Below are 109,870 nucleotides of genomic sequence, written 5' to 3'. Positions count from 1 at the left end.
GGTCGCTGGCCGTGAAGGACTGCGGCAATTTGAAGTTCAGCTTGCCGCCGAGCGCGCTCACCTGCTGCAGTTGAGCGGGGGCGGCCGGCGTAGCGACGCCCGGCGTAGCGACGCCCGGCGCAGGGGCGGCCGGCGCGGCGGCGCCCGGCGCTGCGGTGGCCGGGTCGGCGGCGTGGGCCGCTTGCAGGCCCAGCGCGCCCAAGGCGAGGCTGAGGGCGGCGGCTGTCGTTTTGGCGGTACGGAATGACATGCGCGAGGCTCCTACAGTGAAAGTCGGTAGGGCCATCCTACAGACCGGCCGACCATCATGTCAGGCCGAGCGCTTTCCGATTGCAGGAATGCTTTACGAGTTATGGCTGCGCGTGCGGCGGCGCATGCCGCCGCACCCCGGTGTCGTCAGGGCACCAGCGACAGGCCGATACGGAATTGCGATTCGTTGCGCTGGTTGTAGCCCAGCAGAGTTTCGCCATAGCCGTTGAAATACTGCAGATGCAGATAGCCGTTCATGTTGAGGAACGTGCGCTTGAGCGGCCAGTTGAAATCGAGTTGCGTGGTGCGGCGCTTCGCGTCGCCCTGGCGGTACATGGCCGACACGACGGCGCCGCCGTCCTGCTCCCAACGCAGCTTCCAGTCGACGTGGCCGGCGTAGTCGGAGTAGTCGCGGTTTTCGCTGGCGACGCCGAAGTAGCTCTTCACGCGCGGCGCGAACGACAGCGTGCTGCCGCTATCGAAACGATAGAACAGCGCCGGTTCGATGTAGGCGTCGTTCACCGAGCGCGAATCCTCGCCGTCCTTGCCGTTCGAACGATGTTCGACGCCGGTGTTCATGCCCACGCGCCAGTTCTGGCTCTGCGAGGTCCAGAGGCTGTTGTTGAGCCAGAACACGCTCGGGTTGAACGTGGTGTCGATGAAGGGCATCGAGTCGCCCTGCAGGTCCCACAGCGAGGTCTGGGTATAGCCGAGATAGAAGTTCTCGCCCCAGGTGGCCGGGCGGTCGCCCGCGGGGCTGAACAGACGGTATTTGGCGCTGAGCTGGAAGCGCGCCGTGGTCTGGTCGCGCGTGCCGATCGAGAAGTACATCGGCTGGTATTCGGACAGCGCTGAGCGGAAGTTGTCGAAGGCCGAGCTCGGCGTGCCGGTGCGGGCTTCGACGCGGGCGACCTGCACCGGCGACGGACCCTGATCGGGCTGGGCGCCGGCCGCCGTCACGACCGCGGGCGGCACGGGCTCGCCGGTGGCGGGTTCGGTGACCGGCACGGCGGCGGGCGCGGCCGCGACCGCGGCGCCGGCATGGACGGCGCCGGTCGTGTCCAGCGCCATCATGGCGCTTTCGCCCTCGATCGACACCGCCTGCAGGCCGGAAGCTTCGGCGGGCACCTCGGCGGTCCAGGCCAGACGCGCGAAGTTGTTGACCGGCACGCTGAGCGGCGTGGTCTCTCCCTGCAACTTGGCCAGCGTCCGGACGGTCTTGCCGTCCGCGCCGCGCCATTGCAGCACCAGCTGCGCGGGCGGCTGCCAGCGCGAGCGGGCGTCGCCATCGTTGAAATAGACGGCCTCGACGCGCACGGTATCGCCGGGCGCGGCGGCGGGGCGGTCGAGACGGTAGGAAACACCGGCCTGGGCCGCAAAGGCGGCGAACAGGGGTGCGGCTGCGCCGAGCACGAGCAGGGCGGGGTGCGCGGCGCGGGAGCGGCGCACGGGACGAGACTGGACCATGAGTCAGGGGGAGGGATAACGATGACGAGGCACTGTAGCATTCGGCACGCAACGCACCGCTACCGCTTGTAAGAAGCGTCTCGAAACCACATCACCGGAGCGGCGGCGCCGCTCCGGCCTTGCCGTTTATTCGCCGAACTTGATGCCCTGGGCCAGGGGCAGCGCGCGCGAATAGTTGATGGTGTTGGTGGCGCGCCGCATGTAGTTCTTCCAGGCATCGGAGCCCGACTCGCGGCCGCCGCCCGTTTCTTTTTCGCCGCCGAACGCGCCGCCGATCTCGGCGCCCGAGGTGCCGATGTTGACGTTGGCGATGCCGCAGTCGGAGCCGGACGCGGACAGGAAGGTCTCGGCCTCGCGCAGGTCGTTCGTGAAGATCGCCGACGACAGGCCCTGCGGCACGTCGTTCTGCAGCGCGAGCGCCTCGTTGAAATCGGTGTAGCGCAGCACGTACAGGATGGGCGCGAAGGTCTCGTGGCGCACCACATCGGTCTGGCCGGGCATTTCCGCGATGGCGGGGCGCACGTACCAGGCCTGGGGATAGCTGTCGGCCAGCAGGCGTTCGCCGCCCGTCACCGTGCCGCCCTGTTCGCGCGCGGCCTTGAGGGCATCCTGCATGGCATCGAACGCGCTCTGGTCGATCAGCGGCCCGACCAGCGTGGACGGCTCGAGCGGGCTGCCCACGGTGGCGCTGGCATAGGCGCGCTTGAGCTTGGCGAGCAGCGCGTCCGCCACGTCTGCGTGCACGATGAGGCGGCGCGTGGTGGTGCAGCGCTGACCGGCGGTGCCGATGGCGCCGAACACGATGCCGCGCGCGGCCATGTCGAGGTCGGCGCTGGGGCCCACGATGATGGCGTTGTTGCCGCCGAGTTCGAGCAGGACGCGGCCGAAGCGCTGCGCCACGCGCGGGCCCACCTGGCGGCCCATGCGGGTGGAGCCCGTGGCCGACACGAGCGCCACGTCATGCGAATCGACCAGGGCTTCGCCCAGCGCGCGGCCGCCGATCAGGACCTCGGAGAGCCCCGCGGGCGCATCGCCGAATTGCTGCGCCACGCGCTGGAACAGCGCCTGGCAGGCCAGCGCGGTCAGCGGCGTTTTTTCGGAAGGCTTCCAGACGACGGCATTGCCGCACACCAGGGCCAGCGCCGTATTCCAGGACCACACGGCGACCGGGAAGTTGAACGCGCTGATGACGCCGACCACGCCCAGCGGATGCCAGGTTTCCATCATGCGATGGCCTGGGCGCTCGGACGCGATGGTGAGGCCATAGAGCTGGCGCGACAGGCCGACCGCGAAATCGCAGATGTCGATCATCTCCTGCACTTCGCCTTCGCCCTCGGCCAGGATCTTGCCGGCCTCGAGCGCGACCAGGCGGCCGAGCGCCGATTTGTGCGCGCGCAGCGTCTCGCCGTACAGGCGCACCAGTTCGCCGCGGCGCGGCGCCGGCACGTCGCGCCAGGCGTGGCTCGCGTGGCGGGCACGCGTGATGGCGGCGTGCGCCTGGGCCACCGTGTGTTCCGGGACCTGCGCCAGGATGGCGCCATCGATGGGACTGCGCGCGGGCAGGCTGCCATTCGACAGGGCGGCCGGGTCCAGGCCGAGTTCGCGCAACAGCGCCGTAAGCGTTTCCATGGCCATTCCTCGTGTTGGGGTGAGCGGATTCAGGGTAATGCCTAAGTCGTTTTTCGGAGAAAAAATTTACTATACGAAACTCCGGCGTCAAATGCGAAATCTTTTTCGCGCATCGTCCGCCGGGGTTTTGGAGAGGTCTACCGATGTCCCAGCCGCTGGTGCAGGTGCAGTCCGTAAGCAAGACCTACGCGCGTCCCGGCCAGGCGCCGCATGCCGCGCTGACCGAGGTCGATTGCGAACTGGATCGCGGCGAGGTGCTGGTCGTGATCGGACCCTCCGGCTCGGGCAAGAGCACGCTGCTGCGCACGCTCAACGCGCTCGAGTCGATCGATTCGGGTTCGATCCGCATCGACGGCGTGTCGCTCACCGACCCGTCCACCGACCTCAATCGCTGGCGCACCGACGTGGGCATGGTGTTCCAGCACTTCAATCTGTTCCAGCATCGCACCGCGCTCGACAACATCGTGCTGCCGCAACGCGTGGTGCGGGGCCACGGCGCCACCGAGGCACGCGAGCGCGCCCAGGCGCTGCTCGAGCGCGTCGGCATCGGCGAGCTGGGCGATCGCTATCCCAGCCAGCTTTCGGGCGGCCAGCAGCAGCGCGTGGCGATCGCGCGCGCGCTGGCCATGCAACCCAAGGTCATGCTGTTCGACGAGGCCACCTCGGCGCTCGATCCCGAAACCGTGGGCGGCATTCTCGCGTTGATGCGCGAGCTGGCCCACGAGGGCATGACGATGGCCGTCGTCACGCATGAGATGGGATTCGCGCGCGACGTGGCCGACGAAATCATGTTCATGGACGCCGGCCGGGTGCTCGAGCGCGCCACGCCCACCGACTTCTTCAGCCAGCCGCGCCATCCGCGTACCCGCGCGTTTCTCGACCAGATTCTTTGAAGCGGCGCCGCGTCGCGGCGTCGTGCAGGGCAGTGCCAGCAGTTCCGGAACCGGTGCAGAGAGGCCGGCAGCCGCCACGTAGCGGCTTTCACATCACCAAGGCGATAAGGGGTATCACGATGCGCAAGATCAAACACTGGTTGGGCCTGGCCACGCTGGCCGTGGCCGCGATAGGCGCCAGCACGGGGGCGCGGGCCGACGAGCTGGCCGATATTCTCAAGCGCGGCGAGCTGCGCGTGGCGGTCCAGACCTCCGGTCCGCTGATGAGTTTCATGGACAAGAACGGCAAGCGCACGGGTCTGGCGGTGGTGCTGGCGCAGCGCATGGCCGACGACCTGGGCGTGAAGCTGGTGCTGCAGGATTACGACTGGAAGGGTCTGATCCCGGCGCTGCTCTCGAACAAGGCCGACATGATCGCGGCCGACATGACGCCCACGCCGCAGCGCGCGGCGCAGATTCTTTTCTCGGTGCCGATGTTCTATGCCGACACGGTCGCCGTGGTGCCGAAAGACTCGCCGCACAAGGCCTACGCCGACCTCAACAAAGAGGGCGTGACCGTGGGCGCGCTGGGCGCGAGCACGTACTCCGAGGTGTCGAAGAAGATGCTGCCCAAGGCCACGCTGAAAGAGTTCTCCGGCGGCAGTGCGCCGGTGGGCCAGGCGCTGTCCTCCGGCCGTCTCGACGCCGGGATCATGTCGCTCTCGACCGCCAACCAGTTTCTGGCCGACTTCAAGAACCTGCGGGTGCTCGACGGCGTGATGGTGCGCGAGCCGCTCGCCTTCGCCGTGGGCCCCAACGCCATCCGCCTGAAGCTCTGGCTGGATAACTGGCACGCCCTCAAGACGGCCGACAAGACGCTGCCCGAGACCGTGGAGTATTGGTACTCGACCGAGTGGAAGAAGGATCACTGACGCGGGATCGGGTCCATGGACTGGTTGCTGAATTGGCTGCTTGATTATTACAACTGGCGCATCGTCGTCCAGTACACGGACCCATTCCTGCGCGGGCTGGGCAATACCCTGATCGCCGCCGGCGCCAGCCTGGTGCTGGCGGTGATGCTGGGTGTCCCGCTCGCGCTGGCGCGCATGTCGTCGCGCGCCCTGTTTTGGCGGCCGGTGGCGGGGTACGTGCAGTTCGTGCGTGCGACTCCGCTGCTGGTGCAGATCTATCTCGTCTATTACGCGCTGCCGGAGATCATTCCGGCCTCCAAGGGCTGGAGCGAGATGTGGTTCGGTATCGTGGCGCTCACGCTGCATCACGGCGCGTATGTGAGCGAAATCGTGCGCTCGGGCATCGAGTCGGTGCCGCGCGGCCAGATCGAAGGGGGCAAGGCCGTTGGCATGAGCTACCTGCAACGGCTGCGCTACATCGTGTTGCCGCAGGCGTTCGTGAACACGCTGCCGCCCCTCATCGGGCAGGCCGCGGTCCTGATCAAGGACACGTCGCTGCTGTCGCTCATCGCCGTGTTCGAGCTGGTGGCCGCCGGGGTCCTGATGAATAGCGAGCGCGTGGTGCCCAGCGAGAGCTTCCTGACGATCGCCGCGGGTTATCTGGTCATCTATGCCGTGATGCTGATGCTGTCCAAGGGCGTGCGCATCTGGCTGGCCGGTCCGGCCTGGAACGCGAGGTAAGCATGCAGGAATACATCGATACCGCCGTTACGGTGATGCCGTTCCTGCTCAAGGGCTTTCTCGTCACGCTGAAGATCTCGTTCGTCTCCATCATCGCCGGATCCCTGCTGGGCTTCGTGCTGGGCGTGATCCGCAGCTATCGGATCCCGGTCGTGCACACGCTGGTAGGGCTCTATATCCATGCGCTGCGCGGTACGCCGTTCCTGGTGCAGCTGTATCTGGTGTACTTCGTGCTGCCCAAGGTCGACATCGACTGGCTGCATTGGGAGTCCAGCACAGCGGCCTTCGTGGCGCTGTCGATCTACACCTCGAGCTACGTGGCCGAGATCGTGCGGGGCGCCATCGAGTCGGTGCCGCGCGGCCAGACCGAAGGCGCGATGACGCTGGGTCTGAAGCCGCTGCAGGTGTTGTGGCTGGTGATTCTGCCGCAGGCCATGCGTCTGATTGTGCAGCCCATGAGCGGTGTCTACGTGATGTTGATCAAGAGCACCGCCGTGCTGGCCGTGGTCGGGCTGTCCGAGCTCACTCACCAGGGCGAGGTGCTGATGATCACGTTCCCGAGTAAATCGCTGTTCATCTACGCGATGATCGCGTTGGTGTACTTCGTGTATTGCTACCCCCTGCTGCGCCTGGCCAATTGGGTCGAGCGCCGCGTGACCGGCCGGCTCGCCCCGGTCTCGCTCAACTGACAGGAGCGCGGATGGACGCCGCCTACGTCGACACCTGGTATGCCCGTACGCTTGCGGATCCCGACACGCGCTATCCCGCGCTGGCGGGGTCGGCGGACACCGACATCGCCGTCGTGGGCGGTGGCCTGGCGGGCCTGTCGACCGCGCTCGAGCTGGCGCGCCGCGGCCGCAAGGTCACGCTGCTGGAAGGGCGCCGCCTCGGCTGGGGCGCCTCGGGGCGCAACGGCGGCTCGGTCTCGCCCGCCTATTCGGCCGGCGCCGACCAGATCCGGCGCTTCGTGAGCGAATCGCACTATCAGTCGCTGTACCGGCTCTCGATGGAAGGCGTGGAGATCATTCGCGACAACATCGCAGCGCTGGGCATCACCGAAGCGCACAAGGTCGACGGGCGCCTGCGCGTGGTCCGCTACGAGGGCACGGCCGAGTTGCAGCGCTGGTGCGACGAGCAGCGCAGCGTGTTCGGCCGCGAGGTATCGGTGCTGTCGCGCGCGCAGGTGCAAGAGCGCCTGCTGTCGGACGTGTATTTTCAGGGCATCGACGATCCGGCGTCGTTTCACTTTCATCCGCTCAACTACGCGCGCGCGCTGGCACGCGAGTGCGTGCGGCTGGGCGTGTCGATCCACGAAAACAGCGAGGTCACTTCGGCCGCGCTGCAGGGCCCGGTCAAGCGGCTCAACACCGCCGGCGGCACGCTGCAGGCGGCCCAGGTGGTGCTCGCCATGGGCGGCTACACCGAGGGGCTGGTGCCCAAGCTGCGGCACGCCATGCTGCCCATCGCCACCTACATCATGCTGACCGAGCCGCTGGGCGATCGGGTCCGCGAAGCCATCCGCACCGACGCGGCGATCGGCGACAACCGCCGCGCGGGCAACTATTACCGGGTGCTGCCCGGCGGGCGCATCGGCTGGGGCAGTAGAATCACGACCCGGATCAGCGATCCGCCCGACCTGGCGGAATCGTTGCGCCGCGAGCTGCTGTCGGTCTATCCCCAATTGGAGGGAATACGCGTCGAGGCCGCCTGGTCGGGCCGCATGGCTTACGCCCGGCACCTCATGCCTCAGATCGGCAAGCTGGGCGAAGGCACCTGGTATTGCACGGCTTTCGGCGGCCACGGCATGAACACCACGTCCATTGGCGGACGGGTCGTCGCCGAGGGTATCGCCGGGGAGTCGGAGCGCTACCGTTTGTTCGAGCCCTTCGGGTTGGCCTGGAACGGCGGCCCGTTCGGCACCGCGGCAGTCCAGCTTACATATTGGTCGTACCAGGCGCGCGACTGGCTACGAGAACGGCAGGCGCGCGGATGACGAGGCTGAACAGGCGATGCAAGACAAACGGGAAAGCGCGCTGGCGCTGCGATTGCGGGCCTTGCGCCAGGAGCGGCGCTGGACGCTGAAGCAGGCCGCGGAGGCGAGCGGCGTGGCGGCCTCGACCCTGTCCAAGATCGAGAACGGCCTGCTGTCGCCCACCTACGACAACCTGCTCAAGATCGCGGCGGGGCTCGAGCTGGACGTGGCCGAGCTGTTCACCCCGCCCGACGAGCACATGGGCACCGGCCGCCGCAGCGTCAACCACGGCGCCGAAGGCCGGCCCTACGAAACCCCGTATTACGACCACCTGCTGCTGTGCACCGCGCTGTCGCACAAGCGGATGATGCCGTTTCGCACCCGTGTGAAGGCGCGTTCGTTCGACGAGTTCCACGACTGGAGCCGCCATCGCGGCGAGGAATTCGTGTATGTGCTCGAGGGCGAGATCGAGCTGCACACCGAGTTCTACTCGCCCGCGCGCCTGAAGGCCGGTGAATGCTTCTATATCGACAGCCGCATGGGCCATCGCGTGATCAGCCGCAGCAAGAAAGACGCGCTGGTGCTGTGGGTGTCGACCTCCGACGCCCTGGACGCCGATCCGGCGCCCACGCTGGAGCAGGCAGGGTAAAATCGCGACCGCGGATGGCGCCGGCCTCCCTGCAACGGGATCGCCTACACGTTATCATTGCGCGCTTTGCCGCATTCCGCCCTTAGCTCAGTTGGATAGAGCACTCGCCTTCTAAGCGAGCGGTCACACGTTCGAATCGTGTAGGGCGGGCCAATTCTTGCCGCGTTGGCGCGGCCTGGCCTCTTACGCCTCGGCCCGCGCACGCGTCAAAACTGCCGCGCCTCGCCGCGCAACCCCGTACTCAGCGCGCGCCTGCCGCTGCGGGCTCCATATCCGGTACCACGTCCGACAGGTCTTCGGCCTGTTCGTGTTCGCGCGCGCCCTGCACCAGGTCGTCGGTGACGCGCAGTTCCGCGCCGGTGGGCGACATCAGCGCGGCGGAGGCGAACGGGGCGACCGGGGCGGGGGCGGGGCGTTCCTTGCGGCGCCACATGAAGCTGACGGTCAGCAGCACGTTGAGCAGGACGAAGGCCCAGAAGAGGCCGGCCTCGCCGACATGCGTCATCACCGGCGAGATCATCAGCGGGCTGATGGCCGAGCCGAGCGAGTTGATCAGCAGCAGGCCCTGGATCATGCGCACCAGCGCGTCGGCCGGCGCCCGGTCGGCCGAGTGGCTGACGGCCACGGGATAGATCGCGAACACGCCGCCGCCCAGCAGGAACAGCAGCACGATGAGCAGCGGCGACGAGGCGGGGACCAGCAACAGCAGCGCGCTCAGCACCAGGCAGAACACACCCAGCGCGATCAGCACCACCTGGCGATCCTGGCGGTCCGACCAGCGGCCCACGGGATACTGCAGCACCATGGCGCCCAGGATCGTGGCGGCCATCATGCGGCCGATGTCGTCCACGTTCAGGCCCACGCGTTGCAAATACAGCGGCAACAGGGTGTAGATCGCGGCGATCGCGATACCCGATCCGAAGCAGCCGATCACGCCGGTCGGCGTGACGCGCAGCAGTTGCCGCGGCGACAGGGGTTCGACGCGTTCGACCTGGGGCGAGATGCGCGGAATGATGACCATCGGCAGCACCGAGAGCGCGGCCAGCATGCCGGCCAGCATGAACGGCGCGGCTTCGCTCCAGTCGTTGATGGCGCCGAGCTTGATCTGGCCCAGCATGCCCGAGCCGTAGAGCGCGATCATGTAGAGCGCCAGCACCTGGCCCCGGCGTTTCTGGTCGGCGGCGAGCAGCAGCCAGCTTTCCACCACGAGGAACACGCCGACCGTGGCCCAGCCATTCACGAGGCGCAGCACGGCCCAGGCCCAGGCGTCGAAATAGAGCCCCTGCAGCAGGATGGTGACGGCGATGAGCGAGGCGAAGCTGCCGTAGGCGCGGATGTGGCCGATGCGTACGATCAGGCGATCGTTGAACATCGCACCGAGGGTCAGGCCGATGAAGTAGGCGGATGACACCACGCCCACGATCGTGGCGGACTCACCCGCGGCGTCCAGCCTCAGCGTGGTGAGCGAAGACAGAAATCCGTTGCCGATGCAGACGATGAAGAGCCCGAGCAAGGGAGCGAGTGCCATGGCCAGCAATTGGCGTGACATGAAGACCTCGATGAAACAGAAGCGAAGGTGAAACAGCGCCACGCTGGCCGGAGGCCGGGCGGGGCGGGTAGGGAAACGGAAGCGCAGCCCGCGAGGGGCGTGCGCGCGATGCCGCCACGGACCGCGACGGCGCGGCGTCGCGCCGGGTCGGGTCCGGTCGTTCGCACGCGTCCGCGCGTGCGGACGCATGCCGGGTGAGGCAGGCGCGCGGTGGCATGGTGGGGGGATGAGGTCTGTGCCGTCGGGAAACGCGAAGCCGGGTCCACGGAGGCGGCGCAGTGCGCGGCGGTGGGGGCGTGTGGCGGAGAAATCCGACCGGTCAGGGGGTGCCTGCGACCTCTATCTGGCAGTGGTTTGGGGGCGAGGGCGGTTCGCGAGCGGGTCTGCGGGGGCCGGGCCTCTGGCGCCGGGAGACGGCGCGGCGGGAATTCTACCGCTAAAGCAGAACGGCCGTCCGGACCGTGCCGGCAGCCCGGTGGGAGAGGTCGATGAGTGGCCCCGCCGCCTGTTATTTTGGTCGACTTATCATACAACTTGTAATGGCCGGACTGGCAGCATACGCGCACGGCATGCGCGGAGACGGTCGTCTCCCTATTAGTCGGACTCAGCCCCGGATATTCCCTAGGTTGTGAACACGAAGCCGCCTCGCTACGATGCGCCATCTTGTACGACAACGTACAACGTGAAGGCAAAACGAAAGCATTGTGCGGCCCCAAGGGGAGTGGCCGCGCGCCCACGCCGCCACCGGCAGCCGGGCGCGATCTCGTCACGCAGCACCATCGAAAAAAAACCGACAGAAGGAGACTCCGATGGCAAATGTCCCGCCCGAGCTGGCGGGCCGGCGTCGTGTGCTGGGCGCGGCTCTCGCGCTAGGCCCGGCCCTGGCTCATGCCCAGTCGTTTTCGTTCACGCCGCAGCAACGCTATCCGGATCCTTCGGTCCGCATCCTCGACCCCTCGTTCGCGCAATACCGCATCTACAGCAGCAGCGTCGAACAACTGGCCAGCGGCTTCCGCTGGCTCGAAGGGCCGGTCTGGTTCGGCGACGGCCGCTACCTGCTGGTCTCGGACATTCCGAACGACCGCATCCTGCGCTGGGACGAGACCACCGGCAAGACGAGCGTGTTCCGCCAGCCCGCCAATTTCAGCAATGGCCTGGCGCGTGACCGCCAGGGACGGCTGCTGACCTGCGAGCACCTGACACGCCGCGTCACGCGCACCGAATACGACGGCAGCATCACCGTGCTGGCGGACAAGTTCGATGGCAAGCCGTTCAATTCGCCCAACGACATCGTGTGCCGCAGCGACGGCTCGATCTGGTTCACCGATCCGCCTTTCGGCATCGGTGGCCACTGGGAAGGCAACAAGGCCAAGCCCGAGCTGCCGCATTCGGTCTATCGCATCGATCCGGCAAGCGGCGCGGTCGACAAGGTGCTCGACGATCTCGCCGGCCCCAACGGCCTGTGCTTTTCGCCCGACGAAAAGGTGCTGTACGTGGTCGAGTCGCGGCATCAGCCCAATCGCGTCATCTGGGCCTACGACGTGGGCAGCGGCGCCAAGCTCGCGGGCAAGCGCCTGCATGTCGACGCGCAGGGCCCCGGCGCGATCGACGGCATCAAGTGCGACGAGGCCGGCAACCTGTGGTGCGGCTGGGGCAGCAACGGCTCGGCCGACGCCAAGCCGGAAGAGCTCGACGGCGTGATGGTGTTCAACCCGGCGGGCAAGGCCATCGGCCATATCCGCCTGCCCGAGCGCTGCGCCAACCTCACTTTCGGCGGCGCCAAGCGCAACCGCCTCTTCATGGCGAGCAGCCATTCGCTGTACGCCCTTTACGTGGAAACCCGCGGCGCCGTCTGAAGCAGCGCGCCGCACCTCATCGATCAATAACAGGACGGAGACGATATGGATTCGAGCAAGAGACGTTTGCTGAGCGCCGGCGCGGCGCTGTGCGTGGCACCTTGGGTGCCGGCGTGGGCCCGCGCGGCCACCGCGAACGCGGCCGATGCGGCCAAGTGGCCGACGCGCCCCGTGCGCATCATCGTGCCTTACCCGCCCGGCGGCTCGTCGGACATCATCGCGCGCCTGGTCGCGCCGCGCCTGAGCGAAGCGCTGGGCCAGACCGTCGTGGTCGAGAACAAGCCGGGCGCCAACGGCAACCTGGGCGCGGGTCTGGTCGTGCAGTCCAATGACGACGGCCATACCGTGCTGCTGTGCGACGTGGGCGCGCTGGCCATCAGCCCGTCCGTCTACACCAAGCTGTCGTTCGATCCGTCCAAGGACCTGCGCGCCGTCAGCATGCTGGCGTACTCGCCCCACGTGCTGGCCGTGCATCCCGACGTGCCGGCGCGCACCGTGCCCGAGCTGGTCGAGCTGTCGAAGAAGCAGCGCCTGAACTTCGCCGTGACGGCCATCGGCAGCGCCCCGCACCTGGCCGCCGTGGCCGTGCAGCAGGCCACCGGCGCGCAGTGGGAATACGTGCCCTACAAGGGCGGTTCGCAGGCCGTGACCGACACGATCGGCGGTCAGACGCAGATCATCATGAACGGCCTGCTCGCCACGCTGCCGCACATCAAGGCCGGCAAGCTGCGTCCGATCGCGATCTCCAAGGGCGAGCGCATGTCGCTGATCCCGGATATCCCGACCATCTCCGAACAGGGCGTGAAGGGCTTCGAGTCGGGCACCTGGCAGGGCATCATGGGTCCGCAGGCCGTGACCGATCCCATCGCCGCCAAGCTGGCCCAGCATCTGGCCAAGATCGTGAACCTGCCGGAGGTGCAGAAGCAGCTCAACGAGCAGGGCGCCGAAGTCGTGGTGCGCGACCCGGCCCAACTGGCGACGTTCTTCAACACCGAGCGCGACCGCTGGGCCAAGGTGGTCAAGACCACCGACATCCGTCTCGACTAAAGGACGCGCCGGACGTCCGGCCACCGTACGGTGGCCGCGCATCCGGTGCCGCGGCTGACCCTCCCCGGGCGTATCATCTTGGCCAGGCCGACGCGATCGGCCGCCATAAGATGACAATCCCGAGGAGACAGCCGTGGGCAGGGAAGCAGAAGGCGCCGGACAGGGCGGGCGCTGGTATTTTGGTTGGAACATCGTGGCGGCCGCCACGATTCTCACGATGTTGACCGTCGGCCTGCGCATGGGCATCGGTCCGTTCTTCCTGCCGATGGCGCACGACCTCGGCTTCAGCCGCAGCGAGCTGGCCGGCATCGTGGCCGCGGGCATGCTGGTCTACGGCCTGGCGATGCCGCTGGCCGGATATCTCGTCAGCGTGCGCGGCACGCGCTTCGTCCTGACCTGTGGCACCGTCATCGTGGTGCTGTCGCTGCTCTGGACCATCACCGCCACGTCGCTGATCGGCTTTCTGCTGGCCTTCGGTATCGGCCTGTCGGTGGGCCTCGCGTTCACCAGCCCGGTGGCGCTCACGCCGGTGCTCAGCCGCTGGTTCACCCGTCAGCGCGGCATGGCGCTCTTCTTTCTTTCCACGGGTTCGATGGCCGGCATCGCGCTGATGACGCCCACGCTCACGTTCGCGATCGAATTCATGGGCTGGCGCCCGACCTTGCTCGCCTTCGGCGTGCTGTTCGCGCTCATCACCCTGCCCACGGCGTTTCTGGTGATCCGCGATCAGGCGCCGCAACATACCGACCTGCTGCCCGAACAGATCGCCGCCGGCGGCGCGGGCGGCGTCAACCGGCCGGCCGCGCCGCTGGCGCAGGCGGGCGTGCGCGGCGCGCTGCGCACCGCGCCCTTCTGGGGCATCATGCTCGGCCTGTTCGCCTGCGGCTTCAGCATGAACCTGCTCGGCACGCACGGCATGCCCATGCTGATGGACCACGGTTTCGACGCGCACACCAGCGCGCTGGGCATCGGCCTGATCGGCTTGGTCGCGATCTTCAGCACCCTGGTGCTGGGCCGCCTGTCCGACGTGCTGCCCCGGCGCAACATCCTGGCCGTGATCTATCTGGTGCGTGGGCTGGGCTTTTTCGCGCTGGTGATGGTGGGCGCGCACTGGGAGCTTTACACGGCCGCGGCGGTGGGCGGCATCGTGTGGGCCGGCAGCATCGCGCTGTCGTCGGCAATCCTGGCCGACGTCTATGGCGTGAAGCTGGTGGGCGTGCTGTATGGCCTCACTTATCTCGGCCATCAGGTCGGCGGCACGCTGAGCTCCTGGCTCGGCGGCTGGGCCTTCGACGTGTTCGGCACGCACTGGATCGCGTTCGGCATGGCGGGCGCGCTGCTGGTGGCGGCCGCGTTGATCTCGCTGCGGCTGCCCGAGCGCGGCACCGTGCTGGCGCGCGCATGAACGACCGGGGCGGCGCGCTGCCGCCCCGTTGTGTGGATCAGTGCGCGGGGCGCTCGGTCAGCAGGCTGACGAGCTCCGGCACGTAGCGATCCGGACCGCCCTGTTCGACCGCCTGCTCGAACGTGCCGAGCACGGCCGCGCCGATGTCGCGCACCGCGCCCGTCTCGGCGGCCATGGTGTTGTAGTAGTCGAGATCCTTGCGGGCGTTCGACATGAAGAAGCGCAGCGACGACGTGTCCTGCGACAGCAGATAGGGCTTGAGGCGTTCGAGCGCCACGCCACCGCCGCCGCCCTTGGTCAGCACTTCGGCGAACACGGCCGGATCGATGTCGGCACGCCCGGCGCAGGCCGCGGCCTCCGAAATCAGCGCGATCAGTCCGAGCGACACATAGTTGTGCAGCAGCTTCATGCGGTGGCCGGCGCCGACCGGGCCGGCGTGCGTGATGTTCTCGGCGAACGCCGACAAGAGCGGCTTGCATTCCTCGAACAGCGCCGCGTCTGCGCCGACCAGCAGATTGAGCCGGCCTTCCGCCGCCTCTTTGGGCGTGCGGGTCATGGGCGCATCGAGGAATCGGCCACCGCGCGCCTGCACGGCGTCGGCGACCTTGAGCGTGGACGAGGGAATCGCGGTCGAGCAATCGATCACGACCGTGCCCGGGCGCAGCCCTTCGAGCACGCCGCCGGGCCCGAGCAGGACGGCCTCGACCTGCGGGCTGCCGGTCACGCAGAGGATGATGACGTCGGATCGGGCCGCCAGCGTCGCGCCGTCGGTGCAGGTGGTCGCGCCACCTGCCAGCAGATCGGCGATGGGCTGATTGCCCGGGTGTTCCAGCACGGTCAGCTTGTGGCCGTGCTTGACGAGATTGCTGGCAATTCCGTGGCCCATGAGGCCGATGCCTGCCATTCCGACTGTCGTCATCTTCCACTGCTCCTGCCCAGGGTGGGCTTATTGGTTTGATTGCGGTGCCTGTGCACCGCCGTCGATCTTACCGACCCTGGCGTGGCCCGATGGCGTGAGCGCCTACGGGATTACACGGATATGGAGGCGCGATCTTTGCAATTTCTTGACCTCACTTCGCGCTAGTCCTGTCAAAATTGCGCAAGATTCCTCAAAAATATGTATCGGTTGCATCCAGCGCTGGGGAGTTCGCACCCAGGCGGGGTAATATCGCACCCTGTTTCCGTCTGGCCGGTTCCCTCTCGGAACGGCCTAAGCCACGTCCAATCCCATGCCTGATCCGACCTTCGCGCGGATAGTCTCCGAATTTGGCTCCAGCCTCGGCATGGGCGGTCTGCAACCGTCGGCCGAAGGGGTGTGCCAGCTCGTGTTCGACGGGCGGCATGTGTTGCGCCTCATCAGCATGGGCGCGCGTGGACAGGTGCTGCTCTCGTGCCTGCTGGGTCCGTCCAGTGCGGATGCGGCGCAGACCGAATTGATGGCGAAAGCCAATTTCATGCAGGCCGGCCGGGGCGCGGTGCTGTGCGTCGGCCCCGACGGCAAACCGCATATCCAGCTGGCGCTGCCGTATGTCGAGTGCGCGCCCAGCGCGCTGATGGCCGCGGTCGAAGCCCTGCTCGACCAGGCCGACCGCTGGAACGAACGGCTCGCGCGCGAGGCCGCACCGGCGTCGCGCATGCCGGCGCCGATGTTCTTCCAGTCGGTATGAGCACGCGGCCGTCGCGGCCGCGCACGCATCAGCTGGATTTCTGAATCACACCCTTGAGCGAGTCGGCCACCTGCTTGGTGATCGTGCTCTGGATATCGATCATCATCGTCCACTGTTGCACCTGCTGCTGCATCGCCAGCAGGTCGGCCTGATTGACCGTGCCGTCGGCGTTGGTGCCGAGCGTGGACAGGGTGGAACGCAGCTGGGTTTCCTGGCTGCGGATGCCCTGATAGAGCGTGTCGTTGATCGTGTTGAAGTTCAGGCCGGACGAACCGGACAGACCGCTGATGGCCATGGCGTGCGCTCCTTAGCGAGGCGAAAAAGAGGGGAAAGCGTTGGCGGGCGCGCTGGCGTCGCCGCCGCGCTCCGGGGACAGGGGGTAGTCGGCGAGCACGGCGGTCGCGGCGTCGGCCGCCGCGGCCACGGCGCTGTAGGCGGCGAAGTCGGCGCGTGACAGGCCGGCGTCGAGCTCGGCGCGCAGGCGCCTGGCCAGGCCCTGGGTGCGCGCCATCATCGCATCGCGCTGCACGGCGCCATCGGGCGCGGCAAGACGGGATTCGAGATCGGTGAGGGCGGTGTGCGAGCTCATGCTGGCGGTTCTCCGGCGGGGTTCGGCGGCACGCTAACGTACCACGATGGCGGGCCTGGGCCCTTCAAAAATAATGCGCTTGGGTTCGATCGCGGTGAGGCGGTATTGACGGTAGGTGCCGCCCACCAGCAGCTTGCTGCCGTCGCCCAGCACGATGAACGGCTGCGGGCCGCCCACGATGCTGCGGATGTCGAACGGCACCGAGTCGGCGAACTGGCGCTCGCCCGGTCCGGCCAGGGCGACCACACCCAGGTGCGTGGTGTTGAAGCGCGCCATCACGGTCTGCAGCAAGGCCATCTGGTCGTCGTCCAGGCCGGCCGCGGCCGCTTCGAGCCGGTCGCCTTGCCAGGCCAGGCCGATGCCGCTCAGGCCGGCGTCGACCAGCTCCTTCGAAAACGCCTGCGCGACATCCGGGGCGAGCCGGATGTCGTTGCCGAGCACCGTCATGCCCGGCAGCTGCGCGCGCACCGCGTCGAGCGCGCTGGCGCGTTCGCGGGCGCTGCCGGCGATGCCCTGCACGCTGAGCCGGCCGTCGCCGTCGTAGCGCGGCGCGTAGCGCACGCTGAATCCGCGCAGCGCATTGGCGGCGGTCTGCAGGGCTTCGTCTTCGGCGCTGACCTGCAAGGCCGGCATGGGCCAGATCTGGGTCATCGCGGCGGCCACGCGTTCCTGTTCGGCGCGATTGCGCACCCAGCCCGACACGCGCACGGTGCCGTCGCGCGACATGGCCACATGCAGCCTCGAGGCCAGGCCGAGCCGTTCGATCGCGGCGGATATCTGGCTCATCGACTGCTCGGCCGCGAGCCGCGGGTCCGGACGGGGCGGCGCCTTGGGCTCGGCGGGCAGCCACCAGGCCATGGCGATCGCCACGAGAATGGTCAGCACGACCGCGCCGATGCCGACCCACATGGGCCAGGTTTCGCGGTTGCGCGGGGCGGCGGCCGGCAGCGGCGGGCGCGGCGCGGCGGGGCCGGTTCGTGCCGCGGCGGCCGAGGCAGCGGCGGCCGATGCAGTGGCGGCCGAGGCCGACGCGCCCTCCTGGGCGGCGCCCTCCAGCGCGGCCCCGTCCTGGGCGGTCCCGGTCGACACCGCACCCACGAGCGACGATCCGTCCGCATCGTTGGCCGCCGCGGGCAGCACGGCCCAGGGATCGGCGCGGCGGGCCACGGTGATCCACAGCGGGCCCAGCGGCAGCGGCTGGTTGAACGGTGTGTCGGGTTCGGCCGGCGTGCCCATGGCGTCCTGCGCCTGCATGGACCAACCCCGCGCGCCCAGACGCAGCCGTGCGGCCTGCGGGGCCACCCCGGCGTCGGCCAGCACGATGTCGCAATCCGGATCGGCGCCCAGCACCGCGCCATCGCGCGCGTCGCAGCGCGCATCCCGGTGCAGGCCGGAGAGCACGCGCAGTTCCAGCATGTCGTTCGGATTCGCGCTCATGGGAGGGGGGCTCCGGGTCTCACAGGTCCACCCGCGCGAGCGGCTGCACGTTGATTTCCTGCGTCAGCTCCTGATAGGAGAGAACGGGCAGGTCGTACAGATCCTGTTCGATCATCTTGCGCAGGTAGCGGCGGATGTCCATCGACGTGAGCAGCACGGGCTTGCGCGCCGCGGCCGTCAGGTCGCCGACCGTGCGCTTGATGTTTTCGAGCAGGCGCTTGGACACGTTCGGGTCCAGCGCGAGATAGCTGCCGGCGGACGTCTGGCGGATCGCGCCGCGCACGGTTTCTTCGACATTCGGGGCGAGCAGGTAGGCGGGCAGGATGTTCTGACCGCTGGAATACTTGTAGCTGATGTGCCGCTTGAGCGAGACGCGCACGTATTCGGTCAGCAGCACCGAGTCTTTTTCTTTCTGGCCCCACTCGATCAGGGCTTCCAGCACGGCCCGCAGATTGCGCACCGAGATGTCTTCGGACACCAGGCGCTGCATGATCTCGGCCACCTTCTGCACCGGCATCACGCGCAGCGCTTCCTTGACCAGATCGGGATAGCGGTCTTCCATCGCGGAGAGCAGGAATCGCGTCTCCTGGATGCCGATGAAGTCCGACGAATACTTCTTGAGCACGAAGGCCAGGTGCCAGGTGAGGATCTGGTGCGCATCGAGATACGGGATGCCGGCGGCCGCGAGCGTCGGCACCTGTTCGACGGCCACCCACAGCGTCGGCACGTCCGGCAGGAAACGCTTGTCGGGGTCGAACGCCACCTGCAGGGCCTGGAGATTCTGCTCGCTGTCGCGCGCCAGGACATGCCCCGGGCGCAGCCGGCCCTGCGACACGGGCACCTCCGACAGCAGGATGTTGTAGGTCTGCTCGGGCAGCACTTCGTTGAAACGCAGCTGGATGCCGGGGAACGGCACGCCGAGGTCGAAGTAGAGCGCGCGCCGGATCTTGAGCAACTCTTCGTTCAGCTCGTCGGGATTGAAGTGGCGTTGCAGGCCCGCCGCCACGTCGATCATGAGCGGCAGGGTGGGCGCGAACTCCGCGCTGCCGTCGTTGCGGGGCTTGCTCACGGCGGGTTGGCCGTCGGCGGCCAGCGCCGGGATCTCGGTGATCTCGCCCGTCTTTTCGTCCACCACCTTGCGCGAGCCGCGGATCAGCACGAAGCCGATGGTGCCGACCACGGCGGCGAGCGCCAGGAAGGTGAAGGTGGGCATGCCGGGGATCAGGCCCATGCCCACGGCGATCGCGGCCGCGATGAGCAGCGCGCGCGGCTGAGCCAGCACCTGATTGCCGATGTCCTTGCCCACGTTGGAGGGGCCGTCGCCGGTCTGCACTCGGGTCACGATGATGCCGGCGCAGATGGCGATGAACAGCGCCGGGATCTGCGAGATCAGGCCGTCGCCGATCGACAGGATCGAGTACACCTGCACGGCCTCGCCGGCGCTCAGGCCGCGCTGCATCGTGCCGATCAGCATGCCGCCGAGCAGGTTCACCGCGACGATGATGAGGCCGGCGATCGCGTCGCCCTTCACGAATTTCATGGCGCCGTCCATCGCGCCATAAAGTTGGCTTTCTTTCTCGACGATGTTGCGGCGGCGGCGCGCCTCGTCCATGTCGATGGTGCCGGCGCGCAGGTCGGCGTCGATCGACATCTGCTTGCCCGGCATGGCGTCGAGCGAGAACCGCGCCGCCACTTCGGCCACGCGCTCCGCGCCTTTGGTGATCACGACGAACTGCACGATGGTCAGGATCAGGAACACGACCAGGCCAACGACGAGATTGCCGCCGACCACGAAGTTGCCGAAGGTCTCGATGATGTGGCCGGCGTCGCCCTGCAGCAGGATCAGGCGGGTCGTGGCGATCGAGATGCCGAGCCGGAACAGCGTCGTGACCAGCAGTACCGACGGAAACGACGAGAACGCCAGCGGCGACGGCAGGTACATGGCGACCATCAGCAGGACGGCCGAGATCGTCATGTTGGCGCCGATCAGCACGTCCACCAGGGTCGTGGGCAGAGGCAGGATCATCATGAAGATGATCGAGACGATCAGGATCGCCAGGACGATGTCGTTGCGGCTGGTCGCGAGGGCGACAATGCGATTGAGGGCGTGCATCAGGGTCAGGCGGTAACGGGTGTGGGGGTGGTCGCGCCGCGCAGCGCCACATAGGCGCGCATCGCCGCGCCCGCTTCCTGCGGACGCTCCAGCACGGTCAGCACCTGGGCGCGCACCAGATGAAAGGCGCCGTCGATGGCGCCGCTCATGGCCACGCGCTCGAGAGTGGCCTGTGCATCGGCGGGCTTGCCGGCGCGCAGTTGCGCCAGCGCCAGCGCCACGCGCTGACGCGGCTGGGCCAGGCCCAGGGTGTCGAGCGCCGCCAGCAGCACCGCCGCCTTCTCGGGGCGGTTGTTCTCCATATAGATGCTGGCGAGCAGGCTCAGCATCTCGGCGTGCGTGTCGTTCAGGGCGGAAGCGATGGCGGTCATCCTTGGTACAGAGCGCTGCGATACATGCCGACGAGGTCGCGCAGACCCGATTCCTCGCGCAGCAGGCGCACGGCGCGGTTCAGCGTGCGGGCGGCGTCGTCGCCCTGCGCGGCGGCCTGGTCGGCCGCCTCCGACAGCAGGGTCTGGGTTTCGCCCAGCAGCTGTGCGAAGCGGGCCGGCATCAGCAGGTCGCGATGGTTGAGCGCCGGCCGCAGCGCCTGGTCGAGGCTGCGGTCCATGCCCGGTTTGTCGAGCAGCGCTTCGAGCTGCGGCCGCATGCCGTCGGCCGCCGGCGTGAGGTCCTGACGGTCGGGCAGATGCGCGTTGCCGCTGTCGCGGCCGGCGTAGCTGATGCCTTCGATGCCGCGATCGAGCGCGAAGCCGCCGATTCTCAAGTCGTTCATGGTCGGTGTCCGCCTGTCAGTAGGCCGAGTCGCGCACGGCGTCGAGCCAGCGGTTCAGATAGTCGACGCCGGCGTGCAGTCCGGCCGGCGCCACGGCGTCTTCGTCGTAGCGGGTCAGGGCGAGCAGCCAATGCCGGTGCCCCTGATTGCGCAGCGCCACCTGGACCGGCCAGCCTTCATGGCGGGTGTGGTGGGCCCGCTTGAAGGCGCGCAGCAGCAGCGCACCGGCGTCGTACTCGACCGGGGCCGCCACGTACACGGCCAGGCCGCCGGTGGTGCGTTCGATGCCCACGCGTCGGCCAGATTCCGCCTGCAGGGCGAGCGACCCGCGCTCGTCGAGCGCCAGCGGGCCGAAGCCCCATTCCTGACCCAGCGCGGCGAGGGCCTGATCGGCGTTGTTCATGCGTCTTCCTCGTCGATGGCCACGTCCAGGGCTTGCTGAGCGGCACTCAGAATGCTGTGACGCACATCGGCGTCGGGAAAAATCTGGGTCGGCAGGTCTTTGACCATGCTCTTCACGCCGGCCAGAAACACCACGCGTGCTTCGACCGCGGTGACGTTCTGCTGGCTGGCCAGCGCGGTGAAGCGCGAGTCGCTCACCCAGCGCTCGCCGGTGATGCCGATCAGGTCGCGCATCAGGCGAGGGGCATCCAGGCCGGTGCCGTGGCGGGACGACAGGCGGGCGCCGAGGTCGGCGCAGCCATGGAGCACGGTGGCCGCCACTTCGAGGTGATAGAGGTCGCTGACCAGCACCTGCAGCCGGCCGGTGTCGGTGGACGGCCGGGCGGCGGCGAGATCGTGGCCGAGCGCGGCGATCAGCTGCTTGAGGCCGCGGCCCAGATCGGCGTCGCCGAAGCGCTCGAGCGCCAGGGCCAGCGTCTTGGACAGCGTGGTCTCACCCAGCACCACGTCGCGGTAGGTCTGCTGGAAGCGCGCCACGCCGGCCGGGTCGGCCGCGAACTGGCCGGCGCTCTTCAGGGCATTCAGCCCCGCCCGGATTTCCGGGCCGCGTTCGATTTCCAGATCGGCCAGCGCGTCGCGGATCGCTTCCAGTGCCGCGGGGTCCGCGCCCTGGCGTTCTCCCTCGCGCAACGCGTACTGCAGGCCGAGATACTGCTGCGATACGTCCCCAAATGCCTGGGCGGCGCCCTGGCGGGGCGAGGCCTGGCCGGACAGCAGCTTTTTGGTCAGCTCAACCAGCTTTTCATGGGCATCGGCGTCGTGCGTGTCGTCGAGGAACTCGACGATCTCCTGCGTATCGAGCAACTGCAGGGGCCGGTCGGACTTCACCTTGCGCTCGGCGTGGTGCTTGTCCTCGGTCTTCTCGGCCATGTGCAGGCTGAGCTCTTCGGCGCCATCGGCCAGCGAGACCTCGCCGGCCAGCGTCACGGTCTTTTCGCCCAGCATCATGCCCGCCTGCTGGCGCGCCGAGGCGGCGTCTCCGTGAGCGGTGGTGGCGTTGAACCCGTGGTTCGGCAGTCCGGCGTCGATTCGATTCATGGTTTTCGTCTGGGCGGCCCGCCGGACCCGGGGGACGCCGGCAGGTGCCAGTGCGTAGTAACCGCGGCCGGGCTTTGGTTCCATCGCATGCGCAAAATTATTTTGACGCGGGCGGTGGAACCAAACGCCGCGGCGCCGTTACGAACGGGGCATGCGCCAGGCGAGGGTCCGGCGCACTTTCCCGAGGAAGAAACCCATGAGCATCAATGGCATCAATACCGCCGGCATCCAGTCCATCGACCTGTCCTCCATGGACCTGGAAACCGCGCTGATGCAGGTGCAGCAGCAGCGTACCCAGCTGCTGGACTCGACGCTGCGCAGCCAGATGGACGCGGTCAATCAGCGCAATCAGGACATCGCCGGGCTCAACGAGAAGAGCGCCGCCCTGCGCAATGCCAACACGGACATGGAATCGGCCAACGTCGACATGACGGCCAAGATCGCCGAGTACAAGGATCTGGCCGACCGCCTGGCGGCCAGCAAGTGCCCGGATCCCAACGGCTGGTACGGCCTGTCGTTCGGCCAGGGCGACAACGGCGATCTGTCGTTCAAGACGCTGGACCAGATCAAGGCGGCCGGCCTGGACATCCCGGGCGGCGACAACGCGCCGCGCAACGTCGACGGCAACCACACCATGGATGCCAAGGGCTGGGTGGTGCAGAGCTTCATCGACCAGCTGGGCGCGAAGATCGCCGGCATGGAAGAGAGCATCAAGACAAATACCGCCACGATCAAGACAAATAACGACGCGATCGCCGACAACAAGAACGCCATCGACAGCCTGAGCAACTCCCAGCAGATGGACATGCTGCGTCTGCAAAGCCTGAGCAACAAGCGCAACGAGGCCTTCGACGTGATGACCAATTTCATCAAGAAGATGCAGGACAACCGCAGTTCGATCGTCGGAAACATGCGCTGACGGGGTATCGGCTGCGCCCGGCGCCGGTGCCCGACCCGCGGTGAATTTTGCCGCGGCGCCACGGAACCGAACTCGCCCGGCCGTTACTCACTCACCAGTTTCAACATTCTTTCGTTCGACGCCGGCCATGCCGGCCAGGGAGCCCGTCTTGAACATGAACGTCAACACCAGCAACGTCGGTGGCATCAACTTGGTCGATCTGTCCAGCATGGACCTCGAGACCGCCCTGATGATGGTGCAGAGCCAGCGCGTCAGTCTGCTGGACAAGAGCCTGAACGACCAGATCCAGGAAGTGAAGAACCGCAATCAGCTCACGGCCTCGCTCAACGACATGCAGGCCGCGCTCAACGGCATGAAAGCGGCGCTGCCGAGCAAGGATCCCAAGCCGGACGACCGCGTGAGCGACACGCCGGAGAACCGCGCCCTGGCCGCGAAGTTCGCGTCGCACTCGCACAGCCTGGAGCGCGACACCTCGCCCGTGGGCGTGAGCGGCGAGATCGGCAAGGACCACGCCGTGTCGGCCAGCCAGATCTCGAGCCTGCCCACCCGCGAGGCGCTGGAGAAGATGATCAATTCGATCAAGTCCGAGATCGATAGCGCCAGCAATTCTCAGCAGATGGACATGCTGCGTCTGCAGAGCCTGAGCAACAAGCGCAATGAAGCCTTCGACGTCATGAGCAACTTCGTCAAGAAGATGCAGGACAGCCGCAGCTCCATCATCGGCAACATGCGTTGAGCCGTTCCTTCCTCGAATTTAAATCTCTACCTGATTCCGGAGTACGGCCATGGCCGACAACCAACAAGAACTGAACATCCAGGCGCTGATCGAGCGCGCCGACGAAGTGGTGCGCAACTGCCAGCGCGCAATCGAGGATTCCGACGAGCGCCTGCGCCGGCTGGGCCTGGACCCCGCCAAGGTGCGCGAAGTGCTGGCCGTCCAGCCCCTGAGCGAGGCGCAGCGCGCCGAAGCCGAAAAGCTGTACCGCCAGGACATGGAAGACATCGAGCGCGAAGTCGAGCAGGAAGCCAACTACGCCCGCCAGCGCAGCGAACCGCGCGCCAGCGGCGGGGTGAAGCGTCCGCGCGCGATGGTCTGACCCGGACTTCTGGAGCGACACCCATGAGCGCATCCCCCGACATCAGCAGCGAGGAGTACGGCGCGCTGCACGACCAGATCGTGGCGCAACTGGCCGCCGGCGGCTCGCTGGGCCAGCTCAGCGGCATCACGGCCGACGAGTGCGAGGCGCTCTACAGCCTGGGCTACGGTCTGTATGAGAAGGGCCGTTATCCGGATGCGCTCAAGGTGCTGTCGTACCTGGTCGCCCTGAATCACACCGAGCATCGCTACCTGGTGGCCCTGGGCGCCACCGCCCAGGCCCTGGGCAAGCATGCCGACGCGTTGCAGCAATACATGGCCGCCACGCTGCTCGACCCGCTCGAGCCGGCGCCGGTGTTCTACGCCGCGCAATGCCTGACCGACATGGGCCAGCTCGATGCGGCCCTGCAGTCCTGCGACCTGGCCCTGGCCATGTGCAAGCCGGACACCCACGCCGTGCTGGCCGAGCGTGCGCAAGCCCTGCGCGACGCGCTGGCCGCCCGGGGCGCCAAGGAGAAAAAAGCATGATCAACCTGAACACCGCCGCGGGCTTGAATCCCGCCCTGCTGAACCCGTTCGATACCGGCTCGGCCGCTGCGCCGCCCGCCGGCGTCAAGCAGCTCGACGCCGCACAGCTCATCGCCAAGGGCGTCGTGGGCGACAAGCTGCTGTCCATGGGCCTCACGCCGCCGTCGATCAGCGCGGGCAGCCCGTCCGATGCGGCCAAGGCGCTGGGTAGCCTGGAGCAGAACGTCCAGGCCGACATCTACGCGATGATGACGCTGTTCCAGAAGCTCGCGCAGGAGCAGCGCAACAGCGCCCGCGCCGACCGCGCGGCGGCGATGGATGCCCAGGTGCAGACCCTGATGTCCGCCGCGGACGCGAGCCGCGACGCCGCCGCCGAACGCTTCAAGGGCGCGATGGTCGCGGGGGCATTCCAGATCATCGGTGGGGCGATGCAGGTCGCGGCGGGTGCCGGCGCGGTCGGCGCCTCGCTCAAGTCGGTCAACATGACGACGACCTCCAGCCCGTTGACGGCGGCGCAGACGAAGTTTCAGACCGGCCTGGACGGCTTCGCCGCCAATGCGTCGGGCCTGGGGCAGGGCGCCAGCGGCATCGCGGGCGGCATCGGCAGCATGGCGCAGGCCGGCTTCGATCGCGCCGCCGGCGCCAAGGATGCCGAGCGCGCGGAGCTGGAAGCGTCCGCCAAGGTGTTCGAGTCTGGCGTGCAACAGGCCAACGACCTGATGCAGCAGATGATGGACGTGATCCGCGACGTGCGCGAGAAGCTCAGCGCGATGGAGCAGAGCCGCGTCGAGACCAATCGCGGCATCGCGAGCAGAGTCTGAGCCCCGGGGAGCCATTCCATGGATATCCGCAACACCGGTACCCCCGGGCTGCCCCCCGGGCTGGACCAGCCGAGCCAGGCAGGCGCCGACATGGCGACGGCCGCGATGCGCGCGGCCGGCGGTATCGATCTGAGCGCGCTGGCCTCGCAATGGGCGGCCGACATGGCGCAGCTGCGTGGCGCGGGCGGCGATGGCGTGAGCAACGCCAACGGCAAGCCGGCGATCGCCGCGCCGACCAAAGAGTTTTCCGCGTCCGAGATGGTCGACCTGCTGCGTAACCTGCAGAGCAAGACGCAGGAAGCGCAACTGCGCAGCGCCAAGGAAAACGTCGAGAATAACCGCATCGAGCAGGCCAAGAACAACGAAGAGCAGTCGCGCAAGATCGACGAATGGATCCAGAAGAGCAAGGAGGCCAACAAGGGCGGCCTGCTCGGCAAGATCTTCGGCTGGATCGGCGCCATCGTGGCGGCCATCGCGGCCGCGCTGATGGTGGTGGCGGCCGTGGCGGCAACGGCCGTGACGGGCGGCGCGGCTGGCCCCGCCATGATCGCGCTGGCCGCCATCGCGGTCACCGGGGCCGTCTCGCTGCTGGCGACGCAGATATCCACCGAGGTGGGCGGTCCCGAGATCAGCATCAGCAACATGGTCACGCAGGCGGTCAGCAAGCTGCTGCAGGCGTTCGGCGTGGAGCCCGAGCTGGCCGAACGGATCGGCAACATCGTGGCGGGCGCGTCGATGGTCATGACCGGCGCGATCCTGGTCGAGCCCGGCGCGCTGGGCAAGATGGCGGGCGCCATCGCGACCGTCGCCGGCGCCGATCCGCAGACGGCGGGCTACATCGCGATGGCGATCGGCCTGGCGGCCACCATCACCGTGGGCGTGGTGATGGCGGTGGCCTCGTTCGGCGCGGGCACCGTGTCCACCGCGGCCAATGTCGCCGGCAACATCACCTCGCAGACCATGCGCACCGTCGCGGATACCGCCAAGACGGCCGGTCAGGTGGCGCAGGGCGCCGCGGCCGTGGCCAAGGGCGCGGGCGGCATCGCCACGGGCGCGGAGTCGATCCAGAGCGCCAAGGCGCAGGAGGCGGCCGACCAGGTGCTGGCCGACCGCAAGGCGCTCGAGGCCATGATGACCAAGCTGCAGGCCTCGATGGAAGAGGACCGCGAAAAGATCAAGGAAGTGATCCAGGCGATGGACGAGGCGATGCAGCTGGTCAGCAAGATGATCGCCGGCGCCGCCGACAGCATGACCCAGATCACCGCCAACATCGGCAAGCGCGCGATGGTTTGAACCGCGCGCACAACGGAGTATTGAACGTGACGACATCGACTTCCCCCGTCTCCCGCACGGCCTTCGGCCAGGCGCTTTTCGACGGACTGGACAGCCTGCCCGGCAGCCAGCGGCTGAGCGCCGAACAGCTCGAGGTGATCTACGCGCTGGCCTACGCGCACGTGGCGCAGGGCCAGTACGCGCAGGCCCTGCCGCTGTTCGCCTTCCTGTCGCAGTACGGTCCGACCCGCAAGCACTACCTGTCGGGCCTGGCGCTGTGCCTGCAGATGCAGGCGCGCTACGACGAAGCCATCCGCATCTACTCGCTCGTGGGCACGCTGTTTCCGGTGGCGCCCGAGGCGACGCTGCGCGTGGCCGAATGCCAGCTCGCGCTGGCCCACGCCGACGAAGCGCGCCAGTCGCTCGAGCAGGTGCTGGCGGCGGCCAGCCAAGACCCGGCTCATGCCGGTCTCGCTCCGCGTGCCCAGATGTTGCTGGCCGCGCTGGGCCGCGAGGCGCACGCATGAGGAGGGTTTCGCATGAACGATAGTCCGGCAACCCTGCCCGACACGGCCGCCTCCCCCGAGGCGGCTTTTGTGCTTGATGCGGACGAGGCGCGCATGCTCACCGAGGTGGGCTTTCTGGCCGCGGGCCGCGGTGACGTCCAGCGCGCGGATGCCATCTTCCAGGCGCTGCGTACCATACGTCCCGCGCGGGCCTACCCCTGGCTCGGGCTGGCGGTGGCGCGCCTGAATGCCGGCCGCGCGCCCGAGGCCGTGACCGTGCTCGAACAGGGCGAGGCGGTGCTGGTGGGCGCGCATGGCGACGAAGCCGTGCTGCTGGCGGCCTGGCGTGGTTTCGCGCTGCAACTGGCCGGCCGCAATGCCGAGAGCCTGCGTCTGCTGCAGGTCTGCGCCCGAGGCACCGGCGAGGCCGCCTCGCTCGCACAGGCCCTGCTGGGCATCACGCCGGAGGCGGACGCATCCGCCGACGGCGCTTCCGAATCCATGACTCGCTAGGACTTCCATGGACATCTCCGCGCTTTCCGCCGCGCTCTCGCCGGCCCTCGACACGCTCAAGACGCCGACGGTGCAACCGGGGGCCGAGGCCACCGAACGCTTCGCCCGCGTGATGGGCGCGCCCGACGTCGACGTGGCCGCCCCGACCGGCGTGCACGCCGCGCTGCAGGCCGCCTTCGCGGCGCCCGTTCAGGCCACCGGCCCGGCCACGCTGGGCAGCCAGATTCTCTCGGGCCTGCAATCGACCACGGCCGAGTTTTCGCAGAAGTGGCAGGGCATCGCGGGCAACCTCGATCGCCTGGGCGCCCAAAGCTCGCTCTCCGACATGATGCGGCTGCAGGGCGAGTTGCTGCAGGTGTCGGTGCAATACGAACTCGTGGGCAAGGCGGTGTCCCGCACCACCCAGAACATCGATACGCTGGTCAGGATGTCCTAATGCAAGCTGTGTCTTCGCTGTTTCCGCTTTCCTGGACCCGCCTGCGCTTTCTGGCGGCGGCGCTGTTGATCGCCTTGCTGGCCGCCTGCGGCTCGCGCGTCGAGCTGTTTTCCGCCGCCAGCGAAAGCGAGGCCAACGAGCTGCTGTCGGTCCTGCTCGACTCGGGCATCCGCGCCGAAAAGAGCGTCACCAAGGCCGGTGTCGCGGTGTCGGTGGATAGCGCCCAGGTCGCGCGCGCGCTCGACATCCTGCGTTCGCGGGGTCTGCCGCGCGAACGCTTCGACGGCATGGGCCAGATCTTCCGCAAGGAAGGGCTGGTGTCCTCGCCGCTCGAAGAGCGCGCCCGCTATATCTATGCCCTCTCGCAGGAGCTCACCAACACGCTGTCGCAGATGGACGGCGTGCTGGCCGCGCGCGTGCACGTGGTGCTGCCGGAGCGGGGCGGCGTGGGCGAGAACACCACGCCCTCGACCGCGGCGGTCTTCATCAAGCATCAGACGGGTTACAACCTCGACGCGCTGCAGCCGCAGATCCGCAAGCTGGTGACCCACGCGATCCCGGGTCTCACCGAAGACCGCGTGTCGATCGCGTTGGTGTCGGCCCAGCCCGCCATGACCAGCGCGGCCGACGCGCCGGTGTCGGTGCCCGCCACCGGGCTGTGGGCGGCGCTCGCCGTGCTGGCCGTATTGGTGGCCGGCCTCGGCGGTGCGCTGATCTGGGTGCTGCTGCGCCGTGGTCCGGCCGCGACCGCGCGCAAGCCTCGCCACGAACCCGGTACCGCGGGCGGCGCGGCATGAGCGTCGCGCTGTTCAGCGCGCCGCTGCTGGAATTCAACCAGCTGCCGAGCCGCACCCTGCACCCGAGCCGCCATGCCGAGCATGCGCCGCCGGGTGCGCGTGCGCCCGCCGGCATGGAGGCCGCCTGGCACCGCCTCTGGTCGGGCCAGATCCTGGCCCGCCTGGGCCTGGCCGAACGGCCGGTGCTCGATGGCACGCGCCCCGAGCTGGCCCTGGCCCTGCTGCCGCCGGAGCGGCTGGCGCGCACGCTGCGTCTGATCGGCGCGGCGCTGTGCGGCGCGCGTCTGCGCCGGATGATCGCCGGCGCCGAAGTGCGCGAAGTGATGGCCGCGCTCGGCCCCGACGTGCTCGAACTCGCGCGGGGCGGGCGCTTCACGCAAGCCGCGCTCGCCGAGGCCGGCACCTGGCCGCTCGCGCAGACCGTGCAGTCCGTCGACGCGCTCGGCCGTGCCACCGCATGGCAGGCGCTCACCGGCGCCGGCCCCGAACTGGCGCTGCGCGCCGAACTCAAATTGCCCGCCGCCGCCGCGGTGGCCGCGCCGCTCGCGGCGCCGGCCGCGCTGGCGCTGGCGCTCGACGTCCTCAAATACGCTGAACCGACATGGGTTTCCTCCTTCCCCGCGCTGGCCTGACGCCGTCCGCCGCCCCGCGTATCGATCCCGCCGCGCGTATCCTGCGGGCCGCGGATCATGCCGCGCTGCTGCAGGCCGACGCGCTCGTGGCGCACGCGCGCGAGCAGGCCGATGCCATCATGGCGCAGGCCCAGGCCGCCTTCGAGGCCGAGCGTGAACGCGGCTACGCCGATGGCAAGGAAGAGGCGCTGATGGGGCAGGCCGAACGGATGATCGAGACCGTCGGCCGCACCATCGAATATTTCGCCGGCGTCGAGAACGAGATGGTCGATCTGGTCATGGCGTCCGTGCGCAAGGTCATCGATGGCTTCGACGACCGCGAAAAGGTCATGATCGTGGTGCGCAACGCGCTCGCCGTGGTGCGCAATCAGAAACAGATGACGCTGCGCCTGCATCCCGACGAAGTCGAGACCGTGCGCGGCCACATCAACGATCTGCTCGCCGCCTATCCGGGCGTGGGCTACCTCGACATCCTGGCCGACGGCCGCCTCGCGCGCGGCGCCTGCATTCTCGAGAGCGAGATCGGCATGGTCGAGGCCAGCCTCGAGAACCAGATCCAGGCGCTGCGCACCGCGTTCCAGCGCACGCTGGGCAGCCGGGTCTAGGGGCGGGGCATGCGTCAGTTCGACTACATCACCGAAATGATGGAGGTGGCCCTGCAGGACACGCCCACCCTGCGCATCAAGGGCCGCGTGACCCAGGTGGTGGGCACCATCATCAAGGCCGTCGTGCCCACGGTCAAAGTGGGCGAGGTCTGCATCCTGCGCAATCCCGGCGAGGATTTCGAGATGAAGGGCGAGGTGGTCGGCTTCGCGCGCGACGCGGCACTGCTGACGCCCATCGGCGACATGTACGGCATTTCGTCGGCGACCGAGGTCATCCCGACCGGCCGCGCCCACATGGTGCCGGTCGGTCCCGGCCTGCTGGGCCGCGTGCTCGACGGCCTGGGCCGTCCGCTCGACGAGGCCGAGCTGGGTCCGCTCGAGGCCAAGAAGTTCTATCCGGTGTTCGCCGAAGCGCCCGATCCGCTCACGCGCCGCATCATCGCCGACCCGCTGGAGCTGGGCGTGCGGGCGCTCGACGGCGTGCTCACCTGCGGCGAAGGTCAGCGCATGGGCATCTTCGCCGCGGCCGGCGGCGGCAAGTCCACGCTGATGGGCATGCTGGTGAAGGGCGCCGACGTGGATGTGACCGTGGTGGCGCTGATCGGCGAGCGCGGCCGCGAAGTGCGCGAGTTTCTCGAGCACGAGCTCGGCCCCGAGGGCCGGCGCAAGAGCGTGATCGTCTGCGCCACCAGCGACAAGTCGTCGATGGAGCGCGCCAAGGCCGCCTACGTAGCCACCGCCATCGCCGAGTACTTCCGCGATCAGGGCAAGCGCGTGCTGTTCCTGATGGACTCGGTCACGCGCTTTGCCCGGGCGCAGCGCGAGATCGGCCTGGCCGCCGGCGAGCCGCCGACCCGCCGCGGGTATCCCCCTTCGGTCTTCGCCACGCTGCCCAAGCTGATGGAGCGTGCCGGCATGAACCAGCATGGTTCGATCACGGCGCTCTACACGGTGCTGGTCGAGGGCGACGACATGACCGAGCCCATCGCCGACGAGACGCGTTCGATTCTCGATGGCCACATCGTGCTGTCGCGCCGCCTGGGCGCGGCCAACCACTATCCCGCCATCGACGTGCTGGCCTCGGCCAGCCGCGTGATGAACGCGGTGATCTCGCCCGAACACAAACGCATGGCCGGCCGCCTGCGCGAACTGATGGCCAAGTACCAGGAGGTCGAGCTGCTCGTGAAGATCGGCGAGTACAAGCGCGGCGGCGACAAGGTCACTGACGAAGCGATCGACCGGATCGACGCCATCAATACGTTCCTGCGTCAGCGCACCGACGAGCGCACCACGCTGGCCGAGGCGCTCGCGCGCATGCAGCAGATCGTGGGGACCGCATGAGCGTGTTCGACGAACTGCTGGCGATCAAGCGCTTTCGCGAAGGCCAGGCCGAGCTCGCCGTGGCGCGCCAGCGCCAGGTCCACCACGACGCCCAGGCCGGCGAGGTCCAGGCCGAGGCGCGTCTGGTGGCGTTCCGCGACTGGGCCGAGACGCACGAGCGCGAGCTGTACGGCGACCTGTGCCGGCGCACGGTGCGCGTGCGCGATATCGAGGCCGTGCTGCAGGACGTGGCCGGACTGCGGGAAGGCGAGCGCCAGCACGAGCAGTCGCTCGAGAGCGCGCGCGAGACCACCCGCCGCGAAGAACAGGCGCTGGGCGAGCGCCGCGACGAGCACCGGCAGGCCAGCCGCCTGAGCGAAAAATTCGTCGAGCTGGCGCGGCTGCATTTCGACGCGCAGATGAAAGAAGCCGAGCGCAAGGAAGACATGGAGATGGAAGAGGCCGCCAGCGTCGCGCGCGATCGCGACGACTGGGAGCAGCACGAGGAGTACGAGCCCGCATGAGCATCGATCGACGCATCAGCCTGGATACCGCCATCGCGCAGGGCATGCCCGACCTGAACCAGTCGGACAGCGGCACGGGCACGCGGCGTGAAGCCAGCCAGGGCGACCGCCAGGCTTTCGAGCGGGCACTCGCGCAGGACGCGGGCGACGCACAGAAAAGCGCCCCGGCCCCCGCGACGCCGACGGGGGCGTTCGGCCTGTTCGCCGCCGCGCCGCAGACCGATGCCGCCGTCCAGGCCCGCGCGAGCGCGCTGGCGAGCGCCTTGTGCGAACACCTGAGCGCCGCTGCCCGGCAGCTGCTGGTCGACGACGGGGCGCAGGGCAGGCGCGAGGTGCGCGTCACGCTCGATGACGAGCGGCTGCCCGGGCTGACCGTGTCCGTATTCGAAGAGGGCGGCCGCGCGGTCGCCGCGTTCGTCTGCGCGGTGGAGTCCACCCGTGAGCGTATGAACGAGGGCGCCGCGGCGCTGGCCGCCGAACTGGCCGCCAGCCTGTCGCGCGCCACGCTGGTGCGCGTCAGCACCGATGATCCCGAAGACCCCTGCCTGACCGAGACGCGCGCCGAGCCTGACGCCGGCGCCGCGCAACCGAGCACCCTGTGAAACTTTCTTCCGAATCCGCTTCCAGCATGACCGCAAGCCTGGAGATGTCCGTGGCCGGCGCGAGCCCGGTGCAGATCGCCGCGCGTCTGCCGCGCCTGTCGGGCAACGAGGCACGCGCGCTGGATCTGGTGGCGCGCCACGCCGCCAGCCTCGACGTGATCCTGGGCCAGCACGAAGGCGTGCCCGCCGCCTGGCAGATCAGCCTGACGCCCGGCGTCGCGCCCGGGCTGCTGGCCGCCGACGCCTACGGCGCCGAGATCGAATGGGCCGGCGCGCGCCTGCATCTGAGCCTGCCGCGCAGCGCGCCCACCGCCTGGCTGGCCGCGCGTCATCCCGAACTCGAACCCGCACCCCTGAGCGATGCGCTGGCCGCGCTGGCGCTGGAATCGCTGCTCGCCGACATCCAGGCCAGCGTGGCCGGCCTGTCGCCCGCCGGACCCGCGCGCGTCGGCGTGGCGGGTGCCGAGCTGCCGCCGCTGTCCCATGTCTGGACGCTGAGCGCCCGCGCGCAGGGCAGCGGCGACGTGATCTACGCCCGCCTGGCCGCCGACGATCTTGGCCTGATGCTGCTCGCCGGCCTGCTGGCTCAGCGCGCGGCGCCCGCCAACGGCCTGGCGCTCGACACGCTGCCCGTGCGCGTGCGCGCCGAAATCGGCGCCGTGACCCTCACGGCCGCCGAGCTCGGCACGCTGCAAGCCCGCGACGTGCTCCTGCTCGACCATTACCGCGTGAGCGAGCAGGGCGAGCTCTGGTTGTCCGCCGGACAGGGCCAGGGCCTGCGCGTGCGCGCCGACGCTTCAACCTACATCGTGACCCAAGGCTGGACCTCCCTCATGACCGATACCCCCGCCGACGCCGCCCCGCAGCCCGAGGCGCAACCCAGCGCCGCGCCGCTGGCCGTGGCCGACATTCCCGTCACGCTCACCTTCGACCTGGGCGAACGCAGCGTGACCCTGGCCCAGCTGCAGTCGCTGCAGGTGGGCGCCACCTTCGATCTGCAACGGCCACTGGCCGACGGCCCGGTGATGATTCGCGCCAACGGCGCGCTCGTCGGGACCGGCAATCTGGTGCAGATCGACGAGCGCATCGGCGTGGTGATCGCCACCCTGGGATCGGCCGCCGCATGAGCTCGTACGATCCCATCAGCCTGGCCGTCGTCCTGGCGCTGCTCGCGCTGGTGCCGCTGGCGGCGGTGATGACCACCTCGTTCCTGAAGATCGCGGTCGTGCTCACGCTGGTGCGCAACGCGCTGGGCGTGCAGCAGGTTCCGCCCAACATCGCCCTGTACGGTCTCGCCCTGATCCTGTCGGCCTACGTGATGGGGCCGGTGGTGATGCAGATGAGCACCGAGCTGCGCGCGGTGGGCGCGGGCCAGGCGCAGTCGGCGCCCGCCGCGCCCGTGCCCGAGACCGCGGCGCCCGAACGGGGCGGCAGGCTGCATCTCGACAATGCCACGCCCGCCGCGGCCACCGCGGCCGACGGCGACGACCGGCTCACCGGCATTCTGGATGCCGTGGCTCGCGGCGCGGAACCGTTGCGCGGATTCATGTTGAAGAACAGCCGCGCCGAGCAGCGTGATTTCTTCGTGCGTACGGCGCGCACCCTGTGGGGCGAGGAGCAGGCCCGCAATCTCAAGGAAGACGACCTGCTGGTGCTGATTCCGGCGTTCCTGCTGTCCGAGCTCACCGCCGCGTTCCAGATCGGCTTTCTGCTGTATCTGCCGTTCGTCATCATCGACCTGATCGTCTCGAACATCCTGCTGGCCATGGGGATGATGATGGTCTCGCCGGTGACGATTTCCATGCCCCTGAAGCTGTTCCTGTTCGTCATGGTCGACGGCTGGACCCGCCTGATTCAGGGCCTCGTGCTGTCGTACGCATAATGGGCACCGTCGATCTCGTCTCCTACATGACCCAGGCGCTGTACCTGGTGCTCTGGCTGTCGCTGCCGCCGATCGCGGTGGCGGCCATCGTGGGTACGCTCTTTTCCCTGTTCCAGGCGCTCACGCAGATCCAGGAGCAGACGCTGTCGTTCGCGGTGAAGCTGATCGCCGTGTTCGCCACGCTGCTGCTGACGGCGCGCTGGATCAGTGGCGAGCTGTACAACTTCACGATCGCCGTGTTCGACCTGTTCTACAAGATTCGCTAGGACGGAGCCCACATGTTTTCAGGCGTGACGTATGCGGAGGCGAAGATATTCCTGGGGACGCTCGCGCTCACCCAGCCTCGCATCCTCGCGCTGTGCGTCATGCTGCCCATCTTCAGCCGCCAGAGCATGCCCGGCATGCTGCGTTACGCGGTGGCGGCGGCGATCGGCCTGATCATCGTGCCGGTGCTGATGCCGCGCTATGCCGCGTTCGATCCGAGCTGGATCGACCTGGTGCTGCTGGTCGCCAAAGAAGTGTTCGTGGGCCTGGTGCTCGGCTTTCTGGTGGCGATCCCCTTCTGGATCTTCGAGGCCGTGGGCTTCGTCATCGACAACCAGCGCGGCGCCAGCCTGGGCGCGACCATCAACCCGGCCACCGGTAACGACTCCTCGCCCATGGGTATTCTGTTCAATCAGGCCTTCATGGTGTTTTTCCTGGTGGGCGGCGGCTTCATGCTGATGCTCACGATGCTGTACGACAGCTTCCGGCTCTGGGATCTGTTTTCGTGGGCGCCCACGCTGTCGCGCGAGAGTGTGCCGCTGATGCTCGATCAGCTCAGCCGCTTCGCGCGCCTGGTCCTGCTCTTCGCGGCCCCCGCCATCGTGGCGATGTTCCTGGCCGAGCTGGGGCTGGCGCTGGTGAGCCGCTTCGCGCCGCAGCTTCAGGTGTTCTTTCTGGCCATGCCGATCAAGAGCGGCCTGGCCCTGCTGGTGCTGGTGCTCTACATGGGCACCCTGTTCGAATACGCGGGCGATGCCACCGAGCACATCCGCACCATCGTGCCGTTCCTTGACAGCCAGTGGCAGGAGGCGCGATGAGCGGCGAAAAGACAGAACAGCCAACCCACAAGAAGCTGCGCGATGCGCGCAACAAGGGCGAGGTCGCGCACAGCAAGGACTTCACCCAGACGCTGCTGGTGCTGGCGCTGTTCGGCTACATGCTGGGCAACGCGCAGAACATCATCGAGTCGCTGGGGCGGCTGATGCTGCTGCCGGCCGACCTCATCGGCATGCCGTTCGAGGTGGCGCTGCCGCAGGCCCTGGACGCCGGGCTGCGCGAAGCCACGACGCTGGTGCTGCCATTCGTGCTCATCGTGCTGATCGTCGGGATGTTCGGCGAGTTCCTGCAGGTGGGCGTGGTGCTGGCGTTTCAGAAACTCAAGCCGTCGGGACAGAAGCTCAACCCGATGACCAATCTGAAGAACACGTTCTCGAAGAAGAATCTGGTCGAGTTCCTCAAGTCCACGCTCAAGATCGCCTTCTTGTCGGCGCTCGTGACCATCGTAGTGCGCGATGCGCTGCCCGAGCTGATGTCGGTGCCCTACAGCGGTCTGGCCGGCTTGCAGACCGGCGTGGGCGGCATGCTGCGCACGCTGATCGTGAACATCGCCGTGGCGTATGTGGTGATCTCGCTGGCCGACTTCGCCTGGCAACGCTTCCAGCATCGCAAGGGCCTCATGATGAGCAAGGAAGAGGTCAAGCAGGAATACAAGGAGATGGAGGGCGACCCCCACATCAAGCACAAGCGCAAACACCTGCACCAGGAGATGGTGATGCACGGGGCCACCGGGCAGGCGCGCAAGGCGTCCGTCGTCGTCACCAATCCCACTCACCTGGCCGTGGCGCTGTATTACGAACCCGACGAAACGCCGCTGCCGCTGGTGCTCGCCAAGGGCGAGGGCACGCTGGCCGAGGCCATGATGCAGGCCGCGCGCGAGGCAGGCGTGCCGGTGATGCAGAACATTCCGCTGGCGCGCGCCCTGATGGCGCAGGCCCAGCCCGACCAATACATTCCGAGCGAACTGATCGAGCCGGTGGCCGAGGTCCTGCGCCTGGTGCGCAAACTCGCCGCCGAACAGGAGACGCCATGAGTCAACCCACGCATCCGCTGATCCAGCGCTACGTGCAGCGCCACCAGCTCACCGACGCGCTGCGCGCCGACGGCCGGGCCACGGTGGTGATCGACGAGCGCTTCCGTGTCCACCTCGCGCCGGCGCCGCAGGGCTGGCTGGCCCTGCAGGCGCGGGTGCTGGACCTGCCGCCGGCCGGGCGCGATCGCGACGCGCTGCTGGTGGAAATGGGCGAGTTCGCCGCCGGCATGCTGGCGGGCCACGCCAGCACGCTGAGCGCGGATCCGCGCGAAGAAACGCTGGGATTGCAGCAATTGATACGCCCCGACGCCAGCGATCTGGATGTCGACGAGGCCGTGGGCCAGTTCGCCAATGCACTGTCGTTCTGGCAGGCCGTGGCGCGGCGCTACGCATGACCCCTTATGCATACCGAAACGGGCAACGCAGCCCGGGGAGAAAGACTTTGAAGCGCACGATTCTGGCGGGGGCCCTGATGCTGGCCCTGTTGGGGCCGGCCCAGGCGGCACCGAACTGGCCCATGGCGCCCTATAGCTACTACGCCAAGGAAGAGAGCCTGCAGAACGTCCTGCGCGAGTTCGCCGGCGGCTTTTCGCTCTCGCTGCAGTTGGGGCCGAACGTGAGCGGCGTGGTCAACGGCCGCTTCAACGCCAACACGCCGACCGAATTCATGGATCGGCTGGGCGGCGTCTACGGGTTCAACTGGTTCGTGTACGCGGGCACGCTGTTCGTGAGCCGGTCGAGCGACATGATCACGCGCTCGGTGTCCTCGATGGGCAGCTCGATCGTGTCGCTGCGCGAGGCCCTGCAGCAGCTGGGCGTGCTCGATCCCCGCTTCGGCTGGGGGGAGTTGCCGGACCAGGGTATCGCGCTGGTCTCGGGGCCGCCGGGCTATGTGGAGTTGGTGGAGCGCACCGTGGCCGCCCTGCCGATGGGCGCGGGCGGGCAGCAGGTGGCGGTGTTTCGCCTGAAGCACGCGTCGGTGAATGATCGCACGGTCAGCTATCGCGATCAGAAGGTCGTGACGCCGGGCCTGGCCACCGTGCTGCGCAACCTGATTCTGGGCTCCGGCAGCGGCAACAACAACGAAACGCTCGCGGCCATCGCGGCGCCATTGCGCGATGCGCCGCCGGTGTTCGCCGGTGCCGACAGCGCGGCGGGCGGCGCGCCGGCAGTGGGCGCGGGCGCCGCTGCGGCAGGCGCGGGACGCGTGCAGCGGGCCGGCGGCTTGCGTTTCCGCGAGCCCACCGTGCAGGCCGATTCGCGCCTGAACGCGATCATCGTGCAGGACATCCCCGATCGCATACCGATCTACCGCAACCTGATCGAGCAGCTCGACGTGGCGAGCACGCTGATCGAGATCGAAGCCATGATCGTGGACGTGAATTCCGATCTGGTGCGCGAGCTGGGCGTGAACTGGGGCGCGCGCGCCGGCTCGGCCTCGTTCGGCTACAGCGATTTCAATCTGGCGCCCAGCGGTCTGCCGCTGGCACCCGGCACCGACCTGGCGCCCGGCACCATCGGCATCAGCGTGGGCAGCACGCTGGCCGCCCGCATCCGCGCGCTGCAGGGGCAGGGCCAGGCCAACATTCTGTCGCAGCCCTCGGTGCTCACCACCGATAACCTCGGCGCCGTGCTGGACCTGTCGGACACCTTCTACATCCAGACCGTCGGCGAACGCGTGGCGACGGTCACGCCCATCACCGTCGGCACATCGCTGCGCGTGACGCCGCGCTATATCTCCGGCACCAGCGGTACCGAAGTCGAGCTCACGGTCGACATCGAGGACGGTCGCATCCAGGAAGAGCGGCAGATCGACCGCCTGCCCACCGTGCGCAAGAGCACCATCAGCACGCTGGCGGTCGTGGGTAACGATCAGACGCTGCTGATCGGCGGCTACAACAGCAGCCAGGACAGCGAGCGCGTCGACAAGGTGCCGCTGCTCGGCGACCTGCCGCTGATCGGCGCCTTGTTCTCAAGCAAGTCCACCACCGTGCAGCGCCGCGAGCGGCTGTTCCTGATCCGGCCGCGCGTGGTGGCCGTCAATGGCAACGTGGTGGCGCAGCCGCGCGCGCAGGCGCGTGCGGGCGAAATGGTCAACAGGACGTGGGGCGGCATCGAGTCGCCCATGACGGCGGGCGAGTACCTCGACCTGATCCAGGGCCAGCGCACGCAGGTGCAGTTCGAGCGCAATGCGAGTCCGGCCGTGCCGGGCGGGCCCGTGCGCGTGTCGCCGGTGTATCTGCAGTCGCTGCCGGTGGGCGAGGCATTGCGTTCGGATGGCCGGCCGATCCTGCGCGTGGAGCCCGTGGCCGCGCCCGATACGGGACGCGTGCCGGGGCGCTGAACGCCGCTTGAATCAGCCGGGCGGGCGCGCCTGGATCAGTTGTCCAGGTGCAGCCCTTTGAGGGCGAGCTTGTCGCGCAGCGCCGAGCGGGCGCGCGACAGGCGGCTGCGCACGGTGCCCACGGGCACGGTCAGCAACGCGGCCGCTTCTTCGTACGACACGTCGTCCATACCGACCATCAGCAGCACGTCGCGCATGTTGGGCGGCAGCTCGGCCAGCGCTTCCTGCAGCAGGCTCATGGTCTGGTTCTGTTCGGCGGCCTGCTCGGGCGTGAGCGACGACGACGCATGCTGTTCGAGCGCCTCGTCCGACACGAAGTCATAGCGGCGCTGCGGGGCGCGCGACAAATGATTGCGCACGAGGTTGAGCGCGATCCCGTAGAGCCAGGTCGAGAGTTGCGACTCGCCGCGAAACGAGCGGTACGAGCGCGCGGCTTCCAGGAAGGCCTGCTGCGCCAGATCTTCGGCGTCGCTGGTGTTGCCGATGTGCTTCACGATGAAGCGTTGCAGGCGTCCCGCATGTTCGCGCACCAGGTCGCGCAGCAGGGTGTCGTCGCTGGCGTCCCAGGTCCCCTCACCGCAGCCGGGCTGCGAGGGGACTTCGGGCGAAGTCGCGATCGAATCCAAAGAAGCGGACATGGTCTAGGGGAAGGTGAGGTGCGAGCCAGGAAGCGAACGACGGTCTGTGTGTCGAAGATGTACGACTACCGCTTGTATATTTGGCGAGAAATTACTACATATCTGCCCGCAACCGCAATCATTTGAATTTGAAATTTCTATCTGTAACATCGCCATGCCAAACAATCTCCATGCGTTGCATGGAGAAGACGCGCAATAATATTTGGAAACGATTGCCGCCAAAGGGTGGATCAGGGCGGCGAAATCGCGGCTCGTCGTGAAACCGCAACCGGCAGTTGTCAGACTTCCCGGTGTTGCGGCAACAGCTCGGCGAGCCACTGACGCGCCATGTCGGCGCTTACCGGGCCGCGCTGGGCGTTGTCGTTGAAACGCTGTTCCATGGCGAGGTCGATGGCCATGCGTTGGGCGGGAGACACCGATTCGGGCGCGACACCGAGGTGGTCGCACACGGCGTGAAAGCCTGCCGAGCCGGCGGCGGCGCTGTGATCGAGACGGGTCATGAAGTCCACGCCGTCGAGCGCGTCGCGCGAGGTCTGCGCCATGTCGAGCGCGAGGCTGATGCTGCGGGCGGAGAGCGGGGTACCGGGGCTGCCGGACAGGCCGAGCTCGCGAGAGACGGCGCTGGCGATGCCATTGCCGTAGGTGCGGGCGAGGGCGTCGGAGAAGAGGGCGGTGGTATCGGCGTCGGCGGCCACCCAGGCCACCGAGCGCCCACTGGGCGTCGTGCCGGTGCCGAGAACATGGAATTGTTCACCGACAACGGTTACATAGACATCACCCCCTTGCTCGGCGGCCTGGGCAAAGGCGTCGAGGCTGACGAAGCCGGGTGAAGAGGATACTGAATTGATTGTCATGCGGCCAGTAGACCCCGCGGTTGGTGGAGAGGACGGCGATTTTTCATCCCGTCAGAGCCTGAGTAACATCCGCGAGGCTTTGGTTCCTGCCGATTTCCGGCATTGCTGAACATGCGCCAGATTGTAGTCCAAGGGCAGGCGCGAACGAGAGGAGACAACGTGTCGGTGGGTATCAGCACGCAAGTGGCGGGCGCAAAACTGGGTCTGGAGCTGGAGATGCCCGTGGCGGCGCGAGATGATGGTCGCAGCCGCGCGGTCACGCATTACTTCGAGACCCTGGCGCTGCTCAAGCGCGCGCGCGGCCAGACGGTCGAGCTGGTGCACATCGGCGATGTCCCTGTCGGCGTGACGGGCCCCTTGGGGGAGAGCGGCCTGGACAACGGCTTCAATCTGCTCGAGACGGCCTTCGCGCCGGTCGCGGGCGGACCGGGCGGGCTGGCGCGGCTCGACGCGGCCGTGCGCGAAGAACTCGCCGATGTGGAGACGGCGCTGGCCGCCGACGGCGCCGCCGTGCTCAACGCCGCGGAGCATCCGGACTGCACGCTCGACGACGTCTGGTATCGCGAGATGCGGGTGCCGCGTCCCATCTATCGGGAACTCGAGGGATATCGCGGCTGGTTGCACCGCGCCGGCATCGACGCCAAGGCGCAGAACGGCCCCTGCACCTCGGTGCCGATCGGGCAGGCCGCGCGGGCGTTGAACGTGAGCCTGGCGCTGGCGCCCGCGCTCATGGCGCTTTATGCCAACAGCCCGCTGCAGGGAGGCCGGGACACCGGTGCCAAGGAAAACCGCATGCGCCTCTGGGACCGCATGTTCCGCCACGCGCGCTTTGCCGGTGACCACTATCTGCAGCAGTTGCCCGAGCGGCCGTTCCGGGATCTCGGCGACCACTTCCGCTGGATGTTCGGCCCCCAGACCGCCAGCCGCGCGCTGTCGTGGAATCCGGCCGACGACTACAAGTCGGCGGTGAGCGTGTATCTGGACGGCAACCCCGCGCTGGGCCAATTCCTGCGCGCGCCGCGTTGGCGCGGCCGCCGTGGCGACACCGGCGAACACGTCGACCTCGTGCCGCGCGGCGAGCATTTCGTTTATTCGCAGTTCGCGCACTTTCTCGATGCGCGCTGGCGCTACCGGCTCGAGCGCGTGCCGGCGCTCGACGCGCTGCTGGCCGCGTGGGCGCAACCGGGCGGCATCGAAACCCTGTTCGACGCCTGCGGCTGCGACGGCTATATCGAGGCGCGGGCGTTCGGCGCGGTGTTTCCGGACGCGCAGATGCAGGCCGAGGCCGGGCCGCAGGCCTGCGCCACCGCCGTGATGGGCGCCTCGGCGCTGCAGCTCGGGTTGCTGCGCAATCTGGCCGAGGCCGAGGCGCTGGTGCGGGAGTGGGGCTGGCTGACCCTGCGGCGCCTGCGCACCCCGGCGCTGTGCCACGCGCTGGACGATGCGCAGGTTCGGGCGCTGTGCCAGGATGTGCTGGCCGTGGCCGGCGGCGGGCTCGACGCCGCCGACCAGCATTGGCTGGCCTATCCGCGCTACGTGCTGGACGTGGGCAGCACGGCGGCCGACGCCATGCTGCGGCTGTGGCGCGGGTCGCCGCGCGAGGTGTTCTACCGTCAGCGCATGCTGCAGTTGCCCGCCTGAGCGCGCGCTCCTCGGCGCCGCGCCTGGTTCGCGTGCCCAAAAAAAAGCGCTGCCGATTGCGGCAGCGCCATTTTGCCGGGCGGCTTATTTGGCCTCGTAGACCTCGTCGGCCGCCAGCAGGATGTCCACCGGCGGATCGAAGCCGATCACGCGCGCCGTTTCGAGATTGAGCGCGATCTTGGCCGGATCGATCCAGATCTGGCTCAGCTGGCGCGGCCGCGCGCCGTTGAAGATGCGCGCGATGGTCTCGGCGTGGAACAGGCCCACGTACGAGTAATCGGCCTGCGCCAGGCTCATCAGCAGCCCCGCCTTCACGTCGTCCGAACCCAGCATCGCGAAGCTCGGCACCTTGGCCTCGCGCAGAATCTGCCCGAGTTGCGCGATGGTGGCCGGCGTGATGCCGCGATGCACGGTCACATAGACGGCATCGACCTTCGGGCCCAACTCGCGATAGCACTCCAGCGCGTTGCGCGTGGCGTCTTCCTGGGCGATACCGTTGGACGGCGCCAGGCACGGCACCACCTTGAAATTGAGCTCGCGCGCGACCTGCTCGACGGCGTCCACGGCCGCATAGGTGCGGCCTTCGGGGCTGTCTTCGTAGACCAGGCCGAGCGTCTTGAACGGCACGATGTCATAGAACAGGCGGACCTGGCGCTGATAGCGCTCGGGCTGCACGCGCGCATGCAGATTGTCCAGGCCACTGTCCTGCACGCTCTTGACGATCTTGGCGCCGACCGCGTCGCTGGTCGAGGCCACGACCGTCGGCACCGGCGCGCCGAGCGCGGTCATGTCCTGGCCGGCCCAGGTGCCCATCGCGATGATCAGGTCCACGTCGCGGCGTTGCGTCAGCCGCTCGGAGATCGCGCTGCGCGTGGCCGGCCGCATCTGCGCGTTGAAATTACCGGGCTGCCACCACGCGTCGGGCACGAATTCCACGTAGTCGCTCTTGGCCTGCTCGGCCAGGAATTTCCACATCTGCTGGCCGTTCAGCCCGTCGGGCATGGCCGGGACCGTCATCCAGCCCAGCTGCTGCAGACCGGCGACGATCACCTTGAGCGTGCGCGGATACTCGCTGTAGTCGCCGCTCTCGAAATAACCGAGGCGCCACTTGCGGCCATCGGGCTTGAGTGCGGGCGTGGTCGGGAAGACGTGGCTGGCCTGCGCGGCGGTGCTCGCGGGGGCGGCCGGGGCGGATGCCTGGGCCTGGACGGCAACGGGCAGCGCCAGCGAGGCGCCCAGGAGCAGGGCGGACAAGGACTTCATCATGAGCGTCGGATCACGATCAACGTGATGTCATCGGATTGTTCGGCACCGTCGGCGAAGGCATGCACATCGTCGAGCAGGCGGCGGGAAATGTCGTTGGCGCTCACGGGCGGATGCGACAGCACATAGCGCATGCGGGCATCGCCGTACTGCTCGCCGGTGCGGCTCTCGGCTTCGGTGACGCCGTCGGTGTAGCCGACCAGCGCCTCGCCGGCGCCGATGCGGGCGTTCAGCGAGCGATAGACCAGGTCTTCCTGCACCCCGCACGCGGGGCCGCTGCGGCCCTCGAGCAGGCGCACTTCGCCGTCCAGGCCGATCACGGCGGGCGGCAGATGGCCGGCATTGGCCCAGGTCAGCTCGCCGGTGTGCAGGTCCAGCACGCCGAGCAACAGCGTCACGAACATCATGTTCGGGTTGTTCTCGGACAGGCGGTTATTGATCTTCTGCAGGATGAGCGCGGGATCGGTTTCGTCTTCGGCGGTGGCGCGGATCAGGGTGCGCGTCACGGCCATGAACAGCGCCGCGGGCACGCCCTTGTCGGACACGTCGCCGATCGCAAGACACAGGCGGCCGTCGGGCAGGATGAAGTAGTCGTACAGATCGCCGCCCACTTCCTTGGCCGGCTGCATCACGGCGGTCAGGTCGACGAGGCTGCGGGTGCTGCTCTCCAGCGGCACCGGCAACAGGCCGAGCTGGATGTCGCGGGCGATGTTGAGCTCGCTCTCGAAGCGCTCGCGCGCGCTGGTCTCGCGCATCAGCCGCGTGATGTTCTCGCGCAGCTTGGCGTCCATGAAGAGGAACGACTCGGCCAGGCGGCCCACCTCGTCGTGCAGGCGGGCGGGCAGCTCGGCCACCGCCTGCGGCACGGCGCGCGGCGCGGTCAGATCCTGCAGGGGCAGCTCGCGCGCATAGCGGGTGAGGATGCCGAGCGGCCGCACGATATGGCTGGCCACCACCCAGGCGAACAGCAGGGCGCCCAGCAGCGCGGCGCCGAAGATGATGGCCTGGCGATTGATGAGCTGCTTGGCGGGCGCCGTGAGATCGCTCTCGGGCACGGCGGCCACGATGGTCCAGCCCAGCGGCTTGTAGCGCTGCGCCTGGATCTCGTAGCGGCCGGCCGCGCCGCCATCGAACGCGAACGACTCGGGCGCGTCGGTGCCGACCGCGCGCAGCAGGCCGCGCAGCGTGTGATAGGTGCCGCCATCCTGGATGTCCAGCAGATCGCTCTGCGCCGAAGGCGGCGGCACCACAAAGTTGCCGTCGTCGGCCACCACGAACACGAAGCCCGAGCGCGCCAGCGTCAGGCGCGTGAGTGTGGCGCGCACGGCGTCTTCGACCTTGCGGCGGCGGGCCTGTACTTCGTCGATCATGTCCTGGGCATCGAACGAGATCACGAAGACCCAGTCCCACGGGCGGAAATAGCCGAAGTAGCCGTAGCGCGCCTCGGGCTCGCCGGCGGTGTCGGGCGCCTGCCAGCGATAGAAGGCGAATCCGTGGCCCGACTGGCGGCTCTCGTCGTACATGGCCTGCGCCAGACGGCGGTTCTTGATGTCTTCGATCGCCGAGATGTCGCGATCGATCATGTTGCGGTTACCACTGGCGAGCACCGAGTGGCTCGCGTCGTACACGAAAGCGTAGCGCCGGCCCGACAGTTTGAGCTGATTGATCCAGTTGCGCGCCATGCCCTTGGCCGCGCCCGGCGTGACCACGCCGCGCTCGGCCAGGTCGGCGAACATGTTCAGCATGGTGAGGGTGGTGGAGGCGACCTCGACCAGTTGATGGCGGCCACCGCGTGCGGCGGCGAATTTATCGTCCAGCAGGGCCGACCAGCGCGCGCTCGTATCGCGCATCAGCAGGTCCATCACGTTGCTCACGGCGTGGAGTTCGCCGGCGCGTACGGTGCGGGTGACGTCGCGTTGGGACACCAGCATCACGATGCTCGCCACGACAAACAGAATCGCAAGAATCAGGACGAAGATCTTGCTGCGTAGCGATCGGAGCATGGACAAGGGAAATGGGGGGCGCAAGGCCTGTTGATTGAAACAGGGGAATGCAATTTGCGTATCAATAGATGCAAAGTGCACCAATTGTAAATACCATTGTCGGCTGTGTGTTGAATGTTTGCGTCTACTTACGAATCATGGCCTCCGATACGACAGCCAAACGTCTGGAACCCCTGCAAGTCCTGCTCGATGGCTTGCGCCGGCGGCCGGTGCTCGAGCTCACGCTCGCCTGCCTCGGGGTGCTGCTGCTTGCCCAGGCCCTGATCGGCGCGCTCAGCCTGTCGGCGCTCAACCGCCTGATCGCCGACACCACGGCCGATCGTGTCGAGGTGGTGGCGCGGCAGGTCGCGGGCAACATCGAAAACGGCCTGCGTCTGGGCAAGCCCCTGGGCCAGTACTTCGGGCTGCGCGAGACGCTGACCGACGGGCTGCGCGATTCGCGCGACGTGCGCGGCGCCACGGTGGTCATGGCCGACGGCCGGCGGGTTGCCGGCCTGGGCGATCCGGTGCCCGCCGCGGCGGCGCTGGCGCGCGCGCTCGCCGGCCAGCCACCCGTCGACGAAACGCCCAGCACGCGACGCGCGTCGGGCGCGCTGGTCGCACTGGGCGACACCCAGGTTGCCGTGGCCGTGCCGCTGGTCGAACGCGGCCAGACCCTGGGCGCCGTGGTGCTGGCCGTGCCGCGCGACAACGCCGGCGGACGGGCGGTGCTGTGGGACAACCTCAAGGTGCTGGCGCTGGTCACCGCGGCGGTCGGCCTCGGGCTGGCCGCCGTCTTCAAATACGCCATCCCGCTCACCACGCTGGCCGCCGGCGGACGCACGCGCTTCGTCGTGCCCCTGCTGGCACTGATGCTGGCGCAGGGGATTTATGCCGTCTACACGGTGTCCACTTTCCGCAGCGCCGCGCTTCAGGTCACGCGTGACAACGTCACGGTGCTGGCCGACGGCCTGCAGCGCGACCTCGATCGGGTGCTGGGTTACGGCCTCGACATCGAACGTCTGCGCGGCGTGGAACAGCCGTTCGCGCGCCTGGCCGCCACCTCGTCGGCGATCGCCACGATCGAGCTCGTGGATCGCGATGGCCGCGTGCTGAACCGCGCCGATGCGTCCGGCGCGCTGCCGGTCACCGCCACCGCCGGCGCGCCGCCGCAGGCCGGCGAGTACACGCTGGTGCTGCCGCTGGGCAGCGAGCTGGGCCGTCCGGCCGCACAGGGCAGCCTGGTGGTGCGGCTCGCCAGCGACGTGATCGCGGCCGGCGTGCGCAGCCGCGCCCTCGATGCCATTACGGTGGTGGGCGTGGCGTTGGTCGCGGCGATCGAAATGCTGTTGCTGCTCTCGCTGCTCATGAATCGCGGCTTCGCGTCGCGCGGGCGGCTGCAGGACGGCACCCGTCTCGCGCCCGATGGCAGCTCCGATATCGGCCGGATCGCGCGTCCGGTGATGTTCGGCTTCCTGTTCGCGTGGGCCTTGCCGCTGGGCTTTCTGCCCTTGTATGCCCGCAGCCTGCCCACCGGCGGGCTCGATCTGCCGGCCAATCTGATGCTGGCGCTGCCGATTTCGGTGGAGATGGGGTGTGGCCTGCTCACGGCGCTGCTCGCGGGCGGTCTCACCGACAAGCGCGGCTGGCAGACGCCGGTGCTCGCCGGCCTGGCGGTGTCTTGCCTGGGCATGGTGGTGTGCGCCTTCGTGCCCAACCTGCCGCTCTTCGCGGCGGCGCGCGGCCTGGTGGGCCTGGGCTACGGGCTCACCTGGATGGGACTGCAGGGCTTCATCGTCACGCGCAGCCCGGCGCAGTATCGCGGCCGCAACATGACGGGCGTGATCGCCGGCCTGTTCGCGGGTCATTTGTCGGGCGCCGCGGTCGGTGCGATGTTGATGGAGCAGATGGGATTCCGCGCGGTGTTCGGCGTCGGCGCCGTGATGCTGGTGCTGCCGCTGCTGGGCGTGCTGGTTCTGATGCGCCCGTACATGGGCCGCGCCGGTATCGTTGCGCCCGCAACCGTTTCGGCCACGCCCGCGCCCGCCCCGGCGGCCGCCGCGGCTGCCGGCGGACGCCTGCGCGCCACGCTGCGCCTGCTGTTCACACGCGATTTCGGCATGCTGCTGGTGGGCAGCGTGATTCCGTTCTCGATCGCGCAGGTCGGCCTGCTGTCGTTCGCGCTGCCGCTGTACCTCGAAGCCGAAGGCGTGGCCGCATCGAGCATCGGCCGCGTGCTGATGATCTACGGTCTGTGCGTGATTTATGTGGGTCCGCTGATGGGACGCCTGGTGGATCGCTCGTCGATCAAGAAAACCTGGATCGTGCTGGGCGGCCTCATCGGCAGCGTGGGTATGCTCGGCCTGTACTTCAACAGCGGGCTTGCGGCCGCCGCCGTGGCCGTGCTGCTGCTGGCCGTGGCGAGCTGCTTCGCCGGCGCGTCGCAATCGCCTTATATGCTGGCCTTGCCCGATGTGCAGCGCTATGGCGCCGCCGGTGCCACGAGCGTCATGCGCGCGGCCGACAAGCTTGGTCAGATGGCGGGCCCGCTGGTGGTGGGCGCCATGTTTGGCGCGGCCGGCATGGGCGCCGGCCTCGCGATCACGGGCGTGATCTACCTGGTGGCGACCGCGCTGTTCCTGCTGTTCGCACCCTCGCGTTCGCGCGAGGAGGTGGCGGCCTGAGCGGCGGCGGCCTGCACCGGCACGCGGCCGGTCAGGCCGGTGAGCAGGTCCGCCGCGATGGTGCCGGCGGCCGCGGCCACGGTTTCGACCGGCAACGCCGGACCCCACAACAGCACGTCGGCGCCGGGCCTGGCGTGAGGCGCGGGATCGAGATCCACCGCCATCATGTCCATCGAGATGCGGCCCACCACCCGGGTGGGCACGCCATCGACCAGCACCGGCGTGCCCGTCTGCGCCAGGCGCGGATAGCCGTCGGCGTAGCCGCAGCTGACCATGCCCACCAACATGTCGCGTTCGCTGACGTACGCGCCGCGATAGCCCAGATGGGTGCCGGCCGCGACGCGGCGCGTCGCGATCAGACGGCTGTGCAAGGACATGGCCGGGCGCAGTCCCAGCTCGGCGCCGGTGGCGCCGGCCAGCGGGCTCGCGCCGTACAGCGCCAGCCCCGGCCGCACCCAGTCCGTGGTGCCGGCGTGAGCCTGATGCCGGGCGAGCGCCGCCGAGTTGCTGGTCGACACGCAGCCCGGCAGGCCCGCGATGGCGGCGCGGAACGCCGCGTCGGCCTGTGCCACGCCGTCGTCGTCTTCGGCGGCGGCGTAATGGTTGAGGTGATGCACCGCACGGACGCGGCCCCGGCGCACCAGCGCCTGCGCCCGCTCGTAGGCATCGCGATACTCGGCGGTATCGAAGCCGGATAGATTCAGATCGCCCGAGTAGCGCAGCCACAGCGCCGGCGGCCGCGCGGGCGCGGTGGCGGCGTCGCGCAGCCAATCGAGTTGCGCGGCATGCGAGATCACCAGATGCAGGTCATCCTGCGTGAGGCGCCCGGCATCGGCCGGCTCATGCAGCCCGCCGTACACCAGCACCGGCCCACGCCAACCCGCCGCGCGGCAGGCCTGCGCCTCGGCCAGATTCAGGGCGGCCAGGCCATCGGCCTGGGCCAGGCCGGGCAGCACATGTGCGAGTCCGTGGCCATAGGCATCGGCTTTCACGGTGGCCCAGATGCGCGGGGCGCGGCCTTGCGGCGCGCCGAGCCAGCCGCGCAGCGTGGCCAGGTTATGCGCGACGGCGCCGGCGTCGACGCGGGCGACGACCCGCGGTTGCGCGGGCATCACGCCGCTCATCGGAGGGGGCCACGCCGGGGCGCGACGGAAACAATGCGGGGGGACATGCAGCACTCCTTTCAGGCTCCACCCCGGCCGGCAGGAACCGGATCGGGGGCGGATGAGGGCGCGCGGCCACCGTCCGGCGCGCCCCGCGTGAGGCCGCCGACGGGCGCAGCCGGCGCGCGTCTTCAGGCTGAGTGGACAGCAAGCCGCAAATGGTTCCATGGCCCGCGCCGTTCGTAGCGCAGGTCATCGAGGTAGTGGCGCATGAGGCGCACGCCGTGTCCGCCCAGATCGGCTTCGTCGAGGCTCGCCGCCAGGTCGGGCGGAGCGGTCGTGGTGGGATCGTAGGGCACGCCGTTGTCGGCGATCTCGATCACGATGCCGACGCTATCGCGCGAATATGACAGCCTGACGGCCGGCACGTGTTCGGGCTTGGCCTGGGCAAAGGCGTAGGAGAGGATGTTGGTCAGCGCTTCGTCGACGCTGAGCGTCAGGCCGAAGGTGATTTTGGGCGACCAGCCTTCGCGCTCGGCGATTTCCTCCAGCCACTGCAACGCACGCGTCACGGCGTCGGTGGCGGGGTTCATGTCTAGCGTTTCGGGCTGCTGGGGCATGGGCCGTGGGTCAGTGGTCGAAGTGCAGCCCGCAGTATGCCCTAGCGGCCAACGCGAAGCCAGTTGCGCGCAATCCGTCGGGGATGGCGCTGTCATGGGCTTCGCGTATGATGCTCCATCCTCCGGGCGGCACCCGTACCGCCCGATATCCCAACGGGAAATTTCATGAATCTCGCGACCGAAAAAAGCGGCGATGTCTTCGTCGTTGCCCCCGAAGGCCAGATCAACAGCGCCAATGCCGCCGCGGTCGAAGCCGACCTGCTCGCGCACGTCGAAAAGGGCGAGCGCAAGATCGCCCTCGACATGAGCCGCGTCGACTACATCTCGAGCGCCGGCCTGCGCGTGGTGCTGGTGCTGGCCAAGCGCCTCAAGCAGGGCGCCGGCACGCTGGTGCTGTGCGGTCTGCAGCCGCACGTGCGCGAAGTCTTCGACATCAGCGGCTTTCTCGCCATCCTGAACGTCGCCGACACGCGCGCCGACGCGCTCGCCAAGCTGGCCTGATGCACGGGCGGGCCTCGTGCCCGCCGCGCTGCCAGCACCTTCCGGCCTCGTTATGGCCGGGGTTGCGCGTCAGAGATAGGGCGTGGCCAGCCAGATCAGGCGGTTGCGCAGGCGCTTGACGAACGGCAGGCGATACAGCCGCCGCAGGCTCTCGCGCCGCCCCTGTGCGATCTGCACATCGATACGCGCGCCGATCCAGCGCGCCAGCGCCGGATCGTAGATCTCGGTATCCAGCTCGAAGTTCAGGCGCAGGCTGCGGGGGTCGAGGTTCGACGAGCCCACATACGACCACGCGTCATCCACCGTCATCAGCTTCGAGTGATCGAAGGCCCCTTGCGTGCGCCACACGCGGCAGCCGGTGCGAATCACCTGGTCGAGTTGCGCGGTCATGGCGTAGTCGACCAACCGCAGATTGTTCTTGCCCGGAATCACGATATCCACCGCCACGCCGCGGCGCGCCGCCGTGGCGAGGGCGCCGATCAAGGCCTGGTCGGGCAGGAAGTAGGGCGATTGAATCCGCACATGGCGCTGCGCCACGGCCAGCGCGCCGAGCAGCATGTTGTGCGTGCTGCCCATCGCGCGGTCCGGGCCCGACGGCACGCAGCGCACGGGCACGCCGCCCGCGGCGTCGGCCTGCTCCGCCGGAAACCACGGCGTGCCCATCAGCGTCTCGTGCGTGGTGAAGTTCCAGTCGTGCGCAAACACCGACATGAGCTGGCCCACGATCGGCCCGTTGAAGGCGAAGTGCGTATCGCGGTTGGTGGCCTCATGCGAAAGCGCCGTCACGAAAGCCGCGCGCACGTTCATGCCACCGCTGAAACCCTGCATGCCGTCCACCACCAGCACCTTGCGGTGGCTGCGCAGATTGGCATAAGGCATGCGCAGCACGCCCAGCGGATTGGTCATGAATCGCGCGGTCGGCACGCCGCCCGACTTCAGCATCCGCACGATGGGCGGATGCGAATAGCGGCTGCCCACCGCATCGATCAGCACCCGCACCTGCACGCCGCGCTCGTGCGCCTCGATCAGCGCCTGCGCCATCTCGCGGCCGATCGGATCGTTGTCGAAGATATAGCTCTGCATCGCGATGCAATGCCGCGCCGACCGGATCGCGGCCAGCATCGCGGGATAGGCTTCGTCGCCGCCGTCCAGCGGGCGCACCGCATTGCCGCCGAGCAGGGGAAAGTACGTGACGCGATCGCCCAGCGTGCGCAGCGACGCGAACTGCGGGCCGCTGTAGGGCACCACATTGCCCACCGTGGCCGCATCGAGCGGATCCACGTTGGCGAGCAGCGCCTCGTCGCGTTGCTGCGACACGATGGTGCGGCGAATGCGGTTGATGCCCGCCACGAAATAGAGCAGGGCGCCGAACAACGGCGAAAACAGCGCCACGCCGACCCAGCCGATGGCGGCCCGCACGTCCTGTTTGGTCATCGCCGCGTGCACCGCGGCGCCCGTCCCGGCGATCAAGCTCACCACGAACACGATATGAGGCCAATACTCCTGCAGCAGCGCTTCGATCCGCATCGTCATGATCCCTGAGTCGGAAGGGGCGGCCAGCCGGCGCCCCGCGTGGCGCGGCCAGGCTCTGAAAGGCGCCGTGCCCGGCCTTGCGGCCATGCGGCACCTGTTGTCGTGCGGCAAGGATAGCAAGCCCTGGCGGGGGCCGGCGCGACGGCGGGGCCACCCCGGTCCGATCCGGCCACTTTTTCACTCCGACTGGCGCACGTTCATGAAATCATGCTATAGTTCGATCTCTTTGCAGCGGTGGCTGTAGCTCAGTTGGTAGAGTCCTGGATTGTGATTCCAGTTGTCGTGGGTTCGAGCCCCATCAGCCACCCCAGAATTTGCGAGTAATCGCTTAAAAAAGCACTCAGGCGCGAGCCCGAGTGCTTTTTTTTCGTCCGTCCTTGGGACACTTACTGCGGGGGCACTTACTGCGGGGGGCCTTACTGCGGGGGCCCTTGCTGCGGGGGCCCTGACTGATGAGGCCCTGACCGCCTGGGCTCTCACTGCGGCGGCCCTCATTGCGCGCGCCATGCTAGATTCGGCTGTCACCGTCTATTCGGCACCCTCATGGATCCGATGCTCGTGGCCGCCGCGAGGGCCCTGGCCGCCGGTGCGCCGCTCGATGCTCTCAACCAGCTCGCGGTGCGCGGCGACGCCGCCGCGCTGGCGTTGCGCGGCAGCGCGCTGGCGCAGCTGGGCGATCTCGACCCCGCGCGCCGCCTGCTGCAGCGCGCCGCGCGCGCTTTTGGCCGGCACGATCCGATGGCGCGTGCGCGTTGCGAGGTGGCCCTGGCCGATGTGGCGCTCGCCGCCCGCGATCTTCAAGCCGACGCCGACACGCTGGAGGCGGCCTGCGTGCTGCTGGCCGGCCACGGCGATCCCCTGAATGCCACCCATGGCCGCCTGCTGGCGGCGCGCCGGCTCACGCTGCTGGGCCAGCCGGCCGCGGCCGCCGAGAGGCTCCGTCCGCTCGAAGGCATGCGCATGCCGCCCGCCTGGCAGGCCATGCAGGCACTCGTGCGCGCGGAGCTCGCGTTGCGTTGCGGCTGCGTCGCGCAGGCGCTGCACGCGCTGGCCATGGCGCAGGCGGCGGCCGATAGCGCGGCGATTCCCGCGCTCTCCCGCGAAGTCGCGTCCGCGCGCGCGCAGCTTGCGCTTCCCGCCGCGACCCTGCGACGCGCCGGCACCGCCACGCCGATCACGGCGGCGCAGATCGAGGCTCTGCTGGCCGAGCCGGTCTGGCTGGTGGATCTGTGCCGCGGCTCGATCCATGCGCGCGGCAGCCAGATCGCGCTGGCATCCCGGCCCGTGCTGCTCGCGCTGGCCGTCGAGTTGGCGCAGGCCTGGCCTCGCCCCGCCGCGCGCGGCAGGCTGATCGAACGGCTCTTTCGCATCGCGCGTCCCGACGAAACGCTGCGCGCGCGTCTGCGCGTGGAGGTGGGACGTCTGCGCGCCCTGATGCCGCAGGGCGTGGCGATCGCCGCGCAAGGCGACGGCTATGCGCTGCGGCTGGCCGAGGGCGAGCACGCCGCCGTGCTGGCCTGGCCCGACGATGAGCCGCATGGCGTGTTGCTCGCGCTGCTGGCGGACGGCCAACTCTGGCCGAGCTCGGCGCTGGCGCTGTCGTCGGGCATGAGCCAGCGCAGCGTGCAGCGCGGGCTCGATGCCCTGGCCGCGCGCGAACGCGTGCAGCCCTATGGCCGGGGCCGGCAGCGGCGCTGGCGCATCGCGCCGCTGCCCGGATTCGCGCCAGCATTGTTACTCCCGCCGCTCGCGCCGCCGCCGTAGGATGAAGCCATGAACACGACCTCATCCCCCACTCCCTCTCCTGCGCAGATCCTGCGCGAATATCCGTTCGCGGTGCCGACCGGTGTGCATGGCGTCACGCACGACGGCAAGCACGTCTGGTTTGCCGCCGACGACGGATTGCGCGCCTTCGACCCGGATACGGGCGAACAGGTGCGCCACTTGCCGGTCGCGGCCGATGCCGGCACGGCTTTCGATGGCAAGTATCTTTATCAGATCGCCGGCGATCGCATTCAGAAGATCGACCCGGACAGCGGCGCCGTCGTCGCTGTCGTGCCGGCGCCCGGCGGCGGGCAGAATTCCGGCATGGCCTGGGCCGAAGGCTCGCTGTGGATCGGCCGTTACGAAGAAAACCGCATCCTGCAGGTCGACCCGCTGACCGGCGCCGTGTTGCGCAGCTTGCCCGTGGCGCGGCACGTAACCGGCGTGAGCTGGGCGCATGGCGAACTCTGGCATGGCACCTGGGAGGCCGGCACCAGCGACCTGCGCCGCATCGACCCGCAGGACGGCCGCCTGCTCGAGCAGCTCGACCTGCCGGCCGGCGCCGCGGTGTCGGGGCTGGAGTTCGATGGACGCGACCGCTTCTTTTGCGGCGGCGCCAACGAGGCGGTGGTGCGCGCGGTGCAGCGCCCGCCGCGCCCCTAACAAAAAAAGGCGCCCCACGCGCGATGCGGGGGGCGCCGTTCCTGTCAGCCGTTTAGAGGTCGCGTGCGCGTCCGCCGATCGTGGCCGCAAAGCTCGCGACGAAGGCACCGATCAGCATCGACACGAAGGCCCACAGCGCGAATGCGGCGGCGGCCTTGCGGGCGGCGTCCGCGGCTTCGCGGGTCTTCTGCTCCGCTTCCTGCGCCGCGCGCTTGGCCTGTTCCTCAACCTGCGTCAGGCGCTGCTGGGCCGTCGCTTCGTCCACGCCAGCGCGCTGGGCGATCAGTTTGACCAGATAGGCGCGATCCTCGTCCGACAGCTTGCCGTTGGCGACGCTGCGCGCCAGGATGCGCGACGCTTCCTGACGGGTATCGCCCTGCGGCGCGGTGGCCGCCGGGTCGTTCGGACGCATCAGCGTGTCGGTGAAGTAGTCGAGCGAGATCGGGCCGGAGCCGGACTGCGCGGCCTGGCCGACGGCGGCGGTCGCGCCCGTCACGCCGGCACCCGCCAGGGCGGCGCCGGTCTTGGCGGTGCCCGACACGACGGAGGCCAGCGTCGAGCCGATCAGGATCAGGCCGACCACGGCGCTCAGCGCCCACACCAGAAAGCCGTGAGCCGTGTCGCGGAAGAACACTTCGTCGCGCGAAGCGCCGGTCCATTTCGTGCGCAGACGGCCCGTGATGTAGCCCGCGACGCCGTAGGCGATGATCTGGCTGACGAGCAGCCAGATGACGGAACCGATCGCGATGGCGGACGCCGACGCGCCTTCGTTCTGCCAGGGCGACATGGTAAGAAACCCGAGCCCCGTGCCGCCCGTGACCAGCATGGCGGAGACGGCGGCGGCGATGATGGCGCCGCCGATGACGGCACCCCAGGACACCGCGGAGAAGGGCGATTCGACGCCGGGCGTTGCGTAAGCCGGTACGGATTGTGAGGTCTGCATGATGTTCCCTTTGGAAGGACTCGACACTGCGGGGTGATCCCGGTCATCGCTGGCGGGGAGGCGGTCTGAACGCTTCCTGAACGCTGGTGCTGACGTTTCGCTCGGTGTTCGAGTCACTGCGCAAGGGCTCTAGCATTTATCGTACCCGCGACCCCTCAGGGTGCCCGGTGCGTGAGGGCGAGATGCGCAATGAAGCCGGAGCGGCTTTCGCCCGCGGCGCGCGCTTTCGCATCGAGTCGCGCCAGGATGCGGCGCGGCAGGGTGATATTGACGCGCTCGACCGCGTCGTCCATGACGGCGGGATCGATCTCAACGATCGCCCAGATCCAGCCGTCATAGGCGGGATCGCGCTGCAGCATCGTGATGCTGCTGGGGGAAGGAATGGGATCGCCGCTGTCGATGGCGGCCTCGATCCAGGCTTCGATCGCCTCTTTCGCGTTCTCGATCGCCTGATCGATGCCGTCGTCCGCGGAAGAGAAGCATCTCGGCAGATCAGGCACCACGACGCCCCATGCCTGAGTGTCGCCGCCGGGTTCGATTGCGATTGGGTATTTCATGACCTTGCTCCGTTGCTCCAGTAGCCTGACGATGTCCTTGCTGTTCATGCAGTTCCTTGAGCGCTCGTGCGTTCAGCGGTGCATGGTGGTGTGTATTATACACACTGCGCTCGCTGAGGCGCTCTCGGCATGACTCGCCGAGCCGTCGCTGACTTGATCGGCTGTCGAGAGGGGCGTCGCAACAGTGTTCGAGGCAATGGTCTGTTTTGGGGCCGCTAGTCCTAAGTATCGGCCCGGGGTCTGCCGGGTTGCGATGGGACGGAAGCGTCACCCCAAGCCATCGCGATGAATGGCAGGGGGCCGCCCGCTGCCGTCGAACGCCGATGGAACTCCAGCCCCCGCCCTGTCACTCATGCGGTTGAGCGGGCGCGCGTCGCGTGCGCTCCGATCCCCCTGGAGATGCAATATGAATACCGCCGAAGCCCGCGAGACCGTCAATCGAGCCCTGGCCGCTGTCTGGGGCGAGGGCAACACCCTGGATGCGTCCGGCACGTTCGAGATCACGTCGGAAGAAGGGGTGAACGTCCTGCTCGAAGTGGCGGAAGATGAAGCGCAGTTGCGCCTCTACGCCCCGATTTTCGCCACGCCGGATGCCCTGTCGTACCGCGTGTTGCAGGAAGCCCTGACGTTGAACCTGTTCCAGCTGCCGCTCGCCGGCGCCGTGCTGGCCATCGACAGTCGCACCGGCGCGCTGGTGCTCAACGAAATCGTGCCGGTCGACGGCCTGCAAGCCGACGGTTTCGAGGCGGCCGTGCAGAAGTTCATCGGCGTCGCGATTCAGACTCAGGGCTACCTGCTGGCCGCGCGCCAGGAAGTGGAGCCGGCACCCCCGGCCACGCCGCAGGGCGCGCCGCACATGCCCATCGATCTGGCCTGAGGAGGACGCCATGCAGCTCGCGATCAATAAATTCGGTACGCCCATGGTGCGCGGGGGCGGCACGGTGGCGCGCAAGACGCTCAACCAGAGCCGCAATCTGGTCGGCATGGGCTCGGCCAGCCGCGGCGTGCGCAGCATGCACACCGATGCCGGGCCCGGCAAGTCGCTCGCCGACCGCGCCCGCCCCTCGGGCGCGCCGGACGCCGGCCGGACGAAGCAATATCTGACGGCCCTGTGGAACGCCATCAAATTCGATCGGTACAAAAGCGAGACCAAGACGGTCATCGATGCCGACAAGCTGGGCTACATGTCGGGGTCGATCACCGAGCACAGCTACGGTATCGCCACGCTGGAGAAGGCCGCCAAATCGGCGTACCTCGACGTCAAAGGCAAGCTCGAAGCCAAGGCGCTTCAGGTCAATGTGGGCACGGGCCGGGTGACTTCGCTCGAGGTGCATGCGGGCAAGGCAACCGCCCAGACCGAAGTCGGCGTCAAGAGCCTGCACCAGACGGGTCAGGTGCGCATCAACGTGACCCTGGGCAAGACGGCAGGGTACTTCTTCATCAGCGTGAAGGATCTGATTGCCAACGCGCTCAAGGAGAGCGGGGAACAGGGCGAGCCGTCGTTGCCGACCCTGAAGAACCTGCGCGCCCAGCCCTTGAAGACCACCTTCACGGGGCAGATCGAACTGCGCGACCTGCAGAACGGCACGCTGACCATGCCGAAGTTCAATCTGGCCTACGTGCTGGACGTCTACAACGGCGAGCTCAAGGAAGGCGAAACCTTCGATCCGACCAAGCTGGTGACGCGCGAGACCAAGACCTTCGATCCCAAGCTCCACCAGACCTACCAGGACCTCGGCAGGGAGTTCGCCCGCGTGTTCAAGGAATTGCAGGAGCAGGGCGTGATGGACAAGATCGATGCGAGCTTCGAAGACGCGCTGGGGGACTGGCGCAGCGATGGCGAGGGCTACCACCCCGACACGCTGGCCACCTTCAAGCTCGACGCCTTCAAGAGCCAGGTCATGGCCAGTGTGCTCGGGCTGAAGCTGGAGAACGCCGACGCCGTGCCGATCTTCCGCCTGGCCGACCGGTACCACCGCGAGTTCGTACTGAGCCCGCCGACGCACGACAACAACGCACTCTGACGCCGATCGCCGCCTGCCGCCGCCCATGACGCGGCTGCAGGATATGCGCACCGCGCTGCGCCCGGCCTGCCATCTGAGTGGTCCGCGGCGCTGAGGACCTTTCCCGGCGCTCGCGGAAACTCCTCCAGGACACTTACGACAGTTCGCCTGCAGCGCAAGCAGCCGCCGGTGCGCGCGCTGGTGCGCGATGACGAAGCCGAGCTATCTGCGATGCCCGCGGCGCGCACCGAGACACGCTGATGCCGGGGCGCGTGGCGGTCAGCCGCCCGCCAGCCCGCGAGAGTAGAATCCGCCGACATCATCGATTCTCTCGCCTCACCGCTCCACCATGTCCGACCTCATGCAACGCGGCGCCGCGCCCATCGGCGTCTTTGACTCGGGCCTGGGCGGTCTGTCGGTCGTGCGGGCGATCCGCCAGCGGCTGCCGGCCGAACCCCTGATCTACATTGCCGACTCGCGCTATGCGCCCTATGGCGAAAAAAGCGACGCGTTCATCCGCGCGCGCAGCGAGGCACTGTCGCGCGGGTTGATCGAGCGCGGCGCCAAGATGCTGGTGGTAGCGTGCAACACCGCCACCACGCACGCGATCGCGCACCTGCGCGAGCAGCTCGACCTGCCCATCATCGGCGTGGAGCCTGGCATCAAGCCGGCCGCGCTGGGCTCGCGTTCCAACGTGGTGGGCGTGCTGGCAACGGCCGCCACATTGCGCAGCGACAAGCTGCAAGGCCTGCTGGCCGCGCATGCCGGCACGTGCCGTTTCGTGTGCCAGGCCGGTCATGGGCTGGTCGAGCGGATCGAGCAGGGCGAGGCCGAGGGCGAGGCGGTGGACGCATTGCTCGCGCAGTACCTGCAACCCATGCTGGATGCGGGCGCCGACAGCCTGGTGCTTGGGTCCACGCACTACGCCTGGCTGATACCCGCGATCCGCCGTCGCTTCGGCGATCGCTTCACATTGGTGGAAACGGCGACGGCCATCGCGCAGCGCGTGGCGCAACAGCTGGACCAGCATGGTCTGTCGGCCCCGTCGGATGCCGCTGCTGCTCCCGCTGCGATGACGCTCTGCACGACGGCACCGGGCGAGTCGCAACGCCTGCCGCTGCTGCGCCTGGCGCAGGGCGAGGATTTCGCGGGCGCGCAGGTCAGGGCGATCGACGTCGAACCCGTCTGATCATTCCGGCCGGATCGGCCACTTCGGCATGCGCGCCTTCGCGTAGGTCAGCAGGTCGTGCCGCGGCGTGGCCGCACCCGGCGCGCCGACGTACAGCACATGCCGCGATAGCGCCGAAAACGACGCATAGAAGTGTTGGGCCGACTTGACCACCACGATGCGCTGGGCGGCCAGATCACAGCCCAAACCCGTGAACACGTCCGTGTTGAATGCCTGCGCGCGCTTGGAAATCAGCACGCACTCGATGCCCGAGATATCGATCAGGGCCGCGTCGCCCACGTCCACCGCCTCGCCGCTCTGGCCCGTCATGACGTGACCGCGGCGCAGCGCCCTGACGAGACAATCGGCGTCGACCGGCACGCCCGACAGCGGGCTGATCTTGCCGCCGATGCGCAGCGGCAGGCGCGCCCCCTCGCCCGCGGCGAACGCCATTTGCACGGCGATCGGGTCCCATAGCGGCCCCAACGCCACCTTGTCGATGCCGCGTTCGATCAGGCGGTGCAGAATAAACGTCGCGTCGCCGGCGGCGCCGCTGCCGGGGTTATCCGAGCGGTCGGCCAGGATGACCGGCGCCGCGTCAGCGTGCCGCGCCGGATCCAGCGCCTGATTCAGCGCGTCGTCGATCGAGAGATAGTTGACGCGATAGCGGTCGCGGTCGGCGACGAGTTCGCCGGCGAGCTGCTGCGCCAGGCGCTCGGCGCGCGCCGGGTCGCCGTCGGCGTACACCAGCACCTTGGTACCCATGTCGGGCACGTCGCCGGTGGCGAATCCCTGGATTGGCGAGACCGTGAGAATGCCGTCGTGGCCCTCGAGCGCCTGGACCCGATCGACGAAGGCGCGGCCGGGGTCTCGCGAGGTGTGGATCGGGATCACCATGCCGGTGTCCACCAGCGCCGCGACCGGTGCGATCTCTTTGCGAAAGGTGCGCACGCACAGGTCGACCAGCTCGAGCGCGCGATCGTAGATATCGGTGTGCGGATATTCCTTGTAGGCGATCAGCAGATCGGCCTGGGCCACCATCAGCGGGCTGAGATGGGCGTGCGGATCGAGCTCGCCGCCGATGATGGCCTCGGGGCCGGCGATCTCGCGGACCCGGGCGAGCAGGTCGCCCTCGCAGTCGTCATAGCCGTCGGCCACCATGGCGCCATGCATGCCGAGCAGCACCACATCCACGGGCAGCGCGCGGCGCAGATCCTCGAGCAGCTCGTCGCGCAGCGCCTCGTAGGCGGCCCGCGTCACGAGGCCGGCGGGCTGGGCATGGGCATAAAGACCTTCGAGCACCGTCCAGCCCTCGGCGCGGGCGCGGTCGCGGGCAATCAGCAGCGGCGCGGCATAGCGCGACATCTGCGCGGGGTGCGTGCCCGCCGGGTAATACCCACTCGCGTGAAACGCATCCAGTCCGGTGGGCAAGGGCGAAAACGTATTGGTTTCGGTGCCGATGCCGGCGCTGAAGACTCGCATGCAAAACCCCTGTTCAGGCTGCTCGGGCAGCATTCTCGTGGGCGCGCCATCCGGGCAGGGCGCGCATCGATCGCCAGTGTGGCCCCGTGGCGGCGCCACTGACCAATGACAAAAGCGGCTGATCCCTTAACCCTGGGTTATGCCGCGACAGGCACGCTGTAGAGCTGCACGCCAGACCATAACCTCAATCTATGGTTGCCCAGCTTTTTTCATTGGACGCAGGCGGCGTCCGCCGACACCATGGCCACACCATAAAACCATTAACGGGGAAGCTCATGAAGCTCGCCATCACGCGCCGGCTGCTGGCCGCCGCCACCTTGTTCTGCGCGACCGCCGGCGCGCAGGCCGCCTGGCCGGACCGGCCGATCCGCATCATCGTGCCCTCGGCCGCGGGCGGCAGCCCCGACATTCTGGCGCGATTCATCGGCGCCGAGCTGAGCAAGCGGCTGGGCCAGTCTGTCGTGATCGAAAACCGTGCGGGCGCGGGCGGCAACATCGGCATGCAGGCGCTGGTGAGTGCTCCCGCCGATGGCTACACGATCGCCTATGGCAACAACGCCACGCTGGCGACCAACGAATTCCTGTTCAGCAAGCTGCCTTACGATCCGGCCACGCTGGTGCCCATCGTGCAGCTCACGCTCACCGCCAGCCTTCTGGTCGTGAACAAAGACCTGCCGGTCAAGACCGTGCCGGAACTGATCGCGTACGCGAAGGCGCGGCCGAACCAGGTGTTCTTCGCTTCGGGCGGCCTGGGCACCTCGGGCCACCTCGGCGGTGAGCTGTTCAAGACCGAAGCCGGTATCAGCACGGTGCACGTGCCGTACAAAGGGGGCGCGCAGGCCATGAACGACCTGGTGGGCAATCAGGTGCAGTACATGTTCGATAACTTTTCCTCGGCCGGGCCCAACGTGCAGAGCGGCGCGGTGCGCGCTTTGGCGGTCACGTCGAAAGCGCGTTCGCCAAACTTTCCGGACCTGCCCACGATGCAGGAAGCCGGCATTGCCGGCTTCGAGATCACGGCATGGGGCGCGCTCGTCGCCGCGCCCGGCACGCCGCCCGAGATCGTCGCCCGTCTCAACAAAGAAGTGAACGCGGCCCTGCAGGACGAGAAGGTCCGCGAACAGATTCTGAGCACCGGCTCCACGCCCGTGGGTGGCAGCCCCGACGATCTGCGCCGCCAGATCGAGAGCGAGCGCGTGCGCTGGGGCGACATCGTGAAGAAGAGCGGCGCCAAGGTCGACTGAGCGTCGCACGGCAAAACGGCGGCGATCCGATGTGCCCGGATCGCCGCCGTTTCATTGGCGCAGCCGCGGGCTCAGCTTCCTTGCGGCAGCTTCGCAACCACCTTGATCTCGAAGATGAAACCGCTCAGCCAGGTCACGCCCAGCGCGGTCACGGTGGGATAGGGCGCCTCGCCCCAGAACTCCGCCGCCACCTCCCAGATGCGTTCGAACTCCTCGTGCGGATTCACCATGAAGATCGTCACGTCGACCACATCGTCGAAGCGGGCGCCCGCCGCTGCCAGGATGTCGTTCAGGTTCTTGAACGCGAGCCGGACCTGGGCGTCGAGGTCGGGTTCGGGCGTGCCGTCGGGCCGACTGCCGACCTGGCCCGATACGAACAGCAGGCCGTCGGCGCGAATCGCCGGCGAGTAGCGGTGCTTGTCGTACAGCGCGTGTCGGCCAGGCGGGAAAACTGCGTCGCGTGTTGCCATGAGAAAGCTCCTTGAGGGTGGGTGCCGGCCCGGTTGGCCGTCCATGCATCCACTGTAGAGACGGGCGCGGTCGCGATAAATGCGCAAGCGCGTCCAGCATTGTTTGTAGAATCCAAACAATCGAACCGATCACCGACTGACACGAGGAGCGGAGATGGACCGTTTCGACGCCATGCAGGCCTATGCCCGGGTCGTGGAGACCGCGAGCTTCACGCGGGCCGCCGAGACACTGAACATCAGCCGGGCGAGCGTGACGCAGCTCGTGCAGCAACTCGAGGCGCGGCTGCGCGTGAAGCTGCTCCACCGCACCACCCGCAAGGTCAAGGTGACCGCCGACGGCGCGGCCTATTACGAGCGCGTCGTGCGGCTGCTTGCCGACATGGACGACGCCGAGACCAGCCTGTCCAGCGCGGCGGCCGCGCCGCGCGGGCGCCTGCGCGTGGATGTGCCCAGCCCGTTCGCGCGCTTCATCCTGATGCCGGCGCTGCCCGCCTTTCACGCGCGCCACCCCGATATCCAGCTGCACATGGGCGTGAGCGACCGCAAGGTGGACCTGATCGACGACAACGTCGACTGCGTGGTCCGCGGGGGCGAGGTCGCCGACCAGTCGCTGGTGGCGCGCCGCGTGGGCGAGCTCACGATCCAGGCCTACGCCGCGCCGGCCTATCTTGAGGCCGCCGGCGAGCCCCAGGATCCTCGCGATCTCGACGCCGATCCGCATCGCTACGTGGCCTATCTGCGCTCGCGCGCGGGCGACATCGTGCCGCTGATCCTGCACCGGGGTGCCGACACGGTGCAGGTGCAGGGCCGCTATGTGGTGGCGGCCGATGATGGCAATGCCTATCTCGCGGCCGGTCTGGCCGGTCTTGGCGTGCTGTGGCTGCCCACCTATATGGCCGAGCCGTACCGGGCCGGCGGCGAGCTCGTGCAGGTCCTGCCCGACTGGCGGATCGATCCGATGCCGATGTACGTGGCCTATCCGCCCAACCGTCACGTGAGCGCCAAGGTGCGGGTGTTCATCGACTGGGTCATCGAGCTGATGGCGCAGCATGCGCCCTTGCTCACGCCGCTCGGCAGCGCGCGTATCGTGCCGCCCGAGCCCCGGGGCCGCGGCCGATCCTCGTCCGTTACGCGCGGATCCCCCGAGAATCCGGCGTAGGCCGTCTTCCCGCGGGGGGGGGCGGTGGCCTTCTTGGGTGGCACAAAACCGGGAGTCATAAGGGCGCCCGCCGCAGCGCGCCCCAGGGCATAAGGGCTGACACGAAGCTTAAGTTCGCAAAGAAAGAGACCGTTATCTCATTCAGTAGGCGGCCGTGTGCGATCGCCATGTCGTGCAAGGCGTTCCCCGGCGCGGTAAGACCGGGGTTGAAGGAGCAACAGATGTCATCCAGCGTGTCGGCCACCGATAAGGTGCGCGCCCAGCAATCCAGCCTCGGCAAGCGTGAAGAGACCGGGCGTGAGCCCGATCGCACGCAGCCCTCCGATTCCCTTCAGACTCCCCGGCAGACCGCATCGTCCTTCAGCGTGGCGTTGAGCGAGGACGCGCTCGAGCGCATGCTCGCCGCGCGCGAAGCCCTGTCGCGATTCGCGATCGAATCCGCGCAGTCGCGCAAGGATTACGCCCGTACCCAGGTCGAGCGCATCAAGGAACGCATCGAGACCCTCAAAAAGCTCCTGATGATGCTAGGCGACTCGGCCGCGCGCGCGATCCTGCGCGAGATCAAGCAGCTCGCGGGCGAACTCGGCGCCGCCGCGTCGGTGCTGCGCGAGGGCGGCGGCGGGGGCGGCGGCGTGACGGTGCCCCCGGTTCAGGCCGCGGGTGAAACCGCCACGGCCGCCGCGGATACCGGTGCCGGCCTGGGCGCGCAGACGGCCCCGGGGCAGGGGGCGAACGCCGGGCACGAGGGCGGTTCCGACCACCCGTCGAACGCCGCCGCGCCCACGTCGGGCGCCACGGCCGCAGCCGCCATGTACGCCGCCGTGGCCTCCACGCCGGTCGAGCCGGGCGCCGGTGCGCCGGCCGCCGGATCGCCGGCCGCCGGATCGCCGGCCGCCGACTCGGACGAAACCGGCGCCGCTGACCCGGCACCCGGTACGGCGGCGCAGGTCAACGCCCAGGCGCAGTCGGCACAGGAGCGTCAGGCCGAGGCTGCTCAGCGGCGCGAAGACGCCAAGGCGCTCGAGGAAGCGCTGCGGGCGCTCAAGGCCCTGCTGGCGATGGCGCAGGCGAAGATCCGCGAGGGCGACGAGGCGGCACGCCGCGACGCCGAGACCGCGTCGCGCGAGATCGGCGAGATCGCGCAGGACGTGACCGCGCTGAGCCTGTCCGGCCTGCCCGGTGGCGCGGGCGTGGATATTCCCGCCGCGCCCGGCATCCCCTCCTGACAGTGATCGCCGCGCGCCCGTCCGATTCGTTGGCGCATCGTGCCTCTCGAGGCGGCCAATTGCCCGAGATGTTGCGAATCCGCAATGGTGGTTTTCGTGGCGCGCGTAGGCTAAGGGGTTACCCGGATCCCGCTCTCTGACAGCGCAGACCCGGACGCGACGCGCGGGCGCGTATAGGCGGTGGATTCTGTTTCCATTTGTCCCCGCCGTTACAAAATATCTCGCGTGACTGTCATATCAGCGGGGTATGCTGAATTTCAGAGAGGGCGTCCCAGTGCTTCCAAATAACTCGGTTTACAAGGGATATCGCCTCACAGCCAAAATTGCCCGGGCAAGTGCCGGGGCGGCGATGGCCGCGGCCTCGGGGCCGCAGTTCACGGCCACGGTGATGGTTGTGCAGGCAGATTCCATTCAAGACACAGGCGATGAATATCCGGTGCCTTGCTTTGCGGGCGGCGGACACGTATTCAGTCCACGCGAGGCGGTCCATGCGGCCATCACGCATGGCAGAGAAATCGTCGACGGTTTACACGGCGCAACGGCCTAGCCGGCCGGATCCGATGCGCCAGATCTAGCACCGATTGCCCGGTGCCCGTCGCGCGTAGTGCGTGATATATCGCAGGCCTTAGGTCGAACCGCGCGCGCATTGATTGCGCGCGCAACCGCTGTCAGCCCGCGAAGAGTTCGGTCCAGTCGCGCGTCTTGTTGAGCGTGCGCACGGTGGCCGATTGTTCCAGGATCGCCACGGCTTTCTTGAACTCTTCGGTCGACGCGCCGTCTTCCAGAATCACCAGCCGCGCATTGCGCGCGTCGGCCATCTTCACGTCGGACATCTTGCCGTGGGTCTGGTAGACCTGCGTCCAGTCCATCTTCTTGCCGGCCTTCAGCGCGATCGGCTCGATGAAGGTCAGGGCGCTGGACTGCTCCGCGCGCACGCCAAAGGCGAAATCCGCCGCGTGGCCGCTGCTGCCCTTGGTGCGCGCGCCCTTGACCACGCGCGGCTGGCCAATGGCTTCGGCCAGCGTGCGTCCCACCTGCGCGCGAAAGCGCAGCCGGCTGAACTTGGGCATCCACTTCACGCTCGAGAACGACAGCGCCATCGCCAGCTTGACCGCATCCCACAGGGCTTCCTGCAGTTGTTCGATCGGGCCGCGCGCCACGATCGCGCCGCTGTCGTCGAAGCGCGCGAGGCTGACCCCGGGCGTCTGGTTCAGCAGCTCGATGCGTTTGGCCGGCAGCTCGATGCCGTAGGTGGCGGCGTGCATCGCCGTCTCGGCCGCGTCGGTCAGGAAGAACGTCGCGTCGTCGGGGTAGGCGATGAAGAAGGCGGCGTGCTGGCCATCGAGGCCGAGCGTCATGGGGGCGACGGCGCGGATCGCGCGCTCGCCGGCAGGCCGGACCGTCCAGCCCGAGGCTTCCAGGAAGTGGCTCATAGGATCAGCTCGATTTGACGGCCCTTGTACGGATGCACGAAACCGCCGGTCAGGCTCAGGTTGGCGCGCGGCAGGAAGTGGTCCATCAGGGCGCCGATATCGGCGAGATCCGGCGTGACCGGCTCGGCATAGCCCTCGCCCTCGGCCACCCAGACATGCAGGTGCGAGCGCGCGGTCAGCGGCTTGCGGAAGTGCGGCAGGTCGGCGCCCACCACGCTGGTGTGGAACGAATCGTCCGTGTCCACGCCCAGCACGCGGTGCGGCCCGACGAACAGGCTGGCCGAGAAGGTCTCGCCCAGCATCACGGCGGCCTGGCCCTGCACGTCGGTGCGCGCGGCGCGGTAGATCACGCGAAACGTCACGTCGTCGCGGACCTCGCCCTCGACCTTGCAGGCACAGGAAAACTCCATCCATTGCGCCGGACCGCCGCCGGCGGGCTTGCCCGACCAGGCGATGGCTTTGGTGGTTTCCTTGGGCGCGGCCAGGATTTCCTGGACCTCATCCGGTGTGATTAGGGGCTCGACTTTATTGGCCATGGAGAAACAGCGGAAAAACAGAAGGCGCGCCGGCCGACAGGGCGGAGGGCGCGCGTGGCGACCGGTGGGCCGCAAAGGGGCATAAGTTTACAAGAAGGCAGGCGGGGCGGATTTCAGAGGCTGTTGGCGCCGAACGTGTCGCACTGGCGCAGGTCGCCCGAGTCGAATCCGCGCTTGAACCATCGCACCCGCTGCGCCGAGCTGCCGTGGGTGAAGGCGTCCGGCACCACGTAGCCCTGCGACTTGCGCTGCAGCGTGTCGTCGCCGATGGCGCTGGCGGCGTTCAGGCCTTCTTCGATGTCGCCCGGCTCGAGGATATTGCGGGCCTGGTCGGCGCGCCGTGCCCACAGCCCGGCAAAGCAGTCGGCCTGAAGCTCCATGCGGACCGACAGGGCGTTGGCCTGGCCGGGGTTGCGGCGGCGCTGGGCGTCGACCTGGTCGGCCACGCCCAGCAGGTGCTGAACGTGATGGCCGACCTCGTGCGCGATCACGTAGGCCTGGGCGAAGTCGCCGGGCGCGTTGAGCTTGCGCTCCATTTCGTCGAAAAAGCTCAGGTCCAGATAGACTTTCTGGTCGGCGGGGCAGTAGAACGGCCCCATGGCCGACTGGCCCGTGCCGCAGGCCGTGGGCGTGGCGCCCCGGAACAGCACCAGCGTGGGCGGCTGGTAGGTGCGGTTGAGCTGCTGCTGGAAGATCGGCGTCCAGGTGTCTTCGGTTTCGCCCAGCACGCGCGCCACGAAACGCGATTGCGCGTCCTGGGCGGGCGGCTGGCCCGGCGCCTGCTGCGTCTGCGGCGGGCCTTCGGCCATCTGCAGCACGACCGACGGATCGACGCCGAAGTACATGGCGACCAGCGCCAGCACGATGGTGCCCAGACCGATGGATCCGCGTCCCAGGCGCGGACCCTGGCCGCGCCGGTCTTCGATGTTTTTGCTCTCGCGCGAGTCGTCCATGCGCATGTGCGTCTCCTGGCGCCTGGGGGCGCACGGTGTTCCTGATGAGTGACTGGTGCTAGGATAAACCCATGGCTCTACTTCTCTCCATCCATCCCGCAAATCCGCAGCCGCGCCTGCTCAAGCAGGCCGCCCAGTGGCTGACCGACGGCGGGTTGCTCGCGATTCCCACCGATTCCAGCTACGCGGTCGTGGCCCGGCTCGATGACAAGGCGGCCGCCGAAAACCTGCGCCGCCTGCGCGGGCTCGACGAGCGCCATCACCTCACGCTGCTGTGCCGCGATCTGGCCGAGATCGGGCAGTTCGCGCGGGTCGACAACCAGCAATACCGCCTGCTCAAGCTGGCCACCCCGGGCCCGTTCACCTTCATTCTCGAGGCCACCCGCGAGGTGCCGCGCCGGGTGTCGCATCCGTCGCGCAAGACCATCGGCATCCGGGTGCCCGGCCACGGCGTCACGCTGGCGCTGCTGGAGCAATTCGGCGCGCCGCTGCTGTCCACGACCTTGATTCCCAAGGGCGAAGACGACGCGCTGAACGATCCCGATGACATCGCCGCGCGCTACTCCCACGAGCTGGCCGCCGTGATCGACGCGGGCGCCTGCCCGCTGGCGCCGACTACCGTGATCGACCTGACCAGCGCCACCCCCGAGGTGCTGCGTCGCGGCAGCGGCGACCCCGCCACGCTCGGTCTCGCCTGACGGTTCCCCCGGAGCCGTCCGCACCCGGCCTCTCAGCATGCCGGGGCGAACGCATGCGCCGCGCCACTGTCTGACTTGTGTCTGCCGCTACAATGGCCCGCCATGAATGATCTGATCCAGACGATCGCGGTCTACGCGATTCCCGTCATCTTCGCCATCACCCTGCACGAAGCCGCCCACGGCTACGTGGCGCGTCTGTTCGGCGATCCCACCGCCTGGCAGGCCGGCCGCGTCACGCTCAACCCGATCAGCCATATCGATCCGGTGGGCACGCTGCTGGTGCCGGCCATGATTCTGCTGATCTCCAAGCTCACCGGCGGTGCCGGCCTGCTGTTCGGCTGGGCCAAGCCCGTGCCGGTGGATTTCGGCCGGCTGCGCCGTCCCAAGCGCGACATGCTGTGGGTCGCGCTGGCGGGCCCCCTGTCGAATCTGTTCATGGCGATCCTCTGGGTGCTGGCCTTCCGGGTCTACATCGCGACCGGCGTGCAGGAGGGATTCTGGTACGAGATGGCCCAGGCCGGCGTGGTCGTCAACCTGGTCCTGATGGCGCTCAATCTGATTCCGCTGCTGCCGCTGGACGGAGGCCGCGTGCTGTTTTCGCTGCTGCCGCAGCGCATGGCCTGGCAATACTCGAAAATCGAGCCCTACGGCATGGTGATCGTCATTGTTTTATTGGTGACGGGCACTCTGCACTTTTTCATGGAGCCCTTCCTGGCATTTGGAAGGGTGGTGGTGAGCTGGTTTCTCTAGGTTTTCCGGCAATATCCGTTAAACTCGCCAGCTTGATCGATTCTGGCCTGCGGCATGGTGCGGCGGGCCCCGGAGCCTCTCCTTACTATGGCATCCACTGCATTGACCGCAGATGTTAGTTTTCAGGGCAGCATGGTGGCACTGGTCACCCCGATGCAGCCCGACGGCAGCCTCGATTACGCCGCGTATCGCGCGCTGATCGACTGGCACGTCGAACAAGGCACCAGCGCGCTGGTCGTCGTCGGCACCACGGGCGAATCGCCCACGGTGTCGATGGAAGAGCATGCCGAGCTGATCCGCGTGGCGGTCGAGCATGCGGCGGGCCGCATTGCGGTGATCGCCGGCGTCGGCGCCAACTCCACCGACGAGTGCATCCACCTCGCGCGTCATGCCAAGGCGGTCGGTGCGCAGGCTGGCCTGTCGGTCGTGCCCTACTACAACAAGCCTTCGCAAGAAGGCATCTATCGTCATTTCCGCGCCGTCCAGGAAGCGGTCGATCTGCCCACGGTGCTGTACAACGTGCCGGGCCGCACGGTCGCCGACATGTCCAACGAGACGGTGCTGCGTCTGACGCAGGTGCCCGGCATCATCGGCATCAAGGATGCCACCGGCGATATCGCGCGCGGCGCTCTGCTGCTGCGCGAGGCGCCTGCCTCCTTCCAGGTTTTCAGCGGCGACGACCCCACGGCCGCCGCCCTGATCCTGTTGGGCGCGCGCGGCAACATTTCGGTCACCGCCAACGTGGCTCCGCGCCTCATGGCCGACCTGTGTGCCGCCGCGTACGCTGGCGACGTGCCGCGCGTGCGTGAACTTAACGCCAAGCTCGCGCGTCTCAACAAGGCTTTGTTCATCGAAGCCAATCCCATCCCCGTCAAATGGGCGCTTGCCCAGATGGGGCGTACCGCGCTGGGCTACCGCCTGCCGCTCGTCGAACTCAGCGAGGCTCACCACGACACCGTGCGCCGCGCCCTGAACGAAACGGGCCTGCTTTGAACATGAGGACGCGTATGAAGAAACGTCATGCCGGGATTTCGGCATTGATGGCCCTGGCTTTGTTGTCTGGTTGCTCCGACATCAACCAGATGCTGGGCAATGAAGAATCTGTCGATTACAAGAGTACGCGCCGCGGCGAGCCGCTGAGCATTCCGCCTGACCTCACTCAGGCCAATTCCGATCCGCGCTACCGTGCGCCGGCCTCGGGTACGACCACGTATTCGCAGTACCAGCAGCAGGGCGCCCAGGCCGTGGCTCAGCCGCAAAACACCAACGTGCTGCCCGAGCGCGCCGACATGAAGGTCGAGCGCGACGGCAACATGCGCTGGCTCGTCGTGCAGCGTCCGCCCGAGCAGGTGTTCCCGAAGGTCGTCGACTTCTGGACGGACACCGGCTTCACGGTCAAGACCAACTCGCCGCAAGCCGGTCTGGTCGAAACCGACTGGGCCGAAAACCGCGCCAAGATCCCCGAAAGCTGGCTGCGCCAGGTGCTGGGCTCGGTGCTCGAAACCGCGTGGGATAGCGGCGAGCGCGAGAAATTCCGCACCCGCGTCGAACGCGTCAACGGCCACACCGAGATCTACATCAGCCACCAGCAGATGCTCGAGAAGCGCACCGGTCCCGACAGCGGCCAGGTGCAGTGGGAAAACGGCAAGGAAGATCCGGGCCTGAATGCCGCCATGCTGGCGCGCCTGATGGTCTATCTGGGTACCGATATCGATGCCGCGCGCAAGCTGGTCGCGCAGGCTGAAGCCGCTCCGCAGCGCCCGGCCGTGCAACAGACCGTGCGTGCCGAAGGCGCGATGCTGGTCGTGAGCGAGTCGTACGACCGCGCCTGGCGCCGTGTCGGCGTGGCGCTGGATTCGGGCGGCTTCGCGGTGGACGATCGCGATCGCTCGGCCGGCGACTACTACGTGCGCTATGTCGACACCGACACCGGCGCCAAGTCGGAAGAGCCGGGCTTCTTCAGCCGTATCTTCGGCGGCGACAAGAAGGCCGCGGCCGCGCAGTACCGCATCCACCTGTCTTCCGCGGGCGATGCCACGCAGGTCACCGTCCTCGACGGCAATGGCCAGCGCGACAGCAGCGCCACCGCCCAGCGCATGCTGAGCGTGCTGAAGGACAAGATGTAAGTCCTGCCGGAGGGCGGGGGCTTCCCCGCCAGTCATGAAAAAACCAGACCTCTCGGGGTCTGGTTTTTTTTCGTCCGCGGCTGGGGGAGTGCGTCGTGCGTTGCACGCCGCACGTTGCACGGCGGACGTTCCACGCCGCACGTTGCACGGCGGACGTTCCACGCCGCACGTTCCACGCCGCGCGTTCCACGCCGGACGTTCCACGCCGGACGTTGCATGCCGCAAACGAAACAAAGCCGGCAGGTGTTGATGCCTGCCGGCTTTGTCGGGACCCGGCCTGCTGCGGTGGGGCTCCCTCGCAGGCCGGGTGTCTGGTGCTGGCGGGGGTCGGGATCCCGCGCCGGCGGATCTTGCGCTTACGACGCGGGGGTCGTCGAGCCACCGCTCGGAGCCGAGCTGCCGGGGGCCGGAGCCGGGGCGGGAGCCGGGGTCGAGGGGGCGGGGGCCGGAGCCGGTGCCGTGGTGGCCGGAGCCGAGCCGCCGGCCGGGGCCGCGGTTTCTTCCTTCTTATTGCAAGCAGTCAGGGCAACGGCCAGAACCGAAGCCACAATCAGGGTTTTGCTCATCATGTCGAGACTCCTGTTGGATTGAAAATCGTGGTCCCGTGGAAGGGGAAACCAGGCCCCTCGGGCCGCGGGCGCAGGGGGTTCTACGCCACGACCTAGGGGAAACCAGAATTCAGGCTACAGGAATCATTCCGCCGCTTGCGTGTGGAAATTAAAGAGGTGGCATCCCAAGTGCAACAATTCTTACTGCTATGTGTATCCCATATCCAAACGTGTCCGCGCTTAAAGAGTAATTAGCGTTCTGTGTGGGATGGACACGATTGGGTATCCAGATCGTACGAAAACGAGCCTGCCGACACCCTCAAGAATGCGGATTTCGCGCATTTCATGCAATCGCTGACGCCGGGATGACAAAAGGCCCCGCATGCGCGGCCAAGCAGTGGGGAGGACAAAGGCCCCTGCATGCACAGCCCCGCAGGGATGACAGGGGCCCCTGCATGCGCGGCCCCGCATTGGCCGCCGCAATGACAATCGCCCCGGCGAGCCGGGGCGATGCGTGCCAGACAGGTTCAGCCGCGCGGGGCGGTCGGCGGCGGGAGCTCGGAGGGGCCGCCGCCGCGGCCCTCGGCGAGGTCATGCAAGCGCGCCGCCACAGCCGCGCTGCGCTCAGGGGCGGTAGTGCAGCCAGCCCGAGTCCAGCCAATCGGCCAGGCAGGCGCGGGCATCGTCGGACAGCTTGCGGCAACGGGCGTCGGCGCAGGCGAGCTCGCGGGCATCGGCCAGCTCCCGCAGGGCGGCATCGGCGGGCACCATGGCGGTTTCGCCGTTGATGAACAGCTGGCGGCCGCGATACAGCATGCGGCTGCGGCGATCCAGCACCAGACGGCCGGCCTCGGGCCAGCTGTCTTCGAGGTCGACCGGGTCCTCCGGGCTGTCGAACACGCTCAGCTGGCTCGGCTCGGTAAGCCAGCAGCCCAGGAAGCGCGATGCCAGCGCATCGTCGAAGCGCAGCTTCTGCAGCGTGGCCAGCGTGGCCTCGACCAAGGCGTCGGGCAGCGCGGCCGGCTGCCCGGTGGCGGGCTGGCCCGGATCGCGGTAGATGCCGTCGAGGCGCGGGCCGGGCAGGGCGGGCTCGCCGTAGGGGCCGCCGAGCAGGCCCACGCGCGCCATCGCCTGGTCGGCCGCGGCTTCGAGCAGGCCGCGGGCCAGATTCGCCTGAGTCGGGGCGCGAAAGCCGATGGAGATGGTCATGCAGTCGTCGTCGAGCGCCACGCCGTCGTGGGCGGCCTGCGGCGGCAGGTAGAGCATGTCGCCGGGCTCGAGGACGGCTTCTTCTTCGGGTTCGAAGTTCGACAGGATCTTGAGCGGCAGGCCGGGCTCGAGCGAGAGGTCTTTCTGGCGGCCCCAGCGCCAGCGGCGCCGGCCCTGGCCTTGCAGCAGGAAGACGTCGTAGCTGTCGAAGTGCGGCCCCACGCCGCCGCCGGTGGAGGCGATGCTGACCATCAGGTCGTCCAGGCGCGCGTCGGGCACGAAGCGGAACTGCTGGATCAGCGCGGCCGCGGCGTCGCTGTGCAGGTCGAGGCTCTGCACCAGCAGCGTCCATTCGGGCTCGTTGACCTTGGGCAGGCGCGCGAACGGGCCGTTCTCCATGTTCCATTCGCCGCCCTCGCGCCAGATCAGGCGGGATTCGACGTCATCGCGGCGCGCCAGCTTCTTGAGTGCGGCCACGCTTTCGGGCGGACGCATGCCGGGCACGGCGCCCCGGATCAGCAGCGGCTTGCGCTGCCAGTAGCGGCGCATGAAGGTGTCGGGCGACAGGCCGCCGAGCAGGGTGAGAGGCAGGTCGGTTTTCATGCGAGATGGGCCTTGAGTCGGTACAGGGCGTCCAGCGCTTCGCGCGGGGTGAGGCTGTCGGGATCGATGGAGGCGAGTTCGGTGCGCAGCGCGGCGAGGGCGTCCAGCGCCGCGTCGTGGTCGGCGCTGGCCTGGCTCTGGGCCTCGGCGTCGATGGCCGCGGCGAACAGGCCGAGTTGAGGCGTGGGCGCGCCCTGGGCTTCGAGGCGCTCGAGTTCGCGGGACGCCTGGCGGATCACGGCGGCGGGCACACCGGCGCGCTGCGCCACCTGGATCCCGTAGCTGCGGCTCGCGGGCCCCTCGCGCACTTCGTGCAGGAAGACGATGCCGCCAGCGGACTCGGCCGCGGCCAGATGCACGTTGGCCGCGGTGGGCTGCTCGGACGGCAGGCGCGTGAGCTCGAAGTAATGCGTGGCGAACAGCGTGAGTGCGCGGTTGTGCGTGAGCAGCCGCTGCGCGATCGCCCACGCCAGCGCGAGGCCGTCGTAGGTCGAGGTGCCGCGGCCGATTTCGTCCATCAGCACCAGGCTGTGCGTGGTGCTGGCGGCCAGGATGGCGGCAGCCTCCGTCATTTCCATCATGAAGGTGGAGCGTCCGCCCGCGAGGTCGTCGGCGGCGCCGATGCGGGTGAAGATGCGGTCGATGCGGCCGATGCGCGCGCTCGCGGCGGGCACGAAGCTGCCGGTGCGCGCGAGCAGCACGATCAGCGCCACCTGCCGCATGTAGGTCGATTTACCGCCCATGTTGGGGCCGGTGATCAGCAGCATGCGGCGCGTCGGGTCGAGGCGGCAGCCGTTGGGCGTGAAGCGCTCGATCGCGTTCTCGACCACGGGATGGCGGCCGGCCTCGATCTCGATGTCGGCCTGCTCGGACAACTCCGGCGCGGCCCAGTCGTGGCGGCGGGCGTGCTCGGCGAGGGCCGCCAGGGTGTCGAGTTCGGCCAGCGCGCCGGCGCAGTCCGACAGCGGGCGCACATGGGTGGCCAGCACGTCGAGCACCTGTTCGAACAGCCACTTCTCGCGCGCCAGCGAGCGGTCCTGCGCGGACAGCACCTTGTCTTCCCAGGTTTTGAGCTCGGGCGTGATGTAGCGCTCGGCGTTCTTCAGGGTCTGGCGGCGGCGGTAGTCGTCGGGCACCTTGTCGGTCTGGCCCTTGGTGACTTCGATATAGAAGCCGTGCACGCGGTTGAACTCCACGCGCAGATTGCTGATGCCGGTGCGTTCGCGTTCGCGCGCTTCGAGCTGGATCAGGAACTCTCCGCCGTCGGCGGCCAGTGCGCGCAGTTCGTCGAGCTCGGCGTCGAAGCCGGTGGCGATCACGCCGCCATCGCGAATGGCCACCGCGGGCTCCTGCGCGATGGCGCGCTGAAGCAGCTCGGCAATCGCGGGATCGAGCGTGAGGTGCCGCGCGAGGGCCGCGACGCGCGCGGCGCCGGTGGCCGGGGCGAGCAGCGCGTGCAGCTGCGGCAGCGTGGCGAGCGCGTCGCGCAGGCTGGCGAGCTCGCGCGGGCGCACCGAGCGCAGCGCCAGCCGCGCGGCGATGCGTTCGATGTCCGGAAACACCTGCAGCGCGCCGCGCAGCGACTCCAGCAGGCCCGCGGCGCCGAAGGTCTGGTCCATGTCGAGGCGCGCCGTCATGAGCGCGGTGATCGCCTCCTGGCGCGCCAGCACCGGCGCGTTGTCGCGCAGCGGGTGATGCAGCCAGCGGCGCAGCAGCCGGCTGCCCATGGGCGTGCGGCAGCCGTCGAGCAGCGAGAACAGCGTGGGCGCGTCTTCGCCGGAGAGGGTCTGCGTGAGCTCGAGATTGCGGCGCGTGACCGGGTCCATCAGCACATAGAGGCCGGCGCGTTCGGCGGCGATGGTCTGCACGTGGGCAAGCGCGTGCGACTGGGTGCGGGCGGCATAACGCAGCAGCGCGCCGGCCGCGCACACCGCCACCGGCATGTCTTCGACATCGAAGCCGGCGAGGCTGTCGGTCTTGAAGTGCGCGAGCAGATGCCCGCGCGCGCCATCGGCCTCGAAATGCCAGTCGGGCACGCGCGTGCGCGCGCCGTCGAAGCTCAGCTGCAGCTCGGTGCTGTCGGCGTAGATCACCTCGGCCGGGGCGATGCGATGCAATTCGGATTCGAGCTGAGCCGGGCTGCACTCGGTGACGTGGAAGTCGCCGCTGGCCAGGTTGAGCCAGGCCAGGCCGGCGCGCGGATCGCGCGCCTTGCCCGACACGCAGACCGCCGCCAGCGCGCGATCGGCCTTGGCCGGCAGCAGGGCGTCGTCGGTCAGGGTGCCCGGCGTGACGATGCGCACGATGCGGCGTTCGACCGGGCCCTTGGAGGCGGCCGGATCGCCGATCTGTTCGCAGATGGCGACCGATTCGCCCTGCGCCACCAGCTTGGCCAGGTACTGCTCCATGGCATGCACGGGCAGGCCGGCCATCGGAATCGGCGAGCCATTCGAACTGCCGCGTTTGGTCAGCGTGAGATTGAGCAGACGCGCGCCGCGCTCGGCGTCTTCGTAGAACATCTCGTAGAAATCGCCCATGCGATAGAAGAGCAGCAGCGGGCCGGCCTCGGCCTTGAGCCGGAGGTACTGCTGCATCATGGGAGTGTGTTGGGAATCAACAGCTTGCGTCATGTCGGATAACACTTATCGGTGCCACGGCCCGCGCGCGGAGGGCGGGGCGCGGCACGCAAAGAGGTCGAAAAAGGCAACGCACCGCGAGCCAGGCCGGCGGTGCGTGAGCGCGTGCGATGCGCGCTGAGTCGGGCGTCATTGTAGACGCAAGGTTCCGCACGGACGACACCCGCGCCGGCGCCGCATGCGCTACCCTGGTCCTGTTCCGTGCCGCAAAAGGAAGTGCCCCATGCCGCCACTCATCGCACTGATCGCGGGCTTCGCCATGCTGGGGGTGTTCGTGCTGCTCGGACGCTCGAACCGGCGGGTCGCCTGCTATGGCTTCATCGCGGCCTGGCTCGCGCTCTGCGTGGCGCATTTCAGCTACGCCACGCGCGTGGCGGCCTTCGGGTTCCAGCAGGAGTTGGCGGTGCACGCCGGCGTTTTCGGCTTGCCGGCATTGCTCGCATTGATATTGGCCGGCATGTTCCATCGCAGACAGCCGCCGTCGTCTTGAGCATGGCTCCAGAGGCACGACTCGATAAGCACGATTAGAGAGCCACGGCCCGCCTCGTGCGACGACGCGCGCCGTCGTCCCGTTCGCCACACGCCAATAGAAAAAGCGCGCGCAGGCCCGAGCCCGCGCGCGCTTTGTCCAGGCCTTGCACTCAGGCGCCGAAGCCCTCGAGCACGATCTTGCCGCGGGCGCGGCCGCTCTCGATGAAGGCATGCGCGCGGCGCAGGTTGGCCGCGTTGATCTTGCCGTAGTGCTCGCCCAGGGTAGTGCGCAACAGCCCGGCGTCGATCAGGCGCGAGACCTGGGTGAGCAGGTCGTGCTGCGCCTGCATGTCGGCGGTCTTGTGCATCGAACGCGCGAACATGAATTCCCAGTGCAGCGCGGCGGATTTGCCTTTGAGTTTGCGCACGTCGATCGCGGCGGGGTCGTCGATGAGCGCGATGGCGCCCTGCGGCGCGATCACTTGCGCCATCGCCTCGAAATGCTGGTCGGTGGCGGTGAGGCCGGCGATGTACTCGACCTGCGGGATGCCGATGCGGGCGAGCTCATCGGCCAGCGGCCGGGTGTGGTCGATCACATGGTGCGCGCCGGCCTGCCGGACCCATTCCTGCGTTTCGGGCCGCGAGGCGGTGCCGATCACCGTCAGGCCGGTGAGCTGACGTGCCAACTGCACCAGAATCGAGCCCACGCCGCCCGCGGCGCCGATCACCAGCAGCGCCCGGCCGCTGGGGCCGCGATTGTCCAGCACGCGTAGACGGTCGAACAGCAATTCCCAGGCGGTGATGGCCGTGAGCGGCAGGGCGGCGGCCTGCGCGAACGACAGCGACGCCGGCATGGCGCCGACGATGCGCTCGTCGACCACGTGCTGTTCGCTGTTGGCGCCCGGCCGGTCGAGCGCGCCCGCATACCAGACCCGGTCGCCCGGCTTGAACAGGCTGACCTGCGCGCCGACGGCCTCGACCACGCCGGCCGCGTCCCAGCCCAGCACTTCGGGACGGCCTTCCTTGGGCTGACGATTGGCGCGGATCTTGACGTCGACCGGGTTGACCGAAATGGCCTCGACGCGCACGAGCAGGTCGCGCGGGCCCGGGGTGGGCGTCGGCAGTTCGATGTCCTGCAGGCTTTGCGGGTCGTCGGCGGGGAGGTTGCGGGTGTAGGCAATGGCTTTCATGGCAAAGGTCTCAATTAGGAGCGATGGGCCATCATCGCCTGTGCCGATGGATTGAAAAAGGGGCTAGCATCGCAGTCAGTTTCAAAGGGAATTTGAAAATGACCGCAGAAAGACTGGAGGATCTCAGGCTCCTCGTGGCCGCGGCGGACGCAGGCAGCTTTTCGCAGGCGGCGCGCGACCTGGACCTGACGCCCGCGGTGGCCAGCGCCGCCATCAAGCGTCTGGAACAGGCGCTGGGCGTGCGGCTCTTCGCGCGCTCCACCCGCAGCCTGCGGCTGACGGCCGACGGCGAGCGCTATTGCGAGCATGTGCGGCAGGCACTCGCGGCGCTGCAGCGCGGACGGCAGGCGGTCGAGCAGGAGCACGACGGCGTCGCCGGCACGCTGTCGCTGTCGATGCCGTCCGATCTGGGGCGGCACGTGCTGCTGCCCTGGCTCGATGCGTTCCAGAGCGAGCATCCCAAGGTGCGGCTGCGCGTCTTCATCAGCGACCGGCTCGCCGATCTCTATCGTCAGCCGGTCGATCTGGCGATCCGTTATGGCACGCCCGACGACTCCAACATGGTGGCGCTGCCGCTGGCGCCGCATAACCGCCGGGTGCTGTGCGCGGCGCCGGCTTACATCGCCCGGCATGGCGCGCCGGCCACGCCGCAGGACCTGCGCGCCCACAACTGTCTGACCTTCATGCTGGGCGACGCGGTGCACGATCGCTGGACGTTCGTGTCGGAGGAGGGCCGTTCGACCACGGTGGCCGTGAACGGCGATCGCGCGGGCGACGACGGCGACATGGTGCGGCGCTGGGCGGTGCAGGGCGCGGGGATTGCCTACAAATCGGGCTTCGACGTGGCCGCCGATCTCGCCGCGGGCAGGCTGTTGCCGCTGCTGCCCGATTATGTGACGGAGTCCACCCCGGTGTATCTGTTGTGCGTGCACCGGGCCAGCCTGTCGCCGGCCGTACGCAGGCTGCGCGACTTTCTGCAGGCGCGCTTCGCGCATTACGGCGTACCCGACGTGTCCTGAACGCCGAAGGATGCGGTAACAAGGCGCCGTCCCAGGTGGGTGGCCGCGGCGCGGCATGCATGATTCAATGAAATCGAGGGCTGCCTTGCCGCATGCCGTGGCAGGGTCGATGTCCCGGATCTCTCAGGAGGTGCGCCATGAGTCATGTGTATAAACAGATCGAATTGGTCGGTTCGTCCGCCGTGTCGAGCGACGACGCCATCGAACGCGCCATCGAACGCGCCTCGTCCACCCTGCGCAATCTGGACTGGTTCGAAGTGACCGAGGTGCGTGGTCACATCAAGGACGGCAAGATCGCCCACTGGCAGGTCGGCCTCAAGGTCGGCATGCGCCTCGAAGAGGACGACTGATCACGGACGTCCCGTTCGGTCCGGTGCGGGTGCGCAAAGCTTGCGCACCCCGCGCAAGTCCCTGATCTTAAGCCGGAATTTCGGCTTGTCAGGCGACTGTTCAGTGGGTTGTCCACATTCGGCGTGGATAACGCCCCGAGAGATGGGTGGTCAATGTTTGACCGCCCGCTCCAAGTCATTGAGATGACAAGCAATTTCTGGCTTGTCAGCAGCCTGTTCAACAGTTTGTCCACATTCGGCGGGGATAATTCCCAGGCCCACGCGGGCGTCGCGCGACGCGGGCGCCGGTGGTGCGAATGGGCAATCTGTGACCAGCGCTCAGAACTCCTTGATTGCACAGCTTATTTCGGAGTTGTGCCGCCAGTCATCCTCAGCTTTTCCACATCGGGCGGGGATAAGTGTGGGCGGCTGGGGTGCGCGGCCGTGCGCCCGCCTGCGTAGCCAAGCTTCCCGGCGCTGCTCAATTCTTGAGCGCACGCGCCAAGCCGCTGATTCGACACTCTTTTTCCGGCTTGTTAGTCAGGTGTTCCCGGCTTTGTCCACACAGGCTGGGGACAAATCGATGACAGCGGGACGGCATTGAGCAATCATTGCCCGGCGCTCGCAAGTGCATGATTCCAAAGTGGAATTCGGAGCTGCCCTCAGGCTGTCCTCAACGTTTTCCACATTTGGCGGGGATAACCCCGGAAGGCTGGCCGCGCCTTCGGCGCGGCGGTGATACAGGGGAGCGGCGCTTGGAGGCGGGGGCACCCGGCGAGGGGCGCCCTTGGCCGGGCGCCCTTGGCCGGGTGTCTCTGACCGGGTGTCCCTGACCGGGTGCCCCGGCCCGGGGGCCACCCGACTGACGGGGCCCGTCACTTCGCCAGGCGTTCGATCCAGGCGATGTAGTTGTCGACCCAGCCCTGCAGGAACTTGCGGGTGCCGTCGTTGGTGATGTTGCCGTCGGCGTCGATCTGGCCTTCCTTCCATTGCATGAACACTTCGGGCGTGGTCAGCAGGTTCACGCCCTCCGCGGCCAGCACGTTGCGCAGATGCTGCTGGGCCATGCCGGTGCCGGCGGCCGACGGCGAGGTGCCCAGCAAACCGCCGGTCTTGCCGGCCCAGACATTCTTGCCCCACGGGCGGGTGCCCCAGTCGATCGCATTCTTGAGCGCGGCCGGAATCGAACGGTTGTGCTCGGGCGTGACGAACAGCACGGCCTGCGCGTCCACGATCTGCTGCTTCATCTTGGCGGCGGGGGCGGGCATGTCGTCTTCGATGTCCTGATTGAACAGCGGGATGTCGCCCAGGCTGACGTAATCGAACTTCACATGGGCGGGCACCAGCTTTTCGAGCGCGCGGGCCAGTTGCAGATTGAACGAGGCGGCACGCAGGCTGCCGACGAAAACAGCGATCTTGACGGTACTCATGGAGCGGCTCCGGATGAGGGTAAAAAGCCAGTGTAGACGGGGCGCGGGCCTCACTCAATGAAGCGCGCCCGGGCACTCACGCCATCAGACTCACATGGGCAGCGACGACGCGCCAGCCCTCGCTCGTGCGCATCCAGGTCTGGCTCTGGCGGCCTGTCCGGGTCGAGCCTTCGCGCGTGAATTCGATGTGCGTGGTGGCGAAGTCGTTGCCGTATGTCGTGACCACGCTGCGGCTGACCGTGCGGGCGAGCCCCTGCGACGGGCGCTGGGCCCGGAACGCCTGGATCTCGTCGTAGCCATACAGATTCTCGGTCGCGCCGTAGCGCAGGGTGTGCGGGCTATTCCAGAACAGTTCGTCGAGTACGGCCACATCGTTGGTCACGAGGGCCTGCTCGTAGCGGGCGAACTGCGCGCTGACTTCGGCTTGGATGTCTGGTTGGTTGATGGCGGGCGTGGGCATGACGGGCTCGATCGGTAGGCACCAGGATGGTGCGGGAGACTAGGGTAATCACCAAGATGGTGTTTGTTGCGGTGCAAAATAAATGAGCGTGGCTACGAGCGTACGTGTCTGGCCAGGGAAATGCTGCGCTGCAAAGTTGGCATGCGGTTTGCTAGGGTAAGTACGGAGCCTGATTTGCCCCGCAGGCCCGCCCCGTTGCACAGGAGTCGCCCTATGTCCGCCGCCGTAATGTCCGTACCCGCCCCCGTCACCATGCTCGTCACGCGCAGGATCGCCCCCGAGAACTATGGCGATTTTCTGGCGTGGATGCGACAGGGAGAAATCCTGGCGGCGGGTTTTCCGGGCTTTCTGGGCTCGGGGGTATTGCAGCCGCCCGAGGGAGGCGATCAATACCAGATCGTGCTGCGATTCACCGACGAAGACAGCCTGAATCGGTGGGAGAAGTCCCTGCCGCGCCGCATGTGGCTCGAGCGCGGCGCCAAACTGGTCCGCCACAGCCATGTGCATCGCGTCAGCGGCATGGACAGCTGGTTCGGTCCGCAAAAGAGCGCGCCGCCGCGCTGGAAGCAGGCGATCAGCATCTGGATCGCCTACTTCCCGATGCTGCTGCTGTTTTCCTTCCTGCTCAACGAACAACTGAGCGCCATGCCGCTGTTCTGGCGCGTGCTCGTCACGACGGCCAGCATGACGCCGATCCTTTCGTTCGTGTGCATCCCCGTCATCACGCGCCTGCTGCACTTCTGGCTGCATCCGGGCCAGGGCGGGTCGCGCCGCGTGCGCGCGCTGCGCGGTTGAATCCTTCATGAAACCGGCGTGGCGGCCACCCGCCGCGCCGAGTACAGCCGGTGCAGCGTGATCTTGCGCACCTCCGCCTGACTGGCCTCGATATGGGCGCGCAGCAGCGCGCACGCCTGGGCGGCGTCGCGCGCATGGATGGCGCGCAGAATCATCCCGTGCTCGTCATAGGTCTTGGCGATGCGGTCGGTCTGGGTGAAGTCGAGCCGGCGCACGATGCGGATGCGTTCGGTCGCGGCGCGATGCACGCGGGCCATCTCGGGGTTGCCGGCGGCGGCCACGAGATCGATATGAAAGCTCTCGTCCAGACGCGCCACCTGTTCGCCGTCGTCGATGCGTTCCGCGACCGGCGCCAGCCAGATCGCCGTCAGCGCCGATAGCGGGTTGCGGCCATCGGCGGTGCGTGCTGGCTCGCGGGCGCAGAGGCGGCGCACCGCCGTCTGCTCCAGTACCAGCCGCAGATCATAGAAATGATCCAGCGTGTTGAAGTCGAGCGGTCGCACCAGCCAGCCGTTGCGATGCCGCACCTCGAGGTAGCCCTCGCGTTCGAGGCGAAACAAGGCCTCGCGCACCGGCGTGCGGCTGACCTGCAGGCGTTCCGCGACCTCGGTCTCGGTGAAGCGGTCTCCGGGTGCGAGCCGGTAATCCAGGATGTCCTGCTTGACGGCTTCGTAGACGGAGTCGGCGCGCGAACGCGGCGGCGAGTCGGGGGCGGGGGAGAGCCGGTCCATGGCGCAATCCTCAGTCCGTCGACACGGCGCGGGCATGCGCCAGACCGGCCTGCTCGAGCGCGTGCGCCGCGGCCAGACTATGGTGTTCGCGCCAGGGTGCGGCGATCAGCTGCACGCCCAGCGGCAGGTGCCGGTCGTCGTCCCGGCCCTGCCAGAGCGGTGCGACCGCCACCGGCAGACCGATACACGAGATGGGTTGCGTGAGCAGGCCCATGCTCGCGCGGGCCGGCAGCTCGCGGCCGTTGAGTGTCAGGATTTCGGTGCCGATGACGGGCGCGGGCACCGGCGTGGCCGGCGCGATCAGCACGTCGTAGTGTTCGAAGAGGGCAAGCGCCTGTGCCAGGAACCGACGGCGCACCCGCTGCGCCTGCACCACCCAGGTGGCCGGCACGAGGCTGCCCGCCACCAGCCGCGCGCGCGAATGCGGCTCGTAGTGGGCGTAATGCGTGGTCAGGCGCTGGCGATGCAGCGCGCCACCCTCGGCGGCGGTGATGATGAAGGCCGCGGCGCGGGCCTGGGCGGCGCCGGGCAATTCGACGACCGCGCTGGCGCGCAGCGCGTCGGCCGCCAGCGCGACGCTGCGGCGCGCCTGCTCGCCCGCGTGATCGTGGAAGTAGCCGCCCAGCACGGCCACCCGCAGCCCGGCCGCCGTGTCGGCCTGCTCGCGCACGGGCTCGGCGGCCCGTGGGGCGCAGGCCGGGTCTTGCGGGTCCGGGCCTTGCATCAGATCGTAGGCCAGCGCCAGGTCGGCCACGTTGGCGGCGAACGGCCCCAGATGATCCAGGCTGTGCACGAACGGAAAGGTCCGGTTGCGCGGCAGGCGACCGAACGTCGGCTTCAGGCCGAAGATGCCGCACAGCGAGGCCGGCACGCGGATCGACCCGTTGGTGTCCGAACCCAGCGTGATCGGCACCAGTCCTGCCGCCACCGCGGCCGCGCTGCCGCCCGACGAGCCGCCCGCGATGCGGGACGGGTCGTGCGGATTGCGCGTGGCGCCGTAGTGCGTGTTTTCGGTGGTGAAGCCGTAGGCGTGCTCATCCATGTTGAGCGTGCCGACCAGCACCGCGCCCGCCGCGCGCAGGCGCGCCACCAGCGGGGCGTCCGCCGTGGCAGGCGGGGCATCGGCATTGACCTTGCCGCCGGCCAGCGTGGGCAGCCCCGCCACGTCGAACAGGTTTTTCACGGCGAACGGCACGCCCGCCAGCGGCGGCAGCGGCGTGCCGGCCGCGCGCGCCGCGTCGATCGCCCGGGCCTCGGCGCGGGCGCGGCTCTCGGTCAGCGTGACGAAGCTGTTGATGCCCGGATCCCTATCGCGGATACGCGCCAGGGTGGCGTCGAGCACGGCCCGCGCGGTGGTCTCACCGCGCGCCACGCGGTGGGCGATCTCGTGCGCGCTGGCCGTCATGGCAGATAGACCGGCGCGGGTTCGAGGTCGAGCGGCAGCGCCTCGCGGGTGACTTCCTGCGCGATCGCCTCGATGCGCGCGAACTGCCCGATCACGTCCTGCGTCTCGTCTTCGGAGAGACGAAAGCCCTGCAGCAGCAGCGCGCTGCGCACGTATTGGTCGATGGTGTCTTGCGTCATGGTCACCTCGCGGATGGCGTTACTTGCGGACTTCGCGCTGGAAGATCTCCAGGCTCTGCTTCTTCATGCGAATGAAACCGGGCTCGCTGAGCGTCTCGACTGTGCGGGGGCGCGCGTCGGCGTAGTCCAGGATCTGCGCGACCTGCGTGGGGCGCTTGGTGAGCAGCAGGATCTGGTCGGCCAGGTACACCGCTTCTTCGAGGTCGTGCGAGACCAGCAGCATCGTGGTGCCGGTCTGCATGAAGACCTCCTGCAGCTTCTCGCGGATGAACAGCGTCATCTCGAAATCCAGCGCCGAGAAGGGCTCGTCCAGAAACAGCACCTCGGGGCGGGGCGCCAGCGCGCGCATGATGGAGGCCGTCTGCTGCTGACCGCCCGAGAGCTCGTAGGGGTAGCGGTTGAGATCGAACTTCACGTCGAACGAGGCCACCAGCTCCTGCACGCGCGCGTCGACCTCGCCGCGGCTCTTGCCTTCGAGGCGCAGCGGATAGGCGATGTTGTCGATCGTGCGCAGCCACGGGAACATGGCTTCGCGGTAGTTCTGGAACACGTAGCCGATCTTGGTCTGCGCGAGCGATTTGCCGTCGAACAGGATCTCGCCCGCATCGATCGGGATCAGGCCCGCGATCATGTTGATGAGCGTCGACTTGCCGCAGCCGTTCGGGCCGAACACGGAGACAATCTTGCCCTTCGGAATGTCGAGGTCGAAGTCTTCGTACAGCGGCCAGCCGGCAAAGTACTTCGTGAGGCCGCGGATGGTGATGTGGGTGCCCACGGGGCCCGGCACGAACGGCACGCTCGGCGCGGGTGCGATAAGAGGATTCACGACGGTATTCATGATCAGCGGCCGCTCCAGTGCACCACGCGTTTTTCGAGCACCAGGAACAGCACGTTGAGCACATAGCCCAGCGCGCCGGCCGCCAGAATCGCGGCGTACATATCGCGCACGTTCAGCACCTGTTGCGCATTGATGATGCGGTTGCCCAGGCCCGTCTCCGCGCCGATGAACATCTCCGCCACGATCACGATGACCAGGGCCATCGACACGCCGCTGCGCAGGCCGACGAACGTCGGCTGCATGCTTTCCCAGATCAGCACGTCCTTGAAGATCTGCCAGCGGCTCGCGCCCATCACGCGCGCCGCCATCACCCGTTGCTTGCGGGCGTTGATCACGCCATACGCGCTGTTGAACAGGATCACCAGCACGGCCGCGAACGCGGCGATGGCGACCTTGTTCATGTCGGTCACGCCGAAGATCATCAGGAACAGCGGGATCAGCGCGGAGGACGGAGTGGACCGGAAGAAGTCGATCAGAAACTCGACGCTGCGGTAGAGGCGCTCGTTGCTGCCGAGCAGCACGCCGAGCGGCACGCCGATCACGGCCGCGATGAAGAAGGCCTGCAGCGTGCGGATCACCGAGGCGATGAAGTCCGTGAGCAGCGGCCCGCCCGACATGCCCTTGGTCAGCGCGGCGAGCGTGGCGGCCGGGGTGGGCAGCAGGACCGGGCTCACGAGCGACAGGCGCACGACCAGGTCCCACACGAGGAACAGCGCGAGCGGGCCGATGAGCGGAAGCCAGCGTGAATAATCACGCTTGCCGGGCGCCTTGCCCGGCGCGGCGGCGGTTGCGGCGGTTGCGGCGGTGTTCATGATGCTCAGCCCTTGTACAGCATGTTGGCCACGTTCACGGGCTGGGCAAAGATGCCTTTTTCGGTGAAGAGGTCGAAGAACTTCTGGAAGTACTGCACGTCGCTGTCGGTGAATTCGTTGTAGAGCGTGTAGGCCGCCAGCGGGACCTCCTGCGTCATCGGGCCTTCGATGGCGGTGTAGCCCTTCATGAACTGGCGCGCCTCGTCGGGCGACTTGCGCACCAGCTCGATGCCGCGCGCGTAGGCCGCGATATAGCGCTTGGCCTCTTCGGGATGCTTCTTCAGGAAGGCGGTGGTGAGCGACGCGGAGCCGCCGAACCACGGCGCCATCGGATCGCCCAGCACGTACTTGGCGATGACGCCCGCCTCCAGGACGCGGGTGGTGCCGTTCAGGCGGCCCACCGTACCGGTGGGTTCGAGCGTGTAGCACGCATCGAGCTGGCCGGCCGCGACCGCGGCCACGTGCTGGCTGATCGCCAGCTCGACCACGGTCGCGCCCGTTGCGCCGGCGCGCTCCAGGACTGCTTTGGCCAGCGTGGAATTCTGGATGCCGGGACCAGAACCGACCTTTTTCCCCTTGAGGTCTGCGATGGATTTGATGGGGCTGTCCTTGGCGACGATGAACTCGTCCAGGACGAACTTGGCGTTGCTCGGATTGGAGGCAAAGATCTTGAACAGGCCGGGCGAGGCGATCTCGCCGATGGCGAGGTTGGCCGAACCCGTGCCGTTCGCGCTGCCGTCGGAGCGGCCGGCCAGCATCGCCTCCATGACCTGCTGCGCGCCGGCAAATTTCTGCGGCTCGACGTTCAACCCCGCTTCCTTGAAGTAGCCCTTCTCGACGGCCGCGTAGAAGGGCAGGCCGGCCGCCACCGGCCAGAAGCCGATGCGGATCGTCGGACCGCTCTGCGCCAGGGCCAGGCCGGGCACGCCCAGGGCCGTGGTGGCGGCGGCGCCGAAGGCGGATTGGATCAGGCGGCGGCGCGTGACGTTGATGGCGGAACGTTGGGTCATGGAACGGGACTCCAGGTGGGGATCGGGCTTGAGGACAAGCTTGTATACATGTCCCTCAAGCAATACCCATGCCAACTTTTGCCCCCCTGATTTCCCCCGGGTGAGCTGCGAAATCGGGCACTGCGACGGGTCACGCTGCACCGCGCTGGTGCCATCCGCCCCCTGTTCTGGTGCCGGTTTCGGACTCGTCTTAATTCCGCGGAATTGACGCCAACCTGAGCTAAAACTGACTTGACGCTGAAACCCAAACGAAAATTGTTTACACTTGCGATCGCAAATAGAGAGCGAACGAGAGGGAAGGGCGACAGCGGAGCCCTCCCTCGCTGATACGGGAGTATTTGATGCGTAAGTTGTTGCAGGGCGCCGTTCTGTCGGCGATGTTGGCGGGTGGAATTTTCGGTGGCGTCGCGCAGGCGGCCGTCGAGCCGAAGGCGGTGGTCAAGACCTACGCGGACATCGCGCACGCGGGCTACAAAGACGCGCTGACGACGGCCGAACAACTGCAAAAGGCCATCGACGCCCTGATCGCCAAGCCCAGCGCCGAGACGCTCAAGGCCGCTCGCCAGGCATGGCTGGCCGCCCGCGTGCCGTATCAGCAGACCGAAGCCTTCCGTTTCGGCAATCCGATCGTCGATGACTGGGAAGGCCGCGTGAATGCCTGGCCGCTCGACGAAGGCCTGATCGATTATGTGGATGCCTCCTATGGCACCGAGAGCGACGCCAACGCGTTCTACTCGGTCAACGTGATCGCCAATTCGAAGATCTCGGTCGGTGGCAAGACCATCGACGCAAGCAAGATCACCCCCGAGCTGCTTTCCGAAGTGCTGCACGAGGCCGACGGCAACGAGGCCAACGTGGCCACCGGCTACCACGCCATCGAATTCCTGCTGTGGGGCCAGGATCTGAACGGCTCCGGTCCGGCGCCCAAGGATCGCACCGGCACGCCGCAGGAACGCCATGCCGGCGACCGCCCGCACACCGATTTCGATCCCAAGAACTGCACCGGCGGCAACTGCGAACGCCGCATCGAGTTCCTGCGCGCCGTGACCACGCTGCTGGTCGACGACCTGAAGGAAATGGTCGGCAACTGGGAAGGCAACGGCGCCGCCCGCAAGTCGGTCGAAGAAGATCCCAAGGCCGGCCTCACCGCCATGCTGACCGGTCTGGGCAGCCTGTCGTACGGCGAACTCGCCGGCGAGCGTATGAAGCTCGGCCTGATGCTGCACGATCCCGAAGAAGAGCACGATTGCTTCTCCGACAACACGCACAACTCGCACTATTACAACCAGATCGGCATCCGCAACGTCTACCTCGGCGCCTACACCGGTCCGGACGGCAAGACGACCAAGGGTGCGAGCATCTCGGATCTGGTCAAGGCCAAGGACGCCAAGCTCGACGCCGAAGTGCGCGCCAAGCTCGACGCCACCGTCGCCGCCATGCAGGCCATGCGTGATCGTGCCGAGAAGGTCGAGACCTACGACCAGATGATCGCCGAAGGCAACAAAGAAGGTAACGCCGTGGTGCAGGCCGCCATCGATCGCCTGATCGACCAGACCCGCAGCCTCGAGCGCGTGATCGCCGTTCTCGACCTGGGCGACATCCAGATCGAAGGTTCGGACAGTCTCGACCAACCGGATGCCGTCTTCAAGTGATCAAAGCCTTACCGCTCGCTGCAGTATTGGCGGCGCTGCTGGCTCAGCCAGCCGGCGCCGCCGGGCCGGCCCCGGGACGCACCGACCTGAGTCCCGAGGACCGCGAGCGCGTCACCAGCATTACCGCGCCGGCCGCCGATTTTTCGGCGGCCGAGCCGTTCGAGATGATGCAGGCCGGCGCGACGACCATCAAGAAACTGCTCAACGCCGACATCTTTTCGCACCCCTCCGCCAACCTGTCGTTCGAGGGGCGCCAGCGCTTCCTGGTGGGCAATGGCCTGTTCCGCAAGGACTGGGTCTCGTCGCCCTCGTCGACGCAGGCATCCGACGGCCTGGGGCCGCTGTTCAATGCGCGCTCGTGCCAGGCCTGTCACGTGAAGGACGGGCGTGGCACCGTTCCGGGCTTCGATCCGCTCGAACAGTTCGACGCCGTGGCCTTGCTGCTGCGCCTGTCCGTGCCGCCGGTCACCGAAGCCGACCGCCAGAAGCTCACGCAGGAAGAGATCGCGTTCCTGCCCGAGCCGACCTACGGCGTGCAACTGCAGAACTTCTCCGTCGCCGGTCTGCCGACCGAGGGGCGCATGGAGATCAGCTATGAGCCGGTGCTGGTGAAGCTCAACGGGGGCGAGACCGCCACCCTGATGAAGCCCACCTATCGCATCACCGACCTGGGCTATGGCCCGATGCGCGACGATGTGCAGATCTCGCCGCGCCTGGCGCAGCCGATGATCGGCCTGGGCCTGCTCGAGTCGATCCACGAGTCGGACATCCTGGCCAATGCTGCCGCCGACCATGGCGACGGCATCAGCGGCAAGCCCAATTGGGTCTATGACATCCGCGCCGGCAAGAAGGTGCTGGGCCGCTTCAACTGGAAGGCCAGCCAGCCGACCGTCGAGCAGCAGAGCGCCGCCGCCTTCCACAACGACATGGGTCTGTCGTCGCCGCTGTTCCCTGACCACTACGGCGACTGCCGCAAGCCGGGCCAGGCCTCCTGTTACGACATGCCGCACGGGGCGCAGCCGCACCTGGGCGAGCATGAAGTGCCGGCGCGCCTGATGGACTTCGTGACGGCGTACTCGACCAACCTCGCGGTGCCGCAACGCCGGGATCCCGACGACGCGCGCGTGCTGGCCGGCAAGAAGCTGTTCTATCAGGCGAATTGCATCGGCTGCCATACGCCCAAGTACGTGACGAGCCGCAATGCCACGCAGCCCGAGCATCAGTTCCAGCTGATCTGGCCGTACACCGACATGTTGTTGCACGACATGGGCGATGGCCTGGCCGACGGCGTGCAGGAACACGACGCCACGGGTCGCGAATGGCGCACGCCGCCGCTGTGGGGCATCGGGCTCACGGCCACCGTCAACCCGAACGCCACCTACCTGCACGACGGCCGCGCCCGCACGCTGCTGGAAGCCGTTCTATGGCATGGTGGCGAGGCGCAGGCCGCGCGCGATCGCGTGGTGGCCATGACGCCTGAAGAGCGGGCCGACCTGATCCGCTTCCTTGAATCACTCTGAGGCAGACCGCGGCCTGCCCGCGGCATGACATCGATGGCAGCATTCCGATCCTTCTGCGTGGCCGCCACGCTTTCCGTCGCCGCCGGCGCCGCGCAGGCCGCCGTGCCGGCGCAGCTCGGCTCGAACCTGGCCAATGGCCAGATCCGGCCGGCGTTCAATCATCTTGCGCAGCAGGCGATCAAGATGCGTGGCGCGCTCGACGCCTACTGCGCCGCGCCGGGCAAGGCGCGCGCGGAACAGGTCGACACCGGTTGGAAGGAGCTGGTCGAGGCCTGGGGCTTCGTCGAGTTCCTGCGCTTCGGTCCGCTGGTGGAAGCCAACCGCTTCGAGCGCATGGCCTTCTGGCCCGACACGCGCGGGGTGATGCCGCGCCAGGTGCAGGCGCTGCTCAAAGAAGCCAATCCCGCGCTGCTCGCCGAGGGCGCGCTGGCCTCGCGCAGCGTCGCGGTGCAGGGGCTGCCGGCCCTCGAGTACGTGCTGTACGGCGAGCCCGAGCTGCTCAAACAGACCGACGCCAAGGCGGCCGGCTATGCCTGCGGCTACGCGAAGGCGGTGGCGGGCAATGTCTCGACCCTGTCCGCCGAGCTCAAGCAGGCCTGGAGCGATGAGGGCGAATTCGGCCGGCAGTTCACGCGTCCGGCGCCGGCCAATGATCTGTATCGCAGCCAGCAGGAGGTGGCCGCCGAAGCCATGAAAGCCATCTCGACCGGCCTGCAGTTCGCGCGCGACATCAAGCTGATGCCGGTGCTGGGCGATTCGGCGCAGGCCGCGCGGCCCAAGCGCGCCATCTTCTGGCGCAGCGGCCAGAGCTTCAACTCGCTCGTGTCCAATCTGCGTGGCATCCGTGCCTTCTACCAACAAGGCCAGTTCGCCTTCGGCGCGGGCTCGCAGGGTCTCGACGCGTCGCTGCGCAGCGAACTCGATACCGCGATCCGGCTCACGGCGGAGCAACCCGCCGACACCGAGGCGGCGGTCACGCAGGAGGCGACGCGCGCCGACCTCATGCTGGCCGTGATGGTGCTGAAAAACCTGAAGGACGTGGTGGATCAGAACATCGCGCCGGCGCTGGGCGTGACCATCGGCTTCAACGCACTCGATGGCGATTGACCGGCGCGGCTTCATGGCGCTCGGCGCCACGGCGCTGCTGGCGCCGGGGCGCGTGCTCGCGAGTCCGGAGGCCGGCCCGCTGTATGTGACCGCGCGCCAGCGCGAACGCCGCAACGAAGTCGTGATCATCGACGAGCGCGGCCGTGAGCAACAGGCGCACGCCATGCCCGACCGCGGACATAGCTTCGCGATCGATGCGGCCGGCGGACGGGTGACCGTGTTCGGTCGCCAGCCGGGCTTCTTCGCCATGGCGCTGGACGTGCGCGGCGGCGCGCCGCTCGCGATCGAGGCGGCGCCCGACCGGCACTTCTTCGGCCATGGGGTGTACCTGCCCGGCGGCAAGCTGATGCTGGCCACCGAAAACGATTACGAGGCCGGCCACGGCGTGCTGGGCATCTACGATGTCTCGCGCGGCGGCGGCTACAAGCGCATCGGCGAGTTCGACTGCGCCGGCATCGGTCCGCACGAAGTCGTGTTGATGCCCGATGGCCGCACACTGTGCGTGGCCAATGGGGGCATTCTCACGCATCCCGATTACGGCAAGCTCGAGCTCAACCTCGACACCATGAAGCCCTCGCTCGCCTATATCGATGCGCACAGCGGCGAGGTCCTCGAACAGGTCACGCTCGATGCGCGCTGGCATCGCCTCTCGATCCGTCATCTGGCGCTCGACGGGCGCGGCCGCGTGTGGTTCGGTTGCCAGCACATGGGCCCGGCCGGCGAGCGGCCCGCGCTGGTCGGACGGCATGCGCGCGGCCGGGCGCCCGAGTTGTTCGAGGGGCCGGCCGACGTATTGCGCGACATGCGCAACTATGTGGGATCGGTCTCGGCCGATCCGGGCGGCGGCATCATCGCCACGTCCAGCCCGGTGGGCGGGCAGGTGCTCTATTGGGATGCCGACAGCGGCCGTCAGCTCGGGCTGACCCGCCTGGCCGATGGCTGCGGCGTGGCGCCGCACCGCGCGGGCGGCTTCCTGCTCTCGAGCGGCCTGGGCGCGATGGTCCATGCCCGCCAGCCGGGCGCCGAGCCCGAGCCGCTGATGGCCCCGGGCGGTCAGGCCTGGGACAACCACTTCCGCAGGATCTGAGCGGGGCGCCGGCGGCGCCGCGTTTACAAACTTTGACGCATCCCGTGAGGCCGGCGCTGTGGCGCGCCTCGGGCTTCTGCTAGAGTAAACGCGTGCCGCGCGCGACAAGCCCGCCGGCTTTTTCTTTTTCCGCAGGAGATCCCATGCAAGAAGCCTACAACGGCCTCGCCGAATTGGCCCCCCGGTTCTTCGATCTGGGCCTGAATCTGATCGTTGCCCTGCTCATCCTGACGCTAGGCTGGTGGGCCTCGGCGCTGCTCGGCCGCTGGGTGCGCCGCGCGGCGACGCGCTCCACCCGCATCGATCCCACCATCGTGCCGATGTTCCAGGCGTCCGTCGTCTGGGTCGTGCGCATCTTCACGATCATCGCCGTGCTGGCGCGCTTCGGCGTGCAGACGGCCAGCCTGATCGCCGTGCTCGGTGCCGCCGGTCTGGCCATCGGTCTGGCGCTGCAAGGCACGCTGCAGAACATCTCGGCCGGCATCATGCTGCTGATCCTGCGCCCCATCCGCACCGGCGAATACGTCGCCCTGTCGTCGGGCACCGACGGCACGGTGGCCGAGGTCGGCCTGTTCCTCACGCGGCTGGTCAACGGCGAGGGGATCCACATCACGCTGCCTAACAGCACGGTCTGGAACGCCACCATCACCAACTACAGCCGCAACGTCACGCGCCGCCTCGACATCCCCGTCGTGGTGCATTACGGCGATGACGTGGGCGAGGCCATCCAGCGTCTCGAAGCCATGGTCAAGGCGCATCCCCTGGTCAACCAGGACCCGGCGCCCGTCGTCAAGGCCATGGAATATCGCGACAACGGCACGGTCGTGAACGTCCGCGCCTGGGCGCAGGCCGCCAACTACTGGGACCTGCGCTGGGACCTGTTCCACCAGATCCGCAAGCAGATGGGCGAGGCCGGCTTCCGCCCGCCGATCCCGGTGCGCGAGATCCAGGCCAAGGAAGGCGGCCCCGCCGCCCCCGCGGCGCAGCACGCCGCCGACTGAGCCTGAGGGCGCCGCCCCGCCGGGATCCGCCTCCGGCAGGGGCTGCGCCGTCATGGTGCATGAGCCGTTTCGATGCATGAGTCTGGCTCATTCGTGCGCCACAATTAATCGTTTGCGGCCCCCCGGGCGCGCTCCTAGACTCGCCGGACATCCTGCCTTTCGAGGCCGTCCTGCCGTCCCTGGAGCCGCGCCATGCGCCTGTACCGCCGCCTCACGCTCAGTCTCGCCACCCTCTGTTGTGCCGTCGCGCCGTTGGCGGCCACCGCACAGGACGCCTATCCCGCGCGCCAGGTGCGCGCCGTCGTGCCGTTCCCCGCGGGCGGCATCAACGACACCATCGGCCGCCTGCTGTTCAAGACCCTGGCCGACAAGCTCGGCGTGGCCGTGGTGGTGGAGAACAAGCCCGGCGCGGGCGGCACCATCGGCACCCAATCGGCCGTGACCAGCCCGGCGGACGGCTATACCGTGCTGCTGGGCGCGGCGAGCACCATCGCGGTCGCGCCCAATCTCTACAAGAACGTGGGCTACGACGTCGCGCGCGACCTGATCGCCGTCGGCGGGATCGCCTCGGTGCCCAGCGTGCTCATCGTCGCGAGCCAGTCGCCCTACAAGCAGTGGTCCGACCTCGCCGCGGCCGCGCGGGCCAAGCCCGGCGCGCTCACCTATGGGTCCGCCGGCGCCGGCACGAGCCACCATGTGCAGGCCGAACTGCTCAACATCCGCGCGGACACCCGCTTCATGCATGTGCCGTACCGGGGCGGGGCGCCGGCGATGACCGACCTGATCGGCGGCCAGATCGATCTGATGGTCGATCCCCTGCCCACCACGCTGGCCGGCGTGCAGGGCCAGCGGGTGCGGCCCTTGGCCATCACCACCGAGGCGCGCTCGCCCTTGTTGCCCGACGTGCCGACGCTCAAGGAATTGGGGGTCGACTACAATGCCAGCACCTGGTTCGGCCTGTTCGTGCCCGCCGGCACACCGGCGCCCGTCGTGGCCCGGCTGTCCGACGCGCTGCAGGCGGCACTGGCGGATCCGGCGCTCGCCGCCGACTTCCGCTCCCGTGGCATCGACACGCTGCCGCTGGCCCGCCAGGCGTTCGACACCTATGTGCAGTCCGAGAACACCACCTGGGCCGGCGTCATCAAACAGGCCGGCATCGAGGTGCAATAACCCCGGGAGTTCCGCCCCATGGCTGCCTCGCGCAACCTGCCGCCGTTGTTGTCGGTCCGCTCGTTCGAGGCAGCCGCGCGTCACCGCTCCTTCACCCTGGCCGCCGAAGAGCTGGCGGTGACCCAGGGCGCGGTGAGCCTGCAGGTGCGCAAGCTCGAATCGTTTCTGGGCCGCAAGCTGTTCGTGCGGCTGGCGCGCAAGGTCGAACTCACGCCCGCGGGCATGCAGTACTACGAAGCCTGCCGCCGTCTTCTGGCCGAACTCGAGCATGCCACCGGCCGCCTCATGAGCCGTGACCGCGGCGAGGTCCTGATCGTCAACACCCTGCCCACCATCGGTCAGCTCTGGCTGATGCCGCGGCTGGCCGCGTTCAGCGCCGCGCATCGTCATATCGAGGTGCGGGTGGTGTCCGATATCCGCCCGCTCGACATGCAGGCCGACGGCGTCGACGTGGCCATCCGCGTGGGTCCGCTGGCCGGGCGGCGCTACGCGCGCCACCTGCCGGGCATCGACCTCACGCTGGTGCAGCGCTGGGATGGCATCTGCGCCGATCCGCTGTTCGACGACGTGCTGGTGCCGGTGATGTCGCGCCGGCTGCTGGCCCAGGGCGGGCCCATCGACACGCTCGACGAACTGCTGACCTTTCCGCTGATCCATACCGCCAGCCGGCCGCACGCCTGGCGCGACTGGCTGCGGGCCCTGGGCGCGAGCCCGCCCACGCAGCAGAGCGGTTTGGACTACGGCCATTTCTACATCGCCTTGCGCGCCGCGCAGGAACACAAGGGGATCGCACTGATTCCCGATGTGCTGCTCGACGGCTATCCGGGCGCCAGCGAGCTGGTGGTGCCGTGGCGGCCCGCCGCGCGGCTGTGCAGCGCCGGCGAGTATTACGTGCTCACGCACGCGGCGGCGAGCGAACGCGAAGCCGTGACCATCTTCAGGGAATGGGTGCTGCGCGAAGCCGCGCTCACCCGCGCGGCCGCCATGAGCCCCGCTCATGCGCAGCCGCAAAAGGAATCGTTTGTCGCGGCCCAGGCCATGTCCTAGCATCCCAGGCATCGACGCGGGCCCGCCGTTGCGGTGCGCCCGCTCCTTCATCAGCTACAGGAAGAGACGCAGTATGAACACCTATCGAGTCGGCATCGCCGGGTTTGGCGCCATCGGGCAGGCCGTGGCACGCGCACTGGACGCCGGCATTCCCGGCCTGTCGCTGGCCGCCGTCGGCGTGCGTGACCCGGCCAAACCCTCCACCGCCGTGACCTGGCGCGGCGCCGCACCGCGCTACACCACGCTGGCCGAGCTGGCCGCGCATTGCGACGTGGTGGTCGAGTGCGCGCCCGCCGCGGTGTTCCGCGAGCTGGCCGAGCCCGTGATCGCGGCCGGCGGCAAGCTCGTGGTGCTCAGCTCGGGCGCGCTGCTGGCCAACGAAGACCTGATCGACGCGGCGCGCGAGCGCGGCGCGCAGATCATTGTTCCCTCGGGCGCGATCCTGGGCCTGGACGCCCTGACCGCGGCCGCCGAGGCCGAGATCCGTTCGGTCACGATGATTACGCGCAAGCCGCCGCGCGGTCTGAAGGGCGCGCCGTACCTCGAAACCCATGCGATCGATGTGGACGCGATCACCGAGCCCACCCTGATCTTCCGCGGCTCGCCGCGCGAGGCCGCCGTGGGCTTTCCGGCCAATCTCAACGTGGCCGTGAGCATTTCGCTGGCCGGCATCGGGCCGGACCGCACCACGCTCGAGATCTGGGCCGATCCGGGCGTCTCGCGCAACATCCATCGCGTCGAGGTCGACGCCGATTCGGCCAGCTTCTCGATGGAAATTCAGAACGTGCCTTCGGAGAACCCCAAGACCGGCCGCATCACCGCGCTCAGCGTGATCGCGGCCCTGCGCAAGCTCGGCAGCCCGCTGCGCGTGGGCACCTGAGGGGAGTGCCGGCTAGGTCTTGACGCTCAGGCGGCCCAGCTCTGCCTTGATCCAGCCGGCGATCTCGCGCTGGCGCTGGGCCGGCATGCGGTCGATGATGGCCGTGACGCTCACCGCCAGCAGCGGCGCGCCCTGCGCGTCCAGCAGCGCGCAACCCACGCCCAGCGCGCCGCGCACGGCGTGGTTGCCCACCACCGAATAGCCGCGCGAGCGCGTGTTTTCGATCAGGCGATGCATCTCGTTGGGCGTCATGCCGCCGTACTCGTCGAGCAGCCCCGAGTTGCGCGCCACGATGCCGTGCGCCACCGAGTCGGGCAGGGCGGCAAGCAGCGCCATGCCGCCCGAGCCCACGCCCAGCGGCTGACGCTTGCCGGCGTAGGTGGCCAGAATCTGCACCGGATAACTGCCGATCTCGCGATGCAGGCTGACGGATTCGTCGCCTTCGCGCACGACCAGGAACACCGCGTCGCCGGTGCGCTCGGCCAATCGGCGCAGCACGGGCAGCATCTGCCGCACGCGCGGATCGGGCGAGGTGGCGTCCACATCCGGCGCGAGCTGGGCGCGATATTTTTTCGTGCCCTGGATCGTGCTCACCAGTCCGGCGTCGAGCAGCGCCGCCAGCAGGCGGTAGATCGTGGGGCGCTGGATGCCCGTCTGGCGCGCAATGTCGGTGACGCTCAGACCGGCGGTGCCGTGATCTCGCAGCGCCGCCAGCACGGTCAGGCCGCGGCGCAGGGTGCGCGGCCCGGCGGCCGCTGTCTCGCTTTCTTGCATGGATATCTCTATCTACTGTCGGCAACCACACCGAAACATCGGGAAAACCATTGTCCGTAGCGTGGACTGTACCTTGATGGTCCCCCAGTGTATAACGCATCATTCATTGCGAATAATTTTTATATGTCCATTAGATGGACAGCTTTTTGGAGAGAGACACCATGACTCAGGCTCGTAAGCCTCGTCTGGCGCGTGTGGTATCCGGCGTCGCTGCCGGTGTGATCAGCGCCTTCGCCTTCAGCGCCACCGCCCAGGCTGCGTATCCCGACAAGCCCGTGCGCGTCGTCGTCGGCTTCTCCGCCGGCGGCACGACCGACGTGATCGCGCGCATCATGGCCAAGGAGCTCACTCAGGAGCTCGGTCAATCCTTCGTGATCGAAAACAAGCCGGGCGGCGGTAGCAACATCGCGACCGACTACGTGGCCCGCGCCACGCCCGATGGCTACACCGTGTTGTTCGTCGCCGTCACCAGCGCGATCAACCAGACGCTCTACAAGAACGTCAACTTCGACCTCACCAAAGACTTCACGCCGGTGGCGCTGGGCGCCAAGGTGCCCAACGTGCTGGTGATCAACCCGCAGGTGCCGGTCAAGTCGGTGCAGGAGCTGGTCGATTACGCCAAGAAGAATCCGGGCAAGCTCGCCTTCGCGTCGTCGGGCAGCGGTACCTCGATCCACATGGCGGGCGAGCTGTTCAAGCAGCGCGCCGGCATCGATGTGCTGCACGTGCCGTACAAGGGCAGCGCCCCGGCCATCACCGATCTGATCGGTGGCCAGGTGCAGTTCATGTTCGACAACATGCCGTCGTCGTGGCCCCACGTGCAAAGCGGCAAGCTGCGCGCGCTGGCCGTCACCACCACCGACCGTTCGAAGAGCGCGCCCGACCTGCCCACCATGCAGGAATCCGGCTTCGAGAAATTCGACGTGTCGTCGTGGTTCGGCATGATCGCTCCGGCCGGCACGCCGCCCGAAGTGATCGAGAAGCTCAACGCCGCCATGAACAAGGCGCTCGACAAGCCCGAAGTGCTCAAGGCCTATGAGTCGCTGGGCGCGGTGGGTCAGAAGACCACGCCGGCCGAGTTCGGCGCGTTCATCAAGTCGGAAGTCGACGGCTGGGCTCCGGTCGTGAAGACCTCCGGCGCCAAGGTCGACTGATCGTCCTTCGCATCAAGCAAAACGCCCCGGGGAGCTCAGCGCACCCCGGGGCGTTTTGTTTGGCCGTGCGCGCCTTCAGCGCGGGCCGGCGCGCTTCGCGATGCCGATCATCGCGGTGCAGACACCGCGCAGCATATCGACCTCGTCGCGCGTGAGCGCGCTCTTGCCGAACAGGTGGCGCATGCGCGGCACCAGCTTCTTGGGATGGGCCGGGTCCAGGAACTCCACCGCGACCAGCGCCTGCTCCCAGTGGGCGAGCAGGGCCTGCACCGCGGCGCCGCTGGCCGGCTCCGCGCCCGGGTCGGGCTGGTGGGCGGGCGAGGGCGGCAGCAACGGTGCGCCGGCCGCCGCCAGCAGCGCATAACGGACCTCCCAAGCGGCCAACTGTAGCGCCTGCGCCACGTTCAGCGAGCTGTACTCCGGATTGGCCGGGATATGACAAATACGGTGACAGAGCCCGATCTGGGCGTTGGTCAGGCCGGCCCGCTCGGTGCCCAGCACGATGGCGACCACGCCGCCGGCCGTATCGTCCAGGTGGGCCCGCGCCAGGGTCGCGGCCTCGCGGATGTCGCACGGCGGGGGCCCCAGATCGCGCACGCGCGCCGTGAGCGCGAAGGCCAGCGTGACCGGCGCCAGGGCTTCTTCGAGGGTGTCGTAGATACGCGCCTGTTCGAGCACGTCGCTGGCGCCGCTGGCCAGCGCGATGGCCTCGGGATGGGCCGTCATGTCGGGCAATTTGGGCTCGACCAGCACCAATTCCGCAAAGCCCATGGTCTTGATCGCCCGGGCCGCCGAACCCACGTTGCCGGGGTGGCTGGGCTGGACCATGACGAACCTTACGCGTGAAAATCCTTGAGTCATTTAAAATAGCCCGTTTGGCTTACGTGCATTCCTGGTTTCGGGTTGATTTTGCCGAGCCGCCACGCCCTGCGCAGCCTGCTTTGTCGCCAAGCCGACAGGGGGGACATGCGGGGCACAGCCACCACCGCATTCGTACGGAATTCTATGCATCCGATGCTCAACACCGCCATCAAGGCGGCTCGCCGTGCCGGCACCATCATCAACCGTGCCAGCATGGACCTCGACAAGCTTAGCGTGGCCCGCAAGGGGCCGCGCGATTATGTCACGGAAGTCGACCGTGCTTCCGAAGAGGCCATCGTCGAAGTGCTCCGCACGGCATACCCCGATCACGCGGTCTTGGGCGAAGAATTCGGCCTGCAGGGCCCGGATCAGGCCGAGTTCCAGTGGATCATCGATCCGCTGGACGGCACCACCAACTTCATCCACGGCTTCCCCAACTACGCCATCTCGATCGCGCTCACGCAGCGTGGCCAGGTGACGCAGGCCGTGGTGTACGACACCGCCCGCAACGAGCTCTTCACCGCGAGCCGTGGCAGCGGCACCTTCCTGAACGACCGCCGCGTGCGCGTCTCGGGCCGCATCCGCTACCACGACGCGCTGCTGGGCGCCCACTGGCCCACGGCATCGGATCCCACGTCGGATCGCTTCCGTGACATGACCGACGGCTGCGCCGGCGTGCGCCGCATGGGTTCCACCGTGCTCGACCTGGCCTACGTGGCGAGCGGTCGCCTCGACGGCTTCTGCGGCGTCAAGCTCAAGCCCTGGGATCTCGCCGCCGGCAGCCTGCTGGTGCTCGAGGCGGGTGGCCTGGTCTCCGACTTCGACGGCGAACAGGGCTGGCTCGATTCGGGCAATGTGCTCGCGGGCACGCCCAAGGTCTTCACCCAGATGCTGACCTCGATCACGCCCCGTCCGGCCGCCTGATCGCACGTTCCCGGCATGCCTGAGCCGGCCCTCGCGGCCGGCTTTGTCATTGGCGCGCGGGGTACGCCGCTTGCTCCTGGCCACGGCTTGCATCGGGCCACGTTCATGCCCGTGTCAGCTTGGCACGGGTATGGTGCGGCCTCATTTTTCGGCCGGCCGGCACCCCGCGGCACGGTGCGCGCCGCGCCCGTGAATCGCAAAGGTTTGTCACCGGCGTGTCACTGGGATTCCATGTACGATTACCGGTCTTGTAACTTCAGGAGCGCCTGATGGAGTGGCTGCTGGACCCCGCTGCGTGGGTCGGCCTGCTAACGCTTGTCGTCCTCGAGATCGTGCTCGGGATCGACAATCTGATCTTCATCGCCATCCTGGCCGACAAGCTGCCGCCCTCGCAGCGCGATCGCGCGCGCATCGTCGGCCTGTCGCTCGCCCTGGTAATGCGCCTGGGCCTGCTCTCCGTCATGTCGTGGCTCGTCACCCTGACCGAGCCGCTCTTCTCCGTGGGCCCGTTCGCGTTTTCGGGCCGCGATCTCATCCTGGGTATCGGCGGTTTCTTCCTGCTCTTCAAGGGCACGATCGAGCTGCACGAGCGCATCGACGGCGGCCATGCCGAGAGCCAGGGCGCGTCGCGCGCCTACCCGAGCTTCTGGGTCACCGTCACCCAGATCGTCGTGCTCGACGCCGTGTTTTCGCTCGACTCGGTCATCACGGCCGTGGGCATGGTGGACCACCTCGCCATCATGATGATCGCCGTCGTGATCGCGATCGGGATCATGCTGGCGGCCTCCAAGCCGCTCACGCGCTTCGTCAACGCCCACCCGACCGTGGTGGTGCTGTGTCTGTGTTTCCTGCTGATGATCGGCTTCTCGCTGGTGGCCGAGGCCTTCGGCTTTGCCGTGCCCAAGGGCTACCTGTACGCCGCCATCGGTTTCTCGGTGATGATCGAGGCCCTCAATCAGGTGGCGCGGCGCAATCTGCTCAAGCTCGATGCGCGCCGTCCCATGCGGGATCGCACGGCCGTGGCGGTGTTGCGCATGCTGGGCAAGCGCCCGCAGAGCGAAGAGCCCGTCGAGCCCAGCGCCACGACGCCGTCGGTGCCGGGTGCCTTCGGGGTCGAAGAGCGCAATATGGTGAGCGGCGTGCTGACGCTGGCCGAGCGTTCGATCCGGTCCATCATGACGCCGCGCACCGATCTGTCGTGGGTCAACATCGACGACGATCCCGAGCTCATCAAGCAGCAGCTCATGGGCGCGCCGCACAGTTTCTTTCCGGTATGCCGCGGCACGCTCGACGAAGTGGTCGGCATCGGCCGCGCCAAGGATCTGGTCGCCGACCTCATCACCGAGGGGCACATCCGGCGCAACCGCCTGCGCGACCCCATCATCGTGCATGAGTCGATTGGCATCCTGCGCCTGATGGACACGCTCAAGCGTTCGCGTGGCCAGCTGGTGCTGGTGGCCGACGAGTTCGGCGCCATCGAAGGCCTGGTCACGCCGATCGATGTGTTCGAGGCCATCGCGGGCGAATTCCCCGACGAAGACGAATTGCCGGATATCCTTCCGGTGGGTGACGACACCTGGCAGATCGATGGCGCCGCCGACCTGCGCCACGTCGAGCAGGTGCTCGACACCGAAGGCCTGATCGACGAATCGCAGGATTACTCCACGCTGGCAGGCTATCTGCTGAGCCGGTTCGGGCATCTGCCCAAGCCCGGCGACGCCTGCGTGTTCGATACGCCGTATTACCGCTTCCGCTTCGAAGTGCTGCAGATGGATGGCCGCCGGATCGCCTCGGTCCGGGTCGAACGCCATTATCTCGGCCCGACCGAAGACCCCGACACGACCGACCAAGACTGACACCACAACCCGGATCCATGACCGACAGCACCCTCTATCTCATCAAGGCATTCTTCCTCGGCATCATCGAAGGTCTCACGGAGTTCATTCCGGTATCGTCGACCGGCCACCTGATCCTCGTGGGCGACCTGATCAACTTCGAGTCGGGTGCCGGCAAGGTGTTCGAGGTGGTGATCCAGCTGGGCGCGATTCTCGCCGTGATGTGGATTTTCCGGGCGCGGCTGTGGCAACTGATCCATGGCACGCTCACCGGCGTGCGGCAGGAGGTCCTGTTCACGCGCAATCTGCTGCTGGCCTTCCTGCCGGCGGCGGTGATCGGCGCCATCTTCATCAAGACGATCAAGTCCGTGTTCTATCACCCCGGCGTCGTGGCGGTCACGCTCGTCCTGGGCGGCCTGATCATGCTCTACGTCGAGCGGCGCACGCGTCACACGCCGGGCGACGCGCCGGGCGCGTCCGATGACACCGCATCCGACCAGCGCGCCACCGCGCACTCGCTCGAAGAAATCACCTGGAAGCAGGCGCTCGGCGTCGGCGCGGCGCAGTGCCTGGCCATGATTCCGGGCACGTCGCGCTCGGGCGCCACCATCATCGGCGGCATGATCGCCGGCATCCAGCGCAAGACCGCGACCGAGTTCTCGTTCTTTCTCGCGATGCCCACCATGCTCGGCGCCGCGGTCTACGACCTGTATCGCAACTACGACCTGCTGACATCGCAGGAGCTCTCCGGCATCGCCATGGGCTTCGTCGCGTCGTTCCTGAGCGCGCTGTTCATCGTGCGGGCGGTGCTGCGTTTCGTGGCCAACCACACCTATCGCGGTTTCGCCTGGTACCGCATCGCGCTGGGCCTGGTCGTGGCCGTCTGGCTCTGGACCAAGGTCTGATCCGCGCGTCTCGCCCCTGACGGCGGCCGCGGACGCGTCCGCCCCGAATGAACAAGGCCACCCTCGCGGGTGGCCTTGTCGTTGGTACTGCGGGGGGTGTCAGTCCTCGTCGCCGAGGTCGTAGAACACCAGACCGTCCTGGTCGATTACCAGCCAGCCGCCGCGGGGCGGGTTGGCGTGGTCGCAATCCCAGTCGGGCAGCACCCAGCGTTCGCGCTTCTTGCCATCGACCTCGAGCACGTGGCGCGCGGGCCGGTGCGTGTGGCCGTGCACCATCACCGACACGCCGCTGGTGCGGAATGCCGTTTCGATGGCCTGGGCATTGACGTCCATGATCTCCATGGACTTCGTCTGGTTTGCAGCCTGGCTTTCGCCACGGGCCTGCTGTGCCAGCGCCAGGCGCTCGGGAATGGTCTTGCCGAGAAACTCCGCCTGCCAGCGCGGATCGCGCACCATCGCGCGGAACTGCTTGTAGGGGACGTCGTCGGTACAGAACTCATCGCCGTGCGTGAGCAGGATGTCGCCGAAGTCGGTCTGCAAGAGCGCCGGCTCGGGCAGCAGCTTGGCGCCGACGCGGTCGGCGAGGGCCTGACCCATCAGGAAGTCGCGATTGCCGCGGCCCAGCCAGACCGGAATGCGGGCGGCGGTGCGCGCCAGGGCCTGCAGGACCTCGGCCAGCCAGGGCGGCGCGGCCGCGGCCACGTCGTCGCCGATCCATGCGTCGAACAGGTCGCCCGGAAGCAGCAGCGCGGCCGCTTCGTCGGCCGCCGCGTCGAGAAACGCGCGGAAGGCCTCGGAAGTGGCCGGCGTGGCCGGCCCCAGATGCAGGTCGGAGGCCAGCCAGACCGGCCCCGGGAGAACGAGCTTATTCAATGATCTCGGCCTTTTCGATGATCACGTCTTCCTTCGGCACGTTTTGGTGGAAACCGTTGTTGCCGGTCTTCACGCCCTTGATCTTGTCGACCACGTCGGTGCCTTCGGTGACCTTGCCGAACACGGCGTAGCCCCAGCCGTTGGGCGTGGGCGCGGTGTGGTTCAGGAAGTCGTTGTCACCGACGTTGATGAAGAACTGGGCGGTAGCCGAGTGCGGGTCGCTCGTACGGGCCATGGCGACCGTGTACTTGTCGTTCTTCAGGCCGTTGTTGGCTTCGTTCTCGATGGGGCTCTTGGTGGGCTTCTGCTTCATGCCAGCCTCGAAACCGCCGCCCTGGATCATGAAGCCGTCGATCACGCGATGGAACACGGTGCCGTTGTAGAAGCCGTCCTTGACGTAGCCCAGGAAGTTTTCGACGGTCTTGGGCGCTTTCTCGGCATCGAGCGTGATCACCAGGTCGCCTTGGTTGGTATGCAGCTTGACGCGGGGAGTGGAGCTCATGGATGTAGTGCCTTTGGAGTTGGTGGTGGGGGTGCTGGCGGATTGTGCCAGCGCGCCTGCCGGCAGCGCGGCCGCCAGCAGGAAAGAGCACGCCGTCAGGCGCAGCAGTCGGGAAGGGGAATAGCGGGCGTTCATTTGCTCTGCTTGTCCTTGAGAAGGGTCTCGAGTTCCTTGGCACGCTGGGCCATGCCAGGCACGCCGCGGGCGGCCTCCTGGCGGTACGTGCGCAGGGCGATCATGAGCTGCAGATCGGCCAGGTTGGCACGGGCAGCGCCATAATTCGGGTCGGCGCGCAGCGACATGTTGAGCGCGTCCTGGGCGCGGTCGAAATCGCCCCGGTCGGCGCGGATGGCCGCCAGATTGTTCCATGGTTCCGGCAGCTCGGGAAAGCGCGTGGTCATCTCGGTGTAGATGGCGATGGCCTCGTCGTCGCGGCCCAGCGCATGCAGCGCGCGCGCATGCTGGAACATCAACTGCACGTCGGTGCCGCCACGGCGGTCGTGCGTGCTGGCGATGCGCTGTTCGATCATCTTGAGCGCGGCCTCGTTCTGCCCGCGGGCGAGCAGGTTTTCGATGTGATCGGTGATCTGCGAGGGCGAGGGATCGAGGCGCGTGTCGACGCCGGGCTTGGCCGCTTCGAGGAGCCGGGCCAGGCCGTCCCAGCCGCCTTCGGGCGGGATCGGGTCGAGCTTGGTGCGGGAGTTGACGTTATTGTTGCCGTCGCCGCCGATGCCGCCGCCCATGGATTGGGCCAGGCTGGCGGTCGCGGGCAGCAGCGCCAGGGCACTGGCAAGCACGGTGATGCAAAGACGCGTGGAGATCACGAAGGCATCCGTAAAAAGGGTGGGCGCAAGACCGACTGCACGCGCCGGCGGGCCGCTTGTTATACTTGACGACCGCCATTTTAGCCCCGGATGCGTCGGAAGGTTGCCAAAGCGGTTGCCAGGTCGGTTGCCAAAGCGGTTGCCGGGGTGGTTGCCAAAGCGGTAGCCGGGGTGGTTGCCAGCGCGGGTTGCCGGGGCGGTTGCCCAAGCTGTTGCCCAAGCGAGGCTGGCGGTCGTCCACGGATCGGTACGGGACGCAACAACAGGATCACGATGATGGGATCGCATTGGATTGAGCCACACGCCGTGGCCGCGCAGACGGCGGATCGCGCCGTGCGCGGCTGGCGGGCTGCGCCGCCCTTGCATGCCGGGGTCGGCGTCACACGCTGTTGTTGCCGCCCGCCAGGCTTGCGCGCCTTTCACTAGCGCCCAGCGCGCCGCGTCTCCCGCGGCCGGGGAGTGTGTGGGGCCTTGCCACCACGCCTTCCGTCTCCAGACTCCGCCGTATCCACGATCAGCTCCGAACTCGCCATGCTGCACATCTACAACACACTGTCGCGTACCAAAGAACCCTTCAAGCCGGTGAATGCCGGGCAGGTGCGCATGTACGTGTGCGGCATGACCGTCTATGACTACTGCCACCTCGGGCATGCGCGCATGCTGATCTCGTTCGACTTGATCCAGCGCTGGCTGCGGGCCAGCGGCTATCAGGTCGACTACGTGCGCAACATCACCGACATCGACGACAAGATCATCCGGCGCGCGGTCGAGACCAACCGCCGCATCGGCGACGTCACCGAGTTCTATATCGACGCCATGCACGCCGACGAGCAGGCGCTCAACGTGCAATCGCCCGACCGCGAGCCGCGCGCCACGCAGTATGTCGGCGAGATGCTCGACATCATCGGCCGGCTGCAACAGAACGGCCTGGCCTATCAGGCCGACGACGGCGACGTGAACTACGCCGTGCGCGGCTTCGAAGGCTACGGCAAGCTCTCCGGCAAGACGCTGGACGACCTGCGCGCCGGCGAACGCGTGGCGGTGGGCTCGGCCAAGCGCGATCCGCTCGACTTCGTGCTCTGGAAATCGGCCAAGGCCGAAGAGCCGCCCGAGACCAAATGGGAGTCGCCCTACGGCCTGGGCCGTCCGGGCTGGCACATCGAGTGCTCGGCGATGAGCAAGAGCCTGCTCGGTCTGCCGCTCGACATCCACGGCGGCGGCCCCGACCTGAAATTCCCGCACCACGAAAACGAAATCGCCCAGACCGAAGGCGCCTTCGGGGGCGTGCTCGCCAACGTCTGGATGCACTGTGGCCCGCTGATGGTCGACTCCGACAAGATGTCGAAGTCGCTCGGCAATTTCCGCACGATCCGCCAGACCATCTCGGTCGGCCAGCCGTCGGACGCCGACGCCAGCTATCGCGCCAATCCGCGCGAAGCCGAAATGCTGCGTTTCTTTATCGTGCGCAATCACTATCGCAGCCCGCAGAACTACACGCCCGACAATCTGATCGACGCGCAGAATGCGCTCGACCGGCTCTACCAGACGCTGCAGAACGTCGCGCCCGACGCGCAGGGCATCGACTGGAACGACGCCCAGGCGCAGGCCTTCAAGGCCGCCATGGACGACGACTTCAACAGCTCGGGCGCGATCGCGGCCCTGTTCGAACTCGCGAGCCAGGCCAATCGGGGCGCCGACGCGCGCGCGGCGGGCCAGCTCAAGGCGCTCGCCGCGCTGATGGGCCTGCTGCAGCAGGACCCCGCGGTGTATTTTCAGTCGGCCACGCGCTATTCCGCGGCCGCCATCGAGCAGGGCGGGGCCGCCGAGACCCTGGATGCGGAGCGCATCGACGCCCTGATCGCCGAGCGGGCCCAGGCCAAGCAGTCGCGCGATTTTGCCCGCGCCGATGCGATCCGGGCCGAGCTGCGCGCGGCCGGTGTCGAGCTCGACGACAAGCCGGGCGGTGTCACCCAGTGGCGCCGTGCCTGACCGACGAGCCGCCGACATGCCCAGCACCGACATCGAACTCGTCAAACCCGACTATTGGGAAGAGGCCGTGGCGCACCTGATGCGCCGCGACCGCATTCTCAAGAAGATCATCCCGCAGCACGCCGACACCTGGCTGTCGTCGCGCGGCACGCCCTTCGTCACGCTGGCGCGTGCCATCGTGGGTCAGCAGATCTCCACCAAGGCCGCCGAGGCGCTCTGGAACCGCTTCACCGACACCGTCGGCAAGCGGCCGACGCCCGCCACCGTGCTGAAGGCCGGCGTGGCCAATCTGCGCGCCGCCGGTCTGTCGCAGCGCAAAGCCGAATACGTGCAGGACCTGGCCGAGCATTTCGGCCAGCGCAAGGTGCATCCCGAGCGCTGGGCCACGATGGACGACGAGGCCGTCATCTCCGAGCTGGTCGCGATCCGCGGCATCGGACGCTGGACGGCGGAGATGTTTTTGATTTTCAATCTGCAGCGGCCGGACATCCTGCCGTTGGACGACCTTGGGTTGCTCAAGGCAATCTCGTTACACTATTTCAGCGGCGAGCCGGTATCGCGCTTCGAGGCCCGTGAGGTCTCGTTGGCGTGGCAGCCCTGGCGTACCGTGGCGACCTGGTATCTGTGGCGCAGTCTGGAACCTACCCCGGTCCAGTACTGATCCATCGATCCGCGCCCAACAACGGAACCACACTTCATGCGCAATACTTTCCTGGAATTCGAACAACCGCTCGCCGAGCTTGAAAACAAGATCGAGCAGCTGCGCTACGTGCAGGCCGACTCCGCGGTGGACATCTCCGATGAAATCGGCCGTCTGCAGCAGAAGAGCCAGGCACTGGCCAAGGAAATCTACGGCAAGCTGACGCCGTGGCAGACCGCCCTGGTGGCGCGCCATCCGCAGCGGCCCTACACGCTCGACTACGTGCGTGAGATCTTCACCGACTTCCACGAGCTGCATGGCGACCGCATGTACGCCGACGACCAGTCCATCGTGGGCGGTCTGGCCCGCTTCAACGGCCAGGCCTGCATGGTGATCGGCCACCAGAAGGGGCGCGACACCAAAGAACGCGCCGCGCGCAATTTCGGCATGCCGCGTCCCGAGGGCTACCGCAAGGCCCTGCGCCTGATGCGCCTGGCCGAGAAGTTCGGCCTGCCGGTATTCACGTTCGTCGATACCCCGGGCGCGTATCCCGGCATCGGCGCCGAAGAGCGCGGCCAGTCCGAAGCCATCGGCCGCAACCTGTTCGTCATGGCCGAACTCAAAGTGCCGGTCATCGTCACCATCATCGGTGAAGGCGGTTCGGGCGGCGCGCTGGCGATCGCCGTGGGCAATGCCGTGCTGATGCTGCAATACGCGACCTACTCGGTGATCTCGCCCGAAGGCTGCGCGTCGATCCTGTGGCGCAGCGCCGACAAGGCCCCCGAGGCCGCCGAGCAGCTGGCGATCGTGGCCCCGCGCCTCAAAGAACTCAACCTCGTCGACCGCGTGGTCAACGAGCCCGTCGGCGGCGCGCACCGCGACCCGCGCGTGATGGCGCGCCTCTTGCGCCGCGCGCTCGGCGATTCGTTGCGCCAGCTGCAAGGCCTCACGCCCGACCAGCTGATCCAGCAGCGTCTCGATCGCGTGATGTCCTACGGCCGCTTCCAGGAAGTGCGCGCCTGAGACAGGCGCTCAGGGTGCGGCCTTCCGGGTATGCTCGGAACGGCGCGCCCGCCGCAGCACGAAAGCCGGGCCCCGCGCCTGGCTTTTTTTCGTCCCGCCGATCCCATGCCGTCCGACGTCTTCGATGATCCGCTGATCGCCCCGCTGGCCGCGCCGTTGCGCGCGGTCTGGCCGCGCGACGCCCGCGTGGCGGTGGCGGTCAGTGGCGGCGCCGATTCGGCCATGCTCGCCGTGGCCGCGGCCAGCCTGGGCCGGCCGCTGGTGCTGCTGCATGTGCACCATGGGTTGCAGGCGCCGGCCGACCAGTGGCAGGCCCAGGTCGAGGCGCTCGGCGCGCGGCTGGCCGTGCCGGTGCGCAGCGCCCGCGTGCAGGTGGCCGACGACAGCGGCAAGGGCATCGAGGCGGCCGCGCGGCAGGCGCGTTACGACGCGCTCGCGGCGCTCGCGCGCGCCGAATCCGTGGGGCATGTGCTGCTGGCCCACCATCGCAACGATCAGGCCGAAACCGTGCTGCTGCGCCTGCTGCGTGGTGCGGGCCTGCAAGGCATGGGCGCCATGCGGCCCACGCGCGAACGCGACGGCATCGTGTACCTGCGCCCCTGGCTCGAGATCGATCGTGCGCGCATCCTCGAGGCCGCCGCCGCGTTTCATGCGCGTACCGGCTGGCAGCCGGTGCAGGATCCGACCAACGCCGACCCGGCCTACACCCGCGCCGCGGTGCGCACGCAACTCGCGCCGGTGCTGGATGCGCGCTGGCCCGGCTGGCAGGCCATCGTGGCGCGCCATGCCCGGCACATGGACGAGGCCGCCCGGATCCTCGCCGAGGTGGCCCGGACGGACTTTGCCGGCCTCGAGCCGGCCGACGATGGCCGCAGCTTCGGTCTGGCGGCATGGCGGGCGCTGTCGCCGCCGCGGCAGGCGCAGGTGCTGCGGTTCTGGCTGGATCGGCAGGGGCTGCGCGCACCGGCCGATGCGCGTCTGGCCGAACTGATGCGGCAGTTGCGCGGGCTGCATCAGCTGGGTCACGACCGCGATCTGCGCGTGGCGCACGACGGCCATGTGATCCGCTGCCATCGCGCGCGGG

Annotated in this window: 111 protein-coding genes and 2 tRNA genes (2 of these 113 only partly in view); 70 read left to right on the top strand and 43 right to left on the bottom strand. The window is 68.1% G+C overall.

All coding sequences use genetic code 11. The features are described from left to right. From CEK29_RS17470 to amaB, 3 genes are all read right to left on the bottom strand, one after another. Window positions 1-250, bottom strand: partial view of a hypothetical protein gene (locus CEK29_RS17470; RefSeq protein ID WP_094858821.1) — the beginning only. Its footprint begins 422 nt before the window's first position; the window shows 250 of its 672 coding nt (coding positions 1-250); it begins with the start codon at window positions 248-250; its stop codon lies beyond the left edge, outside the window. A gap of 146 nt (window positions 251-396) precedes the next feature. Next, window positions 397-1,716, bottom strand: coding sequence for a phospholipase A (locus tag CEK29_RS17465; protein ID WP_094802554.1), 1,320 nt, complete (start codon window positions 1,714-1,716; stop codon window positions 397-399). Window positions 1,717-1,842: 126 nt separating this feature from the next. Next, window positions 1,843-3,345: an L-piperidine-6-carboxylate dehydrogenase gene (gene amaB / locus CEK29_RS17460; RefSeq protein WP_094802552.1), complete on the bottom strand. Its 1,503-nt coding sequence runs from the start codon at window positions 3,343-3,345 to the stop codon at window positions 1,843-1,845. 143 nt (window positions 3,346-3,488) lie between these two features. On the opposite strand from amaB, the gene CEK29_RS17455 reads away from it, so the two are divergent. The 7 genes from CEK29_RS17455 to CEK29_RS17425 all read left to right on the top strand — a co-directional run bounded on the left by CEK29_RS17455 (window position 3,489) and on the right by CEK29_RS17425 (window position 8,643). Beyond that, window positions 3,489-4,238 carry an amino acid ABC transporter ATP-binding protein gene (locus tag CEK29_RS17455; RefSeq protein ID WP_094802550.1) on the top strand — a complete coding sequence of 250 codons (750 nt, stop codon included), beginning with the start codon at window positions 3,489-3,491 and terminating at the stop codon, window positions 4,236-4,238. 119 nt (window positions 4,239-4,357) lie between these two features. After that, window positions 4,358-5,149, top strand: coding sequence for an ABC transporter substrate-binding protein (locus CEK29_RS17450; RefSeq protein WP_094802546.1), 792 nt, complete (start codon window positions 4,358-4,360; stop codon window positions 5,147-5,149). A 15-nt stretch (window positions 5,150-5,164) separates the two neighbouring features. After that, window positions 5,165-5,869, top strand: coding sequence for an amino acid ABC transporter permease (locus CEK29_RS17445; protein ID WP_249279140.1), 705 nt, complete (start codon window positions 5,165-5,167; stop codon window positions 5,867-5,869). Between the two features lie 2 nt (window positions 5,870-5,871). Then, entirely contained in the window at window positions 5,872-6,558 is a 687-nt protein-coding gene (locus tag CEK29_RS17440; protein ID WP_094802544.1) for an amino acid ABC transporter permease, read from the top strand. Window positions 6,559-6,569: 11 nt separating this feature from the next. Further along, entirely contained in the window at window positions 6,570-7,862 is a 1,293-nt protein-coding gene (locus CEK29_RS17435) for an NAD(P)/FAD-dependent oxidoreductase (RefSeq protein ID WP_094858820.1), read from the top strand. Window positions 7,863-7,878: 16 nt separating this feature from the next. Next, window positions 7,879-8,490, top strand: coding sequence for a helix-turn-helix domain-containing protein (locus CEK29_RS17430; protein WP_094802540.1), 612 nt, complete (start codon window positions 7,879-7,881; stop codon window positions 8,488-8,490). 76 nt (window positions 8,491-8,566) lie between these two features. Then, window positions 8,567-8,643: transfer RNA gene (locus tag CEK29_RS17425), tRNA-Arg, on the top strand. Window positions 8,644-8,731: 88 nt separating this feature from the next. Here CEK29_RS17425 and CEK29_RS17420 read toward each other — a convergent pair. Further along, on the bottom strand, window positions 8,732-10,039 hold the full coding sequence (locus CEK29_RS17420) for an MFS transporter (protein ID WP_094858944.1): 1,308 nt from the start codon (window positions 10,037-10,039) through the stop codon (window positions 8,732-8,734). Window positions 10,040-10,848: 809 nt separating this feature from the next. On the opposite strand from CEK29_RS17420, the gene CEK29_RS17415 reads away from it, so the two are divergent. The 3 genes from CEK29_RS17415 to CEK29_RS17405 all read left to right on the top strand — a co-directional run bounded on the left by CEK29_RS17415 (window position 10,849) and on the right by CEK29_RS17405 (window position 14,347). Next, on the top strand, window positions 10,849-11,895 hold the full coding sequence (locus tag CEK29_RS17415; protein WP_094858819.1) for an SMP-30/gluconolactonase/LRE family protein: 1,047 nt from the start codon (window positions 10,849-10,851) through the stop codon (window positions 11,893-11,895). 45 nt (window positions 11,896-11,940) lie between these two features. Beyond that, window positions 11,941-12,942 (top strand): Bug family tripartite tricarboxylate transporter substrate binding protein, encoded by a 1,002-nt coding sequence (locus tag CEK29_RS17410; protein ID WP_094802532.1) that lies wholly within the window; start codon window positions 11,941-11,943, stop codon window positions 12,940-12,942. Between the two features lie 133 nt (window positions 12,943-13,075). Next, the gene (locus tag CEK29_RS17405) at window positions 13,076-14,347 is read left to right on the top strand and encodes an MFS transporter (protein ID WP_255176185.1); all 1,272 of its coding nucleotides are present in this window, start codon (window positions 13,076-13,078) and stop codon (window positions 14,345-14,347) included. Window positions 14,348-14,384: 37 nt separating this feature from the next. Here CEK29_RS17405 and CEK29_RS17400 read toward each other — a convergent pair whose 3' ends face one another. Further along, window positions 14,385-15,266, bottom strand: a complete 882-nt coding sequence (locus CEK29_RS17400) for an NAD(P)-dependent oxidoreductase (protein ID WP_094858818.1) — start codon at window positions 15,264-15,266, stop codon at window positions 14,385-14,387. 310 nt (window positions 15,267-15,576) lie between these two features. Here CEK29_RS17400 and CEK29_RS17395 point away from each other — a divergent pair, with 310 nt between their 5' ends. Continuing rightward, window positions 15,577-16,014 carry a type III secretion system chaperone gene (locus tag CEK29_RS17395; protein ID WP_094858817.1) on the top strand — a complete coding sequence of 146 codons (438 nt, stop codon included), beginning with the start codon at window positions 15,577-15,579 and terminating at the stop codon, window positions 16,012-16,014. A 28-nt stretch (window positions 16,015-16,042) separates the two neighbouring features. On the opposite strand, the gene CEK29_RS17390 is transcribed toward CEK29_RS17395, so the two are convergent. Genes CEK29_RS17390 through sctW form a run of 8 tightly spaced genes read right to left on the bottom strand, consistent with a single transcriptional unit; the run spans window position 16,043 to window position 22,428 of the window. Then, entirely contained in the window at window positions 16,043-16,309 is a 267-nt protein-coding gene (locus tag CEK29_RS17390; protein WP_094802526.1) for an EscF/YscF/HrpA family type III secretion system needle major subunit, read from the bottom strand. A gap of 12 nt (window positions 16,310-16,321) precedes the next feature. Continuing rightward, window positions 16,322-16,603, bottom strand: coding sequence for a hypothetical protein (locus tag CEK29_RS23945; RefSeq protein ID WP_094802524.1), 282 nt, complete (start codon window positions 16,601-16,603; stop codon window positions 16,322-16,324). A 33-nt stretch (window positions 16,604-16,636) separates the two neighbouring features. Further along, window positions 16,637-18,040: a type III secretion system inner membrane ring subunit SctD gene (gene sctD, locus CEK29_RS17380; RefSeq protein ID WP_094858816.1), complete on the bottom strand. Its 1,404-nt coding sequence runs from the start codon at window positions 18,038-18,040 to the stop codon at window positions 16,637-16,639. A 19-nt stretch (window positions 18,041-18,059) separates the two neighbouring features. Beyond that, a complete protein-coding gene (gene sctV / locus CEK29_RS17375) occupies window positions 18,060-20,153 on the bottom strand; it encodes a type III secretion system export apparatus subunit SctV (protein WP_094802520.1) in 2,094 nt (697 codons plus the stop codon). A gap of 5 nt (window positions 20,154-20,158) precedes the next feature. After that, complete coding sequence (locus CEK29_RS17370) at window positions 20,159-20,524, bottom strand: tetratricopeptide repeat protein (protein ID WP_094802518.1); 366 nt, start codon at window positions 20,522-20,524, stop codon at window positions 20,159-20,161. Further along, entirely contained in the window at window positions 20,521-20,928 is a 408-nt protein-coding gene (locus tag CEK29_RS17365) for a hypothetical protein (protein ID WP_094802516.1), read from the bottom strand. The genes CEK29_RS17370 and CEK29_RS17365 overlap by 4 nt, the downstream gene beginning before the upstream one ends. Before the next feature lie 16 nt (window positions 20,929-20,944). Continuing rightward, window positions 20,945-21,331, bottom strand: a complete 387-nt coding sequence (locus tag CEK29_RS17360; protein ID WP_094858815.1) for a hypothetical protein — start codon at window positions 21,329-21,331, stop codon at window positions 20,945-20,947. Beyond that, window positions 21,328-22,428, bottom strand: coding sequence for a type III secretion system gatekeeper subunit SctW (sctW, locus tag CEK29_RS17355; protein ID WP_094858814.1), 1,101 nt, complete (start codon window positions 22,426-22,428; stop codon window positions 21,328-21,330). The genes CEK29_RS17360 and sctW overlap by 4 nt, the downstream gene beginning before the upstream one ends. 196 nt (window positions 22,429-22,624) lie before the next feature. On the opposite strand from sctW, the gene CEK29_RS17350 reads away from it, so the two are divergent. The 22 genes from CEK29_RS17350 to sctC all read left to right on the top strand — a co-directional run bounded on the left by CEK29_RS17350 (window position 22,625) and on the right by sctC (window position 39,359). Next, complete coding sequence (locus CEK29_RS17350; protein ID WP_255176199.1) at window positions 22,625-23,347, top strand: hypothetical protein; 723 nt, start codon at window positions 22,625-22,627, stop codon at window positions 23,345-23,347. 154 nt (window positions 23,348-23,501) lie between these two features. Further along, complete coding sequence (locus tag CEK29_RS17345; protein WP_094802510.1) at window positions 23,502-24,083, top strand: hypothetical protein; 582 nt, start codon at window positions 23,502-23,504, stop codon at window positions 24,081-24,083. Window positions 24,084-24,132: 49 nt separating this feature from the next. Beyond that, window positions 24,133-24,444 carry a hypothetical protein gene (locus CEK29_RS17340; RefSeq protein WP_094858812.1) on the top strand — a complete coding sequence of 104 codons (312 nt, stop codon included), beginning with the start codon at window positions 24,133-24,135 and terminating at the stop codon, window positions 24,442-24,444. A gap of 23 nt (window positions 24,445-24,467) precedes the next feature. Continuing rightward, window positions 24,468-24,971: a SycD/LcrH family type III secretion system chaperone gene (locus CEK29_RS17335; protein WP_094802506.1), complete on the top strand. Its 504-nt coding sequence runs from the start codon at window positions 24,468-24,470 to the stop codon at window positions 24,969-24,971. After that, a complete protein-coding gene (gene sctB, locus CEK29_RS17330) occupies window positions 24,968-25,792 on the top strand; it encodes a type III secretion system translocon subunit SctB (protein ID WP_094858811.1) in 825 nt (274 codons plus the stop codon). The genes CEK29_RS17335 and sctB overlap by 4 nt, the downstream gene beginning before the upstream one ends. 18 nt (window positions 25,793-25,810) lie before the next feature. Then, window positions 25,811-27,085 (top strand): type III secretion system translocon subunit SctE, encoded by a 1,275-nt coding sequence (sctE, locus tag CEK29_RS17325; RefSeq protein WP_094802502.1) that lies wholly within the window; start codon window positions 25,811-25,813, stop codon window positions 27,083-27,085. Between the two features lie 26 nt (window positions 27,086-27,111). Further along, on the top strand, window positions 27,112-27,591 hold the full coding sequence (locus CEK29_RS17320) for a SycD/LcrH family type III secretion system chaperone (RefSeq protein WP_255176184.1): 480 nt from the start codon (window positions 27,112-27,114) through the stop codon (window positions 27,589-27,591). Between the two features lie 12 nt (window positions 27,592-27,603). Then, window positions 27,604-28,083 (top strand): hypothetical protein, encoded by a 480-nt coding sequence (locus CEK29_RS17315; protein WP_255176183.1) that lies wholly within the window; start codon window positions 27,604-27,606, stop codon window positions 28,081-28,083. Between the two features lie 7 nt (window positions 28,084-28,090). Then, window positions 28,091-28,519 (top strand): type III secretion system inner rod subunit SctI, encoded by a 429-nt coding sequence (gene sctI / locus CEK29_RS17310; protein ID WP_094802500.1) that lies wholly within the window; start codon window positions 28,091-28,093, stop codon window positions 28,517-28,519. Further along, entirely contained in the window at window positions 28,519-29,316 is a 798-nt protein-coding gene (sctJ, locus tag CEK29_RS17305) for a type III secretion system inner membrane ring lipoprotein SctJ (protein ID WP_094802498.1), read from the top strand. Before sctI ends, sctJ begins: the two co-directional genes overlap by 1 nt. Continuing rightward, window positions 29,313-29,948: a SctK family type III secretion system sorting platform protein gene (locus tag CEK29_RS17300; RefSeq protein WP_094802496.1), complete on the top strand. Its 636-nt coding sequence runs from the start codon at window positions 29,313-29,315 to the stop codon at window positions 29,946-29,948. Before sctJ ends, CEK29_RS17300 begins: the two co-directional genes overlap by 4 nt. Continuing rightward, the gene (locus tag CEK29_RS17295) at window positions 29,918-30,553 is read left to right on the top strand and encodes an HrpE/YscL family type III secretion apparatus protein (protein ID WP_094802494.1); all 636 of its coding nucleotides are present in this window, start codon (window positions 29,918-29,920) and stop codon (window positions 30,551-30,553) included. The genes CEK29_RS17300 and CEK29_RS17295 overlap by 31 nt, the downstream gene beginning before the upstream one ends. A 9-nt stretch (window positions 30,554-30,562) precedes the next feature. Then, on the top strand, window positions 30,563-31,894 hold the full coding sequence (sctN, locus tag CEK29_RS17290; protein ID WP_094802492.1) for a type III secretion system ATPase SctN: 1,332 nt from the start codon (window positions 30,563-30,565) through the stop codon (window positions 31,892-31,894). Further along, window positions 31,891-32,397: a type III secretion system stalk subunit SctO gene (sctO, locus tag CEK29_RS17285; RefSeq protein ID WP_094802490.1), complete on the top strand. Its 507-nt coding sequence runs from the start codon at window positions 31,891-31,893 to the stop codon at window positions 32,395-32,397. The genes sctN and sctO overlap by 4 nt, the downstream gene beginning before the upstream one ends. Continuing rightward, window positions 32,394-32,999: a hypothetical protein gene (locus CEK29_RS17280; protein WP_094858810.1), complete on the top strand. Its 606-nt coding sequence runs from the start codon at window positions 32,394-32,396 to the stop codon at window positions 32,997-32,999. The genes sctO and CEK29_RS17280 overlap by 4 nt, the downstream gene beginning before the upstream one ends. Continuing rightward, complete coding sequence (sctQ, locus tag CEK29_RS17275; RefSeq protein ID WP_249279136.1) at window positions 32,996-34,126, top strand: type III secretion system cytoplasmic ring protein SctQ; 1,131 nt, start codon at window positions 32,996-32,998, stop codon at window positions 34,124-34,126. Before CEK29_RS17280 ends, sctQ begins: the two co-directional genes overlap by 4 nt. Continuing rightward, window positions 34,123-34,881, top strand: coding sequence for an EscR/YscR/HrcR family type III secretion system export apparatus protein (locus CEK29_RS17270; RefSeq protein ID WP_094858809.1), 759 nt, complete (start codon window positions 34,123-34,125; stop codon window positions 34,879-34,881). Before sctQ ends, CEK29_RS17270 begins: the two co-directional genes overlap by 4 nt. Further along, the gene (gene sctS, locus CEK29_RS17265) at window positions 34,881-35,147 is read left to right on the top strand and encodes a type III secretion system export apparatus subunit SctS (RefSeq protein WP_094802484.1); all 267 of its coding nucleotides are present in this window, start codon (window positions 34,881-34,883) and stop codon (window positions 35,145-35,147) included. The genes CEK29_RS17270 and sctS overlap by 1 nt, the downstream gene beginning before the upstream one ends. Before the next feature lie 12 nt (window positions 35,148-35,159). Then, on the top strand, window positions 35,160-35,963 hold the full coding sequence (gene sctT / locus CEK29_RS17260) for a type III secretion system export apparatus subunit SctT (protein ID WP_094858808.1): 804 nt from the start codon (window positions 35,160-35,162) through the stop codon (window positions 35,961-35,963). After that, window positions 35,960-37,015, top strand: coding sequence for a type III secretion system export apparatus subunit SctU (gene sctU / locus CEK29_RS17255; RefSeq protein WP_094802480.1), 1,056 nt, complete (start codon window positions 35,960-35,962; stop codon window positions 37,013-37,015). Before sctT ends, sctU begins: the two co-directional genes overlap by 4 nt. Continuing rightward, on the top strand, window positions 37,012-37,410 hold the full coding sequence (locus tag CEK29_RS17250; RefSeq protein WP_094802478.1) for a CesT family type III secretion system chaperone: 399 nt from the start codon (window positions 37,012-37,014) through the stop codon (window positions 37,408-37,410). The genes sctU and CEK29_RS17250 overlap by 4 nt, the downstream gene beginning before the upstream one ends. Further along, on the top strand, window positions 37,407-39,359 hold the full coding sequence (sctC, locus tag CEK29_RS17245; protein WP_094858807.1) for a type III secretion system outer membrane ring subunit SctC: 1,953 nt from the start codon (window positions 37,407-37,409) through the stop codon (window positions 39,357-39,359). Before CEK29_RS17250 ends, sctC begins: the two co-directional genes overlap by 4 nt. A 35-nt stretch (window positions 39,360-39,394) precedes the next feature. Here the strand turns inward: sctC and CEK29_RS17240 are convergent, their stop codons facing one another. Then, window positions 39,395-39,997, bottom strand: a complete 603-nt coding sequence (locus CEK29_RS17240) for an RNA polymerase sigma factor (protein ID WP_094802474.1) — start codon at window positions 39,995-39,997, stop codon at window positions 39,395-39,397. 278 nt (window positions 39,998-40,275) lie between these two features. Then, window positions 40,276-40,851 (bottom strand): hypothetical protein, encoded by a 576-nt coding sequence (locus CEK29_RS17235; protein WP_094858806.1) that lies wholly within the window; start codon window positions 40,849-40,851, stop codon window positions 40,276-40,278. Between the two features lie 216 nt (window positions 40,852-41,067). Here CEK29_RS17235 and CEK29_RS17230 point away from each other — a divergent pair, with 216 nt between their 5' ends. Next, window positions 41,068-42,492 carry a glutamate-cysteine ligase family protein gene (locus CEK29_RS17230; RefSeq protein ID WP_094858940.1) on the top strand — a complete coding sequence of 475 codons (1,425 nt, stop codon included), beginning with the start codon at window positions 41,068-41,070 and terminating at the stop codon, window positions 42,490-42,492. Window positions 42,493-42,576: 84 nt separating this feature from the next. Here CEK29_RS17230 and CEK29_RS17225 read toward each other — a convergent pair whose 3' ends face one another. Further along, window positions 42,577-43,755: an ABC transporter substrate-binding protein gene (locus tag CEK29_RS17225; protein WP_255176195.1), complete on the bottom strand. Its 1,179-nt coding sequence runs from the start codon at window positions 43,753-43,755 to the stop codon at window positions 42,577-42,579. Continuing rightward, complete coding sequence (locus CEK29_RS17220; protein ID WP_249279135.1) at window positions 43,755-45,758, bottom strand: SpoIIE family protein phosphatase; 2,004 nt, start codon at window positions 45,756-45,758, stop codon at window positions 43,755-43,757. Before CEK29_RS17220 ends, CEK29_RS17225 begins: the two co-directional genes overlap by 1 nt. A 137-nt stretch (window positions 45,759-45,895) precedes the next feature. Here CEK29_RS17220 and CEK29_RS17215 point away from each other — a divergent pair, with 137 nt between their 5' ends. Then, complete coding sequence (locus CEK29_RS17215; RefSeq protein WP_176456928.1) at window positions 45,896-48,421, top strand: MFS transporter; 2,526 nt, start codon at window positions 45,896-45,898, stop codon at window positions 48,419-48,421. On the opposite strand, the gene alr is transcribed toward CEK29_RS17215, so the two are convergent. Then, the gene (gene alr / locus CEK29_RS17210; RefSeq protein ID WP_255176182.1) at window positions 48,352-49,533 is read right to left on the bottom strand and encodes an alanine racemase; all 1,182 of its coding nucleotides are present in this window, start codon (window positions 49,531-49,533) and stop codon (window positions 48,352-48,354) included. The two genes, CEK29_RS17215 and alr, sit on opposite strands and share 70 nt — an antisense overlap. Window positions 49,534-49,715: 182 nt before the next feature. Then, the gene (locus tag CEK29_RS17205; RefSeq protein ID WP_255176181.1) at window positions 49,716-50,117 is read right to left on the bottom strand and encodes an ATP-binding protein; all 402 of its coding nucleotides are present in this window, start codon (window positions 50,115-50,117) and stop codon (window positions 49,716-49,718) included. A gap of 192 nt (window positions 50,118-50,309) precedes the next feature. On the opposite strand from CEK29_RS17205, the gene CEK29_RS17200 reads away from it, so the two are divergent. Beyond that, window positions 50,310-50,645 (top strand): STAS domain-containing protein, encoded by a 336-nt coding sequence (locus CEK29_RS17200; protein ID WP_094802462.1) that lies wholly within the window; start codon window positions 50,310-50,312, stop codon window positions 50,643-50,645. 69 nt (window positions 50,646-50,714) lie between these two features. On the opposite strand, the gene CEK29_RS17195 is transcribed toward CEK29_RS17200, so the two are convergent. Beyond that, window positions 50,715-52,172: a phospholipase D-like domain-containing protein gene (locus CEK29_RS17195; protein ID WP_094802460.1), complete on the bottom strand. Its 1,458-nt coding sequence runs from the start codon at window positions 52,170-52,172 to the stop codon at window positions 50,715-50,717. 240 nt (window positions 52,173-52,412) lie between these two features. On the opposite strand from CEK29_RS17195, the gene CEK29_RS17190 reads away from it, so the two are divergent. From CEK29_RS17190 to CEK29_RS17180, 3 genes are all read left to right on the top strand, one after another. After that, window positions 52,413-52,488 (top strand) — tRNA-His (locus CEK29_RS17190). Between the two features lie 233 nt (window positions 52,489-52,721). Beyond that, window positions 52,722-53,942 (top strand): hypothetical protein, encoded by a 1,221-nt coding sequence (locus CEK29_RS17185; RefSeq protein ID WP_094858802.1) that lies wholly within the window; start codon window positions 52,722-52,724, stop codon window positions 53,940-53,942. Between the two features lie 9 nt (window positions 53,943-53,951). After that, the gene (locus CEK29_RS17180; protein ID WP_094858801.1) at window positions 53,952-54,605 is read left to right on the top strand and encodes a Vgb family protein; all 654 of its coding nucleotides are present in this window, start codon (window positions 53,952-53,954) and stop codon (window positions 54,603-54,605) included. Between the two features lie 52 nt (window positions 54,606-54,657). Here the strand turns inward: CEK29_RS17180 and CEK29_RS17175 are convergent, their stop codons facing one another. Together CEK29_RS17175 and CEK29_RS17170 are read right to left on the bottom strand one after the other, a co-directional pair. Then, window positions 54,658-55,548, bottom strand: coding sequence for a hypothetical protein (locus tag CEK29_RS17175; protein WP_094858800.1), 891 nt, complete (start codon window positions 55,546-55,548; stop codon window positions 54,658-54,660). Between the two features lie 155 nt (window positions 55,549-55,703). Further along, window positions 55,704-56,105 carry a type II toxin-antitoxin system HicB family antitoxin gene (locus CEK29_RS17170; RefSeq protein WP_094858799.1) on the bottom strand — a complete coding sequence of 134 codons (402 nt, stop codon included), beginning with the start codon at window positions 56,103-56,105 and terminating at the stop codon, window positions 55,704-55,706. A gap of 406 nt (window positions 56,106-56,511) precedes the next feature. Between CEK29_RS17170 and CEK29_RS17165 the strand changes: the two genes are divergently transcribed. From CEK29_RS17165 to murI, 3 genes are all read left to right on the top strand, one after another. After that, entirely contained in the window at window positions 56,512-56,982 is a 471-nt protein-coding gene (locus tag CEK29_RS17165) for a CesT family type III secretion system chaperone (RefSeq protein ID WP_176456927.1), read from the top strand. A gap of 10 nt (window positions 56,983-56,992) precedes the next feature. Beyond that, window positions 56,993-58,129, top strand: a complete 1,137-nt coding sequence (locus CEK29_RS17160) for a hypothetical protein (RefSeq protein ID WP_094858797.1) — start codon at window positions 56,993-56,995, stop codon at window positions 58,127-58,129. 328 nt (window positions 58,130-58,457) lie between these two features. Further along, window positions 58,458-59,297, top strand: a complete 840-nt coding sequence (gene murI, locus CEK29_RS17155; protein ID WP_255176180.1) for a glutamate racemase — start codon at window positions 58,458-58,460, stop codon at window positions 59,295-59,297. Here murI and CEK29_RS17150 read toward each other — a convergent pair whose 3' ends face one another. Next, a complete protein-coding gene (locus CEK29_RS17150; RefSeq protein ID WP_094858796.1) occupies window positions 59,298-60,758 on the bottom strand; it encodes a M81 family metallopeptidase in 1,461 nt (486 codons plus the stop codon). It lies immediately after the preceding gene. A 275-nt stretch (window positions 60,759-61,033) separates the two neighbouring features. Between CEK29_RS17150 and CEK29_RS17145 the strand changes: the two genes are divergently transcribed. Continuing rightward, window positions 61,034-62,002, top strand: a complete 969-nt coding sequence (locus tag CEK29_RS17145; protein ID WP_094802444.1) for a Bug family tripartite tricarboxylate transporter substrate binding protein — start codon at window positions 61,034-61,036, stop codon at window positions 62,000-62,002. 71 nt (window positions 62,003-62,073) lie between these two features. Here CEK29_RS17145 and CEK29_RS17140 read toward each other — a convergent pair whose 3' ends face one another. Beyond that, window positions 62,074-62,472, bottom strand: a complete 399-nt coding sequence (locus tag CEK29_RS17140; protein ID WP_094858795.1) for a RidA family protein — start codon at window positions 62,470-62,472, stop codon at window positions 62,074-62,076. 154 nt (window positions 62,473-62,626) lie between these two features. Here CEK29_RS17140 and CEK29_RS17135 point away from each other — a divergent pair, with 154 nt between their 5' ends. From CEK29_RS17135 to CEK29_RS17125, 3 genes are all read left to right on the top strand, one after another. Beyond that, window positions 62,627-63,631 carry a LysR family transcriptional regulator gene (locus CEK29_RS17135; RefSeq protein WP_094858794.1) on the top strand — a complete coding sequence of 335 codons (1,005 nt, stop codon included), beginning with the start codon at window positions 62,627-62,629 and terminating at the stop codon, window positions 63,629-63,631. A 221-nt stretch (window positions 63,632-63,852) separates the two neighbouring features. Next, the gene (locus CEK29_RS17130; RefSeq protein WP_094858793.1) at window positions 63,853-64,857 is read left to right on the top strand and encodes a hypothetical protein; all 1,005 of its coding nucleotides are present in this window, start codon (window positions 63,853-63,855) and stop codon (window positions 64,855-64,857) included. Between the two features lie 247 nt (window positions 64,858-65,104). After that, a complete protein-coding gene (locus CEK29_RS17125; protein ID WP_094802436.1) occupies window positions 65,105-65,404 on the top strand; it encodes a hypothetical protein in 300 nt (99 codons plus the stop codon). 121 nt (window positions 65,405-65,525) lie between these two features. On the opposite strand, the gene CEK29_RS17120 is transcribed toward CEK29_RS17125, so the two are convergent. From CEK29_RS17120 to ypfJ, 3 genes are all read right to left on the bottom strand, one after another. Then, window positions 65,526-66,290 (bottom strand): DUF1828 domain-containing protein, encoded by a 765-nt coding sequence (locus CEK29_RS17120; protein WP_094802434.1) that lies wholly within the window; start codon window positions 66,288-66,290, stop codon window positions 65,526-65,528. Next, window positions 66,287-66,826: a hypothetical protein gene (locus tag CEK29_RS17115; protein ID WP_094858792.1), complete on the bottom strand. Its 540-nt coding sequence runs from the start codon at window positions 66,824-66,826 to the stop codon at window positions 66,287-66,289. Before CEK29_RS17115 ends, CEK29_RS17120 begins: the two co-directional genes overlap by 4 nt. Before the next feature lie 113 nt (window positions 66,827-66,939). Beyond that, entirely contained in the window at window positions 66,940-67,785 is an 846-nt protein-coding gene (ypfJ, locus tag CEK29_RS17110) for a KPN_02809 family neutral zinc metallopeptidase (RefSeq protein WP_170948529.1), read from the bottom strand. A 65-nt stretch (window positions 67,786-67,850) separates the two neighbouring features. Between ypfJ and CEK29_RS17105 the strand changes: the two genes are divergently transcribed. The 4 genes from CEK29_RS17105 (at window position 67,851) to bamC (ending at window position 71,353) form a co-directional block, all read left to right on the top strand. Beyond that, complete coding sequence (locus CEK29_RS17105) at window positions 67,851-68,477, top strand: L-threonylcarbamoyladenylate synthase (protein ID WP_094802430.1); 627 nt, start codon at window positions 67,851-67,853, stop codon at window positions 68,475-68,477. 102 nt (window positions 68,478-68,579) lie between these two features. Further along, window positions 68,580-69,227 carry a site-2 protease family protein gene (locus CEK29_RS17100; protein ID WP_094802428.1) on the top strand — a complete coding sequence of 216 codons (648 nt, stop codon included), beginning with the start codon at window positions 68,580-68,582 and terminating at the stop codon, window positions 69,225-69,227. An 87-nt stretch (window positions 69,228-69,314) separates the two neighbouring features. Continuing rightward, complete coding sequence (gene dapA / locus CEK29_RS17095; RefSeq protein WP_094802426.1) at window positions 69,315-70,220, top strand: 4-hydroxy-tetrahydrodipicolinate synthase; 906 nt, start codon at window positions 69,315-69,317, stop codon at window positions 70,218-70,220. A gap of 14 nt (window positions 70,221-70,234) precedes the next feature. Next, the gene (gene bamC, locus CEK29_RS17090) at window positions 70,235-71,353 is read left to right on the top strand and encodes an outer membrane protein assembly factor BamC (RefSeq protein ID WP_170948528.1); all 1,119 of its coding nucleotides are present in this window, start codon (window positions 70,235-70,237) and stop codon (window positions 71,351-71,353) included. 1,172 nt (window positions 71,354-72,525) lie between these two features. On the opposite strand, the gene CEK29_RS17080 is transcribed toward bamC, so the two are convergent. Next, window positions 72,526-73,713: a ribosomal protein uL16 3-hydroxylase gene (locus CEK29_RS17080; RefSeq protein WP_094858791.1), complete on the bottom strand. Its 1,188-nt coding sequence runs from the start codon at window positions 73,711-73,713 to the stop codon at window positions 72,526-72,528. After that, complete coding sequence (gene mutS / locus CEK29_RS17075) at window positions 73,710-76,343, bottom strand: DNA mismatch repair protein MutS (RefSeq protein ID WP_440588333.1); 2,634 nt, start codon at window positions 76,341-76,343, stop codon at window positions 73,710-73,712. The genes CEK29_RS17080 and mutS overlap by 4 nt, the downstream gene beginning before the upstream one ends. Window positions 76,344-76,572: 229 nt before the next feature. On the opposite strand from mutS, the gene CEK29_RS17070 reads away from it, so the two are divergent. Beyond that, window positions 76,573-76,839, top strand: a complete 267-nt coding sequence (locus CEK29_RS17070; RefSeq protein WP_094802418.1) for a hypothetical protein — start codon at window positions 76,573-76,575, stop codon at window positions 76,837-76,839. A 151-nt stretch (window positions 76,840-76,990) separates the two neighbouring features. Here CEK29_RS17070 and CEK29_RS17065 read toward each other — a convergent pair whose 3' ends face one another. After that, window positions 76,991-78,010 carry a zinc-binding alcohol dehydrogenase family protein gene (locus tag CEK29_RS17065; RefSeq protein ID WP_094858789.1) on the bottom strand — a complete coding sequence of 340 codons (1,020 nt, stop codon included), beginning with the start codon at window positions 78,008-78,010 and terminating at the stop codon, window positions 76,991-76,993. 98 nt (window positions 78,011-78,108) lie between these two features. Here CEK29_RS17065 and CEK29_RS17060 point away from each other — a divergent pair, with 98 nt between their 5' ends. After that, window positions 78,109-79,029 carry a LysR family transcriptional regulator gene (locus CEK29_RS17060; RefSeq protein WP_094858788.1) on the top strand — a complete coding sequence of 307 codons (921 nt, stop codon included), beginning with the start codon at window positions 78,109-78,111 and terminating at the stop codon, window positions 79,027-79,029. Between the two features lie 137 nt (window positions 79,030-79,166). After that, the gene (locus CEK29_RS17055; protein ID WP_094802412.1) at window positions 79,167-79,379 is read left to right on the top strand and encodes a dodecin; all 213 of its coding nucleotides are present in this window, start codon (window positions 79,167-79,169) and stop codon (window positions 79,377-79,379) included. 854 nt (window positions 79,380-80,233) lie between these two features. Here the strand turns inward: CEK29_RS17055 and CEK29_RS17050 are convergent. Continuing rightward, on the bottom strand, window positions 80,234-80,788 hold the full coding sequence (locus tag CEK29_RS17050; RefSeq protein WP_094802410.1) for an NADPH-dependent FMN reductase: 555 nt from the start codon (window positions 80,786-80,788) through the stop codon (window positions 80,234-80,236). A gap of 76 nt (window positions 80,789-80,864) precedes the next feature. Beyond that, window positions 80,865-81,248, bottom strand: coding sequence for an oxalurate catabolism protein HpxZ (gene hpxZ, locus CEK29_RS17045; protein ID WP_094858787.1), 384 nt, complete (start codon window positions 81,246-81,248; stop codon window positions 80,865-80,867). Window positions 81,249-81,476: 228 nt separating this feature from the next. On the opposite strand from hpxZ, the gene CEK29_RS17040 reads away from it, so the two are divergent. Next, window positions 81,477-82,043 carry an antibiotic biosynthesis monooxygenase gene (locus tag CEK29_RS17040; RefSeq protein ID WP_094803249.1) on the top strand — a complete coding sequence of 189 codons (567 nt, stop codon included), beginning with the start codon at window positions 81,477-81,479 and terminating at the stop codon, window positions 82,041-82,043. A 5-nt stretch (window positions 82,044-82,048) separates the two neighbouring features. Here the strand turns inward: CEK29_RS17040 and CEK29_RS17035 are convergent, their stop codons facing one another. From CEK29_RS17035 to CEK29_RS17010, 6 genes are read right to left on the bottom strand one after another with little or no spacing between them, the layout of a single operon-like run. Then, window positions 82,049-82,774 (bottom strand): GntR family transcriptional regulator, encoded by a 726-nt coding sequence (locus CEK29_RS17035; RefSeq protein ID WP_094802406.1) that lies wholly within the window; start codon window positions 82,772-82,774, stop codon window positions 82,049-82,051. Window positions 82,775-82,784: 10 nt separating this feature from the next. Further along, window positions 82,785-84,179, bottom strand: a complete 1,395-nt coding sequence (locus CEK29_RS17030) for an AtzE family amidohydrolase (RefSeq protein ID WP_094858786.1) — start codon at window positions 84,177-84,179, stop codon at window positions 82,785-82,787. Further along, on the bottom strand, window positions 84,176-84,358 hold the full coding sequence (locus CEK29_RS17025) for a DUF4089 domain-containing protein (protein WP_094802404.1): 183 nt from the start codon (window positions 84,356-84,358) through the stop codon (window positions 84,176-84,178). The genes CEK29_RS17030 and CEK29_RS17025 overlap by 4 nt, the downstream gene beginning before the upstream one ends. Window positions 84,359-84,377: 19 nt before the next feature. After that, window positions 84,378-85,196, bottom strand: coding sequence for an ABC transporter ATP-binding protein (locus CEK29_RS17020; protein WP_094802402.1), 819 nt, complete (start codon window positions 85,194-85,196; stop codon window positions 84,378-84,380). Between the two features lie 2 nt (window positions 85,197-85,198). Continuing rightward, a complete protein-coding gene (locus CEK29_RS17015) occupies window positions 85,199-86,008 on the bottom strand; it encodes an ABC transporter permease (protein WP_094858785.1) in 810 nt (269 codons plus the stop codon). A 5-nt stretch (window positions 86,009-86,013) separates the two neighbouring features. Continuing rightward, entirely contained in the window at window positions 86,014-87,018 is a 1,005-nt protein-coding gene (locus CEK29_RS17010; RefSeq protein ID WP_094802398.1) for an ABC transporter substrate-binding protein, read from the bottom strand. A gap of 341 nt (window positions 87,019-87,359) precedes the next feature. On the opposite strand from CEK29_RS17010, the gene CEK29_RS17005 reads away from it, so the two are divergent. From CEK29_RS17005 to CEK29_RS16970, 8 genes are all read left to right on the top strand, one after another. Next, entirely contained in the window at window positions 87,360-88,670 is a 1,311-nt protein-coding gene (locus tag CEK29_RS17005) for an imelysin family protein (RefSeq protein ID WP_094802396.1), read from the top strand. 164 nt (window positions 88,671-88,834) lie between these two features. Then, window positions 88,835-90,190, top strand: coding sequence for a di-heme oxidoreductase family protein (locus tag CEK29_RS17000; RefSeq protein WP_349290559.1), 1,356 nt, complete (start codon window positions 88,835-88,837; stop codon window positions 90,188-90,190). Between the two features lie 33 nt (window positions 90,191-90,223). Next, on the top strand, window positions 90,224-91,297 hold the full coding sequence (locus tag CEK29_RS16995; RefSeq protein ID WP_249279131.1) for an imelysin family protein: 1,074 nt from the start codon (window positions 90,224-90,226) through the stop codon (window positions 91,295-91,297). Further along, complete coding sequence (locus tag CEK29_RS16990; protein WP_094858784.1) at window positions 91,287-92,384, top strand: DUF1513 domain-containing protein; 1,098 nt, start codon at window positions 91,287-91,289, stop codon at window positions 92,382-92,384. The genes CEK29_RS16995 and CEK29_RS16990 overlap by 11 nt, the downstream gene beginning before the upstream one ends. A gap of 143 nt (window positions 92,385-92,527) precedes the next feature. After that, window positions 92,528-93,385 (top strand): mechanosensitive ion channel family protein, encoded by an 858-nt coding sequence (locus CEK29_RS16985; RefSeq protein ID WP_094802390.1) that lies wholly within the window; start codon window positions 92,528-92,530, stop codon window positions 93,383-93,385. Window positions 93,386-93,577: 192 nt separating this feature from the next. After that, window positions 93,578-94,555, top strand: coding sequence for a Bug family tripartite tricarboxylate transporter substrate binding protein (locus tag CEK29_RS16980; RefSeq protein WP_094802388.1), 978 nt, complete (start codon window positions 93,578-93,580; stop codon window positions 94,553-94,555). An 18-nt stretch (window positions 94,556-94,573) separates the two neighbouring features. Beyond that, window positions 94,574-95,602, top strand: coding sequence for a LysR substrate-binding domain-containing protein (locus CEK29_RS16975; protein ID WP_094802386.1), 1,029 nt, complete (start codon window positions 94,574-94,576; stop codon window positions 95,600-95,602). Window positions 95,603-95,675: 73 nt separating this feature from the next. Then, complete coding sequence (locus tag CEK29_RS16970) at window positions 95,676-96,482, top strand: aspartate dehydrogenase (RefSeq protein ID WP_094802384.1); 807 nt, start codon at window positions 95,676-95,678, stop codon at window positions 96,480-96,482. Between the two features lie 12 nt (window positions 96,483-96,494). Here CEK29_RS16970 and CEK29_RS16965 read toward each other — a convergent pair whose 3' ends face one another. Then, entirely contained in the window at window positions 96,495-97,256 is a 762-nt protein-coding gene (locus CEK29_RS16965) for an IclR family transcriptional regulator (protein WP_094858783.1), read from the bottom strand. A 161-nt stretch (window positions 97,257-97,417) separates the two neighbouring features. Between CEK29_RS16965 and CEK29_RS16960 the strand changes: the two genes are divergently transcribed. Beyond that, window positions 97,418-98,410, top strand: a complete 993-nt coding sequence (locus CEK29_RS16960) for a Bug family tripartite tricarboxylate transporter substrate binding protein (RefSeq protein WP_094858782.1) — start codon at window positions 97,418-97,420, stop codon at window positions 98,408-98,410. A 75-nt stretch (window positions 98,411-98,485) separates the two neighbouring features. On the opposite strand, the gene CEK29_RS16955 is transcribed toward CEK29_RS16960, so the two are convergent. Next, entirely contained in the window at window positions 98,486-99,271 is a 786-nt protein-coding gene (locus CEK29_RS16955) for an RNA methyltransferase (protein WP_094858781.1), read from the bottom strand. Window positions 99,272-99,415: 144 nt separating this feature from the next. On the opposite strand from CEK29_RS16955, the gene CEK29_RS16950 reads away from it, so the two are divergent. The 3 genes from CEK29_RS16950 (at window position 99,416) to CEK29_RS16940 (ending at window position 102,935) form a co-directional block, all read left to right on the top strand. After that, window positions 99,416-100,195, top strand: a complete 780-nt coding sequence (locus CEK29_RS16950) for an inositol monophosphatase family protein (RefSeq protein ID WP_094802376.1) — start codon at window positions 99,416-99,418, stop codon at window positions 100,193-100,195. A gap of 269 nt (window positions 100,196-100,464) precedes the next feature. Beyond that, entirely contained in the window at window positions 100,465-102,051 is a 1,587-nt protein-coding gene (locus tag CEK29_RS16945; RefSeq protein WP_094802374.1) for a TerC family protein, read from the top strand. 17 nt (window positions 102,052-102,068) lie between these two features. Next, window positions 102,069-102,935, top strand: coding sequence for an undecaprenyl-diphosphate phosphatase (locus CEK29_RS16940; protein WP_094858780.1), 867 nt, complete (start codon window positions 102,069-102,071; stop codon window positions 102,933-102,935). A gap of 99 nt (window positions 102,936-103,034) precedes the next feature. On the opposite strand, the gene CEK29_RS16935 is transcribed toward CEK29_RS16940, so the two are convergent. From CEK29_RS16935 to CEK29_RS16925, 3 genes are read right to left on the bottom strand one after another with little or no spacing between them, the layout of a single operon-like run. Then, on the bottom strand, window positions 103,035-103,808 hold the full coding sequence (locus CEK29_RS16935; RefSeq protein ID WP_094858779.1) for a UDP-2,3-diacylglucosamine diphosphatase: 774 nt from the start codon (window positions 103,806-103,808) through the stop codon (window positions 103,035-103,037). Further along, window positions 103,801-104,445 carry a peptidylprolyl isomerase gene (locus CEK29_RS16930; protein WP_094858778.1) on the bottom strand — a complete coding sequence of 215 codons (645 nt, stop codon included), beginning with the start codon at window positions 104,443-104,445 and terminating at the stop codon, window positions 103,801-103,803. Before CEK29_RS16930 ends, CEK29_RS16935 begins: the two co-directional genes overlap by 8 nt. Further along, window positions 104,442-105,053, bottom strand: a complete 612-nt coding sequence (locus tag CEK29_RS16925; RefSeq protein ID WP_249279171.1) for a tetratricopeptide repeat protein — start codon at window positions 105,051-105,053, stop codon at window positions 104,442-104,444. Before CEK29_RS16925 ends, CEK29_RS16930 begins: the two co-directional genes overlap by 4 nt. 612 nt (window positions 105,054-105,665) lie before the next feature. On the opposite strand from CEK29_RS16925, the gene cysS reads away from it, so the two are divergent. The 4 genes from cysS to tilS form a co-directional block, all read left to right on the top strand. Next, window positions 105,666-107,123, top strand: coding sequence for a cysteine--tRNA ligase (gene cysS / locus CEK29_RS16920; RefSeq protein ID WP_094802366.1), 1,458 nt, complete (start codon window positions 105,666-105,668; stop codon window positions 107,121-107,123). Between the two features lie 16 nt (window positions 107,124-107,139). Then, window positions 107,140-107,784: a DNA-3-methyladenine glycosylase family protein gene (locus tag CEK29_RS16915; RefSeq protein ID WP_094802364.1), complete on the top strand. Its 645-nt coding sequence runs from the start codon at window positions 107,140-107,142 to the stop codon at window positions 107,782-107,784. Window positions 107,785-107,820: 36 nt separating this feature from the next. Beyond that, window positions 107,821-108,786, top strand: a complete 966-nt coding sequence (locus CEK29_RS16910) for an acetyl-CoA carboxylase carboxyltransferase subunit alpha (RefSeq protein ID WP_094802362.1) — start codon at window positions 107,821-107,823, stop codon at window positions 108,784-108,786. 105 nt (window positions 108,787-108,891) lie between these two features. After that, on the top strand, window positions 108,892-109,870 hold the 5' portion of the coding sequence (gene tilS, locus CEK29_RS16905; RefSeq protein ID WP_094858937.1) for a tRNA lysidine(34) synthetase TilS. It continues 38 nt past the right edge of the window; only the first 979 of its 1,017 coding nucleotides appear in the window; its start codon is at window positions 108,892-108,894; the stop codon falls past the right edge of the window.

The organism is Bordetella genomosp. 5, assembly GCF_002261475.1.
Classification (GTDB): Bacteria; Pseudomonadota; Gammaproteobacteria; order Burkholderiales; family Burkholderiaceae_B; genus Bordetella.
Note: the sequence above shows the minus strand (reverse complement) of the source record. Positions and strands in the feature narration are given on the sequence as shown.

Coding starts and splice junctions, on each gene's coding strand:
- CEK29_RS17020 (WP_094802402.1), bottom strand. CDS start 85,196: ATGAATACCGTCGTGAATCCTCTTATCGCACCCGCGCCGAGCGTGCCG.
- CEK29_RS23945 (WP_094802524.1), bottom strand. CDS start 16,603: ATGAGCTCGCACACCGCCCTCACCGATCTCGAATCCCGTCTTGCCGCG.
- CEK29_RS17450 (WP_094802546.1), top strand. CDS start 4,358: ATGCGCAAGATCAAACACTGGTTGGGCCTGGCCACGCTGGCCGTGGCC.
- CEK29_RS17135 (WP_094858794.1), top strand. CDS start 62,627: ATGGACCGTTTCGACGCCATGCAGGCCTATGCCCGGGTCGTGGAGACC.
- CEK29_RS17130 (WP_094858793.1), top strand. CDS start 63,853: ATGTCATCCAGCGTGTCGGCCACCGATAAGGTGCGCGCCCAGCAATCC.
- CEK29_RS17025 (WP_094802404.1), bottom strand. CDS start 84,358: ATGACGCAAGACACCATCGACCAATACGTGCGCAGCGCGCTGCTGCTG.
- CEK29_RS17175 (WP_094858800.1), bottom strand. CDS start 55,548: ATGCAGACCTCACAATCCGTACCGGCTTACGCAACGCCCGGCGTCGAA.
- CEK29_RS17350 (WP_255176199.1), top strand. CDS start 22,625: ATGAGCATCAATGGCATCAATACCGCCGGCATCCAGTCCATCGACCTG.
- CEK29_RS17195 (WP_094802460.1), bottom strand. CDS start 52,172: ATGCGGATCGAAGCGCTGCTGCAGGAGTATTGGCCTCATATCGTGTTC.
- CEK29_RS16945 (WP_094802374.1), top strand. CDS start 100,465: ATGGAGTGGCTGCTGGACCCCGCTGCGTGGGTCGGCCTGCTAACGCTT.
- CEK29_RS17145 (WP_094802444.1), top strand. CDS start 61,034: ATGAAGCTCGCCATCACGCGCCGGCTGCTGGCCGCCGCCACCTTGTTC.
- CEK29_RS17240 (WP_094802474.1), bottom strand. CDS start 39,997: ATGTCCGCTTCTTTGGATTCGATCGCGACTTCGCCCGAAGTCCCCTCG.
- CEK29_RS17010 (WP_094802398.1), bottom strand. CDS start 87,018: ATGACCCAACGTTCCGCCATCAACGTCACGCGCCGCCGCCTGATCCAA.
- cysS (WP_094802366.1), top strand. CDS start 105,666: ATGCTGCACATCTACAACACACTGTCGCGTACCAAAGAACCCTTCAAG.
- sctN (WP_094802492.1), top strand. CDS start 30,563: ATGCGTCAGTTCGACTACATCACCGAAATGATGGAGGTGGCCCTGCAG.
- sctS (WP_094802484.1), top strand. CDS start 34,881: ATGGGCACCGTCGATCTCGTCTCCTACATGACCCAGGCGCTGTACCTG.
- CEK29_RS17420 (WP_094858944.1), bottom strand. CDS start 10,039: ATGTCACGCCAATTGCTGGCCATGGCACTCGCTCCCTTGCTCGGGCTC.
- CEK29_RS17125 (WP_094802436.1), top strand. CDS start 65,105: ATGCTGAATTTCAGAGAGGGCGTCCCAGTGCTTCCAAATAACTCGGTT.
- CEK29_RS16965 (WP_094858783.1), bottom strand. CDS start 97,256: ATGCAAGAAAGCGAGACAGCGGCCGCCGGGCCGCGCACCCTGCGCCGC.
- CEK29_RS17140 (WP_094858795.1), bottom strand. CDS start 62,472: ATGGCAACACGCGACGCAGTTTTCCCGCCTGGCCGACACGCGCTGTAC.
- CEK29_RS17160 (WP_094858797.1), top strand. CDS start 56,993: ATGCAGCTCGCGATCAATAAATTCGGTACGCCCATGGTGCGCGGGGGC.
- CEK29_RS16970 (WP_094802384.1), top strand. CDS start 95,676: ATGAACACCTATCGAGTCGGCATCGCCGGGTTTGGCGCCATCGGGCAG.
- CEK29_RS17295 (WP_094802494.1), top strand. CDS start 29,918: ATGGGTTTCCTCCTTCCCCGCGCTGGCCTGACGCCGTCCGCCGCCCCG.
- CEK29_RS17000 (WP_349290559.1), top strand. CDS start 88,835: ATGATGCAGGCCGGCGCGACGACCATCAAGAAACTGCTCAACGCCGAC.
- CEK29_RS17335 (WP_094802506.1), top strand. CDS start 24,468: ATGAGCGCATCCCCCGACATCAGCAGCGAGGAGTACGGCGCGCTGCAC.
- CEK29_RS17225 (WP_255176195.1), bottom strand. CDS start 43,755: ATGAAGTCCTTGTCCGCCCTGCTCCTGGGCGCCTCGCTGGCGCTGCCC.
- mutS (WP_440588333.1), bottom strand. CDS start 76,343: ATGACGCAAGCTGTTGATTCCCAACACACTCCCATGATGCAGCAGTAC.
- CEK29_RS17300 (WP_094802496.1), top strand. CDS start 29,313: ATGAGCGTCGCGCTGTTCAGCGCGCCGCTGCTGGAATTCAACCAGCTG.
- CEK29_RS17015 (WP_094858785.1), bottom strand. CDS start 86,008: ATGAACACCGCCGCAACCGCCGCAACCGCCGCCGCGCCGGGCAAGGCG.
- CEK29_RS17250 (WP_094802478.1), top strand. CDS start 37,012: ATGAGTCAACCCACGCATCCGCTGATCCAGCGCTACGTGCAGCGCCAC.
- CEK29_RS17435 (WP_094858820.1), top strand. CDS start 6,570: ATGGACGCCGCCTACGTCGACACCTGGTATGCCCGTACGCTTGCGGAT.
- CEK29_RS17340 (WP_094858812.1), top strand. CDS start 24,133: ATGGCCGACAACCAACAAGAACTGAACATCCAGGCGCTGATCGAGCGC.
- CEK29_RS17360 (WP_094858815.1), bottom strand. CDS start 21,331: ATGAACAACGCCGATCAGGCCCTCGCCGCGCTGGGTCAGGAATGGGGC.
- CEK29_RS17080 (WP_094858791.1), bottom strand. CDS start 73,713: ATGAAAACCGACCTGCCTCTCACCCTGCTCGGCGGCCTGTCGCCCGAC.
- CEK29_RS16940 (WP_094858780.1), top strand. CDS start 102,069: ATGACCGACAGCACCCTCTATCTCATCAAGGCATTCTTCCTCGGCATC.
- CEK29_RS17205 (WP_255176181.1), bottom strand. CDS start 50,117: ATGAACCCCGCCACCGACGCCGTGACGCGTGCGTTGCAGTGGCTGGAG.
- CEK29_RS17280 (WP_094858810.1), top strand. CDS start 32,394: ATGAGCATCGATCGACGCATCAGCCTGGATACCGCCATCGCGCAGGGC.
- CEK29_RS17055 (WP_094802412.1), top strand. CDS start 79,167: ATGAGTCATGTGTATAAACAGATCGAATTGGTCGGTTCGTCCGCCGTG.
- CEK29_RS17150 (WP_094858796.1), bottom strand. CDS start 60,758: ATGCGAGTCTTCAGCGCCGGCATCGGCACCGAAACCAATACGTTTTCG.
- CEK29_RS17365 (WP_094802516.1), bottom strand. CDS start 20,928: ATGAACGACTTGAGAATCGGCGGCTTCGCGCTCGATCGCGGCATCGAA.
- CEK29_RS17070 (WP_094802418.1), top strand. CDS start 76,573: ATGCCGCCACTCATCGCACTGATCGCGGGCTTCGCCATGCTGGGGGTG.
- CEK29_RS17390 (WP_094802526.1), bottom strand. CDS start 16,309: ATGGCCATCAGCGGTCTGTCCGGTTCGTCCGGCCTGAACTTCAACACG.
- CEK29_RS17115 (WP_094858792.1), bottom strand. CDS start 66,826: ATGGCCAATAAAGTCGAGCCCCTAATCACACCGGATGAGGTCCAGGAA.
- hpxZ (WP_094858787.1), bottom strand. CDS start 81,248: ATGCCCACGCCCGCCATCAACCAACCAGACATCCAAGCCGAAGTCAGC.
- dapA (WP_094802426.1), top strand. CDS start 69,315: ATGGCATCCACTGCATTGACCGCAGATGTTAGTTTTCAGGGCAGCATG.
- sctW (WP_094858814.1), bottom strand. CDS start 22,428: ATGAATCGAATCGACGCCGGACTGCCGAACCACGGGTTCAACGCCACC.
- sctU (WP_094802480.1), top strand. CDS start 35,960: ATGAGCGGCGAAAAGACAGAACAGCCAACCCACAAGAAGCTGCGCGAT.
- CEK29_RS17200 (WP_094802462.1), top strand. CDS start 50,310: ATGAATCTCGCGACCGAAAAAAGCGGCGATGTCTTCGTCGTTGCCCCC.
- sctD (WP_094858816.1), bottom strand. CDS start 18,040: ATGAGCGCGAATCCGAACGACATGCTGGAACTGCGCGTGCTCTCCGGC.
- CEK29_RS17235 (WP_094858806.1), bottom strand. CDS start 40,851: ATGACAATCAATTCAGTATCCTCTTCACCCGGCTTCGTCAGCCTCGAC.
- CEK29_RS17440 (WP_094802544.1), top strand. CDS start 5,872: ATGCAGGAATACATCGATACCGCCGTTACGGTGATGCCGTTCCTGCTC.
- CEK29_RS17315 (WP_255176183.1), top strand. CDS start 27,604: ATGAACGATAGTCCGGCAACCCTGCCCGACACGGCCGCCTCCCCCGAG.
- bamC (WP_170948528.1), top strand. CDS start 70,235: ATGAAGAAACGTCATGCCGGGATTTCGGCATTGATGGCCCTGGCTTTG.
- CEK29_RS17415 (WP_094858819.1), top strand. CDS start 10,849: ATGGCAAATGTCCCGCCCGAGCTGGCGGGCCGGCGTCGTGTGCTGGGC.
- CEK29_RS16960 (WP_094858782.1), top strand. CDS start 97,418: ATGACTCAGGCTCGTAAGCCTCGTCTGGCGCGTGTGGTATCCGGCGTC.
- CEK29_RS16985 (WP_094802390.1), top strand. CDS start 92,528: ATGCAAGAAGCCTACAACGGCCTCGCCGAATTGGCCCCCCGGTTCTTC.
- CEK29_RS17465 (WP_094802554.1), bottom strand. CDS start 1,716: ATGGTCCAGTCTCGTCCCGTGCGCCGCTCCCGCGCCGCGCACCCCGCC.
- ypfJ (WP_170948529.1), bottom strand. CDS start 67,785: ATGCGCATGGACGACTCGCGCGAGAGCAAAAACATCGAAGACCGGCGC.
- CEK29_RS17050 (WP_094802410.1), bottom strand. CDS start 80,788: ATGAGTACCGTCAAGATCGCTGTTTTCGTCGGCAGCCTGCGTGCCGCC.
- sctC (WP_094858807.1), top strand. CDS start 37,407: ATGACCCCTTATGCATACCGAAACGGGCAACGCAGCCCGGGGAGAAAG.
- CEK29_RS16915 (WP_094802364.1), top strand. CDS start 107,140: ATGCCCAGCACCGACATCGAACTCGTCAAACCCGACTATTGGGAAGAG.
- CEK29_RS16910 (WP_094802362.1), top strand. CDS start 107,821: ATGCGCAATACTTTCCTGGAATTCGAACAACCGCTCGCCGAGCTTGAA.
- sctI (WP_094802500.1), top strand. CDS start 28,091: ATGGACATCTCCGCGCTTTCCGCCGCGCTCTCGCCGGCCCTCGACACG.
- alr (WP_255176182.1), bottom strand. CDS start 49,533: ATGCCCGCGCAACCGCGGGTCGTCGCCCGCGTCGACGCCGGCGCCGTC.
- CEK29_RS17400 (WP_094858818.1), bottom strand. CDS start 15,266: ATGACGACAGTCGGAATGGCAGGCATCGGCCTCATGGGCCACGGAATT.
- sctO (WP_094802490.1), top strand. CDS start 31,891: ATGAGCGTGTTCGACGAACTGCTGGCGATCAAGCGCTTTCGCGAAGGC.
- CEK29_RS17060 (WP_094858788.1), top strand. CDS start 78,109: ATGACCGCAGAAAGACTGGAGGATCTCAGGCTCCTCGTGGCCGCGGCG.
- CEK29_RS17410 (WP_094802532.1), top strand. CDS start 11,941: ATGGATTCGAGCAAGAGACGTTTGCTGAGCGCCGGCGCGGCGCTGTGC.
- CEK29_RS17030 (WP_094858786.1), bottom strand. CDS start 84,179: ATGACGGCCAGCGCGCACGAGATCGCCCACCGCGTGGCGCGCGGTGAG.
- CEK29_RS17100 (WP_094802428.1), top strand. CDS start 68,580: ATGAATGATCTGATCCAGACGATCGCGGTCTACGCGATTCCCGTCATC.
- CEK29_RS17105 (WP_094802430.1), top strand. CDS start 67,851: ATGGCTCTACTTCTCTCCATCCATCCCGCAAATCCGCAGCCGCGCCTG.
- sctE (WP_094802502.1), top strand. CDS start 25,811: ATGGATATCCGCAACACCGGTACCCCCGGGCTGCCCCCCGGGCTGGAC.
- sctJ (WP_094802498.1), top strand. CDS start 28,519: ATGCAAGCTGTGTCTTCGCTGTTTCCGCTTTCCTGGACCCGCCTGCGC.
- CEK29_RS17065 (WP_094858789.1), bottom strand. CDS start 78,010: ATGAAAGCCATTGCCTACACCCGCAACCTCCCCGCCGACGACCCGCAA.
- sctB (WP_094858811.1), top strand. CDS start 24,968: ATGATCAACCTGAACACCGCCGCGGGCTTGAATCCCGCCCTGCTGAAC.
- CEK29_RS17230 (WP_094858940.1), top strand. CDS start 41,068: ATGCCCGTGGCGGCGCGAGATGATGGTCGCAGCCGCGCGGTCACGCAT.
- CEK29_RS16975 (WP_094802386.1), top strand. CDS start 94,574: ATGGCTGCCTCGCGCAACCTGCCGCCGTTGTTGTCGGTCCGCTCGTTC.
- amaB (WP_094802552.1), bottom strand. CDS start 3,345: ATGGAAACGCTTACGGCGCTGTTGCGCGAACTCGGCCTGGACCCGGCC.
- CEK29_RS17455 (WP_094802550.1), top strand. CDS start 3,489: ATGTCCCAGCCGCTGGTGCAGGTGCAGTCCGTAAGCAAGACCTACGCG.
- CEK29_RS17445 (WP_249279140.1), top strand. CDS start 5,165: ATGGACTGGTTGCTGAATTGGCTGCTTGATTATTACAACTGGCGCATC.
- murI (WP_255176180.1), top strand. CDS start 58,458: ATGTCCGACCTCATGCAACGCGGCGCCGCGCCCATCGGCGTCTTTGAC.
- CEK29_RS17005 (WP_094802396.1), top strand. CDS start 87,360: ATGCGTAAGTTGTTGCAGGGCGCCGTTCTGTCGGCGATGTTGGCGGGT.
- CEK29_RS17120 (WP_094802434.1), bottom strand. CDS start 66,290: ATGAGCCACTTCCTGGAAGCCTCGGGCTGGACGGTCCGGCCTGCCGGC.
- CEK29_RS17185 (WP_094858802.1), top strand. CDS start 52,722: ATGGATCCGATGCTCGTGGCCGCCGCGAGGGCCCTGGCCGCCGGTGCG.
- CEK29_RS17345 (WP_094802510.1), top strand. CDS start 23,502: ATGAACGTCAACACCAGCAACGTCGGTGGCATCAACTTGGTCGATCTG.
- CEK29_RS17040 (WP_094803249.1), top strand. CDS start 81,477: ATGTCCGTACCCGCCCCCGTCACCATGCTCGTCACGCGCAGGATCGCC.
- CEK29_RS16990 (WP_094858784.1), top strand. CDS start 91,287: ATGGCGATTGACCGGCGCGGCTTCATGGCGCTCGGCGCCACGGCGCTG.
- CEK29_RS17395 (WP_094858817.1), top strand. CDS start 15,577: ATGCCTGATCCGACCTTCGCGCGGATAGTCTCCGAATTTGGCTCCAGC.
- CEK29_RS16980 (WP_094802388.1), top strand. CDS start 93,578: ATGCGCCTGTACCGCCGCCTCACGCTCAGTCTCGCCACCCTCTGTTGT.
- CEK29_RS16930 (WP_094858778.1), bottom strand. CDS start 104,445: ATGAACGCCCGCTATTCCCCTTCCCGACTGCTGCGCCTGACGGCGTGC.
- CEK29_RS17035 (WP_094802406.1), bottom strand. CDS start 82,774: ATGGACCGGCTCTCCCCCGCCCCCGACTCGCCGCCGCGTTCGCGCGCC.
- CEK29_RS17170 (WP_094858799.1), bottom strand. CDS start 56,105: ATGAAATACCCAATCGCAATCGAACCCGGCGGCGACACTCAGGCATGG.
- CEK29_RS17370 (WP_094802518.1), bottom strand. CDS start 20,524: ATGACCGCCATCGCTTCCGCCCTGAACGACACGCACGCCGAGATGCTG.
- CEK29_RS17180 (WP_094858801.1), top strand. CDS start 53,952: ATGAACACGACCTCATCCCCCACTCCCTCTCCTGCGCAGATCCTGCGC.
- sctT (WP_094858808.1), top strand. CDS start 35,160: ATGTTTTCAGGCGTGACGTATGCGGAGGCGAAGATATTCCTGGGGACG.
- CEK29_RS17165 (WP_176456927.1), top strand. CDS start 56,512: ATGAATACCGCCGAAGCCCGCGAGACCGTCAATCGAGCCCTGGCCGCT.
- CEK29_RS16950 (WP_094802376.1), top strand. CDS start 99,416: ATGCATCCGATGCTCAACACCGCCATCAAGGCGGCTCGCCGTGCCGGC.
- CEK29_RS17220 (WP_249279135.1), bottom strand. CDS start 45,758: ATGCTCCGATCGCTACGCAGCAAGATCTTCGTCCTGATTCTTGCGATT.
- CEK29_RS17430 (WP_094802540.1), top strand. CDS start 7,879: ATGCAAGACAAACGGGAAAGCGCGCTGGCGCTGCGATTGCGGGCCTTG.
- CEK29_RS17270 (WP_094858809.1), top strand. CDS start 34,123: ATGAGCTCGTACGATCCCATCAGCCTGGCCGTCGTCCTGGCGCTGCTC.
- CEK29_RS16925 (WP_249279171.1), bottom strand. CDS start 105,053: ATGGGCGGCGGCATCGGCGGCGACGGCAACAATAACGTCAACTCCCGC.
- CEK29_RS17215 (WP_176456928.1), top strand. CDS start 45,896: ATGGCCTCCGATACGACAGCCAAACGTCTGGAACCCCTGCAAGTCCTG.
- CEK29_RS16995 (WP_249279131.1), top strand. CDS start 90,224: ATGGCAGCATTCCGATCCTTCTGCGTGGCCGCCACGCTTTCCGTCGCC.
- sctV (WP_094802520.1), bottom strand. CDS start 20,153: ATGCACGCCCTCAATCGCATTGTCGCCCTCGCGACCAGCCGCAACGAC.
- CEK29_RS16955 (WP_094858781.1), bottom strand. CDS start 99,271: ATGACTCAAGGATTTTCACGCGTAAGGTTCGTCATGGTCCAGCCCAGC.